A 112,979-nucleotide genomic window follows, 5' to 3' on the forward strand; every position below is an offset into this window, starting at 1 on the left:
GGGCCCGGCGCCCCCGGGCCCCCCCCCGGCGGGGGGGCGGGGGGGGGGGGGGGGGGGGGGGGGTGTGCCGGCCCGGGGGGGGGGGGGGGGGGGCGGCCCCCCCCCCCCCCCCACCGCCGGGCGATCAGTCCAGGTCGAACTCGCCGTCCTGCGCGCCCGCGACGAACGCGTCCCACTCGGCCTGGGTGAAGACGAGCACGGGGCCCTCCGGCTCGGCGGAGTTGCGCATCCCGATCAGATCGTCGACGAACGCGACCTCGACGGCGCTCTCCGAGGTGTCCCCCTCGGCCCGTTGCCAGACGGCCCGGGAGAGGTCGAAATCGCCCTTGGGGTGCTGCGCCATGGTTCTTTCCTCCAGTGCGGGGGCCGTCTGGGGACCGCGTGCCGATCCCCATCGGGCAGGATAAGCGGATGCCGAGCCTGACCCGTGTAGAGGCGACCGCGCGTGGCGCGGCGATTACTGTCGAGTCCTATCAGGTGGACCTCGACCTGACCGGCGACGGGGACCTGTTCCGTTCCCGCGTCGAGATCCGGTTCCGGGCGACCCCCGGCACCGCGACCTTCGCCGAGGTCAAGCCCGCCAACCTCCTCGCGGTACGCCTCAACGACCGCGACGTCGACCCCGGCACGTTGACCGACAACCGACTGCCGCTGGCCGACCTCGCCGAGACGAACACCCTGTTCGTCGAGGCGGAGATGGCGTACTCCAACGCCGGGGAGGGGCTGCACCGCTTCGTCGATCCGGCCGACGGCGAGACCTATCTCTACGCGATGTCGTTCCTCGACAACGCCCAGCGCATCTTCGCCGCGTTCGACCAGCCCGACCTCAAGGCCCCGTTCACCCTCACGGTCACCGCGCCGCCGCAGTGGACCGTCTCCGGCAACGCCGAGGTGGTCGCCACCCCGGCCCCGGGGCGCTGGGAGTTCGCCCCGACCGCGCCGCTGGCGACGTACTTCTTCTCGCTGATCGCCGGGCCGTACCACGTCCGCCGGGCCGAGCACGACGGTGTGCCGCTGGGCCTCTACTGTCGACGGTCGCTCGCCGAGCACCTCGACGCCGACGCCGAGGAGATCTTCACCGTCACCGGGCAGTGCCTGGACCGGTTCCACCAGCTCTTCACCGAGCGCTACCCGTTCGGCAAGTACGACCAGGCGTTCGTCCCCGAGTTCAACGCCGGGGCGATGGAAAATCCGGGCATCGTCACCTTCCGCGACGACTACGTGTTCCGCTCGGCGGTCACCGACACCCAGCGCGAGCTGCGGGCCACCACCATCGCCCACGAGATGGCGCACATGTGGTTCGGTGACCTGGTCACCATGCGCTGGTGGGACGACCTGTGGCTCAACGAGTCGTTCGCCGAGTACCTGGGCACCCGGGTCACCGCCGAGGCGACCCGCTTCGACCAGTCGTGGACCACGTTCGCCATGCGCCGCAAGGCCTGGGGGTACGCGGCGGACCAGCGCCCCTCCACCCACCCGGTCGCCCCGCCGGAGGTGGCCGACGCCGACGAGGCCCTGCTCAACTTCGACGGCATCTCGTACGCCAAGGGCGCCTCCGTGCTGCGGCAGCTCGTGGCGTGGCTCGGCGACGAGGCGTTCCTCGCCGGCCTGAACGCGCACTTCGCGGCGCACCGCTTCGGCAACGCCACCCTCGCCGACCTGCTGGCCAGCCTGAGCACGGCCAGCGGCCGGGACCTGTCCGGATGGGCCGAGCTGTGGCTGCGCCAGCCGCAGGTCAACACGCTGCGCGCCGAGGTCGCCGTCGACGCCGACGGCCGCTACACCGAGGTCGCCGTGGTGCAGACCGCGCCCGAGTCGCATCCGGTGCTGCGTCCGCACCGCATCGGCGTGGGCCGGTACGCGGCGGACGGCACGGTGCGGCGCGACGAGGTGGATCTCGACCCGGCCGTCGACGGTGGTCGGACCGTGCTCGGCGCGTTGACCGGCGAGCCGGCGGCCCGGGTGCTGCTGCTCAACGACGGTGACCTCACCTTCGCCAAGGTGCGCCTCGACCCGGCGTCGGCGGACGCCGTCGCGCTGGTCCTGCCGGGCCTGGCCGACCCGCTCACCCGGGCGGTGCTCTGGAGCGAGGCACTGGACGCGGTGACCGACGGTGAACGGCCGGTCAGCGGCCTCGTCGACCTGATGGTCGCGGCGCTGCCGGCCGAGACCGAGGTGATCATCGCGGAGGACGTGCTGACCCTCAGCCGGTCCCTGGTGGACCGCTACCTCGACCCGCTGGCCCGTTCGGCGGCGCTGGCCCGGGTCGCCCTGGCCTGCCGACAGCTGCTGGACGGCGCCACGGCGGGGGAGTCGTTGCAGCTCGCCGCCGCGCGCGGCTGGATCGCCGCGACCACCGACACGGACCTGCTCGTCGGTTGGCTCGCCGGCCGGGACGTACCGCCGGGGCTGAAGGTCGACGCCGAGCTGCGGTGGGCGGTGCTGCGCCGGCTCGTGGTGCTGGGCGCGGCCGGGGAGGCGGAGATCGCCGCCGAGGCGGCCGCCGACGTCAGCTCCACCGGCGCGGAACGGGCCGCCCGCTGCCGGGCCGCTCTGCCCGACCCGGCCGCCAAGCAGGCGGCATGGGAGATCATCGTGCGCGACACCGAGCTGTCCAACCGGCTGCTGGAGGCGACGGCCGAGGGGTTCTGGCAGCCCGAGCAGGCCGACCTGACCGCCGCGTACGTCGAGCGGTACTTCACGGAGATGCCGGCCGCCGCGCGTCGGCGTACCGCGTGGACGGCCGACCGGGTGGCGAAGCTGGCGTTTCCCCACTACGCCGTGGCGCAGCCGACCCGGGAGGCGGCCGCGGCGCTGCTGGCCCGCGACGACCTGACCCCGGGCCTGCGCCGGGTGGTCACCGACACGGACGACGACCTGCGGCGCGCGCTCGTCGCCCGGACGGCGGTGGCCGCCGCCGCAGCCTGAGGCGGGGTCACGGCGGCAGCCTGAGGCTGGGCCGCCGAGACGATCCGGTGCCGGCAGGGCGCGGGGCGGCCTGGCCACCCCGCGCCCTGCGGTCAGCGCAGCGCGGGCTCCGCCGTCACCGGGGCGTCGAAGTCGATGACGTGGCGCTGCTCGTGGGCGATGGTCCGTTCCGGGTCCATCGCCGTGCGCACGAGCAGCGGCATCAGCAGCGGCATCAGCGTCCGCGCGACCGGCCCCGGGGCCTTGGTGTGGTTGATCCGCGCCGCGCGGGCGGCGACCTTCTCGACCCGGGTACGGCGCAGCCGCACGTACGCGTCGAACGCCGACGCCACGTCGGGCAGGTCCCGCAGGCAGCGGGCGAGCTGCACCCCGCTCTCGATGGCGAGCGAGGCGCCCTGCCCGGAGCTGTTCGACGGCGCGTGCGCCGCGTCGCCGACCAGCACCATCCGGCCCCGGTGCCAGTGCGGCACGGGCGGCATGATCTGCAACGACCCGACGACCTGGAGTTCGTCGGCGTTGCTGGTGGCCATCAGCTCCCCGCCCGGGTCGTCGTCGCCGTAGGTGGTGCGCAGCGTGTCCAGCCACTGCTCCGCCGGCACCGTGCGGGCCTCGACGAGGCTCATCGGCCGCTGCTGCGGCAGGTTGGCCCCCCAGCGGGTGCCGCCGCCGGGCTCCGGCCAGTACAGGTAGTAGCCGCGTCGCCCGAACGCGAACGTCATCGTGCCCGCCTCGGCGCTCACCTCGTGCCGGGCGACCGCCTCGAAGCCGAGCAGCCCGGTGAACCGGGGGCCGGGCGCGGCCGGGTCGATGAGGCCACGGACCGTGGACCGGATGCCGTCCGCGCCGACCAGGACGTCGGCGGTGGCCGTGCTGCCGTCCTCGAAGCGCGCGGTCACGCCGCTGTCGGTCTGCTCGACGGCGACAAGCCGCCGGCCGTACGCGAAGGCGACGCCCTCGGCGACCGCCCGGTCGTGCAGAACCCGGTGCAGCTCGGCCCGGTGCACCACGCGCAGCGGCGGCACTCCGGCCAACGTGGGCAGGTCGATGCGCCGACGGCCGACGGCCATGACGGTGCGGTCGATCGGGGTGGCGATCGCCGTCACCGCCTCGTCCGCGCCGACCGCCCGCAGGGCCGCCACGCCGTTGGGCGCGAGCGCGAGGGTGCCGCCGATGCCGCCCACCCCGGCGGCGGTCGCCGGGTACGCCTCGTGAACGGTGGCGGTGATGCCGGCGCGGTGTAGCGCGAGCGCCGTCACCGGGCCGGCGATGCCGCCGCCGATGACGATCGCGGTTCGTACCGTGGTCATGCTCTCTCCCTGGGTGTCGTCGGGTGCGTGCGTGCGAACCGACCTGGGAGGGAACCCGGTTATCCTCATGACTGCCGCTTCGGGCCGGGTGCCTGCTCAGGTGTCGGTTCGAGGTAGGGCTCCGGCGGGGTGTTGGCGCACCCCGCCGGAGCTGTCTTCTCAGTCGGCGTTGTCGGGGTCGCTGCTGGTCCTCTCGGCCAGCTCGATCAGCTCGGCCGGCATCTCGCCGGTCTCGTGGAAGGCCCGCCACGTGTCCAGCCCCGGGTAGCTGCCCGAGGTCAGCTCGGCGAGCAGGGCCCGCAGCCAGGTCGCCTCAGCGGCTCGCATGGCCAGGTCGTACTCCGACTCCACCAGGAACAGCCGGGGGATCTCCCGCAGGTGGGCGTCGAGCGTCTCGCGGTCCCGGCGGAGCGCGTCGTCCAGCCGGTCGAGTCGCTGCCGGAGCAGGTCGGTGGCCTCGTCGGGATGCAGGGCGGCGAGGACGGACAGGCCGGCCCGGAAGCGGGGATGCTCCGGCATCGGCGTGGCGACCAGCTCGCGCGCCCAGTCGACCAGCTCGGCCCGCCCCGCGTCGGTGATCCGGTAGACGGTGCGTTCCGGGCGTCGGCCCTCGCGGACGCTCTCCACCGCGGCGATCAACTGGTGTTTGTCCAGGTTGCGGATGACCGTGTAGAAGGAGCCCCACTTGATCTCCATGTCCTGGTCCTTGCCCCAGGCGCGCAGGGTGCTTGCCATCTCGTAGGGGTGCATGGGCCGCTGGACGAGGGCGGAGAGCACGGCCAGTGCCAGCAGGTTGCCGACCTTGCGCCGCTTCGGCATGACGTCCCCTTACTCGCCGACAATTACTCGTAGGCGAGTATATGCGCGGGATCGGTCGCCTGGCGACCCCCTCGCGCGCCGGGCCGGAGCGGCCGGCCACGATGCCCGGCCTACGATCACGGGGTGGAGGAAGATATCCGGCGGATCGGGATCATGGGCGGCACCTTCGACCCGATCCACCACGGGCACCTCGTCGCGGCCAGTGAGGTGGCGGACCGGTTCGGCCTGGACGAGGTGGTGTTCGTCCCGACCGGGCAGCCATGGCAGAAGGCTGACGAACCGGTCAGCCCCGCCGAGGACCGGTACCTCATGACGGTCATCGCCACCGCCTCCAACCCCCGGTTCCAGGTCAGTCGGGTCGACATCGACCGCAGCGGGCCCACCTACACCGTCGACACCCTGCGCGACCTTCAGGCCGAGTACGGCCCCAAGGTGCAGCTGTTCTTCATCACCGGCGCGGACGCGCTGCAACGCATCCTGTCCTGGAAGGACCTGGACGAGATCTTCGAGCTGGCCCACTTCATCGGGGTGACCCGCCCCGGCTTCCCGCTGACCGACGAGCACCTTCCGGCGGACACGGTCAGCCTGATCCAGGTGCCCGCGATGTCCATCTCGTCGACCGACTGCCGCGCCCGGGTCGCCCGGGGCGAACCGGTCTGGTATCTGGTGCCCGACGGTGTGGTGCAGTACATCGCCAAGCGACGCCTCTATCAGCCCTGATCACGTCCGGTATGCACCGTTCCGTACGTCTAATCGACCAGAACTGACGGGTCGTGACCTCGCCGGGTGTGAGACGCTTGGTGGATCGCACGCCTGATCGAAGGAGAACGGTGACAGTTTCCGAACGCGCGCACGAGCTGGCAATGGCAGCCGCCCAGGCCGCCGCCGACAAGAAGGCGCAGGACATCGCGATCATCGACGTCGGCGACCAGCTCGCCATCACCGACGCGTTCCTGCTCGCCGCCGCCCCCAACGAGCGTCAGGTGCTCGCCATCGTCGACGCCATCGAGGAGCGCCTGCTGGAGCTTCCGGAGAAGGCCAAGCCGATCCGGCGCGAGGGTGAGCGGGGCGGCCGCTGGGTGCTGCTCGACTACGTCGACATCGTGGTGCACGTCCAGCACACCGAGGAGCGCGAGTTCTACGGGCTCGACCGCCTCTGGAAGGACTGCCCCACCATCCCGTTCGTCGACCGCGACCTGGTCGAGGCCGACGCCGGCGGGACCGCCGCAGCCGAATGACCCGGCTGATCGTCTGGCGGCACGGCAACACCGACTGGAACGCCGCCAACCGCGTCCAGGGGCAGACCGACGTACCCCTCAACGAGCTGGGCCGCGACCAGGCCCGCGTCGCCGCCCCGCTGCTCGCGTCGCTGCGTCCCGACGCCATCGTGTCCAGCGACCTGAGCCGCGCCGCGGAGACCGCGGCGGCCTTGGCCGCGCTGACCGGGCTGCCGGTCCGCACCGACGCCCGGTTGCGCGAGCGGCACTTCGGCCAGTGGCAGGGCCTGCACCTCACCGAGGTCGCCGAGCGTTTCCCCGCCGAGTACGCCCGCTGGCGGGCTGGCGACCCCGCCCCGGGGGCGGACCTGGAGCCGCTGGACGCCCTCGGCGAGCGGGTCGCCGCGGCGTTCCTGGCGGCGGCCGACGTGGCCCCCGGCGGGACCGTGGTCATCGCGACCCACGGCGGTGGCTCCCGCCAGGGCGTCGGCCACCTGCTCGGCTGGCCCTCCGGCGTGCTGCGCACCATCGGCTCGCTGGCCAACTGCCACTGGTCCGAGCTGCGGCACGACGACGTTCGAGGCTGGCAGCTACGGGGGCACAACGTCGGCCTGGTCACCGCCCCGGCCGTCGTCGACGCGGTCTGAGCGCCGTTCCCGCCCGCCGCCGGCGCGCTCGCGCCTCGGCGTATCCCGCCGTGATCGGCTAGCGTGCCGGGCATGCCCGTCGCGGTCGTCACCGACTCCACCGCCTACCTTCCGCCCGAGCTGGTGCGGCGGCACCGGCTGACCGTCGTTCCGCTGACCGTCGTGCTCAACGGCGCGGAGGGTCTGGAGGGGGTGGAGACCCAGCCCGCCGACGCCACCAGGGCGCTGCGCGAGCGGCGGGTCTCGGCCAGCACCTCCCGCCCGGCCCCCGAGCAGTTCGCACGGACGTACCGCCGCCTCTTGGACGACGGCGCCGACGGCGTCGTCTCGGTACACCTGTCCGCCGGCCTGTCCGGCACCGTCGAGGCGGCCCGGCTGGCCGCTGCCGACTTCGACGGTCGGGTCGAGGTCGTCGACAGCCGATCCGCCGGCATGGGGCTCGGCTTCCCGGCCATCGCGGCCGCCGCGGCCGCCGAGGCCGGGGCAGACCTCGCCGGTGTACGCGACGCGGCGCTCGCCTCCGTCGCCCGGACCACCGTCTGGTTCTACGTCGACACGTTGGAGTTCCTCCGCCGGGGTGGCCGGATCAACGCGGCCGAGGCGCTGTTCGGCACCGCCCTGTCGGTCAAGCCGATCATGCACATGCCGGACGGGGCGATCGTGCTGCGCGAGAAGGTGCGTACCGCCAGCCGGGGAGTGGCCCGTCTCGTCGACCTGGCCGTCGAGGCGGCCGGCGACGACGACGTGGACCTCGGCGTACACCACCTGGCCGCGCCGGAACGTGCCGAGGCGCTGCTCGCCGCGCTCACCGAGCGACTCGGTGCACGGCTGCACGACACGTACGTCTCCGAGGCCGGCGCGGTGGTCGCCGCGCACGCCGGGCCGGGGCTGGCGTGCGTGGTCGTGCACCGCCGATCGGACGGCTGAGCCGGTGGCCACCACGTGCGTGGTGACCGGTGGCGGCCGTGGCGTCGGCCGGGCCGTGGTGCAACGGCTGGTGACGACCGGCGTCACAGTCGTCGTCGTGGAGCGCGACGCCGAGGCGGTGGACTGGCTGGCCGGGCACCCGGCCGCCGACCGCCTGCTGCCGGTGGTCGGCGACGCCGGCGACGAGCGGGTGGCCGAGCACGCCGCCGAGGTGGCGGAGCGCGCCGGCCGTCTCACCGGCTGGGTGAACAACGCGGCGGTGTTCCGGGACGCGGCGCTGCACTCGGCGTCGGCCGACACCGTCCTGGACCTGATCGGGCTGAACCTGCGCCCGGCCGTGGTGGGCGCGGCGGTGGCGGTCCGCCGGTTCCTGGCCGCCGGCACGGGCGGGGCCATCGTGAACGTCTCGTCGCACCAGGCCCGCCGGCCGGTGTCGGGCGCCCTGCCGTACGCCACGGCGAAGGCCGCCGTGGAGGGGCTGACCCGGGCGCTGGCCGTCGAGTACGGGCGGCACGGTATCCGCGCCAACGCCGTCGCGCTCGGCTCGATCGCCACCGAGCGGCACGCCGAGTTCCTCGCCGCGCAGGAGCCGTCCCAGGCCGAGTGGATCGACGCCGAGCTGACCCGGCTGCATCCGGTGGGCCGGATCGGGCGCGCGGACGAGGTGGCGGAGGCGGTCGCGTACCTGCTGTCGCCGGCGGCGAGCTTCGTCAATGGGGTGACGCTGCCGGTCGACGGCGGACGAGCCGTACTCGGCCTCGACCCGGAGGCCCGCTGACCCGGCGCGAGCGTGCCGCCTCCGGGTCGTGGTGACGACCCGGAGACGGCCCGACAGGCGGCCTGATCAGCTACGCAGGGCCCACTGCTGGTTCTGCTGCCCGTTGCAGGCCCAGAGGATGACCTTCGTGCCGTTGGCGGTGGCGGCGCCGTTGGCGTCGAGGCAGAGCCCGGACTGGACGCCGGTGATGGAACCGTTCGCGTTGACGTTCCACTGCTGGTTGGCGCCGCCGTGGCAGTCCCAGATGATGACCTGGGTGCCGTTGGTGGTGCCCTGGCCGTTGGCGTCGAGGCACTTGTTGCCGTACACCTGGATCTGCTTTGCGGCGGTGTAGGTCCAGCGTTGGGCGGTGCTGTTGCTGATGCAGTCCCACAGTTGCACCTGGGTGCCGTTGGTGGTGGTGCCGTTCGGTACGTCGACGCAGCGGCCGGACTGCGCGCCCACGACCTGGACGTTCTGCTGCGGGTTGCCGCCGGTGGCGGGGGTGTAGGCGGCAGCGGCGATGTTGGCCTGCACGGCGTCCTCGGTGGCGGCCGACGGGTAGCCGGACGTCAACACACCCTCGAAGAAGGTGCCCCGGCCGGTGATGCTGTTGTCGCCGCCGATACCGAGCAGGATGGCCCCCTCCTTCTTCATGGGGTTGTAGCCGTTGGGGCGTCGACCGTCGAAGTAGGTGGTCAGGCCGCCCGACTGCGCGTTCCCACCCCGGATCGCCCAGTGGTTCGGCTCGCCCTTGACCATGGCGGTGACGAAGCGGTGGTTGATGGACGCGATGTTGTTGTAGCCCGCGTTCACCCCGGAGAAGAGCCCCCACTCCAGGTCGGCCATGATCCAGGGGCCCGCCCCTGCTCCGTAGCCCCACTGCTTGTTGGCGCCGAAGTAGACGGTCTCCATGATGGCGCGTTCGTCGGCCTGGACGTTGGTCTGCGCGTTGCCGTAGTCGAAACAGCACCACTGGTTGTAGTGCGTGCCGTCGACGACCGCGTAGATGCCCTCGGGCTGGTCGCCGGTCGCGACGCCGTTGGTGTTGTTGTTGCGGTAGCCGGTGCCGGGGGCGATGTAGACGCCGTACGCCTTCTGACCGCCGATGGTGACCGGTGCCGCCTTCGCGTCGGCGAGGTTGTCGTACCCGCCGGCGGCGGGGCCGGTGAAGCCGCCCGGAGGCGCCTGGGTCAGGCGGTTGTTGCGGCCGGACTGGTCGTAGATGACCGTGATGACGCAGTTCGTGTTGGCGCAGAACGTGTCCTGCGTGGCGGCGTTGGCGACGCCGCCGGCAGTGAGCACGCCGACGTCGCGGGTGGTGTTGTCCGACGAGCGGCGGACCTGGTAGAGCGGGCCGTTGTACGCCCCGTACAGGGCTCGGGTGGTGCTGTGCGCGGCCACGCACGGCGTGCCGCCGGAGGCGTAGATGTCGCACGGGCCGGTCCCGGCGGCCCGGGCGACGCCGGGCGTCTCGGAGACCACGTAGACGCCGGCCCCGGCGACGAGGACCAGCAGGGTCCCCGCGGCGGCCAGCGAACGGCTCAGCCTTCTCTTCACGTCCATGGATTCCTCTTCGGTGGTGGGGGGTGATGGGAATGGGTGGCGGTCAGGGATCCCACGGACGTCGACGGAGGGCGGGTGTCCGTCGTGTGGGCGCACTTCAGCGGGACGGGACGTGCCGCGTGGCCCGTCCTCGGTGGACGGGCGCGGTGCGGGATCGGTCCGCCGGGCGCCGGCCCATCGTGACGTCACACGTCATACCTGTAACATTAATAGTCGTCCATGCGTGTGCGCTACCTCCCGTGCCCAGCCGCGGGTGCGCCGCGACTGCTCGTCGCCCCGGGCGGCCCAATAGCAGATCGGGACATGATCAGGGCGTTGTCCACAGTGGCGCCGGTTGTCCACAGGTCGACGCCGGAGCGCCCCGGCGTGCCGCCCGTCGGCCCTAGCGTCGCGGTGTGTCGCAGGACGAGGAGACAGAGGTACGCCAGCGTCTGCGCCGGTTGACGGCCCCGACGGGTGGCGGCGTGCCGATCGCGGGGGCGCTCCCGTTCGGCGTGCCGCCACCCCGAGATGGCGTGCCGCCCGCGGGGGCGCTTCCGTTCGGCGTGCCGCTGCCCCGGATCGGTGCGCCGTTGACCGACCCGGCGGCGCACGGGTCCCCCGACTCCGACGGCGGCGCCGCACGGCTGCCCGGCCCGGGGGCGTTCGATCCGGGGCGGCGCGGCGTGCGGGCGTTGGCGGTGGTCGCCCTCGTGGTGGTGCTGGCCGCCGCTGGTTGGGCCTGGCGGTCCCGGCCGCACGCGGAACCGGTCACTCCGTCGACCGGCGCGGCGGCCCCGGCCGTCTCGGCCGAGCAGGGGAGCGCGTCGCCGGCCGGCGAGCTGGTGGTGGCGGTCGCGGGCAAGGTGCGCCGGCCCGGGTTGGTGCGCCTGCCGGCCGGGGCTCGGCTCGCCGACGCCGTGCAGGCGGCCGGCGGCCCGCTGCCCGGTGTCGACGTGGCGCTGCTCAACCCCGCTCGCAAGGTCACCGACGGCGAGTTGATCGTGGTCGGGGTGACGCCACCACCGGTGCCGGGGGGTGGGGCCGACCCGGCGGCCGGCGGGGCACCGGCCGCCGGCGGGCCGCTGAACCTCAACACCGCGACGCTGGCCCAGCTCGACGCGCTGCCCGGGGTGGGGCCGGTGCTCGCCCAGCGGATCCTCGCCTACCGGGATCAGCACGGCGGGTTCAAGGGCGTCGGTGACCTGCGCCAGGTCGACGGGATCGGTGACGCGCGCTACGAACAGCTCAAGGATCTGGTGACGGTGTGAGCGGCGCTCATCCCGCGCCGTCGAGCCACCCGGACCTCGCCCAACCCCGGACCCCGCCGCCGGATCTCCGGCTCGCCGGGCTGGCCGTGGCCGCGTGGCTCACCGCGCTCACCGGCCTGCACGTCGGCGTCCGCCCGCTCCTGCTGGTGGGCGGGACAGCGGCCGTGCTGTCGGCGTTCAGCGCCCTGCACCTGCTCGGCCGACTCGGCCACCCCCGGGCTCCCGCCCGTCGGCACGGCTGGATCGCCGTCGCGGTCGGCCTCGGCGTGCTCTGTGGCGCGGCGGCAACCGCTGGCCGCCTGGCTGTCCGGGACGCGCCGCCGATCCACGTCCTGGCCGAGCAGCGCGCTCCGGTCACCGCCGAGCTGGTCGTCCGGGACGATCCGCGCCCGATCCGATCCGCCGGCCGTCCCGGCATGCTGCTGGTGTCGAGCGAGCTGATCCGGCTGACCGGTCCGAACGGCCAGCGGGTTCGGGCGTCGGCGCGGCTGCTGGTCCTGGCCACCGACCCGGGCTGGCGAGGTCTGCTGCCCGGTCAGCGCGTGACCGCCGAGGGTCGCCTCGGCCTTCCGCGCGGCGGCGACCTCACCGCTGCGGTGCTCGGCGCCACCGGGCCCCCCGAGCGTCATGGTGCGCCGTCCTGGGCGCAGCGCGCAGCCGGCACGCTGCGTGCCGGCCTGCAACGGGCCTGTGTGCCCCTCCCCGACGATCCGGGTGGCCTGCTGCCGGGGCTGGTGGTGGGGGACACGAGCCGCCTGCCGCCCGCCGTCGAGGAAGACTTCCGGGCGACCGGAATGACACACCTCAACGCTGTTTCGGGCAGCAACGTCGCGATCGTGTTGGGCGCGGTGCTGCTGTTGGCCCGCTGGGCGCGCGCCGGCCCGTGGCTCGCCGGCCTGCTCTGCGGGGTGGCGCTGGTGGGGTTCGTCATCCTGGTCCGCCCGTCGCCGAGCGTCGTCCGGGCCGCCACGATGGGGGCGATCGGGCTCGTCGCGCTGGCCGCCGGTCGACCGCGGGCCGCGCTGCCCGCACTGGCCGCCGCCGTCACGGTGCTGGTGCTGGTCGACCCCGAGCTGGCCGGTGACGCCGGGTTCGCGCTGTCCGTGCTGGCCACCGGGGGTCTGCTGCTGCTCGCGCCGCGCTGGCGGGACGGGCTGCGCCGCAGGGGTGTCCCGGCCGGACTGGCCGAGGCGTTGGCGGTGCCGGCGGCCGCCCAGGTGGCCTGCGGGCCGGTCGTCGCCGGCATTTCCGGCACGGTCAGCCTGGTGGCCGTGCCCGCCAACCTGCTGGCGGTGCCGGCCATCGCCCCCGCGACGGTGCTGGGCGTGACGGCCGCCGTGCTGTCGCCGGTCTGGCCCGCCGGGGCCGGGTTCGTCGCGTGGCTGGCGAGCTGGCCGGCCTGGTGGCTGGTCGTCATCGCCCGCCAGGGCGCCCGCCTCCCCGCCGGCACCCTGCCCTGGCCGGGCGGCGCGTGGGGCGCACTGCTGCTGGCCGGGCTGACCGTGGCGCTGCTGGTCGCCGCGCGTCGACCGCTGGTGCGCCGAGTGGTGGCGGTCGTCGCCGTCGCCGCGCTGCTCGGCGCCCTCGGCGTCCGGCTGATCGCCACCGGCTGGCCGCCGCCCGGTTGGGTGGTGGTGGCCTGTGCGGTGGGGCAGGGTGACGCCCTGGTGCTGCCCGTCGCCCCCGGCCGGGCGGTGGTGGTCGACGCCGGCCCGGACCCGGGCGCGGTGGACGCGTGCCTGCGACGGCTCGGCATCCGGGAGGTGCCGCTGTTCGTGGTCAGCCACTTCCACGCCGACCACGTGGGCGGGGTGGCCGGCGTGTTCCGGGGGCGGGGGGTGGGCGCCGTGCTGACCCCGCCATCGACGGATCCGGCGAGCGGCCGGGACGCGGTCCGCGCGGCGGCGACGAGCGGACGGGCCACGCTGCTCGGCACCACCGCCGGGGCGCTGCACCGGGTCGGCGGTGTCGACCTGCTCGTGCTCGGTCCGCCGTACCCGCTGGCCGGCACCAGATCCGATCCGAACAACAACTCGTTGATGCTGCGCGCCACGGTCGCCGGCGTGCAGATCCTGCTGCCCGGCGACGCCGAGACCGAGGAGCAGCACGCCGTGCTGGCCCGGACGGCGTCGGGACAGCTGAGGGCGGACGTGCTGAAGGTCGCCCACCACGGCTCGGCGTATCAGGACGACGGCTTCCTGGCCGCCGTACGGCCGGCCATCGCGTTGGTGCCGGTCGGCGCGGGCAACACCTACGGGCACCCGAGCCCGGCGCTTCTGGCCCGGCTCAGCAGGGGCGGCGCCCGGGTCCTGCGGACCGACACCGATGGTGACCTGGCAGCGATCCGGACCGGCCACGGACTGGCGGTGGCCCGCCGAGGGGTGCAACCCGGACGACCACCGTGAGGGTCTGTCCTGCGGACCGACACCGATGGTGATCTGGCGGCGATCCGGACCGGCCATGACCGCGGGTGGGCCGGCTCTGCCGTGGAAATTGCAGCGTTATGGAGGAAATGGTGACCGTCTTGCGGATTAGATGACGAACCGAGATAAATGTCTGGATTTGCGCTTAGTGCGGGCTGCACCGACCGGTCGGCGAATGAGCAGGCCCGTACCCGCCATGGGCCGTGCGAATATGGGCGACGTGACCCCCGCCAGCCTCGCCCCCATTCTGCTCGTCCTCGGCGACGAGGAGCTGCTCGCCACGCGCGCCGTGACCGAAGCTGTCGAGCGGGTCCGCAGCGTCGAGACCGAGGTGGACGTTCGCGAGTACCAGGCAGGTGCGCTCACCGTCGGTGAGATCGCCGAGATGCTCAGCCCATCGCTGTTCGGTGGGCGGCGGCTGCTCATCCTGCGCTCCGGTCAGGACGCCCGCAAGGACCTGGTCGCCGCGCTGCTGGCGTACGCGAAGAATCCCGACCCGGACGTCCAGCTGCTGGTGCTGCACCTGGGCGGGGCCAAGGGCAAGGCGTTCGCCGACGGGCTGCGGTCGGCAGGCGCGACGGTGATCCCGGCGGCCAAGCTCAAGGGGCACCGCGAGCGGGTCGCCTTCGTCCGCGACGAGATCCGCCGGGCCGGCGGCAGGTGCACCGACGACGCCGCCGAGGCGCTGATCGCGGCGGTCGGCAACGACCTGCGCGAGCTGGCGGCCGCCTGCTCCCAGCTCATCGCCGACACCGATGGGCGGATCAGCGCCGAGACGGTGGCCCGCTACTACCGGGGCCGGGTCGAGGTGACCGGCTTCACGGTGGCGGATGCCACAATGGTCGGCGATGTGCCGGCCGCCCTGGAGGCGCTGCGCTGGGCCCTGCACGTCGGTGTCGACCCGGTGCCCATCGCCGACGCCCTGGCCGACGGGGTGCGTACGGTGGCCCGGGTGGCGTCGGCCGGGCGGGGCAACCCGTACCAGCTCGCCAGCAGCCTCGGGATGCCGGCCTGGAAGATCGAGCGGGCGCAGCGGCAGGGGCGCGGCTGGACGCCGGAGGGGCTGGTCCGGGCCATGCAGGTCGCCGCCGAGTGCAACGCGGCCGTCAAGGGTGGCTCGGACGACCGGGCGTACGCCCTGGAGCGCGCGGTCTTCTCGGTGGCGGCCGCCCGGCAGGGCAGCGGCCGGTGACGGGGCCGAACCGTACGGCGTGGGCCACCATGCCCGCCGACGAGGAGCGGTACCGGCCGCTCTACGCCCGGCTCCTCGGCCTGCGGTTCGTCAACCCCGGCGGGGTGCTCTGCTTCCTCTTCTTCGAAGGCGCCATCGCCCTGGCGGTGCTGCTCGCCCTCGCGGAGCTGGTGACCTGGTGGGCGGTGCTGGTGCTGCCCGTGGTGGTGGCGGCGATGGTCAAGCTCAACGACATGGTGGCCGCCGTGGTGGTCCGTTCCGCCGCGCTCGTGCCCGAGCAGGAGCGGGACCGTTTCCGCCGGCAGATGGAGCCGGTCGTCGGCCGGGCCCGGGTCTCGAACGTCGTGACCGCGGTGGTGGTCACGACCGACCCGGTGCGGCCGACCCGCCGCACCGACCCGTCGGACTGACCGCCGCCGAGGCCACGACACGGGCACGCCGATCGGCCTGCCGACGCCACGCCGGCACGTCGACCCGTCCGTGGACACACGGAAGCCCCGGACCGGGGGTCCGGGGCTTTCCGAATCAGTCTGACGGAGTCGTCAGGCGGAGAGTGCCACCACGCGCTTCGCGATCGCGGACTTGCGGTTCGCGGCCTGGTTGGAGTGGATCACGCCCTTGCTGACGGCCTTGTCCAGCTTGCGAGAGGCGTCCAGCATGAGGGCGGTGGCCTTCTCGACGTCACCGGCCTCGGCAGCCTCGTTGAACTTCCGGACGGCGGTCTTCAGCGACGACTTGACCGACTTGTTGCGCAGCCGGGCCTTCTCGTTCTGCCGGTTGCGCTTGATCTGGGACTTGATGTTCGCCACGCGACAGCCTCGTCTTGATAGCTCGGGTTGGTCAGCTTATGCGCGTGATGACGAACATGCGTCATCGCTGCGCGAAGAGCCAGGTTACCAGGTCGCCCGGGACGAGCCAAAACGGCTCGGTCAACGTGCGGCCCATCCCGGCCCGACGACCACCAGACTACGCCCCCGGCAGACCGGCCCCGCCTCCCCGGCAGGCCGGGGCCGTGTCACCGCCAGCCCTGTCGGCGGGCGAGCCAGTCGAGGGCCTGTTCGCCGCTCCACCGCTGGTGCGCCGACCGGTGCGGTGAGGCCGTCGCCGGTGTCGCGTCCGCCCCGGTGAGGTAGTAGCCGGCCAGCGCGGCCAGGGTGGCGTCCAGCGCGTCCGGGGGAGCGCCCGCCGACGCCGGGTGTCCGGCGAAGAATCGGTCGGTGTCCAGCCCGCTGGCGTACGCGGTGAGCAGCAGGCTCACGAGGTCGAACCAGGCCGGCCCGGAACAGGCCCAGGTCCAGTCGCAGAACCAGGCCCGACCGTCACCGCCGATGAGCACGTTGTCCACCCGCAGGTCGCCGTGGATCATGCCGGTCGCGCCGTCCGCGTACCGGGGGAGGCGGGACTCCAGCGCCACCAGCTCGGGCAGTCGGCCCCGGGCGGCGGCGGGCAGCGCCGGGAGCGGCTCCCGGCCGGCGGCGACCTCCTCCCACCACAGGATGTCCGAGCGGGCCAGCTCGGCGAGATGTGGCAGGCCGAGCGCGGTCAGCCCGGCCGGCGGGGCGGCCAGGGCGGCGGCGACCTCGGCGTACGCGGCGAGCGTGGCGTCCAGCTCGGTCCGCGTCCAGGGCAGGCGCGGGGTGTGGCCGTCGACCGCGTCGGTGCAGAGCGCGAACCAGCCGGCCTCGTCCAGCGTCCACCGCAGGCGGGGCGCCGGTAGGCCGGCCGGCAGCCGGTCGAGGATCGCGGCCTCCCGCGCGTACCCCTGCACGAGGCGCGGTTGCTCGACGGCGGGTGCCGCCTTGACGAAGGCCCGACCACCGTCGGCGGTGTCGAGCACGGCGGCGAACCCCCGGGTGAAGCCGGCGGCGGCGATCCGGGCGGTGACCACCGGTGCGCCGAGGCGCCCGGCGATGGCGGCCCGCAGCGCCGCCGGCAGGGCCGGCCACGACGGGCGCAGCGCACCCGCGTGGTACGGCACCGGGGGCAGCGGCGGGGAGGACACCCCACCATGCTGCCCCGGGGTACGTGCGCGGCGCGCGGCGACACTGCCAGACTGCCAAGCCATGAGGACCGAGGACTTCTGGCAGCTGATCGACCAGGCCCGCGCCGGGGGCGGGGGAGAGCCCGGGCCGGTCGCCGCGCGGGCCGTCGCCCTGCTCGCCGAGCGCGACCCGGAGGACATCGTCGGGTACGCCCACCACCAGCGCAGGGTGCTGGCGGCCTCGCACAAGGCGGACCTGTGGGGCGCGGCGTACCTGATCAACGGCGGAGCCTCCGCGGACGGCTTCGAGCACTTCCGGGGCTGGCTGATGACCCAGGGGCGGGCGGTCTTCGCCCGCGCGGTCAGCGACCCCGACTCGCTGGCCGAACTGCCCCAGGTGCGGGCCGCCTCGCTCAGCGGAGAGGAGTTCTCCGCCGAGCAGATGCTCACGGTGCCCTGGGACGCGTACCGCAAGGCCACCGCGTCGGAGCTGCCGGAGGACCGCGAGCCGGTGCGTACGCCCGACCTCAACGACTTCTGGGACTTCGACGACGAGGAGGAGGCCCGCCGCCGCCTGCCCCGGCTGGCCGCGCTGTTCGTCGAGCCGCCCATGGAGTGAGAGGTCGCCGGGGCCGATCCGTCGCCCGCGCAGCGGGCGTACCCCGGCGGCGTGGGAACATGGAGGGGGTCGGCGGCGCGCCGGCCTGTTCACGTCAGCCGACCAGAACGGACCGCTGTGCCACCGAAGCTCGATCCCGGCGCGAACGCCCCTGGTGCCACCGACCCCGGTCGCATCCGGAACTTCGGCATTATCGCCCACATCGACCACGGGAAGTCGACCCTGGCCGACCGGATGTTGCAGCTCACCGGCGTGGTCGACCCCCGGCAGATGCGCGCGCAGTACCTGGACCGGATGGACATCGAGCGCGAGCGCGGCATCACCATCAAGAGCCAGGCCGTCCGGATGCCGTGGACCATCCGCGACGGCGAGCGGGCCGGTGAGCACGCGGTGCTCAACATGATCGACACCCCGGGGCACGTCGACTTCACCTACGAGGTGTCCCGGTCGCTGGCCGCCTGCGAGGGCGCCGTGCTGCTGGTCGACGCCGCGCAGGGCATCGAGGCGCAGACCCTGGCCAACCTCTACCTGGCGCTCGAGAACGACCTGCGCATCATCCCGGTGCTCAACAAGATCGACCTGCCGGCTGCCCAGCCGGAGAAGTACGCCGAGGAGTTGGCCCACCTCATCGGCGGGGACCCCGCCGACTGCATCCGGGTCTCCGGCAAGACCGGCGAGGGCGTGCCGTACCTGCTCGACGAGATCGTCCGGCAGTTCATCCCGCCGGTCGGCGACGCCGAGGCGCCCGCCCGGGCGATGATCTTCGACTCGGTGTACGACGTCTACCGCGGCGTCGTCACGTACGTCCGGGTCATCGACGGCCGGATCAGCGCCCGCGACCGGATCAAGATGATGTCCACCGGGGCGGTGCACGAGCTGCTGGAGATCGGCGTCATCTCACCGGAGATGGTGAAGGCCGAGGCGCTCGGCGTCGGCGAGGTCGGCTACCTGATCACCGGTGTGAAGGACGTCCGGCAGTCCCGGGTCGGTGACACGGTCACCATCAACGCCCGGCCGGCGGCCGAGGCGCTGGGTGGCTACAAGGACCCGAAGCCGATGGTCTACTCCGGCCTCTACCCGATCGACGGGTCCGACTACCCGAACCTGCGTGAGGCCCTGGACAAGCTCAAGCTCAACGACGCAGCCCTGGACTACGAGCCGGAGACCTCCGGCGCGCTCGGGTTCGGCTTCCGCTGCGGCTTCCTCGGCCTGCTCCACCTGGAGATCATCCGAGAGCGGCTGGAGCGCGAGTACAACCTCGACCTGATCTCCACCGCGCCCAACGTGGTGTACCGGGCGATCACCGACGACGGCGCCGAGATCGTCGTCACCAACCCCAGCGAGTACCCCACCGGCAAGATCGCCGAGGTGTACGAGCCGGTGGTGCGGGCCACCGTGCTGACGCCCAACGACTACGTGGGCGCGGTGATGGAGCTCTGCCAGGGCCGGCGCGGCAGCCTGCTCGGAATGGACTACCTCTCCGCCGACCGGGTGGAGCTGCGCTACACCCTGCCCCTCGCCGAGATCATCTACGACTTCTTCGACCAGTTGAAGAGCCGGACCAAGGGCTACGCCTCACTCGACTACGAGCCGTCCGGCGAGCAGGCGTCCGACCTGGTGAAGGTGGACATCCTGCTGCACGGCGAGCCGGTGGACGCGTTCAGCGCCATCGTGCACAAGGACAAGGCGTACAACTACGGCGTCACGATCGCCGCCAAGCTGCGCACCCTCATTCCGCGCCAGCAGTTCGAGGTGCCGATCCAGGCGGCCATCGGCAGCCGGGTCATCGCCCGGGAGACCATCCGCGCGATCCGCAAGGACGTCCTCGCCAAGTGCTACGGCGGTGACATCAGCCGTAAGCGCAAGCTGCTGGAGAAGCAGAAGGAAGGCAAGAAGCGGATGAAGATGGTCGGCCGCGTCGAGGTGCCGCAGGAAGCCTTCATCGCCGCCCTGTCCTCCGACTCCGGCGACAGCAAGGCCCCCAAGAAGTAACCCCCACCCCCACCCACCTGGGCCCCCGGTCCCGCCCGGCCCGCCTCCCACGCCCCGGTGATCAAGAGGTTTGCGTCAGCCGCAGCCCGGATTCTGACGCAAACCTCTTGATCACCGGGGCCGGGTGGGGGCGCAAGCCCGCCCGGGTGGGTGGGTGGGTGGGAGGTGGTTGGGGGAGGAATTTTTGGGGGCGTGGATGGGGTCGTCGCCCTGGGCAACATGTTGCCTGACCTGTGTGGACGCGCTCCCACCCCAATCGACGCAGCCGTCCGGCATCGACGCCGACAACTTCTCTGCGGTTGAGTCGGTTTGGTTTTTCGGTGGGTCGGGAACTTAGTCGTCACGACAGGAAGCACACATTGTGTGTCAGACATTCTTAGAAGGAGGGCGACCGTGGAGCTCACCGTGTGGGGCATCATCACTGCCATCGTTGTTGGTCTCATCGTCGGGGCGCTCGGCCGCCTGGTTGTTCCGGGCCGGCAGAACATGCCGATCTGGCTGCACCTGCTGATCGGTGTTGGCGCGGCTCTGCTGGGTACGGTGCTGGCGCGGGCGATGGGTATCGCGACCGAGACGGCCGGTATCGACTGGACGGAGCTGCTGGTGCAGGTCGTGGTGGCCGCGATCGCGGTCGCGCTGGTGGCCGGCGTGGGTGGCCGCCGCCGCGTCACCCGATAACACCAGCACACCCGTAACACCGAACCACTTCCGAGGGGCGCCCGGCCGACAGGCCGGGCGCCCCTCGGCGTTCGCCGGGCCGGCCGCGCGGACCGGTTCATGCTCGTGCGCAGCCAGCGCACCCCCGGCCAAGCCCAGTCGATCGCGGTGTCCCGGTCCGCGTCGCCCGGGGGCCCGGTGGAACGTGTTGACCAAGTCGTGATCGTCTGAGCCGCGAAGTCGGTTTGGATTTTCGGTGGGTCGGGAACTTAGTCGTCACGACAGGAAGCACACATTGTGTGTCAGACATTCTTAGAAGGAGGGCGACCGTGGAGCTCACCGTGTGGGGCATCATCACTGCCATCGTTGTTGGTCTCATCGTCGGGGCGCTCGGCCGCCTGGTTGTTCCGGGTCGGCAGAACATGCCGATGTGGCTGCACCTGCTGATCGGTATCGGTGCGGCTCTGCTGGGTACGGTGCTGGCGCGGGCGATGGGTATCGCGACCGAGACGGCCGGTATCGACTGGACGGAGCTGCTGGTGCAGGTCGTGGTGGCCGCGATCGCGGTCGCGCTGGTGGCCGGCGTGGGTCGCCGCCGCAGCGTCACCCGGTAACAACCTGGCATCACCGCACCACGGAAAAGAGCGCCCGACCACTGGTCGGGCGCTCTTTCGTGGTGAAGTGCCCGGATTCGGCCCGATGCCACGGGCCCGTCGGGTCGGTTCCCTGCGGTACGGTCGCGACGCTTCGGCCTGCCCGCCCACTGTCGTAAAGGATTTCTTCGTACTAAGGTGCGGCGGAGAAGGTAAGTTCCAGGCGGCGCGAGGGGAGAAGTGGCGTGAACAGGTGGAAGCGGCTGGCCCCGGTCACCGCCGTGGTGGCCTCGGCCGCGATGGTGCTGACCGGCTGCGGAGGCTCCGACGACAAGGCGGGCGACGACAGCAAGCTCACGGTCTGGATGATGGGCGAGGGCGGCGACGCGCAGAACAAGTTCCTCGACGGCGTCGAGGCGGAGTTCCGCCAGAAGCACCCCGACACCGATGTGGTCGTGCAGTACATCCCCTGGCTGGAGGCGCCCAAGAAGTTCCAGGCCGCGCTCGCCGGTGGTGAGGGACCGGACATCACCGAGCTGGGCAACACCGAGACCCAGGGCTGGGCCGCGCAGGAGGCGCTCGCCGACGTCAGCGGCCGGATGGGCGGCTGGGCCGACGGCAAGGACCTGCTGCCCGACCTGGTCCGCAACGCGCAGCTCGACGGCAAGCAGTACGGCGTCCCCTGGTACGCGGGCGTGCGGGCGATCTACTACCGCACCGACTGGTTCGCCGAGGCGGGCGTCCAGCCGCCGAAGACCTGGGACGACCTGGTCACGGTGGCCAAGACCGTGCAGGCGAAGAAGCCGGGCACCTACGGCATCGCGCTGCCGGGCAACTCCGAGCTGCCCTTCTACTCCTTCCTCTGGGGCGCTGGCGCGGAGATCGCGACAAACCAGGGCGGCGCCTGGAAGTCCGGCTACACGACGCCGGAGGCGCAGCGGGCCGTCAAGTACTGGACCGACCTCGTGACCGTCCACAAGGTGGCCCCGCCGGCCGCCGCCGGGTGGAACGAGATCGACGCGCGCACCCAGTTCGCCACCGGCAAGGCCGCCATGGCGTTCGCCGGTAGCTGGCAGCAGGCCGCCATCAAGAAGGACAACCCCGAGATCGAGAAGGTCTGGGGTACGTTCCCGATCCCCGGCCCGGACGGCAAGGCCGCGCCCGGCTTCGCGGGCGGTTCGGACGTGGCGATCTGGAAGGACAGCGAGCGCCAGGATCTGGCCTGGGACTACCTGACGGTGCTGCTGAACAAGAAGAACTCGCAGAGCTTCGCGAGCAGCCTCGGCTTCTTCCCGGTCTACCAGGATCTGGTCGCCGGTGACACGTACGCCAACGACAAGGTGATGGCGGCGTTCGCCACCACCATGCAGAACACCAAGCTCACGCCGCTCACCCCGAAGTGGGTGGAGGTCAGCCGGACGAAGACGGTGACCCAGGCGATGAACAGCTCGGTCATGAAGGGTCAGAAGACGGTCGAGAAGGCCACCGCCGACGCGGCCGCCGAGATGGAAGGCATCTTGAACAGCAAGTGAGCTTACTGACCAAGAGCGCCGAGACGTCCGCCGCGCGGGAGACCCCCGCGCGGCGGCGTCGCCCGGTGGACCGCCTGCCGTACCTGCTTCTCCTGCCCGCACTCGTCATCATCGGGGTGCTGCTGCTCTGGCCGCTCGGCCAGGTGGTGGCGATGTCCTTCTACCGGCTCAACAGCGTCCGGCAGTTGCGCGGCGACCGGGAGTGGCCCTGGGTGGGGCTGGGCAACTACACCGAGATCCTCTCCGACCCGTTCTTCCTGACCGTGCTGCGCAACACGGTCCTGTTCGCCGCGGCGAACGTGCTGCTCACGATGGTGCTCGGCACCCTGGTCGGGCTGCTGCTCAACCGGCTCGGCCGCAAGATGGCCACCTTCGTCGCCAGTTGCGTGATGCTCGCCTGGGCCACCCCGGCGCTCACCGGCACGATCGTCTGGAAGTGGATCTTCGACGACACCAGCGGCATGGTCACCTGGCTGTTCAACGCGCTGCCGGACGGGTTCTCCCACGCCCTGTTCGGCCGCAGCGACTGGACCGGCTACGGCTGGTTCAACTCGCCGCTGCTCTTCTTCGCCATCCTCACCCTGGTGGTCGTGTGGCACTCGTTCCCGTTCATCGCGGTGAGCGTGCTCGCCGGCCTGAAGAGCGTGCCGAGTGAGTTGCACGAGGCGGCCCGGGTGGACGGCGCCAGCCCGTGGCGGGTCTTCTGGAAGATCACGTTCCCGCTGCTGCGCCCGGTCTTCGGGATCCTGATCGTGCTCTCCACCATCTGGGACTTCAAGGTCTTCACCCAGCAGTTCGTCCTGGCCGGCGGCACCCAGGACCGGCCGACGTTCATGCTCTCCATCTACTCGTACGCCGAAGCCTTCTCTCCGCCACCGAAGTACGGCCTCGGCGCGGCCATCGCGGTGATCCTCACGCTGATCCTGCTCGTGGTGACCGGCTTCTACGTACGGATGGTGCTCAGGCAGGAGGACGAGTCGTGAAGAAGGTGGCCCTCAACGCCGCCGGGCTGCTGGTCGCGCTCTTCGCGGCGTTCCCGGTCTACTGGATGATCTCGACCTCGTTGAAGCCGAGCAGCGAGATCTTCTCGTCCACCCCGCAGCCGGTGCCGGCCCGCCCGACGCTGGCGCACTACCGGGAGATCCTGACCGGCAACCTGATCCCCGGCGTCAGCTTCCTGGACTTCTTCCTCAACAGCGCGATCGTCGCCGTCTCCACTGTGGTGCTCAGCGGCCTGGTCGCCCTGCTCGCCGCGACGGCGGTGGCCCGGTTCCGCTTCACGCTGCGGACCAGCTTCCTGATCATGCTGCTCGTGGTGCAGATGATCCCGCTGGAGGCGTTGGTCATCCCGCTGTTCCTGATGATCCAGCGGCTCGGGCTCTACAACACCCTGCCCAGCCTGATCCTCACGTACCTCGGCTTCTCGCTGCCGTTCGCGGTCTGGATGCTGCGCGGTTTCGTCGCCGCCGTGCCCAAGGAGCTGGAGGAGGCGGCGGCCATCGACGGCGCGAGCCGGGCCCAGACGTTCCGTCGGGTGCTGTTCCCGCTCGTCGCGCCCGGCCTGGTCGCCACCAGCATCTTCTCCTTCATCACCGCGTGGAACGAGCTGATCTTCGCGTTGACGTTCATCAACGACCAGGGTCGCTACACGCTGCCGGTGGCGATGACGTTCTTCTTCGGCCGCGACGACACCAACTGGGGTCCGGTCATGGCCGCCTCCACCCTGTTCACCCTGCCGGTCATCATCTTCTTCCTGCTGGTGCAGCGGCGGATGGTCTCCGGCCTGGTGGCCGGCGCCGTCAAGGGCTGACAGGTCGGACCCGACGACCGGCGGTCAGTCGGGGGGGTTGACGCAGCGTCAAGGTCAAGCCCGTACCGCGGATTCACCTAGGCTGTCCGTCATGACGGGCAGGGTGGCAGCGGTGAACCTCGGCATCGTGACCGAGGCGGCGTGGGCGGGCGACGCGAGCGGTCGCAGCGGCATCGACAAGCGACCGGTCGACGGGCCCGTGGCGGTGCTCACCGGTGGCCTGGCCGGTGACTTCATCGGCGAGCGGGCCGTGCACGGCGGGCCGGACAAGGCCGTCTACGCGTACGCCGAGGAGGACGCCGCGTGGTGGTCGGCCGAGATCGGCCGGTCGGTCCGCCCGGGCGGCTTCGGGGAGAACCTGACCACCTACGCGGTCGACGTGACCGGCGCGGTCATCGGCGAACAGTGGGCGGTGGGCACAGCGGTGCTCCAGGTGACGATGCCGCGTACTCCCTGCACGACGTTCGCGGGCTTCTGGGGTGTGCCCGACCTGATCCGGCGCTTCACCGTGCGGGCCTCCCCGGGGGCGTACCTGCGGGTGCTGCGCGAGGGCGAGGTGGGTGCCGGCGACCCGGTCGAGGTGGTGGAGCGGCCCGCGCACGGGGTGACCATCGGCGAGGTGTTCCGGGCGACCAGCCTGGAGCCGGAGCTGCTGCCCCGCCTGCTCGACGCGGACGACCTGCCGGAGCCGATCCGGGAGAAGGCCCGCCGCCGCCTGGCCTCGCGCGGCTGACCGCGCCGCCGCGAGGAACGCACGGCTGAGCGCGGTGCCGAGACGACACGCCAGCGTTGGGTAGCCGGCCGTCACGCTACCGACAGCGCGGCACCGGATGGCCCGGAAGCGGATACGAGAACGGCCCCCCGCCGACGGTGGCGGGGGGCCGTTCGCAGACGCAGGTGATCAGCGCAGCCAGGGGATGTTGCGGTCCAGCAGGCCGCGCTCCTTGAGCTCCTTGCGCAGCGGGATCTCGTCGTCGACGTACCCGTCCCAGTTGATGCCCCAGTAGTTGGCGGTGTGGGTGCCCTCACCGATCAGCTGGCGCTGCACGGGGGTGCGGTTGCGGTACCACTCGCCGTTCAGGTCCGGGTGCAGCTCGTCGAGCGGCCGGATCCAGCGGTAGGTGTAGCCGACGAAGAGCATCTTGCGGGTGATGGTCGACAGGTTCGTCGAGCGGGAGTGCCACTGCCGACGGTCGAAGATGAACGCGTCGCCCGGGTTCGCGGTGATCTCCACCGTGCCCTCCGGGTCCGGGTTGTGCACGCTGAGGTCCTTGGGCCGGTCCAGCGAGTTCCACAGGTGGCTGCCCGGGATGACCTTGGTGGCGCCACGGCCGGTCTGCGACAGGTCGGACAGCACGTACGCGACCTTCAGCGAGAACATCGGCCGGGGCAGGTTCGGGTCCATCGTCTCCGGGTCGGAGTTCTGCCGGTACCCGTCCTGGTGCCAGCCCCAGTACGGCTTCTCCGGCTCGGCGGCCGGCGGGGTGACGTCCAGGTGGTTGTGGTGGGTGTAGATGTTCCAGCCGGCCAGCCCCCACATGTACGGGAAGGCGATCGGGTGGGTGAGCAGCTCGCCGAAGAGCTCGTCACGCTCCAGGAAGCCCAGCAGGTGCAGCGTGCCGTCCTTCTTGGTGTTGCCCTTGGCCTGCTCCTCCGCGTAGACGCGGTCGACAGCCGCCTCCAGCGCCGCCCGGTGGTCCTCCGTCAGGACGTTGCGCAGCAGGAGGAAGCCCTGCTCGTGGAACTCCTTGCGGTCAGTGTCGCTGATCGGTTCGTAGCCGGTCCGGTCGCCGTAATCGAACACCGCGTCGTACCCCTCCCCATGAGGTGAAACCATTTCTGGCACAGGCCGCCGATCGTAACGCGACTGTCCAGACATCGGGGAGGGCGTGCGGCGCGGGCGGACCCGGACCAGACCATGTGCAGCGGTACTGCTGCGGACAGTGAGATTTCTGTGGTGAATTGGGCATCATGTGGTGCGGTGCCCGATTGTGCGGTGACTGCCGGTTAAGAGATCCGGGTCGTCAGCCCTCGGCGAAGACCTCGGCCACCACCTGACCCGCGGGGCCCTGCTCGCCGGTGACCCGGCCCCAGGTGCCGTTGCGGGCGGTCCACTCCAGGTCGCCGAAGCGGACCCGCTTCACCCCGTGGTCCTGGGCGTGCGAGACCAGCCAGTGCGCGTACCGCCAACCGTCGCGCTGGTCGTCCGCCGTCACCGCCAGCCCGGTCTGGCTGGCCGGGCCGGCGCTCGACACGCCCCAGTCCAGCACCAGGTTGCGGGTCAGTTGGGCGGTCGCCGCCGCGCCGTGCATCACCGGGGTACGCCCCACCGTGCAGGCCACCGCGCCGGTGACGTCGCCGAGCAGGGCCTTGCTGAGCACCTCGGAGTCGTCGGCCCACTTCTCGTACGCCTCGGGGAACGCCGAGCGCTGCACCCGCTGGGCGGCATCGGTGACCCGCATCTTCTCCCAGCCGCGCACCTTCTTCAGCGCCGCGTAGAACCTGTTCGCCGCGTAGCGGGAGTCGCGGATCTGCGCCGACGTGCCCCAGCCCTGACTCGGGCGCTGCTGGAACAGGCCGACCGAGTCCCGGTCGCCGTCGGCGAGGTTGCGCAGCCCCGACTCCTGGTAGGCGGTGGCCAGCGCGATCACCACGGCCCGCTCCGGCATCCCGCGCTGGGCGCCGATCGCCGCGATGGTCGCCGCGTTGGCCATCTGCTCGACGTCCAGCGCGACCCGGCCGTCGGCCTGGACCGTGCAGGTGCGTCCCGCCCGCGGCAGTCGCAGTTGATCCCCGACCTGCCGGACGACGAGCCAGATCGCGATCACAGCGACGAGGATGAGCACCACTCCACCCGCCACGGCTGCCCGAGTTCGCACCCACACCCCCTGATCGACAGTTCGACAAGCGTACGTCCCCGGTGGCGTCGTCCGGGTCGTCCGACCGGTTCGGGGTCCGCGCTGCCGCCGCGTACCGATCGGGACGTTCCCGCTCCGGCGCCGAACTCACCTGCCGCGCCGACCGGGCTCTGGGTTGTCTGCCACGTCACCCGACCTGGACGCCGGGAAGCGATTGACCGGTCAAGGACTTGACCGATTGACACGTCCCGGCCCTACCCGGCACGTCCCGCCCCTACCCGGCATGATCAGCGGAACCACCGTCCAGAGCGGCCACCCATCGAGCCAATCTCTTTTCCCGGAAGGCCAGGACCCCCTCGCGCCCCTCGTCGGAGAGGAAGTAACCGGTCGAGAGGGCGGACAGCCGCGCCAGGTCGGCCCGCAGCTCGGTGGTGCCCGGTCGGCGCAGCAGCTCCTTCGCGCCGGCCAGCGCGCCGGGCGCGCCGCGCACCAGCGAGTCGCAGTAGCGCCGTACCGCGTCGTCCAGCCCGTCGGCCGGCACGGCGGCCGTGACCAGGCCGATCTCGGCCGCCCGTCGGCCGTCGAAGGTGTCGCCGGTCAGGTACAGCTCGGCGGCGGCACGCGGGTGCAGGCGGGGCAGCACGGTTGCCGAGATCACCGCCGGGATCACCCCGATCCGCACCTCGGTGAAGGCGAACGTCGCCTCGTCGGCGCAGACCGCCAGGTCGGCGGCCGCGATCAGGCCCAGCCCGCCGGCCCGAGCCGGCCCGGCGACCCGCGCGAGCACCGGCTTCGGGCAGTCCCAGAGCGCCGCCAGCACGTCGCCCAGCATCCCGGCCGGCACCGTTCCGCTGGCGTACGCCGCGGCGGTCTCCTTCAGGTCCGCGCCCGCGCAGAAGACCGGGCCCGTGTGGTCCAGCACGATCACCCGGACCGCGTCGTCGGCCGCCGCGTCGGCCAGTCCGGCCAGCAACTGGGTCATCAGGGCGGTGGAGAGCGCATTGCGGTTGTGTGGGCTGTCCAGGGTGAGGGTGGTCACCCCACGGGCCGTGGCGACCCGCACGAGGACGTCGGGAGAGGTCATGCCGGGCACACTAGTGGCCATGCCCGGCGTCCTTCCAGATGGTGAGACCGTCCCCGTCGACGGATCGCTGCCCGCCACCGCCACCTCGGCGGTCGGCGCGCGCGGCTTCGGCGTGTACGTCCACGTGCCGTTCTGCGCCAGTCGCTGCGGCTACTGCGACTTCAACACCTACACGGCCGCCGAGCTGGGCGGGGGCGCCAGCCGCGAGGCGTACGCCGACACCGTGCTGGCCGAGCTGTCGCTCGCCGCCCGGGTGCTCGGCGACAGTCCGCCGCCCCGGGTCGACACGGTCTTCGTCGGCGGCGGCACCCCGACCCTGCTCCCCGCCGACGACCTGGCCCGCATCCTCGACGGCATCGACCGCACCTGGGGGCTCGCCGCCGACGTCGAGGTGACCACCGAGGCCAACCCGGAGTCGGTGACCCCGGAGTCGTTGCGGCGGCTGCGGGCGGCCGGCTACACCCGGATCTCGCTGGGCATGCAGTCCGCTTCCCCGGGGGTGCTGGCGATCCTGGACCGCAAACACAGCGCCGGTCGGGCCACCGCCGCCGCCTTGGAGGCACGCGACGCCGGGTTCGAGCACGTCAACCTGGACCTGATCTACGGCACGCCGGGGGAGCGGGCCGAGGACTTCGCCGCCACGCTGGAGCAGGTCGTCGCCGCCGGGGTCGATCACGTCAGCGCGTACGCCCTCATCGTCGAGGACGGCACCCGGCTCGCCGCCCGGATGCGGCGCGGCGAGCTGGCGTACCCCAGCGACGACGTCGCCGCGGACCGCTACCTGGCCGCGGAGGCCGCCCTCGACGCGGCCGGCCTGTCCTGGTACGAGGTGTCCAACTGGGCGCGCACCGACGCGGCCCGGTGCCGGCACAACCTGCTCTACTGGACCGGCGCGGACTGGTGGGGGCTCGGCCCGGGGGCGCACAGCCACGTCGGCGGGGTGCGCTGGTGGAACGTCAAGCACCCCACGACGTACGCCCAGCGGCTGGCCTCCGGCGCGTCACCCGGCCTGGCCCGCGAGGTGCTCACCGTCGACGAGGCCCACATGGAGGACGTGATGCTCCGGCTGCGGCTCGCCAGCGGGCTGCCGCTGGCGGTGCTCGACGCGGCCGGCCGGGCCGGCGCCGAGCGGGCCCTCGCCGACGGCCTGCTGGCCGCCGGGGACTACGCCGCCGGCCGAGCGGCGCTCACCCTGCGCGGCCGGCTGCTCGCCGACGCGGTCGTCCGCGACCTGCTGCCCTGACCCGGACGCGCGGCCCGGCCGGCAGGTGCGACCGACCGTCGCCGGTCAGCCCGCGCCCCGGCCGGCCGTGCGGGCGGTGCGCCGGACCGGCCGGGGGAGCGGCCGGCCCGGATCACTTGACGAGGTTGGCCGAGAGGGGGTAGCGGTAGAGGCTGCCCTCGTTGGCCTTGATGCCGGCGAGGATGCCGAACACGGCACCGAGGATGATGGCCGCCCCGACGCCGATGAAGCCGATCAGGATGCACGAGAGCACCCAGCCGACCAGGCCGACGATCGACCAGATGAGCTGGAAGTTGAGCGCGGCGACGGCGTGCGCCCGGACCGTCGGGGACTGGTTGCCCCGGGCCAGCATCGCCACCAGCGGGGCGACCCAGCCGAGCACGCCCCCACTGATGATCATGCCGGCCGCGCCGCCGAAGTGCGCGACCAGCGCCCAGGTCTTGTCCTCGTTGTTGGCGTAGCCGCCGCCGGGGCCGCTGAAGGCGCCGCCGGTCGGATACCCGCCAGTCGGGCCGCCCGGGGGGTAACCGCCCGGCGGGGGGTAACCACCTGGCGGAGGGTAGCCGCCCGACGGCGGTTGGTCACCGGTGGGCGGCGGATAGCCACCGGCCGGGGGATAGCCGGCCGGGTCGGGTGCCCCGGACAGTGGTGCGGTGGGCGGCTCGGCCGCGGAAGGCGAGCCCGGGAGAGTCGGCTCCGGCGGGTAACTGCCGGGGTCTCCCGCGCCGGGAGGGCGAGGTGGTTCAGTCATGACTGTCACGGTAGGTGTCGGCGGCAACGTCGCACCAGAGCGATACCGCCCGGCCGCGCGGGCCGATCGGCCCGCGCAAGGTGGCGCGGGCCGCACCCACGGCCTGTCGTTGATCATCGCGTCGGCGGGGGTGCCGACGTAGACTGGCACTCGTTACAGTCGAGTGCCAGGACGGCCGTCGGCCCCGGGTGGGCCGCCGGCCGACGTGCGACAGGAGGTGCGGAGGATGGGTCTGGACGACCGCAAGCTCGCCGTGCTCCGCGCCATCGTCGAGGACTACGTCTCCACCCAGGAGCCGGTCGGCAGCAAGGCGCTGGTCGAGCGCCACCAGCTCGGGGTCTCCCCGGCGACGGTCCGCAACGACATGGCCGTGCTGGAGGAGGAGGGCTACATCCGGCAGCCGCACACCAGTGCCGGCCGGGTGCCCACCGACCGCGGCTACCGCCTCTTCGTCGACCGGCTGTCCCGGGTCAAGCCGCTCAGTCCCGCCGAACGTCGGGCCATCGAGCGCTTCCTCGTCGGCGCGGTCGATCTCGACGACGTGGTGCACCGCACCGTGCGCCTGCTCGCCCAGCTCACCCGGCAGGTGGCCGTCGTGCAGTACCCGAGCCTGGCCCGCTCCTCGGTGCGGCACCTGGAGCTGGTGCCGATCTCCACCACCCGGCTGATGCTCGTCATGATCGCCGACACCGGGCGGGTCGAGCAGCGGCTGGTGGAGCTGCCCGGCCCGGTCCCCGCCGACGACGTCACCGACCTGCGCCGGCTCGTCAACGAGAAGCTCGCCGGCGCCCGGCTGTCCGAGACCCCGCCGCTGGTGCAGGCGCTGGTCGAGGAGGCGCCGGCCGAGCTGCGTCCGGCGATGACCACCCTCTCCACCGTCCTGCTGGAGACGCTTGTCGAGCGGCACGAGGAACGCATCGCCCTGGCCGGCACCGCCAACCTCACCCGGGGCGGCCTACTCGACTTCCAGGGCTCGCTGCGACCCATCCTGGAGGCGCTGGAGGAGGAGGTCGTGCTGCTCAAGCTCATCGGCGAGACCGAGCCCAGCACGACCCGGGTCCTGATCGGCGACGAGAACGAGTTCGACAACCTGCGCGCCGCCTCGGTGGTCAGCACCGGGTACGGCCCGGGGGCCACCATCGTGGGCGGCCTCGGCGTGTTGGGGCCCACCCGCATGGACTACCCCGGCACCATCGCCACGGTGCGCGCCGTGGCACGCTACGTGGGCGAGCTGCTGGCCCAGAACTGACCAGTCAGGGCCGACGGCCGGCTGCGGCCGCCGGTCGGCGTAACGCGAGACGAACATGAGGACACGGAACGCAGTGGCCAGGGACTACTACGGCATCCTCGGTGTCAGCCGGGAAGCCTCCGATGACGAGATCAAGCGCGCCTACCGCAAGCTGGCACGCCAGTTCCACCCGGACGTCAATCCGGACCCGGAGGCCCAGGAGAAGTTCAAGGACATCAACGCCGCGTACGAGGTCCTCTCGGACGACCGGAAGCGGCAGATCGTCGACCTGGGTGGCGACCCGCTCGCCCCGGGAGGCGGCGGCGCGGGCGGCCCGGGTGGCCCGGGGGGAGCCGGCCCGTTCGTCGGCTTCCAGGACATCATGGACGCGTTCTTCGGCGGCGCGGCAGGTGGCGCCCGTGGCCCACGGCCGCGGACCCGGCCGGGCGCCGACGCGATCCTGCGGCTCGAACTCGACCTGCACGAGACGGCGTTCGGCGTCGAGGCCCCGATCACCGTCGACACCGCGGTGCTCTGCACCACCTGCTCGGGCGCCGGCACGGCAGCCGGCACCCACCTGGCCACCTGCGAGGCGTGCGGCGGTCGGGGCGAGGTGCAGTCGGTGCAGCGCACCTTCCTCGGCCAGGTGGTCTCCGCCCGGCCGTGCACCGTCTGCCAGGGCTACGGCACGACCATCCCGCACCCCTGCCCCACCTGTGCCGGCGACGGCCGGGTGCGCACCCGCCGTTCGCTCACCGTCAAGATCCCGGCCGGTGTCGAGGACGGCATGCGGATCCGGCTGGCCCAGCAGGGCGAGGTCGGCCCGGGCGGCGGCACCGCCGGTGACCTCTACGTGGAGATCCACGAGAGGCCACACGACGTCTACTCCCGCAAGGGCGACGACCTGCACTGCCGGGTCACCGTGCCGATGACCGCCGCCGCGCTGGGCACCCGGCTCACCATCAAGACGCTGGACAGCGAGGAGACCGTCGACGTCAAGGCCGGCACCCAGCCGGCCAGCACGCTGCGGCTGCGCGCCCGGGGTGTGCCGCACCTGCGCGGCACCGGCCGGGGTGACCTCTACGTGCACCTCGACGTCCGGACGCCCACCAAGCTCGACCCCGACCAGGAGAAGATGCTGCGCGACTTCGCCAAGACCCGGGGTGAGGAGGTCGCCGAGCTGACCAAGCAGGGCGGCTTCTTCTCCCGGATGCGCGACGCGTTCAACGGCCACGCCTGACGTGTCCGCGCCGCTCTTTTTGGTCGACGCGCTGCCCACCGGCGACGCGCTGACCCTCGACGGGCCCGAGGGGCACCACGCCGCCACCGTGCAGCGGCTGCGCGTCGGCGAGGAACTGCTGCTCGCCGACGGGCGGGGTGGCACGGCCGCCGCCGTGGTCACCGCCGTCGGCAGGGGCAGCCTGGAGGTCACCGTCACCTCCCGGGAGTACGCGGACGCGCCCGTACCCCGGATCGTCACCGTGCAGGGCATCGCCAAGGGTGACCGGGGCGAGCTGGCCGTGCAGGCGATGACCGAGGTCGGGGTGGACGAGATCGTGCCCTGGGCGGCGTCGCGCTCGGTGGTCCAGTGGCGCGGCGACCGGGGCGTACGGGCCCGCGAGAAGTGGGTCGCCACCGCCCGCGAGGCGGCGAAGCAGGCCCGCCGGCCCTGGCTGCCGGTGGTGGCCGGCGCGCCCGACGAGTCCACCGCGACGGTCGCCCGCCGCATCGCCGGCGCCGCCGCCGGGTTCGTCCTGCACGAGGAGGCCGAGGAGCGGCTCACCACCGCCGACCTGCCCTCCATCGGTGAGATCGTCCTGGTCGTCGGCCCCGAGGGCGGCATCGCTCCGGCCGAGATGACCGCCTTCCGCGAGGCCGGCGGCCGGCCGGTACGCCTCGGGCCGGAGGTGCTGCGGACCTCCACGGCCGGCGTGGCCGCGCTCAGCGTGCTCGCCACCCGCCTCGGCCGCTGGTAGTCCCACCGCTAGCTGTGGTGACTCGTGTAGCTGTGGTGACTCGTGCCCCGACCCAGGCTCCCACCTTGTCCGCGTCCTTTGCTCTGCTTCAACCGACGCAACAGTTTCGGCCGTTGAGTGTTGCCGTGGTTGAAGCAGAGCAAAGGACGTGATGAGCAGGCGGGAGGCCCTGGCCGGTGGCGGCGCGGGCTGGCGGGTGGTCAGGTGCGCAGGTAGGAGGCGCCGTTGAGGTCGACGATCGTGCCGGAGGCCCACTCGGCCTCGGGGGACGCCAGCCAGTGCACCGCGGCGGCGATCTCCTCCGGCCGGGCCACCCGGTCGAACGGGCTCTGCGCCCGGATCGCCGCGCCCTCCGTACCGCTCAGGTACTCGGTGACCATGTCGGTCGCCACGAAGCCCGGCGCGACGGTGGCGACCGTGATGCCGTACGGCGCGAGGGCCACGGCGAGGGACTGGCCCAGCGCGTTGAGCCCCGCCTTGCTGGCCCCGTACGCCGGCTGGTGCGGCTCGCCGCGGAACGCGCCCCGGGACGAGACGTTGACGATCCGCCCGCCGCGTTCACGCATGTGCTGGGCGGCGCACCAGATGACGTTGCCGGCGCCGGTCAGGTTGGTCTCCAGCACCTGCCGCCAGCGTTGCTGCCACTGCTCGTAGGAGGCGCCGAAGATCGGGTGCGGGTCGTCCCGGTCGCCGTACGTCCCGGCGTTGTTGACCAGCACGTCCAGCCCGCCGAGCAGTTCGGCGGCCCGGTCGACCATGGCCCGGACGGCGTCCGGGTCGGTGAGGTCGGCGCGGACCACCACGTGCCCCGAGCCGGGCAGCCCCGCGCGCAGCTCCTCGGCCGCGTCGCCGGAGTCGCGGTGGTGGATGGCCACCCGGTCGCCGCTGGCGGCGAACGCCTCCACCACCGCGCGGCCGATGCCACGCGAGGAACCAGTCACCAGTACCGCCCGATCCGTCATGCCGGCCATCCTGCCTCAGCCGTGCCCCGCGTCCTTACACTGCCCCGATGGGATCCGACTGCCTGTTCTGCCGCATCGTCGCCGGGGAGATTCCGGCCACCGTGGTCCGGGAGACCGCCACCACGCTCGCCTTCCGCGACATCGACCCGAAGGCCCCGGTGCACGTCCTGGTCATTCCGAAGGAGCACTACGCCGACGTCGCCACGCTCGCCGAGGGTGACCCGGCGCTGGCCGGTGCGGTGCTCGCCACGGCCGCCGCGGTGGCCGATGACGAGGGGCTGCTCGGCGACGGGTTCCGGCTGATGTTCAACACCGGGGTGTACGGCGGGCAGGAGGTGTTCCACGCGCACGCGCACCTGCTCGGTGGCGCGCCGCTCGGCCCGATGCTCGCCCGGGACCTGGCGTGACGGCCGGCCCGTACGCGCACGACCGGTTGGGCCGGCTGGTCCGCCGGGTGCAGGCCGACGCCCGGGTGCCGGCGGTGTCGGCGGCGCTGCACCGGGCCGACCGACCGCTGTGGAGCTGCACTGTCGGGGGCACCGGCACCGACAGCCCGTTGGGTCCGGGCACCCAGTTCCGGATCGGCTCGGTCACCAAGACCTTCACGGCGGTGCTCACCCTCCAGTGCCGCGACGACGGGCTGCTGGACCTGGATGACCCGGTGGGCCGGCACCTGGACCTTCCCGCACACGGCGAGCTGACCGTGCGCCGGCTGCTGTCGCACACCGGCGGACTGCAACGCGAGCCGTTCGGTGACGTCTGGGACACCCTGAACGCGCCGGACGCCGAGCAGTTGGTGGCCGGGCTGGACCGCGCCGAGCGGGTGTTGCCCACCGGCCGGCGTTTCCACTACTCCAACCTGGGCCTCGCCGTGCTCGGCCTGCTGGTCGGTCGGCTGCGCGGGGGCAGCTGGGCGGAGGTGCTCGCCGAGCGGGTGCTGACGCCGCTGGGGCTGACCGACACGACCGTGACCCCTCGGCCCTCGGCGGCCACCGGCTACCTGGTCGACGCGTACTCCGACGAGGCGCACCCGGAGCCGCCGACCGACTTCGGCGCGGTGGGCCCGGCCGCCCAGCTCTGGAGCACCGCGACCGACATGGCCCGCTGGGCGGCGTTCCTCGCCGACCCGGCGGCGCTCGACCCGGCCGGCGCGGTGCTCGCCCCGGGCACCCTGGACGAGATGCGCTGGCCGTTGACCACGACCGACGAGACGCTCTGGGGCGCCGGCTTCGGGCTCGGCCTGATCCTCGTCCCGCAGGGCGAGCGGGTGGTGCACGTGGGGCACGACGGGGCGATGCCCGGCTTCCTGGCCGGCGTGTACGGCCGGCGGGGTGGCGACGGCACGGCCGGCGCGATGGGCGCCGCGGTGCTCGGCTCGTCCGGCACAGCGGCCGAGTTGCTCGAACTGCCGCACCGGCTGCTCACCGAGGCGGTCGAGCACGATCCCGCCGACATCGAGCCGTGGACGCCCGGCGCACCCGCTCCGGCGGCCCTGCGGGGGGTGCTCGGCCGCTGGTGGGGCGAGGGTTTCGAGTACGTCTTCTCCTGGCACGACGGCGCCCTGCGGGCGCGCGGGGCCGGGGATGCGGCCGGCCGCCCCCCGGCGGTCTTCGCACCGCTGCCGGACCGGCCGGACGTGTTCCGGACCGTCTCCGGCCGGGAGGTCGGCGAGCTGCTGCGGCTGACCCGGGACGAAGCTCAGACGGTGGTCCGGATGCACTGGGCGACCTACCGGTTCACCCGCCACCAGGAGACCTTCGACCGGTACGACTTCCGGGCCGGGAGTTGATCGCGGCCAGCGGAAATGGGCGCGATGCGGCCCGCGTTGACCCGATACGATGGGTGTAACGTCCGCACGCCGTGCCAGCAGGGCCGGCGCCGAGATCGAGAGCAGGTGCGCAGGGCCCTTCGGCCCGACCTATGACCGGCACCCCACCTCCCGGCCCGCCCCGGGTGCAGACCAGGATCACCGTGCCCGACTCCAAGATCATGGTCAATCTGCTCGGCGCGGGCGACGAGATCCTGCGACTCGTCGAACGCTCGGTCGCCAGTGACGTGCACGTCCGGGGCAACGAGATCACGATCACCGGCGCCCCCGCGGACAACGCCCTCGCCGAGCGGGTCTTCAGTGAGCTGCTCGAACTCATCGAGAAAGGCGAGACCCTGACCACTGACGCCGTCCGGCGTACCGTCGGCATGCTCGAGCAGGGCAGCGCCGAGCGGCCCGCCGAGGTCCTGACCCTCGACATCCTCTCCCGTCGCGGGCGCACCATCCGCCCCAAGACGCTCGGGCAGAAGCGGTACGTCGACGCGATCGACTCGAACACCATCGTCTTCGGCATCGGCCCGGCCGGCACCGGCAAGACCTACCTGGCGATGGCGAAGGCCGTCCAGGCGCTCCAGGCCAAGCAGGTCAACCGCATCATCCTGACCCGACCGGCGGTCGAGGCGGGGGAGCGGCTGGGCTTCCTGCCCGGCACGCTCAACGAGAAGATCGACCCGTACCTGCGCCCGCTCTACGACGCGCTGCACGACATGCTCGACCCGGAGTCGATCCCGAAGCTGATGGCCGCCGGGACGATCGAGGTCGCGCCCCTGGCGTACATGCGGGGCAGGACGTTGAATGACGCGTTCATCATCCTGGACGAGGCGCAGAACACGACGCCCGAGCAGATGAAGATGTTCCTCACCCGACTCGGCTTCAACTCCAAGATCGTCGTGACGGGTGACATCACCCAGGTGGACCTTCCCGGCGGGACGAGCAGCGGCCTGCGGGTGGTCCGGGAGATCCTGGAGAACGTCGACGACGTGCACTTCTCCCAGTTGTCCAGCTCCGACGTGGTTCGCCACCGGCTGGTCGGGGAAATCGTCGACGCGTACGCCCGCTGGGACGCCGAGCGGGAGACCCAGCAGGCGCAGGGCGTCCACGCCATTCCCGGGCGACCCGCCCAGGGCGGCCGGTCCGGCCGCCGCCGCTAAAGCAGAGGAAAGCAGTTGTCCATCGAGATCGCCAACGAGTCCGGTGTCGAGGTCGACACCGACGCCGTGCTCGCCGTCGCCCGGCACGCCCTCGACGAGATGGGGGTCAACCCCCTCGCCGAGCTCTCCGTGCTGCTGGTCGACATCGACTACATGACCGAGCTGAACCACCGCTGGATGGGTGGGGACGGCCCGACCGACGTGCTCGCCTTCCCGATGGACGAGGGAAGCGTCGACCACGGTCCGGGCGAGAGCGCCCCCGCCGGCGGCGAGCCGGCCCTGCTCGGTGACATCGTGCTCTGCCCCGAGGTCGCGGCCAAGCAGGCGGCGACCGCCGGGCACGCCTCAGCCGACGAGCTGCACCTGCTCACCGTTCACGGGGTGCTGCACCTGCTCGGCTACGACCACGCCGAGCCGGAGGAGGAGCGCGAGATGTTCGCTCTGCAGGCTCGACTGCTGGCGAGCTGGCGGTCGACCCGCACCCAGTGATGTCCACTCCTTCGTTACTCGCGGTCGGCCCCACGGCCGGCCTTCCCGACCTGCAACTGATCGTCTTCGCGGCGGGCCTGGTGGTGCTGGGCGGTGTGATCGCCATGACCGAGGCGGCGCTCGCCGCGGTCTCGCCGGCCCGGGCCGCCGAGCTGGCCCGGGACGGTGTGCGCGGCGCCCGGACCCTCCAGGTCGTGGCCTCGGACGTCGTCCGGCACCTCAATCTGCTGCTGTTGCTGCGGCTGCTCGCCGAGCTGACCGCCACCACGCTGGTGGCGTTGGTCGCGGTGGACAGCTTCGGCGCCGGCTGGCGTGCCGCGCTGGTCACCGCCGGCGCGATGACCGTGGTCAGCTTCGTGGTGGTCGGTGTCGCGCCGCGCACCATCGGCCGGCAGCACGCGTACGCGGTGGGCCGGGCGGTCGCGCCGCTGGTCCGCTGGCTGGGCCGCGCGCTCAACCCCCTCGCGTCGCTGCTCATCCTGATCGGCAACGCGGTCACCCCGGGGCGCGGCTTCCGGGAGGGGCCGTTCGCCAGCCAGGTGGAGCTGCGTGAGCTGGTGGACCTGGCCGAGCAGCGCGGCGTCGTGGAGCACGGCGAGCGTCAGATGATCCATTCGGTCTTCGCGCTCGGCGACACCATCGCCCGCGAGGTGATGGTCCCGCGTACGGAGATGGTGTGGATCGAGGAGGGCAAGACCCTCGCCCAGGCGTTGGTGCTCTTCCTGCGGTCGGGTTTCTCCCGCATCCCGGTGATCGGGGAGAGCGTCGACGACGTACTCGGGGTGCTCTACCTCAAGGACCTGATCCGGCGGTCGCGGGGCGGCGAACCGGACGCCGAGCAGTTGCCGGTGGCCGAGCTGATGCGCCCGGCCACCTTCGTCCCGGAGTCCAAGCCGGTCGACGATCTGCTGTCGGAGATGCAGGCGGCCCGCAACCACCTGGTCATCGTGGTCGACGAGTACGGCGGCACCGGTGGTCTGGTCACCATCGAGGACATCCTGGAGGAGATCGTCGGTGAGATCACCGACGAGTACGATGTCGAACGCCCGCCGGTCGAACGCCTCGCGGACTCCTCGGTGCGGGTGACCGCCCGCCTGCCGGTGGAGAACCTGGGCGAGATGTTCGGCGCCGATCTGCCCACCGACGAGGTGGAGACGGTCGGTGGCCTGCTCGCCCAGTCGCTGGGACGGGTGCCGATCCCCGGAGCGCAGGCCGAGGTGGCCGGCCTCCGGCTGGTCGCCGAGGGCACCACGGGCCGGCGCAACCGGATCGACACCGTCCTGGTCAGCAGGGTGGAGTCGGGCGACGAGCAGGACAGCACCGGGCGCGGCGACCATGCCGGCCCCGGGGACGACCCGGATCATTACCGAGACGAGGAGAGGCAAGCCGCCGATGCCTGAGACACCCGCCGCGCCCGCCGCCCGGCCCACCCCCACCGCACCGGGACCGCTGAGCGCCGAGGACGGCAAGCTCGTCGTCCTGGCCCGGGGCGCCCGCGGGCGGGTCGGTGCCGTGGAGGGGGCCGCGGTCCGGGACTCCGACGGCCGGACGTACGCGGCGGCCAGCGTCGCGCTGCCCTCGCTGACCCTCACGGCCCTGCAGTTGGCGGTGGCCTCTGCCGTGGCCGCCGGTGCGGGCCGGTTGGAGGCGGCGGTGGTGGTGACCGAGGCGTCGACGCTTGACGGCGCCGGGCACGCCGCGGTACGCGACCTCGCCGTGGACGCGCCGATCCACGTGGCCGCCCCGGACGGCACCGTGCTCGGCACGGTGACCCAGTGAGCCCCGTCCGGGATCCGGAGCCGCGTCCGTACCGGGCCGGGTTCGGCTGCTTCGTGGGCCGGCCCAACGCCGGCAAGTCCACCCTGACGAACGCCATCGTCGGCACCAAGATCGCGATCACCTCGAACAAGCCGCAGACCACCCGGCACGTCATCCGGGCGGTGCTGCACCGTCCGGAGTCGCAGCTGGTTCTGGTGGACACGCCGGGTCTGCACCGCCCCCGTACGCTGCTCGGTGAGCGCCTTAACGACCTGGTCCGCTCGACCTGGACCGAGGTCGACGTGATCGGCCTGTGCATCCCGGCGGACGAGCCGGTGGGGCGCGGCGACCGGTTCATCACCGGCGAGCTGGCCGAGCTGAAGGCGACGGTGCTGGCGGTGGTCACCAAGACCGACCTGGTGGACAAGCGCCGGCTGGCCGAGCAGTTGCTCGCGGTCAGCGAGCTGGGCGAGTTCGCCGAGATCGTGCCGGTGAGCGCCGTCTCGGGGCATCAGGTGGACACGCTCGTCGACGTGATGACCAAATACCTGCCGCCGTCGCCCCAGCTCTACCCGGACGACATGCTGACCGACGACCCGGAGCAGGTGATGGTCGCCGAGCTGATCCGGGAGGCGGCCCTGGAGGGCGTCCGCGACGAGCTGCCACACTCCATCGCCGTGGTGGTCGAGGAGATGATCCCCGAGGGTCAGGTCATGAAGATCTACGCCGACCTGTACGTGGAACGGCCCAGCCAGAAGGCCATCGTCCTCGGTCACAAGGCGAGCCGGCTCAAGGAGGTCGGCACGAACGCCCGCCGGCAGATCGAGGAGCTGCTGGGCAGCCGGGTCTATCTCGACCTGCACGTGCGGGTCGCGAAGGACTGGCAGCGCGACCCGAGGCAGTTGCGCAAGCTGGGCTTCTGAGCGTCATCCGGCGGCCCTGCTGAGGGGCGGGCGCCGGTCGGCCTGATCGTTTCCGGTCGGCCCCATGGGCAGCCTCACGATCGGCCGGGGTCGGCGTCGTTTGGCGCGCGGGCCGCGAAGGGTAGGGGAGAAAGCACCGCGTCCCCGATCCAGATGCAGGCTGATGCGCAACAGATACCTCGATCTGCTCCGTTTCCTCGCCATCGTCCGGGTGGTCGTCTACCACGTCACCGGCTGGGCGACCCTCACCCTCGTCTTCCCCGCCATGTCGGTGATGTTCGCGCTGGCCGGCTCGTTGATGGCCGCCTCGCTCGCGCGGTCCGGCCCGGTGGCGGTCGGCCGCCGGTTGCGCCGGCTGTTGCCGTCGCTGTGGGTGCTGGCGGCCGTCTTCGTGCCGGCCATGCTGCTCACCGGGCTGGCGCTGTCGCCCCGGGTGCTGCTGTGGCTGTTCCCGATCACCGACCCGCCGGCGAACAACTGGGGCGCCCTGGCGCTGAGCATCATCTGGTACCTGCGGGACTACCTGTGGTTCGTGCTCGCCTCGCCGGTCGCGCTCTGGCTGTTCCGGCGGGCCCCGCTGCCCACCCTGCTCGCCCCGTACGTGGTGCTGGTGACGATCGAGGTGGGGATCTACCCGGCGCCGCCGGTGGTGCGCGAGTTCGGCCTGTACTTCGGCGCGTGGCTGCTCGGCTTCGCCCACCACGCCGGGATGCTGCGTCGACTCACCGGCCGGGTGCTGTACCCGCTGTCGCTGGGCCTCGCGGTCGTCGGCGGGGCCTGGATCGTCACGCATCCCGGCCCGCGCGGGTACGACCTCAACGACAACCACCTCGGCAACGCGCTCTGGTCGGCCGCGTTCATCCTGGTCGTGCTGGGTCGGGCGCCGGCCGGGGTGGCCTGGCTGGAGCGCAGCCGGCTGGCCGAACGGGTGGTGACCGTGTTCAACCGGCGGGCGCTCACCATCTATCTCTGGCACATGCCGTTCGTGGTGGCGCTCACCCCGCTGGTCGACGTGGTCGGCTGGTCGCACCAGGACCCGGTGGGGCTGGCTGTCCGGGTGCTGCTGGTCTTCGCGCTTGTCGGTCTGGTCACCCTGGCCGTCGGCTGGGTCGAGGACGTCGCCGCCCGTCGCCGCCCGGAGCTGATCCCGGGCGGGCCGCCCCGCCCGACCGTCCCGCCGGCCCCCTCCGACGGTGGCCCGGCGGGTCGTCTCGGAGTCGGCGAGACCGTTGGACGGGCGGCGGTACCGGCGCAGCGGGTGTCCGGAGCGGCGGCGACCGTCGAGATCAACGCTGGCTGATCGACACGTCGCCGCTGCCGGCCGAGCCGTCGAGCACCAGGGAGGCGGCCGGGTCGTCGGCGACGGTGATCCGGGCGTCGCCGGAGCCGGTGTTGGAGCGGACCCGGTAACTGCCGGCCGGCACCACCAGCGAGACGTCCCCGCTGGAGGCGTGCAGACGCGCCGAGGCGGCGGTCTCCAGCTCGACGACGACGTTGCCGGAGCCGGCCTCGGCGTCCGTCGTTCCGCCCACACGGCGAGCCGTGATGTCGCCGGAGCCGGCGCGCAGTCGTACGGCCGAACGGGCCTCGCTCAGCTCGATGTTGCCGGAGCCGGTCTCCACGTCGATCGCACCGGCGACGTCGCTGATCCGCACGTCGCCCGAGCCCAGCCGCAGCTTCACCGCGCCGACCCTGGTCAGCTCGACGTCACCCGAGCCGCTCTCGCCCTGCACGGTCACGCCCTCGGGGACGGTCACCTCGTACGAGACGCTGCACCGGTCGCCGCAGTCGGTGTCCAGCACCAACTCGCTGTCCTTGATCTCGTACCGGGCCTTGGGTTCGCCGCCCTGATAGCGCACGACCCGCTTGATCCGTGCCTCGCCCGCCGTGCCGTCGCCTCGGACGATCACGTCTCCGGAGCCCCCCTGCACCCGGATGGTGCTGATCTTCACCGCCTCGGTGTTGTCGTAGTCGAGCCGGCGGAAGGACAGGTTGTCGCACCCGGCGAGCAGGATGAGGGCTGTGGCCAGCCCCAACGCGACGGGCGCGGTGGCGTGGCGACGACGGGCGGCGGTGGTCTCGTGCAGTGCCATGACGAGCACGCTACGGCCGGTGACGAGCCGGGCGCATCGGGGTTCGTCCGCGCGTCCACCCCGAACCAACCCTGATTTCACACCCCGAGGGAGAATGGTCCGATGGCCGGGTACCGCCGACAGCTCTACCGCGACGACGCGGTGGTGCTGCGCGTGCAGAAGCTCGGCGAGTCCGACCGGATCATCACGCTGCTCACCCGCCGGCACGGCCGGCTGCGGGCGGTCGCCCGGGGGGTCCGGCGCACGATGAGCAAGTTCGGCGCCCGGCTGGAGCCGTTCGGTCACGTCGACCTCCAACTCGCCGGTGACCCCAAGGGCAACCACGGCAGCTCGCTGCACACGGTCAGCCAGGTCGAGGGCATCGAGCTGTACGGCAAGCGGTTCCTCGGGGACTATCCCCGCTACACGGCGGCCAGCGCGATCGCCGAGACCGCCGAGCGGCTGACGCCGGTCGAGCGGGAGCCGTCGCTGCGGCTGTTCCAGCTCACCGTGGGGGCGCTGAAGGCGCTGTCCCGGGGCGAACACGCGACCACGCTGGTGCTCGACGCGTACCTGCTGCGCGGGATGGCTCTCGCGGGCTGGGCTCCGGCGCTGATCGCCTGCGCGGTCTGCGGCACCCCCGGGCGGCACCGCGCGTTCTCCGTGCCGGCCGGCGGCGCGGTCTGCCCGGACTGCCGGCCGCCCGGCGCGGCCCATCCCGCGCCGGCCACCATCGACCTGATGTCCGCGCTGACCACCGGCGACTGGGTGGTCGCCGACGCCACCGAGACCGGTGTACGTCGGGAGTGCAGCGGGCTGGTCGCGGCGCACCTCCAGTGGCATCTGGAACGCGCGCTACGCTCGCTGCCGCTGGTCGACCGGGGGCCCTCGGTCGCCGGCACGGTCCCGCCGCCGGGCGGCGGTGGGGCTGCGATGCTCCGGCCGCGCGGTGACGTCGAGGCCGGTGCGGACGGCACGAGCAGGGAGAGAGCCGAGTGATCCGATCGATGAGGTCCGGCCGGCGGGAGCCGACGCCACCGACGCCGCACCCGTCCGGTGCCCGGCCGCCGGCGCTGCCGAGCGAGGCGGTGCCGAAGCACGTGGCCGTCGTGATGGACGGCAACGGCCGGTGGGCCAAGGAGCGCGGGTTGCCCCGCACCAAGGGCCACGAGGCGGGGGAGCACAGCCTCTTCGACACCATCGAGGGCGCGATCGAGATGGGCATCCCCTACCTGTCGGCGTACGCGTTCTCCACCGAGAACTGGCGGCGCTCGCCCGACGAGGTCCGGTTCCTGATGGGGTTCAACCGGGACGTGATCCGTCGACGCCGCGACCAGCTGGTCGACCTCGGCGTCCGGGTGGTCTGGTCGGGGCGGCCGGGGCGGTTGTGGAAGAGCGTCATCTCCGAGTTGCAGACCGCCGAGGAGATGTCCCGGGGCAACTCGACGCTGACCCTGCAGTTCTGTGTGAACTACGGCGGGCAGGCCGAGATCGGCGACGCCGCCGCGGCGATCGCCCGGGACGTGGCGGCCGGTCGACTGGACCCGTCGAAGGTCACCGAGAAGACCGTCGCGAAATACCTGTACCACCCGGAGATCCCGGAGGTGGACCTGTTCCTGCGGCCCTCCGGCGAGGAGCGGATCTCCAACTTCCTGCTCTGGCAGACCGCGTACGCCGAGTTGGTCTTCCTGGACACCCTCTGGCCGGACTTCGACCGCCGCCACCTCTGGTACGCGTGCGAGCTGTACGCCCAGCGGGACCGGCGGTTCGGCGGCGCGCTGCCCAACCCGGTGGCTCCGACGGTCTGAGCGAGGCTTATCCACCCGTCACGCTGGGTATCAGGAACGTCAGAAGCCACTGACGGAGGTGAACCCACATGATCCAGAAGCGCATTGCCCAGTGGGCGGTGATGGCGATCGCGGTGCCGCTGGCCGCGGCCGGCGCCCGCCGGCTCAGCCACACCCTGGAGGCCCGGCGTGGTCCCTCCGGGGCGACCCGGCTGCTGACCAGGGGCGCGGATCTGATCCGCCCGCAGAAGGCCAAGCGCCGCCGGTTCTGGTAGTTCCCGACTCTCCGGCGCCGCCCCGCACACGACGTGCGGGGCGGCGCCGGCGTCTCACCCTGTCGATCATGGAGTTGTGGTGGCCGGTTCGGTCGCATTCACGACTTTCGTTCACCGCCACAACTCCATGATCGACGCGGCCGGGGTGGGGGGTCTGGGTTGGTTGTTTCGGGGTTCGGGGAGGTGGGGGCAGGTAGGGTCCGGAGGTGGCGGGACTCGGCGGGAATCGGCGGCTGGGGGTGGATATGCGGGATCTCCGGTACAAAATGATCATGGCGTTGAACGCGGCGGATCTGGGCGACCCGATCTGCGAACAGGTCGCCGAGATCTGCGCCGAGATCGCCGAGCAGCACTGCGCGGAGTTCGGTCACACGCCGCAGCTGCGCACCGGTGAGATCGCCGAGCTGGTCACCGGTGAACCGGCCCTGACCTGGGCGCCGTCGACCCCCGACGCCGGGCAGCGTGCCTGGTGACCGCACCCGCGCCGTCGGTCGACCTGCGTCGGGCCGAGGACCGGTTCGCCACCCGGATCTCCTGGTTGGACTCCAAGCACTCCTTCTCGTTCTCCCGGCACTACGACCCGGCCAACACCCACCACGGGCTGCTGCTGGTGAACAACGACGACGTGGTCCGGCCCGGCGCCGGCTTCGAGACCCACCCGCACGAGGACATGGAGATCGTCACCTGGGTGCTGCGCGGCTCACTCGTGCACCAGGACTCCACCGGCCACTCCGGGGTGATCTACCCCGGCCTGGCGCAGCGGATGAGCGCCGGCACCGGCATCCTGCACTCGGAGAAGAACGACGCCTGGCGGCTCAACAACCAGGAGCCGCACAGCGACCCCGTGCACTTCGTGCAGATGTGGGTGCTCCCCGATGAGCAGGGCGTCGACCCCGGCTACGAGCAGCTGGAGATCGAGGACGAGTTGCTGCGCGGCGGCCTGGTGCCGATCGCGTCCGGGATGGACCGCTACGACGGCGCGTCCGCGATCCGGATCCGCAACCGGTACGCGACCCTGCACGCCGCCCGACTCGGCCCCGGCGACGAGGTCACCCTCCCGGACGCGCCCTTCGTGCACCTGTACGTGCCGAACGGCACGGTGACCCTGGAGGACAGCGGCCCGCTCGGCACCGGCGACGCCGCCCGGCTCACCATGACCGGCGGCCGGCGGGTGACCGCCGACGAGCCGGCCGAGATCCTCGTCTGGGAGATGCACGCCACTGTCGCCTGACGGGTGCCCGCGCGTACCTGCCGTCTGGTCCCATGATCGTGCTCGATCCTGGATGTCAACGCCGTTGCGTTTAGCGCCGTGAGCGGGAGGCAAGTCCTTTCTCGAAGAGTGTGATTTCGGCGTGGAAGCTGTAGGTCTGTGTGGTTGTTGGGTGTTGTCCGGTGTTCGGGCCGTACTTGCTGGTCGGGTTCTTGCGGGTGCGGGCTTTGACGCGGGGGCGGCGCCGTGCGGGCAGGAGGTTGGCCAGCGCGGCGTGGCCGATTGCGCCGAGGAGGTCGGCGGGGCCGTGGGGGAGGATCGCGCTGGCGGTGGTGATCGTGTCGATGGCGGTTTCGATGAGGATCGTGAAGCTGATCCGGTCCATGTCGGTGCCTGGCTGGGTTGACGCGGCGTCTGCGGCCGCGCGGATGAGGGCTTGGTAGGCGGTGAGCAGGGCGTATGCCTCCTGCTCGATCCCGGGGATGCTGTGAGAGCGCAGGACACGGCCGTTGAGCATGGTCGCTTTGATCGAGTAGTAGGTGGTCTCGGCTTGCCAGCGTTCGTGGTAGAGGTCCACGAGTTCTCGGGCGAGGTAGCGGGCGTGGTCGGTCAGGCTGGTGATCAGCCGCCACTGCTCGTGGCGCACCGTGCCGTCGGCGAGGGTGACGGTGACCTGCGCTTCGACGACCCGTACCAGGATGAGGGCGGCGAGGGTGCCGTAGCCGATGCGGGTCAGGTAGGAGCCATCGGGCAGGCGTTGCGTGATGGTCGGGCGGCGGCAGGCGGTGGAGCGGACCAGGAACTGCGCTCCGGTGGCGTGCACATCGTGCAGGAATTGCGCGGCGTCGAAGCCGGCGTCGGCCAGCAGCAGCATCGCGCGGTCCAGGACGCCCACCAGGCGGTGGGCATACGGCAGTTCGCCTCCTGCGTCAGGGCCGAAGTCCGCGGCGAGCAGGGCGCGGGTCCCGCACTCGATCACCACGAGCAGCCGCAGCAGCGGGTAGCCGAACTCCCGCCGCTCTCCTGCCCGTTTGGGGTAGCGCCAGGTGACCTGTTCCCGATCGGGCACGTGCAGGTCAGTGCCGTCGATGGCCACGGTGCGCAGGCCCCGGTAGAACACGCCGGGCTGGCTGGGCAGACCGACGACACCGGCCAACGTCTCGAACAGACGCCGTAGCGGCGCCGCTCCGATCCGGCGGCGGGCGCGTGAGAGTGAGGAGACGCTCGGCCGCGTCAGGCGCAGGTCCGTCAGGGCAGCGGTCAGCTTCCCCCAGGTCGCCAGATAGGAACAGCGCTCGAACAGCGCCAGCGCAAGGACGAAGTACACCACGACCCGAGACGGCAGCAGCCGCAGCCGCTTCTCCCGCGTCCCGGTCTCCTCCAACACCGCGTCTACGAGGTCAAAGTCAATGATCTGCGTCAACTCACCCAGATGACCGGGCGCGTGCACACCCCCGGCCACCTGCAACGACCGCCTGATGACAGACTTCTCCTGCAACGGGACTCCTGATAACGATCACCTTGCTCGACACAAGCTGATCTATCAGAAGTCCCGTTCGCGTCTCCAAAGCCCTTGACTCAAGTCCCGATCGCCAAACGCAACAGCGTTGACATGGATGTGGTGGCCTCCCGTTGTCGGAAGGCCACCACATCATGGATCGAGCACGATCTTGCGGGGCGCGGCGCGCGGGGCGATTCCGGCTACGCCGGGGACTCGGTCTTCTCGCCGGCCCAGGTGGTGTGGAACGAGCCCTCGCGGTCGACGCGCTGGTAGGTGTGCGCGCCGAAGTTGTCCCGCAGGCCCTGGATCAGCGCGGCGGGCAGCCGCTCGGCGCGCAGCCCGTCGAAGTACGCCAGCGACGACGAGAACGCCGGCGTCGGCACCCCCGCCCGGGCCGCGTCGGCCACGACCCGCCGCCAGCTCGGCACGCCGGCCGCGACCGCCTCGGCGAAGTACGGCGCCACGAGCAGCGTCGGCAGGTCGGGCTGCTCGTCGTACGCCTCGCGGATGCGGTTCAGGAAGCGGGCGCGGATGATGCAGCCGCCCCGCCAGATGGTCGCCGTGCCGCCGAGGTCGATGTCCCAGTCGTATTCCTGGCTGCCGGCCCGGATGTGGTCGAAGCCCTGCGCGTACGCGACGATCTTGGAAGCGAGCAGCGCCCGGCGCACGTCCTCCACGAACGCGTCCCGGTCGGCGACCTCCCACTTCTCACCGGCGTCCGGGAACGCCCGCCGGGCCGCCTCGCGCTGGTCGACGTGCCCGGACAGCGAGCGGGCGAACGTCGCCTCGGCGATCCCGGTGATCGGGATGCCCAGGTCGAGGGCGCTCTGCACCGTCCACCGGCCGGTGCCCTTCTGCTCGGCCCGGTCCTGCACGACGTCGACGAACGCGCGGCCGGTCGCCGCGTCGGTGTGCGCGAGCACGTCGGCGGTGATCTCGATGAGGAAGGACTCCAGCTCGCCGTTGTTCCAGTCGCGGAAGATCTCCGCGATCTCCGCCGGCTTCGCGCCCAGGCCGGACCGGAGCAGGTCGTACGCCTCGGCGATGAGCTGCATGTCGGCGTACTCGATGCCGTTGTGCACCATCTTGACGAAGTGCCCGGCGCCGTCCGGCCCGACGTGCATGCAGCACGGCACGCCGTCCACGTGGGCGGCGATCTTCTCGAACATCGGCCCGAGCTTGGCGTACGACTCGGCGGAACCGCCCGGCATGATGCTCGGCCCGAGCAGCGCGCCCTCCTCACCACCGGAGACGCCGGTGCCGCTGAAGTGCAGCCCCTGCGCGCGCAGCGACTCCTCCCGGCGACGGGTGTCGGCGAAGTGGGCGTTGCCGCAGTCGACGATGATGTCGCCCTCCTCCAGCAGCGGCACCAGCTCGTCGATCACGGCGTCGGTGGGCGCACCGGCCTTGACCATCACGATCACCGCGCGGGGCCGTTCCAGCGACGCCACGAAGTCGGCCATCGACTCACCGGGCACGAAGGTGCCCTCGTCACCGTGCTCGGCGACGAGGCTGCGGGTGCGCTCCGGTGACCGGTTGTGCACCGCCACGGTAAAGCCGTTGCGGGCCAGGTTGCGGGCCAGGTTCCGGCCCATCACCGCCAGCCCGGTCACGCCGATCTGCGCCGTCGCCTGCTCAGCCATTCGTGCCGCCACCTCTCGCCGTCGAACTATCCTGCTGCGACCGTATCGCGGCGCGCGGCATCGTGGGCGAGTCGTCCCACGGCGGGTCACCGCCTGGTCGCGGCCCGTTCGCCCGGCGCGTCCACACCCCGACCGGCAGCCACGCTCACCCCTGGGCCAGTCGGTCCTCCACACGCGCCACCTTCGCGGTGAGCGCGTCGGTGACCCCGGGCCGGACGTCGGCCTTCAGGACGACGCTCACCCGGGGCGCCTGCGCGGCCACCACGTCGACCGCCCGCTTCACCACCGCCATCACCTCGTCCCACTCGCCCTCGACGGTGGTGAACATGGCATCGGTCCGGTTGGGCAACCCGGACTCGCGGACCACCCGTACCGCCTCGGCAACCAGGTCACCCACGGAGTCGCCGGCACCGAGCGGGGTGATCGAGAACGCGATCAGCATGCGCCGATCGTGCCAGGAAATCGGGTGCACGTCTCATCGGGCGGTGGTTAGGGTTCGGGCATGCGTAACTGACGCCCCACTTCCCGAGCCGGCCCGCCGCCCCGCGATCGCGGTCCGTGCGCTCCCGGGCGTCGCGCGTCTCCGTCCACCGTTCGGCCGTGTTGACCCGGCCCGATCCCCGGTGAGCAGTCCCTTCCCGCTCGACCGTCGCGTTGCCACGGTCACCAGCCGATCCGACCGACCGCGGGAGCGCGGGACCGCCGGGAAGGTCGGCACCGAAGGAGGCCCGGATGCCCGCCAGGCGCAATCCGAAGAAGACCCGTACGCCCGCGCCGACGCCGCTGGGCACCGACCCGGCGGCCGGCCACGGCCCGCTCCCACCCACCCGCCCCGACCTCCCGGTCGAACCGATCGAGCCGGCGCTGCCGGCGGTGCTGGTCGAGCCGGCGGTGCCGGTGGAGCCCGCGTTGCCGGCGGTGCTGGTCGAGCCGGCGCTGGCCGTCGACGTGCCGGCGGCGGTCGACGCGCCGACGGTGGACGATCTGCCGAAGACCGCCGGGCGACCGACGGCACCGACGGCCGGGCCACCGCAGGCCGGCGGCACGGCACCGACGGCCGGGCCACCGCAGGCCGGCGGTAACCGCTCGGGCGGTGGCCGCAGCCAACGGGCCGGCCAGCCCCGCCGGTACGCCTTCCGCCGGAGCTGACCGACCCGACCCGTCGGGGCGGTGGCACCAATGTCGGTGATGTGGTGGCCTGCGCAGTGCAGGAGACCACCGCATCACCGAGGTGGTGCGGATCGTCTCGACTGGCTGAGCGGCCCGCTCAGCCGATCAGCGGGCGGAAGGTGCCGAGGAGCACGCTTGTGGTCAGGGCTGCTCCGGCCAGCGCGGCCGCCCCGGCGATCAGCAGCGCGTCGGCGAGGCCAAAGCGCTGGCGTCGGGCGACGGTACGGGGTGTGTCGCCGTCGAAGCCGCGCGCGTCCATGGCGACGGCCAGCCGGGTGCCCCGGCGGATCGCCCCGACCAGCAGCGCGAACGCCGTGGACGTGAACAGCCGCAGCTTCGCCACCGGGTTGCGTCCCGCGTCGACGCCGCGTGCCCGTCGGGCCATGCTGATCATCTGCCACTCCTGACCGAGCAGCGGCACCAGCCGGAACGCGGCCAGCGACCCGACGGCGAACCGCGCCGGCGCCTTCGCGTTCTGGATCAGGGCGTCCGCCAGGTCGGTCGGGTCGGTGGTGGCGAAGACGATCACGCCGGGCAGGGCCACCGCGAAGACCCGCAGCACCAGGCCGAGAGCGGTGCGCAGCACGCCGGTGCTCACCAGCACCGGCCCGGCGTCCAGCAGGATCCGGCCGGACTGGTCGGCGGCGAAGAGCACCAGGGTGACCAGGATGCCGGCGGCGCTGAGCAGCAGGGGCAGGGCCCGCCGGGCCAGCACCCGGTAGCGGACGCCGAACAGCGGCAGGACGGCGAGTTCGACCGCGATGGCGATCGCCGGCGCCACCGGGTCGAGCGTCGCCAGCAGGGTGAACGAGAAGACAAGCGCGGCGGCCACCTTCGCCACCGGGTTGCGCCGGGCCAGCGGGGCGCCGGGCGCGGCGATCGGCTCGATGCTGATCACCGGGCGCCGTCCGGTGCCCGCTGGAGGGTGACCGTGCGGTCGGCGAGCGCGGCGACGAAGTCGAGGTCGTGGGTGACCGTGACCACGCCGTGCCCGGCGTCCCGCAGGTCGGCGAAGAGGTCGACCAGCTCCCGCCAGGTCCGCCGGTCCTGCCCGAAGGTCGGTTCGTCGCAGATCAGCAGGCGGGGCGCCGTGGCCAGGGCCGTCGCCACGCTCAGCCGCCGCGCTTCCCCACCGGAGAGGGTGTACGGGTTGGCGGCCGCGAGTCGGGTCAGCCGCAGCCGGTCCAGCAGCCCCGCGGCGGTCTCCCGGACGGCAGCCTCAGGTTGACCCGTCCGGCGTGGCCCGAGCGCCAGCTCGTCGAAGACGGTGCCGGTGACGAACTGGTGCTCCGGGTCCTGGAAGACCGACCCGATCCGTCGGGCCAGCGCGGGCGCTCGCCAGCGGTGCGGGGGAGCGCGGTGGTCGGCGCCGGCCAACTCGGCCGAAGCGGTGACGCGGCCGGCGCCCGGTTTGAGCAGGCCGCCGAGCAGCAGCGCCAGCGTGGACTTGCCGGCGCCGTTGGGTCCGCGTACGGCGAGCGCCTCTCCGGCGCGTACCGCCAGGTCGGTGGGGCCCAGCCGGGGCGGCAGGCCGAGCCGGTCGGCGGTGAGCAGCAGGTCGCCAGGGGCGGCGGTGGCCGTGCGGGGTGCGATGGGGTGACCGGGCACCCAGACGCCCTCGGCGGCGAGGGCAGCGCCGTGCGCGGCGAAGACCGCCTCGGGCGTCCCGTCCGCGCGGACCCCGCCGCCAGGCTCCAGGACGACCACCCGGTCGACCAGTGGCAGCGCCTCGGCGACCCGGTGTTCGACCAGGATCACTGTGGTGTCGGCGTCCAGCGCGCCCGCCACCGCCCCTCGGACCAGGGCGGCCCCGTCCGGGTCGAGGTTGGCGGTCGGCTCGTCGAGCAGCAGCAGGCCGGGCCGCAGGGCAAGCGCGCCGGCCAGGGCCAGGCGTTGCTGCTCGCCGCCGGACAGCGCGGCAGTGCTGCGGTCGCGGGGGTACGGGAAGCCGACCCGCCGCAGCGCTTCGTCGACCCGGGGCCAGATCTCGTCCGTCGGCACGCCCCGGTTCTCCAGCCCGAACGCGACATCGTCGCCGCTGCGCGCCATCACCAGCTGGGTCTGCGGGTCCTGGAAGACGATGCCGACCCGTTCCCGCGCCTTGCGGGGGTCGAGCCCGTCGATCTCGACGGTGCCCTCCTGCTCACCGGAATCCTCGGGCAGCAGCCCGGCCAGCGCGGTGAGCAGGGTGCTCTTACCGGCCCCGGAGGGCCCGAGCAGCAGCACCCGTTCTCCGGCCTCGACCCGCAGATCCACCCCGCGCACAGCCCAGGCCCGCCGCCCGGCATGCCGCCACCCGAACCCCCGCAGCAGTACCCCGCCCACCCAACACCCCCTCCCTGCCCCTCCCGGCCGTCTCCCGGCCGTCCTCCCGCCGTCTTCCCGCCGTCTCCCCGCCGGTGATCAAGAGGTTTGCGTCAGAATTCCGGCTTCCGTTGACGCAAACCTCTTGATCACGGGGACAGTTGCGCCCTCAGATGAGGGCGCGGTTTCGGCCTACCGGGAAGCGGTCCAGCGCGCCGGTGTTGGCCAGGGCGCGGGTGAGCAGCCAGCCGCCCACGCCAGCGATGATCGTGGCGCTGACGATGGTGAGCAGGGCGTACGGGATGCGGTAGTCGCCCAGCGCGTAGTCGACGTTCCAGACGAAGAAGTCGAACAGCGCCGCGCTGAGACCGGTCAGCGCGCCGGCCAGCACGGCGGTCGGCAGCCGGTACGACCGGTACCGGAAGGCGGCGAACGCCAGCTCGGCCCCGATGCCCTGCACGATGCCCTGGGGGATCACCGTGCCGGCCCACTGGCTGCCCAGCAGTGCGGAGACGACTGCGGCCACCGTCTCGCAGTAGAGCGCGGCGCCGGGCTTGCGGATGACCAGGCCGCCGACCACGGCCGGCAGCAGCCAGACGCCGTAGATCAGCGTCTGCGCGGGCGGGAAGAAGGCGAACGCGCCCTCGGTGGCGCTCCAGACCAGGCCCCAGGCCCAGAAGATGACGCCGAAGGCGACCGCGATCACCGAGGCGACCACGATGTCGATGGTGCGCCAACGGCTGGTGGTGTTGTCCATGCTGTGCTCCCAGTTCAGTGGAACGAACCAGGAGAAGACGCACGCCGCGCGCCCGGTGGCACCGGACTCACGGCGCGGCTGGAGGTCGACCGAACTCCCTGCGCTGGCATTACCCAGATCAGGTTCGAGGGTCTGCGGGCGTGCCCGCACTCTCAGCGCTGTGCGCTCCCCTGTCGGATGTGAAGTTGTCTCGGTGACGCTAGCACCGACCAGGGGTAACGGCCCAGCAGGGCATTCGGCCGCCCGCGCATCAGGGCCGGCGCTCGGCCGGCTGGGTAGGCTGCCGATCATGCAGGTCGACGCGCGAGGTCTCACGTTCGAGATAGGCACCGGCGGCCCGGCCGACGGCATTCCCGTCCTCCTGCTGCACGGCTTCCCGCAGCACAGCGGGGAGTGGGACGACGTCGTGCCGGCACTGCACGCCGCCGGGCTGCGCACGTACGCGCTGGACCAGCGGGGCTACTCGCCGGGTGCCCGGCCGGAGGCGGTGGTCGCGTACCGGATTCCGGAACTGGTCGCCGACGTGGTGGCGGTGCTCGACGCGCTCGATGTGGACGCCGTCCACCTGGTCGGCCACGACTGGGGCGCGATCGTGGCCTGGGCGGTGGCCGCCGCGCACCCCGAGCGGGTCCGTACGTTGACCGCGGTGTCCGTGCCGCACCCGGCGGCCATGGCGCACGCCCTCGCCACCGACGGCCAGCAGAAGGCGCGCTCGTCGTACATCGCGCTGTTCCGCAAGCCGGGCAAGGCCGAGAAGGTGCTGCTGGCGTGGCACGCGACGGCGCTGCGCAAGATGCTCGGCGGGGTGGGTGACGCCTCCCGGGTGGACCGCTACGCCGACCCGATGCGGGAGCCGGGTGCGCTCACCGCCGCCCTGAACTGGTACCGGGCCATGTCCCGCGCCGACCTGGCCGGCGTCGGCCCGGTCGCGGTACCCACCACCTACGTCTGGAGCGACCGGGACGTCGCCATCGGGCGGACCGCCGCCGAGGCGTGCGCCGCCAACGTCATCGGTGACTACCGCTTCGTACCGCTGCCCGGGGTGAGCCACTGGATTCCGGACGCCGCACCCGCCGCGCTGGCCGAGGCGGTCCTGGCCCGGATCGCCGGAACGGCCTGAGCCGTGCCGTGCCGAGACACGCCGGGCCAACGAACGCCGGGCAGACGGGCGCCGGGTGGGCCGGCGCCGGGCGGAGGAGCGCCGTGACGGCACCTGCCGGCGGGCCGGACACCCGTCGCTCGCTCGCCGCGCAGCTGCGCCTGCTGGGTGTACGCCCCGGCTCGACGCGGGCGACTTCGGCGCGTTGGGTCGGGACCTGGAGGCCACCGGGGCGGTGCGCTGCGGCCCGGTGGGCGCGGGGACGGGGAGGTTGGTACGCCAGCGGGCGGCGGTCGACTTCGCGGTGCAGTGGATGGCCCGCAACCGGACGACGGAGGACGCATGAGTGTGAGCGCCGAGGACTACCTGGCCGTGGTGACCGAGACGATCGGCCGGGTGGCCGCCAGCCAGCGGGATGCGGTCGGGCGGGCCGCCGATCTGATCGCCGAAGCGGTACGCGCCGACGGGGTGGTGCACGCCTTCGGCACCGGGCACTCGGAGGCCCTCGCCATGGAGATCGCCGGTCGGGCGGGTGGTCTGGTGCCCACCAACCGGATCGCGCTGCGTGACCTGGTGCTGCTCGGCGGCGAACCGGCCGATCGTCTCGGGCCGCTGCTGGAGCGGGACCCGGCGGTGGCGCACCGGCTCTGGGAGCTGGCCCCCGTACAGGCTGCCGACGTCTTCGTGCTCGCGTCGAACTCCGGGGTCAACGGCGCGATGGTCGAGTTCGCCACGCTGGTCAAGGAGCATGGTCACCCGCTGGTGGCGATCACCTCGGCGCAGCACTCCGGCCGGATGACGTCCCGCCACCCGTCCGGGCGCAAGCTGGCCGACCTCGCCGACGTGGTGCTCGACAACGGCGCACCGTACGGCGACGCGACCCTGCCGCTGCCCGGCGGTGGCGCGGTCGGCGCGGTCTCCTCGATCACGGCGGCGCTGCTGGCGCAGCAGATCACCGTGGAGGTCGTCGCCCGGTTGCTGGCAGCGGGGGAGCGGCCCCCGGTCTACCTGTCGGCGAACATCCCGGACGGCGACGCGCACAACACGGCCCTGGAGGCCAGATACGCCGGCCGGATCCGCCGCGGCTCCTGACCCCCGGCGGCGCGGGCGATGGCGCGACCCGGGCGGTCGGCATGGCGCGGGCGGGCGACGGCACGGCGGGTGGCGCGGGCGGCTCGGCTTGGGGCGGGCGGGCGACGGCACGGCGACCGGGCGATGACCGGCGGGCGACGGGGAGATGGCCGGAACGTGTCGTGAGCCTGTTTCGCGCTCGGCCGTGTGGGGCATTGGCGTTGCTGCCGGCGGCTGGGACCGCCGGCAGTACCGTCTGACCGGAGGTAGCGCGTGTCCAAGGAGACCGAGAAGCAGCGTTGGCAGCGCAACTTCGCCGACCTGTTGCAGGAGCTGCGGGTCGCCCAGACCGGCGTGCAGATCCTCTTCGCCTTCCTGCTCACCCTGCCGTTCAGCAACGGGTTCACCCGGACCAGCGAGTTCCAGCGGGACGTCTATATCGTCGCGCTGCTCGCCGCGGCCGCCGCCACCGCGATGATCATCTCGCCGGTGGCGTTCCACCGGGCGCTGTTCCGTCAGGGGCGCAAGCCGGAGCTGGTGCGGTTCGCGCACCGGATGGCCACCGGCGGTCTCGCCTTCATGCTGATCGCGATGGTCAGCGCGGTCCTGCTGATCACCGACTTCGTGCTGGACCGGCCGATCGCGTTCCTGCTCAGCGCGCTGGCCGGGCTCTGGTTCCTCCTGTTCTGGGTGATCCTGCCGTTCGCCCGCCGCAACTGGGGGGACGACGACATCGACGACGACGATGACGACCCGGACACGCTCAGCGGCCGCTGACCCCGCCGGAGCAGCGAGCAGACGATCCGCACGCAGCGCTACCCCTGGGTAACAACCGGGGGTAGCGTGACGGTAGTCGCGCACGTCGACGCAGCCGCAACCGAGGTTCGAGGGGGCAGCCGTGACCACGACGCAGAATGGCCGACCGGCACCGGACGGCCCCGACTCCGAAGCCGGCAGCGTCACACCGGGCAGCACCGGGCCGTTGCCGGCGGAGGCGGGGCAGGTCTCCGAGAAGGAGGCCCGGCAGGTCGCCGAGGCCGCCCGGGAGTCCACCTGGGATCGGCCCAGCTTCGGCAAGGAGCTGTTCCTCGGGCGGTTCCGGCTCGACCTGATCGATCCCTGGCCCCGCTCCGACCCGGACGACGTGGCCCGCGCCGAGGAGTTCCTTGGTCGGTTCCGCGCCTTCCTCACCTCCGAGGTGGACGGCGCGGCCATCGAACGGGACGCCTCCATTCCGGACGCCGTGTTCCACGGGCTGGCCGACCTCGGCGCGTTCGGCATGAAGATCGACCGCAAGTACGGCGGCCTCGGGCTGAGCAACCTGCACTACTGCCGGGCGCTGATGCTGGCCGGCTCGGTCAGCCCGGCGATCGGCGCGCTGCTCTCGGCCCACCAGTCGATCGGGGTGCCGCAGCCGCTGAAGATGTTCGGCACCGCCGAGCAGAAGCAGCGCTTCCTGCCCCGGCTCGCCGCGGGCGAGGTCTCCGCGTTCCTGCTCACCGAGCCGGACGTGGGCTCCGACCCGGCCCGGCTCGCCACCACCGCCGAGCCGACCGAGGACGGCACCGGCTACCGACTCAACGGGGTCAAGCTCTGGGCCACCAACGGCATCGTCGCGACCCTGCTGGTGGTGATGGCCCGGGTGCCCGCCGCCGAGGGTCGGCGCGGCGGGATCACCGCGTTCGTGGTGGACGGCGACAGCGCGGGCATCACCGTGGAGCGGCGCAACGAGTTCGTCGGCCTCCGTGGTCTGGAGAACAGCCTGACCCGGTTCCACGACGTGTTCGTGCCGGCGGAGAACGTCATCGGCGGTGAGGGCAAGGGGCTCAAGATCGCCCTGACCACGCTGAACACCGGTCGGCTCTCGCTGCCGGCCATGTGCGTGGGCGCCGGCAAGTGGTCGTTGAACGTGGCCCGGGGGTGGGCCGCCGACCGCGTCCAGTGGGGCCGGCCGGTGGGCGAGCACGAGGCGGTCGCCCAGAAGCTCTCCTTCATCGCCGCCACCACGTACGGCATGGAGACCATGCTCGACCTGTGCTGCCTGCTCGCCGACGACGACCGCAACGACATCCGGATCGAGGCGGCGCTGGTCAAGCTGTACGCCAGCGAGATGGCCTGGAAGATCGCCGACGAGCTGATCCAGATCCGGGGCGGGCGTGGCTACGAGACGGCCGACTCGCTGGCCGCCCGCGGCGAACGCCCGGCCAACGTCGAGCAGGTGCTCCGCGACCTGCGGATCAACCGGATCTTCGAGGGCTCGACCGAGATCATGCATCTGCTGATCGCCCGGGAGGCGGTCGACGCCCACCTCTCGGTGGCCGGCGACATCATCGACCCGGAGGCGGGGCTCGGCCGCAAGGCCCGCGCCGGCGCCCGTGCGGGAGCGTTCTACGCGAGGTGGCTGCCCACCCTCGCGGTCGGCAAGGGCCAGAGCCCATCGGCGTACGCCGAGTTCGGGCCCCTGGCCGCGCACCTGCGCCAGGTGGAACGGTCGTCGCGCAAGCTGGCCCGGTCGACGTTCTACGCGATGTCCCGCTGGCAGGGAAAGCTGGAGCGCAAGCAGGCGTTCCTCGGGCGTGTGGTGGACATCGGCGCGGAGTTGTTCGCGATGTCCGCCGTCTGCGTCCGGGCGTCCGCCGAGCGCGACACGCGGCCGGAGAACGTCGAGCTGGCCGACCTGTTCTGCCGGCAGGCCCTGGTCCGGGTGGACGCGCTGTTCACGGCACTCTGGGACAACACCGACTCCGTCGACACGGCCGCCGCCAAGCGGATCCTCGCCGGCCGCTACGCGGGGCTGGAGGAGGGGGTCGTCACCCCGTCCGACGAGTTGCCCTGGGTGGCCCGCTGGTCGCCCGGCCCGTCCACCGCCGAGGACGTCCGCCGCCGCATCCCGCCGAAGCCGTAACCTCCGACCCCGCGGCCTGACCCCCTGCGGCCCGCCCGCCGGGCCGCCCCTCGCCGCTGTTCGCGCCGGCCGGACTGGTCGCGTTGGCCGCGCTTGCCGTGCCGGCCGCGCTTGCCGTGCTGCGTTTGCGCGTGCCGTGCCGCCGCGGCGTGGCCTGGCTGCCCGGCGCGCTGTCAGCGGGCGACCGCCCAGGCCAGCACCCCCGCCAGGATCAGACCGTTGAGCCCGGCCAGGGCGAGGTACGCCGCGGGTGGGATCTTCCTGCCCCGGCGGACGAGGGAGACCAGGACGGCGGCGTAGCCGAGCAGCAGTACGGCGATGACGATCAGGAAGTAGAACACCCGAAGACCTTAACGGCCGGGATGCCGACGCAGGCTGTGGCACGCGACGGCAGCTGGTGGTCGATCCACACCAGGTCGCCGAGGTGGGGGCATCCGGCGGCCCGGACAGACCCACATCGGCGATCTGGTGTGGATCAAGCCAGGGGCGCACCGCAGGTTCAGCGGCCTCTGCTGCGCAGGCCGAGTTGGCGTAGCTCCAGGGCGGCCAGGGCCTCGACGGTGTCGTCGTCGCCACGTCGCCACGCCTCGGCGACGTCCGGCGCGATCCGGGTCAGCCGGCCCAGCGGCTGGGTGGCCAGCGCGCGTAGCGCGAGCAGATCCCGCCCGGCCGGCCCGGCGGCCAGCTTCGCGGCCGATCCGGCCCGGCGCATCCAGCGCAGCCGCAGCGGCAGCCAACCGAAGAGCACCAGGCCGAGCGGGAAGATCAGCACCGCGACGGTGAGGGCGAGGGCGAGCTGGTCGACCAGGTGCTGCTGGTCGCGGCCGGCGTCGGCGAGACCCCGGGCGGCGTCGGCGGCCCGCTGGAAGGGCGCGGTCAGCTCGTCACCGACCAGCGGCACCCGCCGGACCTTGCCGCCGGCGTCGGCGAGGTTGTCGGCGAGGCCACTGCCGGCGCCCTCCAGCTTCTGCCCGGGTACGGCGAGCTTCTGCACCAGGTCGTGCAGCCAGAGCGCGGCGCGGATCGCGACGTACACCCAGGCGACGACGAGCAGGTCGGTGAGCAACTGGCGGACGGCGGTCGGAAACCGATCGGCGTAGATCTTCACGCCGGACAGCGTGCCACGAACGGTCCCCGCCCGGCACCCGTCGATCGGTGGCCGGGGTGACCCCGGCCCGGGGGCGCCGCAGGCTCCGCTCCCCGCCACCGACGCCCGGCCGGGGGATCGGCGATCAGGCGAGCCGCAGGCCCCCGAACGCGACGGTGTCGCCCACCGGCTGGACCGGGCGGAACCGAAGGTCGGCCACGCTGGTCAGCGGACGCAGGCCGGGCAGGTGCCGAAGATCTCCAGGGTGTGGCTGACGTCGGCGTAGCCGTGTTGTGCGGCGACCCGGTCGGCCCAGCTCTCCACCGCGGGGCCGGCCACCTCGACCGTACGCCCGCAGGCCCGGCAGACCAGGTGGTGGTGGTGCCCCTCGCTGCACCGGCGGTAGAGGTGCTCGCCGCCCGGCGGGCGCATCACGTCGATCTCGCCCGCGTCGGCCAGCCCCTGCAGGGTGCGGTAGACAGTCGTGAGGCCGACCCGCTCACCGCGCTGCCGGAGCATCGCGTGCAGGTCCTGGGCGCTGTGGAAGCCCTCCATCTCGCCCAGCAGCGCGCTCACCGCCGAGCGCTGCCGGGTGTTGCGCACCGCGGCGCCGCTCTCGCTCATGATCCCTCCCCGGCGTGGCTGACCGCGTCCGCCACGATGTGCGCGACGTGCTCGTCGACCAGGCTGTAGGCGATCTCCCGGCCCCGGCGGGAGCCCCGCACCACGCCCGCTCCGCGCAGCACCCGCAGGTGCTGGGACACCAGCGGCTGTGCCGCGCCCAGCTTCTCCACCAGCTCGTGCACGCACCGCTCGCCGCTGGCCAGCTCGCTGACGATGGCCAGCCGGATGGGCGCCGACAGGGCCCGGAGCAACTCGCTGGCTCCGTCGAAACCCTCGTAGCCTGTTGCGCTGGTCATCTTGCAACGGTAACCAATACCACCGACATCCGCCGATCGGGCTCAGTGCAGGACGACCTCGTGCGGTTCCGGCGCCGGTACGGGGGCCTGCGCGGTGCGGCGGCGTACCGCCCGCCAGAGCGCGCCAGCCACGGCCACCACCAGGAACGAGGCGATCGCCAGCAGCACCACCGAGGCGCCGGGCGGGGTGTCGGCGGTGGCCGCCACCCAGACGCCGGAGCCGGCAGCGAAGAACCCGAGCGCCATCGCGGCGGCCATCGTGCTGCGGAAGCCCCGGGTGACCTGCTGGGCGGTGGCCACCGGAACCACCATCAGCGCGCTGATCAGCAGCACTCCGACGGCCCGCATCGCGATGGTCACCGTGACCGCTGTGGTGACCGCGATCAGCAGGTTGAGGGTGCGCACCGGCAGGCCGGACACGCGGGCGTACTCCTCGTCGTGGCTGATCGCGAAGAGCGCCGGCCGCAGCACGATCATGGTGAGCAGGATCGCCGCGCCGAGCACGCCGACGGTGATCAGGTCGGTGGTCGAGGTGGAGAGCAGGGACCCGAACAGGTAGGCGTTGAGGTTGGCGCTGGTCGCGTCCGAGAGGCCGACCAGCAGGACGCCGCCGGCGATGCCGCCGTAGAAGAGCAGCGCCAGGGCCAGGTCGCCGGAGGTCCGCCCGCGCGCGCGGACCACCTCGATGGCGATCGCGCCGACCGTGGCGACGATCACCGCCACCAGCACCGGCGAGCGGTTGAGGAGCAGGCCGGCGCCGACGCCGGTCAACGCCACGTGGCCGATGCCGTCGCCGATCAGCGTCAGTCGGCGCTGCACCAGGTAGATGCCGAGCGCCGGCGCGGCCAGGCCGATCACCAGCGCGCCGATCAGGGCGCGTTGCATGTAGGGGTACTGGAAGAGTTCCATGGTCAGTTGCTCCACAGCCCGGCGGGCTCGTCGGGACCGTGCGGGTGCACGTGGTCGTGGTCGGGCTCCGCGTGGTGGCCGGCCGGGTCCGGAACCGGGCCGTCGTGACAGACGCCGCCCTGGTGGACGACGACCGCCCGGCTGATCACCGGTCGCAGCGGGCCCAGCTCGTGTGCCACCAGCAGCACCGTCCCGCCGTCGGCGACGAAGTCGCGCAGCGCGCCCGCGAACGCCTCCTGGCTGGCCGCGTCCACCCCGGCGGTGGGCTCGTCGAGGATCAGCAGCTCCGGCCGGCCGGCCAGCGCACGGGCGATCAGGGTGCGCTGCTGCTGACCGCCGGAGAGGGTGGACACCGGGTCGGTGGCCCGGTCGGCGAGCCCGACCGCGCGCAGGGCCGCGTCGACGGCGGCCCGGTCGGCCGCGCCGGGCGGGCGCAGGATCCCCCGGCGGGCCAGTCGGCCGGACGCCACCACCTCGCGGACGGTGGCGGGCACGCCTCCGCCGGCGCCGAGGCGCTGCGGGACGTACCCGATGCGCTGCCACTGGCGGAACTGGCGCAACGGCCGGTCGAAGAGGGTGATCGAGCCGGCGGTGAGCGGCACCAGGCCGAGGATCGCGCGGATCAGCGTGGACTTGCCGGAGCCGTTGGCGCCGAGCACCGCGACCACCTCCCCGGCGGTCACGGTGAGCGAGACGTCCCGGAGCACCGGGCGGCCGTCGTAGCCGACCGCGCCGTGCTCGACGGTGATGACGGGGGTGCTCACGAGCAGCTCAACGCCGTCCGCAGGGTCTGCAGGTTGGTACGCATCACCGAAAGGTAGTCCGAGCCGCTGCCCGCGGCGAGTCCTTCGATCGGGTCGAGCACCGCGGTCTTCGCGCCGACCTGACCGGCGATGGTCTCGGCGACCTTCGGGCTGACCAGCGCCTCGAAGAAGATCGTGGTGGCGTGGTGCGCCTTCGCATCCTCGATGACCCGGGCGAGCCGCTGCGGCGAGGGCTCGACGTCCGGGCTCAGCCCGGTGATGCCGACCTGTTCGAGCCGGTAGCGGTCGGCCAGGTAGCCGAACGCGGTGTGGCTGGTCACGATCTCCCGCCGCTGGCAGGTCGCGAGGCCCTGGGTGAACTCGCCGTCGAGGGCTGTCAGGTCGGCGCGCAGCGCCGTGGCCCGGGCGGTGTAGTCGACGGCGTGGTCCGCGTCGACCTCGCCGAGCCGCTGGGCGAGCTGGTCGCCGATGGCGGCGAGCCGGGTCGGGTCGAGCCAGACGTGCGGGTCCTTGGCGTGAGCGTGCTGCTCCTCGCCCTGCTCCTCCGCACCCTCGTGGTTGTGGCCGCCGGCGCTCGCGTCCAACAGCGGCTGCACGCCGGCCACGTCGAACACCCGGGCGTCGTCGTCCTGCGCGACCGTCTCGTCCACCGCGGGCTGGAAGCCCTTCAGGTAGACGATCAGCTCGGCCTCGGTGACCTGGCCGACCTGGCGAGGGCTCAGCTCCAGGTCGTGCGGCTCGGCGCCGGGCTTGGCCAGGTTGGTCACGTGGACCGCGTCACCGCCGACGCGCTCGGCGATGAACTGGAGTGGGTAGAACGCGGCGACCACGTCGACCCGTTGGGGATCGGCGCCGGCCGCGCCGCCGGTGGAGCAGCCGGCGACGGCGCCCAGGGCGAGCAGGGCGGTCGCGGCGGCCAGGACGCGGGACGTGGTGCGGTTGGTCATGTCCCAACTGTCCGTGGTAACGACAATGATTGTCAAAAACGCATGCTTGCATGTCAGAGCAGCTTCGCGAGGCCCACCGTGACCAGCAGGGTCAGCATCAGCAGCCGGATCAGCCGGGTCTGCGGGGCCTGAACCGGCCAGGTGGTCGCCAACAGGGCGATCAGGGCGGCGGCGAGGGCCAGCGTCAGCAGCCCGCCGACCACCCCCGGCGTGAAGAACGCCACCAGCACCACCACCAGGGTGAGCAGGAACACCGACGTCGGGTTCGCCACGGCCAACCGGGCCAGCAGAGGGCGCTGCGTACGCTGCATCCCTCAGACTCTACGAGGAGGAACCCCGTGCTGGTGACGAACCGGTTCGTGGTCGACGTCGATGTCGCCGACGGCTTCACCGAACGGGCGCACGCCGCCCTCACCGCGCTGGCCGCCTGCCGCGGCTACCTGCGTGGCCAGTTGGTCCGAGCCCTGGACGACCCCCGGTACTGGTCACTCGTCACCGAGTGGGAGTCGGTCGGCACCTACCGGCGGGCGCTGGGCGCCTTCGAGGTCAAGGTGACCGCGGTGCCGTTGCTCGCCGAGTCGGTCGACGAGCCGTCCGCGTACGAGGCGCTGGCCAGCGCCGCGCCCGGGGGAGCCGTGGTGGTCGCCGAGAGTGATCGGGCTGCTGGTCCTTACCGCTGAGCCGCCGGGCACTACCCTGCTCCTATGACCGCACCCGCCCCGCCGCCCGGTCCCGGTGTGGCTCCGCCGTTCGCCGCGCCGCCCACCGAGGGCCGCCGGACCCGGCTCTGGATCGGCCTCGGCGTCGGCGCCCTCGCCGTGCTGCTCTGCTGTGGCGGAGGAGGCGCGGCCGTCGTCGGCCTGGCCGTGAGCGGCGTGCAGGCGGTACGCGAGCAGGGCCGCACGGTGACCGGCGACTACTACCAGGCGCTCGTCGAGCGAAACTACGGCCGGGCGTACGACCAGCTCTGCGACGACGCGCAGCGGCGCGAGTCCCGCCCCGAGTTCGAGCGGCGGGCGGCCGCCGAGCCGCAGGTCACCGCGTTCCGGGTGGGTGAGGTGGACACCACCAACCTGACCGTCCCGGTCGACGTGACCCTCGACGGCGGCGACCGGGAGCGACAGCAGGTCAGCCTGGGCCAGGACGGTCAGACCGGCGGCATGGAGGTGTGCGGGGTGAGCTGACCCGCCCCCGGTATTCTGCTGGGCTCGGGACGCCGGTGGTCGTACCGTTGTCCCGAACCGACCCGATCCATCCACATCTCGCCCCCGCCGACCGCCAGCCGGCGTAGGAGGAAACATGCCAGTCGACCGTATCGACGCCGTCGTCAGCCTCGCCAAGCGCCGAGGCTTCGTCTTCCCCTCCAGCGAGATCTACGGAGGCACCCGATCGGCGTGGGACTACGGTCCGCTCGGTGTGGAGCTGAAGGAGAACGTCCGCCGGCAGTGGTGGAAGACCATGGTCCAGCAGCGCGACGACGTCGTCGGCCTCGACTCCGCGGTGATCCTGGCCCGCAAGGTGTGGGAGGCGTCCGGCCACATCGCCGAGTTCGTCGACCCGCTCACCGAGTGCCAGTTCTGCCACAAGCGGTTCCGGGCCGACCACCTGGAGGAGGCGTACGAGGCCAAGCACGGCCACCCGCCGGCCTCGCTCGCGGAGATCAACTGCCCCAACTGCGGCAACAAGGGCACCTTCACCGAGCCGAAGATGTTCAACGGCCTGATGAAGACCTACCTCGGCCCGGTGGAGAGCGACGAAGGGCTGCACTACCTGCGCCCGGAGACCGCGCAGGGCATCTTCGTCAACTACAAGAACGTCGAGACGGTCGCCCGCAAGAAGCCGCCGTTCGGCATCGCGCAGACCGGCAAGTCGTTCCGCAACGAGATCACCCCGGGCAACTTCATCTTCCGGACCCGCGAGTTCGAGCAGATGGAGATGGAGTTCTTCGTCGAGCCGGGCACGGACGAAGAGTGGCACGAGTACTGGCTCCAGGAGCGCTGGAACTGGTATCTCGACCTGGGTCTGTCGGCGGACAACCTGCGCCTCTACGAGCACCCTGCCGAGAAGCTCTCGCACTACTCGAAGCGCACTGTCGACATCGAGTACCGCTTCCAGTTCGGCGGGACCGAGTTCGCCGAGCTGGAGGGTGTCGCCAACCGCACCGACTTCGACCTCTCCACGCACAGCAAGCACTCCGGCGTCGACCTGTCGTACTTCGACCAGACCAAGGGCGAGCGCTGGATGCCGTACGTCATCGAGCCGGCCGCCGGTCTGACCCGCGCGGTGCTCGCCTTCCTGCTGGAGGCGTACGACGAGGACGAGGCGCCGAACACCAAGGGCGGCGTCGACAAGCGCACGGTGATGCGGTTCGACCCGCGGCTGGCCCCGGTCAAGGTGGCGGTGCTGCCGCTGTCGCGTAACGAGGCGCTGTCGCCCAAGGCGAAGGACCTCGCCGCGCTGCTGCGCAAGCGCTGGGTGGTGGAGTTCGACGACTCGCAGGCGATCGGCCGCCGCTACCGCCGGCAGGACGAGATCGGCACCCCGTTCTGCGTGACTGTCGACTTCGACACGCTGGACGACAACGCCGTGACGGTGCGGAACAGGGACACCATGGGCCAGGAGCGCGTTTCGCTGGACCAGGTCGAGCGTTACCTGATCGAGCGCCTCCCCGGCTGCTGAGACGGTGGGCACGGGGCCCCGGCCGACGCGGAAAGCGCCGGTCGGGGCCCCGTACACTTGTGCGGTGACCGCCTCGACCGTTCCCGCGCTGCGCCCGTTGGCCCTCGGGCCGTACCAGGTGTCGCCGCCGGTGGTGCTCGCGCCGATGGCTGGGATCACGAACGTCGGGTTCCGCCGGCTCTGCCGCGAGCAGGGCGGCGGCATCTACGTCTGCGAGATGATCACGACCCGTGCGCTGGTCGAGCGCAACCCGAAGACGCTCCGCATGATCGCGTTCGGCGACGACGAACAGCCGCGCAGCCTCCAGCTCTACGGCACCGACCCGGAGGTCACCGCCGCCGCCGTGCGGATCGTCGTCGAGCGCAACCTGGCCGACCACATCGACCTCAACTTCGGCTGCCCCGTACCCAAGGTCACCCGGCGGGGCGGCGGCGCGGCGCTCCCGTGGCGACGCCGGCTCTTCGCCCGCCTGGTGCGGGCCGCGGTGGACGCCGCCGCACCCTCCGGGGTGCCGGTCACCGTGAAGATGCGCAAGGGCATCGATGACGACCACCTGACGTACGTCGAAGCGGGGCTCGCCGCCCAGGACGCCGGCGTCGCCGCGGTGGCCCTGCACGGGCGGACGGCCGCCCAGCGCTACTCGGGCACCGCCGACTGGGACGCGATCGCCACCTTGAAGCAGGCCCTCGACGTGCCGGTCCTCGGCAACGGCGACATCTGGGAGGCCGACGACGCGCTGCGGATGGTCGCCCACACCGGGGTCGACGGCGTGGTGGTCGGCCGGGGCTGCCTCGGCCGGCCGTGGCTCTTCGCCGACCTGGAGGCCGCCTTCAACGGTCGGCCCGAACGGCGTCTGCCCACCCTCGGCGAGGTGGCGGTGACCATGCGCCGGCACGCCGAGCTGCTCGTCGACCAGTTCGTGGCCGGCGCCCGCAACCCCGCCCGGGGTGAGCGCGACGGCTGCACCGACTTCCGCAAGCACGTCGCCTGGTACCTGAAGGGCTTCCCCGTGGGCGGCGAGCTGCGCCGTTCGCTGGCGATGATCGAGAGCCTGGCCCAGCTCGACGACCTGCTCGGCAAGCTCGACCCGGCGGAGCCGTTTCCGGTGGCCGCACTGGGTCAGCCGCGCGGGCGTACCAACTCGCCGGGCAAGGTCTTTCTCCCGGACGGCTGGCTGGCCAGCCGGGACGACGACACCGTCCCCGAGGGCGCCGAGATGGACGACTCCGGCGGCTGACCCGCAACCGGCTGTGTGCGCCATGGCGCGCGGTAGCCGCGTCGGACCATGCGCCAGAGCCGCCGGTCGTGTGTGCCAACGCCCACGCCGACGCCGATGTGGCTCGGAGCGGCCAAGGGGCCGCCTCACCCGCCTCTCACCCGTCTCCGACCGCACCGCCGCAGCCTGAACGCACAGATCTTGGACAGTTTCCGTTAGCCGATAACGGAAACTGTCCAAGATCTGCTCATGTCTTGGGCAGGTGGGCTGAGGAACCGGGCCATTCGGCGCGGAGGCGCGCTTCGTGCCTGCCTCGCTGCCGGCTGACGGCATGCCGAAAGGGCCGGCCCTGTGGTGGGTCCGGTCCTTGTCGGATTACTCGGTGCTGGGGGGCGGAGGGGCGCTTCGTGCCTACCTCGCGACCGACTGACGGCATGCCGAAAGGGCCGGGCCCCGTGGTGGGGTCCGGCCCTTGTCGGTGGTGGTGCTGGGGTGGGGTCAGCTGGTGGCGTAGCCGCGGGTGGCGATCCAGTCGGCGAGGTGCTCGACGGTGATGTCGTAGGAGGCGGTGTTCGGGTCGGCGGAGTCGGCGATCCGCACAACGTCACCGTTGTCGCGGTAGCCCACGACGCTGATGTAGTGCCCGCCTTCGAACGAGTGGGTGTTGCCGTCGGTGTCGGTGCTGGTGCCGGCGATGTTGGCGACCACGGCGCGGCCGTTGTCGACGGTCTTGACGATGTCGGCGCGTAGCTGGTCGGTCTGCGTGGCGTCGGCGTCGGGCTTGCTGATCTCCACCGAGTGGTAGGCGTCGTTCTTACCGGTTTCCTTGTTGAGGACCGGGGTGATGTCGTTGATGCTGTTGGTGCCGGCCTCGGTGGTGCCCATCTCCTTGGCCATGGCGTCCACGCTGATGTTCTTGCCCTGCACACTCAGGGCGTTGCGGGCGGCGGCGGGGCCGCAGTAGTAGAAGTTGGGCTGGGCTTCGTAGCGCACGCCCAGCTGACGCTCACCCGAGGGCTTGCGGTCGGCCTGGGTCTGCGACGCGGGCTTGTCCTGCGACGCGGCGTAGGCGGTGGTGACGGGGCCGGCGATGGCGCCGCCGGTGAAGGCGAGGCCGGCAGCGGTCAGAGCGGTCTTACGAATCAGATCGGTACGCATGATGGCGTGCTCCTCTGCATCGGGGGAAAACGCAACGACACACAAAAACCGGGGGGATGTGTGCCGAGCGGGAAAGTTCACGGCGGGACCTGGCCCGGCGACCCGGGGGCCTGCACGGGGGTTGTCCCGGAGGGTGGTGCAACGGTCCGGGGCAGCGAGTCATTCCGCATTCCGGACCACGCCGGCCAGTGGTGCTCGGCCGTGCGGGGATGTAACCGCGGCGACCGCACGGGTGTTCCCGACGGGCCGCCACACAGGCCGGCCAATCGTGCTGCTCGGCTGTGCGGGGGTGTAACCGTGGCGGCCGGGCGGGTGTTCCCGGCGGCTGCCGCGCCACCGAAGCCGAGGCTCGCGGCGGCATGCCAGGTATAACGACCCCGCCGGGTCCCCGATTCCGCCACCAGGGTGGCACCGACCACGGGACGCCACCGCCCGGACCGGACAAACCACCCACCGGAAACGGACATCCGCACCACCCGGTGGTGATCAACTCGACTTCGGCGAAGTCGGGGTATCCGGGCGCGCGGGACACCCCGACATCACCGAACCCGAGTGGATCACCTCCAGGCGGCCCCACCGCCACCGGATGATCGTGCTCGATCCTGGAAACAGGGCCCTCACCACGCGGGCGAGGCCACTACATCCGGGATCGAGCACGATCATGCATGCACGGTGTCCGTCGGTGGGGCGGCACGCCGCTGACGGCGACCTCTCGGTGTGCCGCGCCTTCAGGGGGTTGTCGGGTCGTTCTGGGGTGCGCGGTGTTGCCGGGGGACCGTGGGCGTCGCCGGCCAGGGGATCTCGGGGGAGCGGTGGAAGGTGATCCCGGCGGTGGACCAGCGTGGGCCGTGCCCGGCCAGGCGCTCGCGGAATCCGGCCCAGTCGTGCGCGGCCCGGGGTGACCAGCCGAGCTCGGCGATGGCGGGCAACCGGGGAAACAACATGAACTCGATGTCGGCGAGCGAGGTGACCGACTCGGTCCACAGCGGGGCCTCCACGCCCAGGACGGCCGCGGTGGGCACGCCGGCGACGTGCGTGCCCGGATCCCAGTCGTACGCCCGCCGTACGTCGATGAGGCCGGCCCAGTCGTGCCCGATCGGGGTGTCCTCGGCGTACTTCATGTCCAGGTAGGCGTGGTTGCCGGGGGAGAGGATCAGCCGGGCGCCCCGCCGGACCGCGTCGGCCGTGGTGGGATCGTCGGCGTCGGTGCCCCACCACTGCAGGACCCGCCCGTCGAGGTGTGCGGCCGGGGCGAGCTGGTGCCAGCCCACCACGGTTTTGCCGGTGTCGGCGACGATCCGCTGCGCCCTCTCCACGAAATCGGTGTAGACCGCACCCTTGACCTTGAACGCCTCGTCGCCGCCGATGTGCAGCCACGGCCCGGGGGTGAGGGCGGCCACCTCGCCGAGCACGTCGGCGATGAAGTCGTACGTCTGCTCGTCGGCCGGGTCGACGTAGCTGAAGCCGACCTCGGTGCCGGTGTACGGCGGCGGCGCGAGCTTGTCCGGTGCGAGCTGGGGGTAGGCGACGAGCGCCGCGTTGGTGTGGCCGGGCAGGTCGATCTCCGGGACCAGCGTGACGTGCCGGGCGGCCGCGTGGGAGACGATCCGCCGGTAGTCGGCCTTGGTGTAGTGCCCGCCGGGGCCGCCGCCGACCTCGCTCGCCCCGCCGACGGTGGTCAGCTTCGGCCAGGAGTCGACGGCGATGCGCCACCCCTGGTCGTCGGTGAGGTGCAGGTGCAGGTGGTTGAGCTTGTAGCGGGCGAGGTGGTCGATCACCCGTAGGACGTCCTCGACGGCGAAGAAGTGTCGCGCCACGTCGAGCATCGCGCCCCGGTAGGGGAAGCGGGGGCGGTCCAGGATCGTGCCGCCGGGCAGCGACCAGCGCGTGGTCACCGGCGTCGGGTTCTCCACGGCGGCGGGGAGCAGCTGCCGGAGCGTCTGTACGCCGTAGAAGAGACCGGTTGGGGTGTCGGCGACGAGGCGTACCTCGGTGGTGGTCACGTCGAGCCGGTAGCCCTCCGCCCCGAGGTCGGTGGTCGGGCGCTCGACGGCGGGGGCCGGGCTGGCGGGCGTGGCGGCCAGGGTGAGCGTCAGCGGGCCGGTCGGCCCGACCGCACGGGTGTCGGCGACCGGCAGGAGGAACCCGGTTGCCGGTCGGAGCAGCTCGGCGAGGTGGTCCGCCACCGCGCGGGCGCCCGGGTGGGCGCTGACCCGGATGGCCGTGCCCCCGGTGAGCACGAAGGACGCGGTGGGGTCCGGTTCGACCCGTTCCGGTGCCGGTACGACGCTGTCGAGACGTACCGCAGGGGCGAGCAGGTCGTCGCCGGCCGCCCGCGCGGCGAGCACAGCCAGGTCGCCGGCCTCCGGCTGGTGCGCGGGCACTGCGGCCGAGTCGGCGACGGTGGCCGTCGGGGTCGGCTCGGGGGCGGGGGAGGAGAGCGGAAGGGATGACACGACGACGGCTCCGGAGGGGTTATTCGCGTCGGATATGGCAAAAGCGAGTTTCGACAGAACCAGTGCCGTCAAGAATACGAGGACCGGCGGAGATGCGTGATCGTGCGCGTGGAAGCGTTCCCAAAAACCGGTACGAACGCGGATAGTCGTGATGGCTGTGCCTATTGTCACCGAACGGTCCCAGGCCACCCGATCTTCGCTTAACCTTCGCCCTGAACCTTCGTTAAGTGTCAATCCGGCGCGCGTGGGAGGCTCTGGTGGCAGCGCAAGAGACCGACGAACACAAGTACGTCTACGACTTCTCCGAGGGCAACAAGGATCTCAAGGACCTGCTCGGCGGCAAGGGGGCCAACCTCGCCGAGATGACCAACCTCGGTCTGCCCGTCCCGCCCGGCTTCACCATCACGACCGAGGCCTGCCAGGCGTACCTCGCGACCGGGCGGGAGCCGGACGGCCTCGCCGGTCAGATCGAGGCGCACCTGGAGGCGCTGGAACGGGCGATGGGCAAGCGCCTCGGCGACCCGGGGGACCCGCTGCTGGTGTCCGTCCGCTCCGGGGCCAAGTTCTCCATGCCCGGCATGATGGAGACCGTCCTCAACGTCGGCCTCAACGACCAGAGCGTGGTCGGGCTCTCCGCGCAGGCGGGGGGCAACGACAGGTTCGCCTGGGACTCCTACCGCCGGCTGATCCAGATGTTCGGCAAGACCGTCTGCGAGGTGCCGGGCGAGGAGTTCGAGCACGCCCTCGACAAGGCCAAGAGCGCCAAGGGTACGCACAACGACCTGGACCTGGACGCGGACGACCTGCGCGGGCTGGTCGACGCGTACAAGAAGATCTTCGCCATGCACACCGGCCGGGAGTTCCCGCAGCAGCCGCGGGAACAGCTCGACCTGGCCATCCGGGCGGTCTTCGAGTCGTGGAACGCCGAGCGCGCGGTGCTCTACCGCCGCCAGGAGCGCATCCCGGCCGACCTCGGCACCGCGGTCAACGTGGTGACCATGGTCTTCGGCAACCTCGGCCCCGACTCGGGCACCGGTGTCGCCTTCACCCGTGACCCGGGCAGCGGCGCGCAGGGCATCTACGGCGACTACCTGGCCAACGCGCAGGGCGAGGACGTGGTCGCCGGCATCCGCAACACCGTGCCGTTGCAGGAGCTGGAGCAGCTCGACAAGAAGTCCTACGACGAGTTGCTCTCGTTCATGGCCCGGCTGGAGGAGCACTACCGGGATCTGTGCGACATCGAGTTCACCATCGAGCGCGGCAAGCTGTGGATGTTGCAGACCCGGGTCGGCAAGCGCACCGCCGCCGCCGCGTTCGTCATCGCCGGGCAGCTCATCGACGAGGGCCTGATCGACCTGGACGAGGCGCTGCACCGGGTCAACGGCGCACAGCTCGCCCAGCTGATGTTCCCCCGCTTCCAGCTCGACCACGAGTTCGAGGCGGTCGCCACGGGCATCGGCGCCTCACCGGGCGCGGCGTCCGGCACGGTGGTCTTCACCTCCGCGCGGGCCGTCGAGCTGGCGGCCGAGGGCAAGTCGGTGATCCTGGTCCGCCGGGAGACCAACCCGGACGACCTGAACGGCATGATCGCCGCCAAGGGCATTCTCACCTCGCGCGGCGGCAAGACCAGCCACGCCGCCGTGGTGGCCCGGGGAATGGGCAAGACCTGCGTCTCCGGCGCCGACGCGATCGACGTGAACGTGCCGGCGAAGCGGTTCACCGTGGCCGGGCGGACCGTCAACGAGGGCGACGTCGTCTCCATCGACGGCACCACCGGCAAGGTGTACCTCGGTGAGGTGCCGGTCATGCCGTCGGAGGTCGTGCAGTACTTCGAGGGCAGCCTCGACCCCGAGCACATCGACAACGCGCTCGTCCGGGCCGTACACCGGATCATGACGCACGCCGACGGCAGGCGGCGGCTGGCGGTCCGCACGAACGCCGACACCGGCGCGGACGCCGCCCGTGCCCGGCGCTTCGGCGCCGAGGGCATCGGGCTGTGCCGCACCGAGCACATGTTCCTCGGCGACCGGCGGGAGCTGGTCGAGCGGCTGATCCTGGCGCGCGCCGCGGACGAGCGGGAGGCCGCGCTGGAGGCGCTTCTGCCGTTGCAGCGGGCCGACTTCGTGCAGATCTTCCACGAGATGGACGGGCTGCCGGTCACCGTCCGGCTGATCGACCCGCCGCTGCACGAGTTCCTGCCGCCGTTGGAGCAGCTCGCCGTCAACGTCGCGGTCGCGCAGGAACGCGGCGAGGACGTGGCCAAGGAGGAGGCGTTGCTCGCCGCCGTCCGGCGGATGCACGAGGAGAACCCGATGCTCGGGCTGCGCGGCGTCCGCCTCGGCCTGGTCATCCCCGGCCTGTTCGCGATGCAGGTCCGGGCCATCGCGGAGGCGGCGGTGACCTGCGCCCGGGAGGGCCGGGTGGCCAAGCCGGAGATCATGGTGCCGCTCGTCGGAGCCGTGCAGGAGCTGGAGACGGTACGCGCCGAGGCCGAGAAGATCATCGCCGAGGTGGTCGGTGACAGCGGGGTCGAGGTGCTGATCGGCACCATGATCGAGGTGCCCCGGGCGGCGCTGACCGCCGGGCAGATCGCCGAGGCGGCCGAATTCTTCTCCTTCGGCACCAACGACCTCACCCAGATGGCCTGGGGCTTCTCCCGGGACGACGTCGAGGGCGCGTTCTTCTGGCGCTACCTGGAACTGGGCATCTTCGGCATCTCGCCGTTCGAGTCGATCGACCGCGACGGCGTCGGCCGGCTGATCCGGATCGCCGCAGAGGAGGGCCGGGCCGCCCGTCCCGGGCTGAAACTCGGCGTCTGCGGCGAGCACGGCGGCGACCCGGACTCGGTGCACTTCTTCCACGAGGTCGGTCTCGACTACGTGTCCTGCTCGCCGTTCCGGGTGCCGGTGGCCCGCCTGGAGGCCGGCCGGGCAGCCGTGGAGACCGACGGGTCGGACAGCCGCTGACGCGGACGCCGGCGGCGGCCCGGACGACCGGGCCGCCGCCAGCGCGCCCAGATCTGCGGCGGACCGGGCCGTCGCTGGCGCGCCCAGATCTGCGGCGGGCCGGGCCGTCGTCGGCGCTCAGATCGGCGGGCGACGCCAGGTGGGTCGGGTCGAGCGGCGCAGCTGCGTCGGCAGGGTCGCCATCGGGGTACGCACGGCCAGCGGCGCGTGCGCGTCGGGTACCGCCGTGGCGCCGATCCCGCCGCCCCGGGTGTCCAGCACACGGCCGGCCCGGTGCGCCACCACCCGGGCCTCCTCGTGCAGCCCCTCCAGATCCTTCGCCGCCGACCCGGTGACCAGTGTCAGCAGGGCGCTGCGCCCGGCCGGGTAGGTGACCACGCAGCCGTCGGTGGTGCACACCACCGACTCGCGGAACTCGCCCCGCCGGACCGTGTCGGCGACCCGGTGACCGAGCCCGTAGCTGGCTGCGGCGAGCGCGGCGAGGTGGGTGGCGTCGGTGCTCGGCAGGTCGCTGGAGATGAGCAGCCCGTCGGTGCCGGCCAGCACGGCACCGGCGACCTCGGGCCGGCGTCGACGCAGCCCGAGCAGTTCCGTTCCCACCACCGTGTCTGCATCCACGAGCGTCTCCCTAGCGGTCGGCTCCGCGTCTCGGTCGGTTGGTCACTTTCCGCGCTGGGAACGCTACCGGTGGCCACTTCCGCCCGCGAGCCCGTAACCCAGGGCGATCGGTCCACAACTGGGGACCGATCGGCGGTTGCGCGCGCGCCGGTGCTGCGTCTCGGGCAGGCCGAGCGGCATCGGCGGGCGTAACCTTGGCTCGCTCACACGGCCGACTGTGTCCGCCGTCGACGGGAAAGGTGGTTGTATGACCAGCGTCTGGGAGAACCTGACCATCGATGCCCGCGATCCGGCCCGACTGGCCCGCTGGTGGGCGGAGGCGCTCGGATACCAGGTCGTCACCGAGAGACCGGACGAGGTGGAGATCCGCCAGTCCGCCGACCGCCTTCCCGGGCTGGTCTTCGTGCCGGTGACCGACGGCAAGGAGCGCAAGAACCGGTTGCATCTCGACCTCCGCCCGGCCGACCAGGAGGCCGAGGTTGAGCGTCTGGTCGACATGGGCGCCCGGCACGTCGACATCGGCCAGGGTGACGTCGACTGGACGGTCCTGTCCGACCCGGAGGGCAACGAGTTCTGCGTTCTCCGCCAAAAGTGAACCCCGCGGACGCCCGGCTGGTCCAGGAGCCGCCCAAGGACACCGGCCACCGCCGGTCGCCGTACGAGCGTGACCGGGCCCGGGTGCTGCACTCCGCGGCGTTTCGCCGGCTGGCCACCAAGACCCAGGTGCACACCGCCGGCACCGACGATTTCCTGCGGACCCGGCTGACCCACTCGCTGGAGGTGGCCCAGATCGCCCGGGAGATGGGCGCCCGGCTTGGGTGCGACCCGGACGTGGTGGACGTCGCCGGGCTCGCCCACGACCTCGGGCACCCGCCGTTCGGGCACAACGGCGAGGCGGCGCTGGACCTGCTCGCCGCGCCCTGCGGCGGCTTCGAGGGCAACGCGCAGACGCTGCGGGTGCTGACCCGGCTGGAGGCGAAGGTGCTCGCCCCGGACGGTTCGTCGGCCGGGCTGAACCTCACCCGGGCGTCGCTCGACGCGATCGGCAAGTACCCCTGGCCGCGCCGCGACGGGCAGCGCAAGTTCGGGGTGTACGCCGACGACGCGGCGGTCTTCGGCTGGATCCGGGCCGGTGCGCCCGGCGACCGGCGCTGCCTGGAGGCGCAGGTGATGGACTGGGCCGACGATGTCGCGTACTCGGTGCACGACGTGGAGGACGGCATCCACGGCGGGTACGTCGCGCTGCGCCCGCTGCTCGCGGACGCCGACGAGCGGGCCGCGCTCTGCGCCGACGTGGCCGCCGCCTACTCCGGGGAGTCTCCGGCCGACCTGGCCGAGGTGCTGGTCGAGCTGCTGGCTGACCCGCTGCTCGCCCCCCTCGCCGGCTACGACGGCAGCCACCGCGCCCAGGTCGCGCTGAAGGCCACCACGAGCGGCCTGACCGGTCGGTTCGTGTCGGCGGCGGTGGCGGCCACCGAGGAGCGGTACGGCCCCGGGCCGCACCGCCGCTACGCCGCCGATCTGGTGGTGCCGAGACGGGTCCGGGCCCAGTGCGCGCTGCTCAAGGGCATCGCCCTGCGCTACGTGATGCGGCGCACCGGCTTCCGGGGTCGCTACGAGCGGCAGCGGACGATGCTGGCCGAGTTGGCGGCGGCGCTGGTCGGACGGGCCCCGGACGGGCTCGACCCGGTGTTCGCCCCGCTGTGGCGGGCCGCGCCGGACGACGCCGCCCGGCTGCGCGTGGTGATCGACCAGATCGCCTCGCTCACCGACCCGGCGGCGATGAGCTGGCACACCCGTCTGGTCGGCGGCGGCGCACCGCCGGAGGCGACCACAGCAACTTAGGCTAACCTAAGTGCATGACGGAACGCCCAAGGAACGTCACCTCGGTCCAGGTGCTGCGCACCGAGCGACCCACCCCGCACCTGATCCGGCTCGTCCTCGGTGGGGACGAGCTGACCGGCCTGCCGGTGGGCGAGTTCACCGACCACTACATCAAGCTGGTCTTTCCGGCGCCCGGCGTCGCGTACCCGCAGCCGCTGGACCTCGCCGCGATCCGCCGGGACCTGCCCCGGGAGCAGTGGCCCCGGCTGCGCGCGTACACCGTGCGGCGGTGGGACCCGCTGGCCGGGGAGCTGACCGTGGACGTGGTGCACCACGGCGACGAGGGGCTGGCCGGCCCGTGGGCCGCGGCGCTGCGCCCGGGTGACCCGGTGCACTTCGTCGGCCCCGGCGGGGCGTACGCGCCGGACCCGGACGCGGACTGGCACCTCCTGGTCGGCGACGAGAGCGCCCTGCCGGCGATCGCCGCCGCCCTGGAACGGCTGCCGTTGGGCGCTCCGGCCCGGGTCCTCGTCGAGATCGCCGACCCGGCGGAGGAGCAGCAGTTGCTCAGCCCCGGCGCCGTGGAGCTGACCTGGCTGCACCGGGGTGACCGCCCGGTGGGCGACGCCCTGGTGGCGGCGGTGCGGGAGCTGGAGTTCCCGCCCGGTTCGGTGCACGCCTTCGTGCACGGCGAGGCGACGTTCGTCCGGGAGCTGCGCCGGCTGCTGCGCGGCGAGCGGGGCGTGCCCGCCGACCGTCTCTCCATCTCCGGCTACTGGCGGCGCGGCATGGACGACGAGGGCTGGCGCTCCACCAAGGCGGACTGGAACCGGCAGGTCGCCGCGGAGGAGCCGGCCGCGGCCTGAGCGTCAGGCGCCGACTGCCGGGTCCTCGTCGAGCTTGCCGAGGGCCCGGCTGAGCAGCACGGCGTACCCGACGATCGCCACCGCGAGCAACAGCAGCATCAGCTTCGGTTCGTGCACCCAGGTGGTGACCACGCCGACCGAGACGATCCCGTACCCGGTGATCGCCAGCCGGCCCGCGCTCGGCCGGCACCACAACCAGGACAGGGCCAGCCCACACAACGTCCAGGCGATCACGGAGGCGGCCAGCACCAGTCGCAGTTCGAGCGGCAGGTGGCGCACGTTGTCGTCGACGAGTCGGACCACCTGACCGAGGGCCCAGCCCAGCAGCAACAACGCACCGCCGAGCGGAAAGTGCAGGTAGCCGTACGCCTGCCCGCCGCGCAGTCGGCTCTGCAGCACCCGGGTGGTGACGAAGGCGGTGTACGCCCACCAGACGGCCGCCGGTATGAGGAAGGCCAGCCCGGCCGTCAGGATCATGTGCGGTGGGGGGTGATCCGGCACCGCGAAGAGCAGGTTTGCCATCGCGCTGCCCAACACGATGATCGTGAACTGGCCGATGCGTTCCGGCAGGTGCCGGTTGTCCACCGGCCAGTCGTTCAGCCAGCGTCGGCCGACCCAGGGGGTGGCCAGCTCGACGACCATCGCGATGATCCACAGCGTCGGGCGCGACCCGGTGGGGGCGACCAGCGAGGCCAGCCAGATGAGCCAGCCCGTCCCGAAGCCGAGCAGGTAGATCGTGGTCACCGTCCGGGCCATCGGGCTGGTCGGTCGGGCCCGTAGATACAGCAGGAGCAGCACACCCCGCACGACCAGGTATCCCACCGGAAGCAGCACGCTCTCCGGCACCTCGTCGACGCCGAGCGTCATCGCGCCGGCGCCGACCAGGGCGACCAGCACCAGCAGCCGGTGCGGCGCGTCGTCCGGGTCGAACCGGTTGTCGTAGAAGACCTGCCCCAGCCAGCACCACTGGACCACCAGAAACAGCCCGATCACGGCCAGCACGGCCGTCGGCGCCGGGGTCGGGTCGTCGCCGAGCCGACGTACGACGGCCGCCAGCGCGTACACGAAGATGAGGTCGAGGAAGAGTTCGAGCCAGGTGGCATGCCGGTGGCCGGCCTCGTCCTGAGCGGGCGCCACGCCACGCAGCCCCAGCCGCCCGAGGATCCGGCTTCGCCGGCGGGCGCCGTCACCGCGTACCCTGCGCATCTGGTCATGGTCCCCGCGCGGTCCCGGCGGCCGGGCCGGAACGGGTGAGCCCGACGGCGGCCCCCGCCACACCGGTGTCCCCCGGCCGGCGTGTCGTCGGCCCGGCAGGGCAGGATGTACGCCGAGGGGGTGGCGCATGGCTGGGCGGATCCGGGACGAGGACATCGCACTGGTCCGGGAACGCACCTCGATCGGGGATGTGATCTCCGAGACGGTCACCCTGAAGTCCGCTGGCGGCGGCAACCTCAAGGGCCTGTGCCCGTTCCACGACGAGAAGAGCCCGTCGTTCAACGTCTCGCCGGCCCGCAACGTCTGGTACTGCTTCGGCTGCGGGGCCGGCGGCGACGCGATCAAGTTCCTGATGGACGCGGAGCACCTCAGCTTCGTCGAGTCGGTGGAGCGGCTGGCCGGGCGTGCCGGCATCCAGCTGCGCTACGTCGAGGACGACCGGAGCACCCCGCGTCCCCGCCCGCAGCAGGGCCAACGGCAGCGCCTGGTCGCCGCGCACGCCGCCGCTGTCGATTTCTACCGGGCGCAGCTCAGCACCGCCGGGGCGCGGCCGGCCCGGGAGTTCCTGGCCAAACGGGGCTTCGACCGGGCCGCCGCCGAGCGCTACGGGTGCGGGTTCGCGCCGGATGGCTGGGACCTGCTCACCAAGCACCTGCGCCAGCAGGGCTTCACCCATCAGGAGCTGGTCACCGCCGGGCTGTCCCGGGAGTCCCGCTCGGGCACGCTGATCGACAGGTTCCGACGCCGGCTGCTGTGGCCGATCCGGGACCTCGCCGGCGACGTGATCGGCTTCGGCGCGCGCAAGCTCTTCGACGACGACGACGGCCCGAAGTACCTGAACACCCCCGAGACGCCGATCTACAAGAAGTCGCACGTGCTCTACGGCATCGACCAGGCCAAGCGGGAGATCGCCAAGCAGGGCCGGGCGGTGATCGTCGAGGGTTACACCGACGTGATGGCCTGCCACCTGGCCGGGGTGACGACGGCGGTGGCGACCTGCGGCACGGCCTTCGCCGCGGACCACATCTCGGTTCTGCGCCGCCTCCTGTTCGACAGCGACGAGGTGGCCGGCGAGATCATCTTCACCTTCGACGGCGACGCCGCCGGCCAGAAGGCCGCGCTGCGCGCCTTCGAAGACGACCAGCGCTTCGTCGGGCGCACGTTCATCGCGGTCAGCCCGGACAACATGGACCCGTGCGACCTGCGGTTGGCCAAGGGCGACCTGGCGGTTCGCGACCTGGTCGCTCGGCGCGAGCCCCTGGTCGACTTCGCGCTGCGCCACGAGATCAGCCGCTTCGACCTGGACACCGTCGACGGCCGGGTCGAGGCGATGCGCCGGGCCGCGCCGCTGGTCGCGCAGCTGAAAGACCGGGAGAAACGCCCGGAGTACGTCCGCAAGCTCGCCATGGACCTCGGCATGGAGATCGAGCCGGTGCAGCGGGCGGTGCTCGCCGCCGCCAACACCCCGCCGCCCGGCGGCCGGGACGCCGCACCCGCCGCCAAGCCCTCGTCGGCCCGCACGGCGCCGGCCCTGGACGGCCCGCAGTCGATGGTTGAGCGAGAGGCGTTGAAGCTGGCCATCCAGGATCCTGCACTGGCCGGCCCGATGTTCGACGCGGTCGCCCCTGATTTCTACGCGCATCCACTGCACGCTGATGTTCGTCAAGCGATTGTCGAAGCCGGCGGTGCCAGCGGTGCGGTAGGAGGGGCGCAGTGGGTGGCTCGGATAGTGGATGCCTGTACAGACCTAGCCGCGAAGGCGTTGGTGAATGAACTTGCGGTTGAGCCGCTCAGGCCTCCCAATGGGCTCAACGTGCGGTACGTTTCGGTGCAGCTGGCCAGGCTTCAGCTGCCGACCGTGACCAAGGCCGTGCTGGAACTCAAATCCAAGATCCAACGGATGAATCCTGTGACGCAACAGGCCGAGTACCTGAGGCTCTTTGGCGAACTGGTCCCTCTAGAACAGCACGCCAGGGCGTTGCGTGACCAAGCCTCTGCGGGGTCATAGGAATGGGACTGTTCAGCCGCAAGCCGAAGCTGCCGCCGGCCGACCGGCCACCGTTGACCGCCGACGAGCGGGTGCTCGCCTGGTCGGCGGCGGGCAACGGCGAGGGCGACGGGGTCGTCGTGGCCAGCAACCTCGGGCTGTGGCTGCCCGGCCGGGGGCACCGCATCGGCTGGCACGACGTGCTCAAGGCGGTCTGGTCCGGTCGGGAGCTGACCGTCACGCCCGCCGAGACGGTCGTCGAGCGCGACGGCTACACCGTGGTCGCCGACGGCCCAGCCGAGACGTACCTGCTGCTCGACCCGGGTGAGCTGCCGCACCAGGTGCGGGCACGGGTGACGCGCTCCGTCGCGTACACCGAACACCAGCCGGTGCCCGGCGGCGCGGCCCGGGTCGCAGCCCGGCGGGTGGCCGGCGTGGACGGTCTGACCTGGACGGTCCGCCTCGATCCCGGCGCACCGGCGGACGACGCGGCCCTGCTCGCCGAGACCGACCGGCTGGTCGCCGCGGCCCGCGCCGCCACCGCGCCGGCCGACGGCTGACCGGCCGTCACTTCGCGCCGAGGTCGTTCAGCGCCTTCTCGGCGCCGCGGTGCAGCGGCACCGGCAGGGTCCTGCGGGCCTTCTCCAGCGAGATCCCCTTGGCCGCCGGGTTGGCCTGGGCCAGGACGTCGCGCTTGTCGAACACCGTCCGGGTGATCGCGCAGGCGACGTTGGCGTCCAGATCCTCGCGGACCAGCAGCACGTTGGGTACGACGATGGTCGGGGTGTCGGTCGCCGTCCGGTACACGTCCCGACCGATCGTGCCGGCCTGGTAGCCGGGGCTCAGCGCGGTCAGCTTCGGCAGCAGGGCCGCGATGTCGACGAACCGCATGGTCTCGCCGGCGGTGGTGAACAGGTCGGTCAGGCCGCCGGTGGGCAGACCGCCGGACCAGAAGAAGCCGTCGATGCTGCCGTCCTTCATTCCCTCGACCGTCTTGGTCAGGTCGAGCCGCTGGGCCCGAACGTCCTTGGCCGGGTCGAGTCCGGCGGCCTCCAGCAGCCGGTTCGCCATCACCTCGGTGCCGGACTTCGGGGAGCCCGTGGAGATCCGCTTGCCGCGCATGCCGGCCACCGAGGTGATTCCCGAGTCCTTACGGACCACCACCTGGGTGTAGTTGTCGTAGAGGCGGGCCAACGCCTGCACCGGCTGCGGCGCGGAGAAGCTGCCCTTGCCCTCGACCGCGTTGACCGCCGTGTCGAACAGCGAGAACGCCACGTCGTACTGGCCGCCGACCAACTGCTCGACGTTCTGGACCGAGGCGCCGGTCTCGGCGGCGGTGCCGGTGAGCTTGCCGCCGGTCGACCCGGACAACTGCCCGGCCAGGGCGTTGCCGATCGGGTAGTAGACGCCTGTCGCGTTACCGGTGGCGATGCCGACCCGGGTCTCCCGGGCCACCTCGCAGGTGACCGCGCTGGACGTGTCGTCCTCGGCGGCGCCGCCCTGCTGGCCACCGCAGCCCGCGGTCGTGACGAGGGCGAGCACGCTCAGGCCCGCCGCGAGTCGTACGTCGATTCGTCGCACAGTTTCTCCTCTGTTGGTGTTCGCGGTCGGCCCGTGGATCCGCGTCGGACGAGCACTCCCGCTACGGCGATGGCGGCCAGCGCCACGCCGACCGCGACCGGCACGGGTTCGAGCCAGAGCAGGGTGACGCCGGCGATGGCGCCGAGCACGCGTTCCGGGGCGCTGGCGGGACCCACGCCGGGCAGCCAGCCACCGGCGGCGACGGCCAGCACGGACACGCTGAGCGCCGTCACCACGGCGGCGAAGGCGATCCGCAGGACGCCGCCGATGCCCAGCAGACCGAGGCCGGCCGGCGTGATCACGAACGCGATCGGGATCAGGTAGGCCGGCAGGGCGTAGCGCAGGGTCTGCCACATGGTCGGCACCAACCGGCCGCCGGTGACGGCGGCGGCGGCCACTGCCGCGAGCGCGGTGGGCGGGGACACCTCGGACAGGACCGCGAAGTAGAAGACGAACATCGCCGCGGCGGGCGCTGTCACACCCAGGTCGAGCAGGGCCGGGCCGACGATCACCCAACCGATCACGAACGAGGCGGTGACCGGCACGGCCAGGCCCAGCAGGCTCAGTGCGACGGCAGCGAGCAGCGCGGTGAGCGCCAGCACGACAGTCGGGTTGGAGGTGGCCGCCTTGGCCCCGCCGACCAGCAGCGCCGCCGCCTGCGGCCCGAGGCCGGTCTTGGTGGTGGTCGCCGTGATGATGCCGGCGGCGGCGCAGACGGCGGTCACCGCGAGCGCGCCGCGCACCCCGGTGACGAGCGCGGTCATCAGCCGGGGTGGCGTGAGCCGGTGCGTACGGTCCAGGAAGGAGAGCGCGGCGGCCAGGAGGGTGGCGAAGACGACCGCCCTCGTCGCGGACATGCCGACGGCGAGGAACACGACGATGGCGATCAGCGAGGCGAAGTGGTAGCCGAACCGGGCCAGCAGGCGCCACGGTGAGCCGACGTCGATCACCACCGGGCGTACGCCCGAGCGGCGGGCATCGATCTCCACGGAGAGCAGGATGCCGAGGTAGTAGAGCACGGTCGGCACGGTTGCCCAGCTCAGCACCTGCAGGTACGAGACGCCCAGATACTCGGCGATGATGAACGCCGCCGCGCCCAGGGTGGGCGGGGAGAGAATCGCGCCCACACCGGCGGCGGCCAGCATGCCGCCCGCGCGCTCGGCCGGGTAGCCGGCACGGCGCAGCAGCGGCCAGGTGACCGCCCCGATGCTCACCGTCGTGGCGGCCCCGGACCCGGAGACGGTACCGAGCAGGAAGCCGGAGGCCACCGCCGTACGCCCGGCGGCGGTGCGCGAGCGGCGGAACGCCGCCGCCGACAGTTCGACGAAGAACCGCCCCGCCCCGGACAGTTCCAGAACCGCGCCGTAGATGGTGAACAGCACGATGTACGAGGCCGCCACGTCCAGCGGGGTGCCGTAGAAGCCGCTGTCGGAGTTGTAGAACGCGTCGACCAGTTGGCTGAAGTCGAGCCCGGCGTGGGCTACCGGCCAGGACTGCGGCAGCAACCCGCCGTAGTAGCCGTAGCCGAGGAACAGCAGGCAGACCGCGGGCAGGATCCACCCGGTGGTGCGCCGGCAGGCTTCGAGCAGCAGGAGCAGCAGGATGGTGCCCAGCACCAGATCCGGGGGTGCCAGCAGACCCTGCCGGTCGAGGAAGGCGTTGTAACCGCCGCCACCCGTACCCAGGGGGATCGGTAGGACGGGGTAGAGGCAGGCGGCCACCGCCAGGACGGCCAGTGCCCAGTCCACGGCGGTGGGCCGCGCCAGAGCGCTGCCGTCGCTGTCGCTGTCGCTTCTGCGCCGCCGCCAGGCCGGCATTCGCAGGCCCGCCGGGTGGACCAGGAAGACCGGCGGCAGCATGCCCGCCAGGAAGATGATCAAATAGTATTTGCTGCCCTGCGCCAGAGGGCGGAAGACCTGCCACAGGGCGAGAAGGCCGACCGCCAGCGCCGCTGCGGTGAAGAGTAGGCCGGCCGGCCCGGACAGCACCCGGCCCGGCTTCTCGTCCTCGAACTGGGCGGCCAGCTCCCGGGTGGCGCGCTCGTCAACGGCCCGAGCATCATCGCCGAGCCGCTCGGCCGAATCGGTGCCTTCGGGCGTGCTGGTGTCGGCTGAGCTGGCGTGGGGCGCTCTGGGGCGAGGTGGCGACCCGTTCTCGGCCGGGCCGGGCTCACTGACGGGAGAGTTGGCTGGTCGTGAGGGTGGCGACGAACCGTCGGGCGAACGGGCGGGCGACACGATCGGACGATACACGTCGATTGGCTGGCGGGTGGGGCAGCGAACAGTGTTCGTGTCTCCTCGGGGTATGCACGGCCCGTGCCGCGGCCTTTCGCATGCCGGATCTGCACGCTGGGCCCGAATTTCCGTGGAAAGCTGTCGGATCCGGCCGCTAGGGTCGGGCGGTGACTTCGGGGCGACCACTGATTCAGGCTCGTGGGCTGGTGAAGCGGTTCGGCGACTTCACCGCCGTCGACGGCATCGACGTCGAGGTGCGCTCGGGTGAGGCGTTCGGTTTCCTCGGGCCCAACGGCGCCGGCAAGTCCTCCACCATGCGAATGGTCGGCTGCATCTCTCCGCCGAGCGGCGGTGAGCTGCGCATCCTCGACCTGGATCCGGTCCGCGACGGGCCGGCGATCCGGGCCCGGCTCGGCGTGTGCCCGCAGATGGACAATCTCGACCCGGAGCTGAGCGTCCGGGAAAACCTCACGGTGTACGCCCGCTACTTCGGCATCTCGCGCCGGGTCGCCCGGGAAAGGGCCGCCGAGCTGCTCGACTTCGTCCAGCTCACCGAGCGGGCCGACAGCAAGGTCGAGCCGCTCTCCGGAGGGATGAAGCGCCGGCTGACCATCGCCCGCGCCCTGGTCAACGACCCGGAGATCGTGCTGCTCGACGAGCCGACCACCGGGCTCGACCCGCAGGCGCGGCACCTGGTGTGGGAGCGACTGTTCCGGCTCAAGCAGCAGGGCGTGACGCTGGTGCTCACCACGCACTACATGGATGAGGCCGAGCAGCTCTGCGACCGGCTGGTGGTGATGGACGGCGGGCGGATCGTCGCCGAGGGCTCACCCCGGGCGCTGATCGAGGAGCACTCCACCCGCGAGGTGGTCGAGCTGCGCTTCGCCGCCGAGTCGCAGGAGCCGTTCGCCGGCAAGCTCGACGGTGTGGGGGAGCGGGTCGAGGTGCTGCCCGACCGCGTCCTGCTCTACGTGCCCGACGGCGACGCGGCGGTCGCCGAGGTCGGCGCGCTGGGGCTCAACCCGGCCAACGTCCTGGTGCGGCGCAGCGGCCTGGAGGACGTCTTCCTGCACCTGACCGGCCGCACCCTGGTCGACTGAGCCCGTGCCGCCGCTCGCTTCGCAGATCTTGGACAGTTTCCGTTAGCTGCTAACGGAAACTGTCCAAGATCTGCTCTAGGTGTCGTTCATCGGGCTCTTGCCCAGGTGAGGAAGCGGTCGCGTAGTTGGTCGGTGCCGGGGAGGTCCCCGGTCGCCTCGTCGAGCAGCGTCGCGAGGTAGATGAGCAGGCCGGTCCGGTTCTCGCGGTACTCGCCGAGCAGTGCCAGGCGAGCCGGGGAGCAGGGCCATGCGGCACCGCAGACCCGGCAGCGCCACGACGGTCGCGCCGCCACGTGCGAGCGGTAGCGGGGCATCGGAGCCTCCCTTTCTCGTGGACCGGCGTGCTCGATGGATGGGAGCGCCCCGGATCGGGGGTCACGGGGCGCCCCCGGCCTGGTTCCGCCCGCCGTCCGATCCCGTGAGCGGTCCCGCTGCGTGACAGTCTGCTGAGGACGCGACTACCGTGGGGGGTTCCGCGCGCCGACGACCAGCGCGTACCGTGATCGGCCCGGCACGGTACGAGGATGTACGGAGGGTGTCCGTGGAGAGTTCGTCCATGCTGGAGCATTTCGCGGAGGAGCTACGGCTGGCCCGGGCAGCCAGTGGCATGTCCCAGGCGACGCTGGCGGAGGCGCTGAGCTACTCCGGGGCACTGGTCGCCAAGGTGGAGACCTCCGAGCGCCGGCCGAGTCTGGACTTCGCGCGCCGGTGCGACGCCGTGTTCACTGCCGACGGGCGCTTCGAGCGCATCCAGCGGCGGATCAGCCGCGAGGCCGTGGTGCCGTGGTTCCGTGACTGGGCGGGCATCGAGCAGGAGACCACCGCACTGCGCTCGTTCGAGCCGCTCTACCTGCCGGGCTTGTTGCAGACCGAGGGCTACGCCCGCGCCATCCTGGCCGGTGCCGGGCTCTTCGCGGCGGATGAGGTCGAGCAGCAGGTGACAGCCCGGCTCGACCGGCAGGCCGTGCTCACCCGGGACCGGCCACCGCTGCTGAGTGTGGTCGTCGACGAGTACGCGCTGCGCCGCAGCGTCGGCGAGCCGGAGGTGATGAGCGAGCAGTTGCGGCACCTGGCGAAGCTCGGCTCGGCCCTGCCCCGGGTCAGAATCCAAGTAGTGCCGCTGTCCGCCGGTGCTTACGCTGGGCTCGATGGCCCCTTCGTGATCGCCACCACCGCGACCGGTGAAGATGTGGTCTACCTGGACGGGCAGCGCCACGGGCAGGTCATCGACCGCGCCGAGTACGTGCGGCAGATGGTCGAGGTGTGGGAGTCGATCCGGGGTGAGGCACTATCGCAGCAGCAGTCCCTCGAACTGATCGTGGAAATGGCGGAGACATGGAGCTGACCGGCGCCCGGTGGCGCAAGAGCAGTCGCAGCAACGGCAGCGGCGGCAACTGTGTGGAGGTTGCGGAGAATCTGTCGGGGGTGGTGGCCGTTCGTGACTCGAAGGATCCGGCTGGCCCGGTGCTCGTCTTCGAGCCCGAGGCGTGGCGCGCGTTCGTCGGGCTCGGTGCCGGTGTCCGGTAGGTCCCCGGCCCGGTAAATCCCTCGGCGGTCGCGCGGTCCGACCGCCTGGGCCTGCCCAGTCCCAAGGTCAACTCGGCTTCCTGAAAACCGGGGTGTCCGCGGGACCGGGATACCCCGGTTTCCAGGAACCCGAGTTGATCTGCCATGAGGCACTACCGCAGCAGCAGCCATCCGACGGGAGCGCAGGAAGTGGCGGAGACATGGAGCTGACCGGCGCCCGGTGGCGCAAGAGCACCCGCAGCGGCCCGGATGGCGGTAACTGCGTGGAGGTGGCCGACAACCTTCCGGGGCTGGTGGCCGTTCGTGACTCGAAGGATCCGGCTGGCCCGGTGCTCGTCTTCACGCCCGACGCGTGGGGCACGTTCGTCGGGTCCGACGCTGTCCGGGCGATGTGATCGACTCCGGATCGGCGATACGGCGGTGTCCGGGCGACGGGATGCCGCCACATCGCCGATCTGTAGTGGATCATCGCGCCGGCAGGCCGCCGGCAGGCCGTGGGCGTGGCGCGCGACCCGGCGGAAACCCGGGCGACACGTCGACGGGGTCGCCGTAGGGTGACCGGCGGCCTGTCGTACCCCGGGGGTAGGAAGGTCGGGGACGGGGGGTGGTCATGGTGAGTGTGGCGCAGCGGACGCGGTTGCCCTGGGTGCCGGCGTACGCGGTGTTCGAGCACTACCTGGTGAATCTTCGTCGCACCTGGCGGGCGGGGGTGTTCTCGTCGTTCCTGCTGCCGGTGCTGACCGTGCTCGGCTTCGGGCTGGGCGTCGGCGCGTACATCGACCAGGGCGTCGACGGGGTGCGCTACCTCGACTGGCTGGTCCCCGGGCTGTTCGCCTCGACGGCGCTCCAGGTGACCGTGGGCGACTCGACGTGGCCGGTGTTCAGCAACTTCCAGTGGGTCAAGATCTACTTCGCGCAGACGGCGTCGCCGCTACGGGTGGGCGACATCCTGGCCGGGCACCTGGCCTTCGTGCTGTTCCGGGTGCTCACGACGATCGCGGCCTTCCTGCTGGTCACCGGGTTGTTCGGGGCGTTGCGGTCGCCGTGGGCGGTGGCCACCCTGCCGGTGGTGGCGCTGCTCGGGCTGGCCGGGGCCACGCCGACGTTCGCGTACGCCGCGGTGGTGTCCAGCGACAGTTGGCTGGCGATGCTGTTCCGGTTCGCGGTCATCCCGATGACGCTGTTCGCCGGCGTGTTCTTCCCGGTCGAGTCGTTGCCGGAGGCGCTTCGCTGGCTGGCGTACGCGACTCCGCTGTGGCACGCCGTCGACCTCTGTCGTGCGGCGACGCTCGGTGTCGCCCCGCAGTGGTCGATCGGCGGGCACCTGCTCTACCTGGCTGCGTGGGCGGCCGTCGGTTGGCTGCTGGCGCTGCGCGCCTTCCGCCGCAAGCTCGTCGTCTAGGGAGATCTCGTGGTCACGCTGGTCCTGCCCCGGCTGGTCGACGTCTCCGCCGCGTCCCGGCGGTCGGGGTCGGTCATCGAGCGCAATCTCGCCGCGCTGAAGTCGGTCTACTGGCTGCTGCTGCTCTCCGGCTTCGTGGAGCCGCTGCTCTACCTGCTCTCCATCGGCGTGGGCGTCGGGTCGCTGGTCGGTGACCTGCCGCTGCCCGACGGGCGGCTGGTGTCGTACGCCGCGTTCGTGGCGCCGGCGATGCTGGCCGCCTCCGCGATGACCGGGGCGCTTGCCGAGACCACATTCAACTTCTTCGGCAAGATGAAGTACATGAAGCTGTACGACGGGATGATCGCCACCCCCGTACGGCCGTTCGAGATCGCCCTCGGTGAGCTGAGTTGGGCGATGTTGCGGGGCAGCGCCTACTCGGCCGCATTCCTCGGGGTGATGGTCGCGTTGGATCTGACCAGCGTCGTCCACGCGCTCACCGCGCTGCCCGCCGCGGTGCTGGTCGGGTTCGCGTTCGGGGCGCTCGGCATGTCGATCTCCACCTTCATGCGCAGCTGGCAGGATTTCGACCTGGTGGCGTCCGCGCAGTTCACCCTGTTCCTCTTCTCCGGCACCTTCGTGCCGGCGCAGGCGTACCCGACCCTGCTGCACTGGCTGGTCGAGGTCACCCCGCTGTACCGGGCCGTGCACCTGATCCGTGGCGTCGCGCTCGGCACCGGGGGTTGGCTCTGGCTGCTCGACGTGCTCTACCTGCTGGCGATGCTGGCGGTCGGCCTGCTGGTGGCGTCGCGCCGGATGGGCAGGTTGCTCTACCCGTAGGGGTTATCAGCCGCTGTTCGCGGGGCATGTCCTGGGGGCGACACCGCCGACGAAGAGGAGGGGCGATGGCCTCCGACGAGACGTCCGCCCACCGTGAGCGCAGCGGGCCGGTCGGGCCCGACGCTGGGCCGGACAGCCCCACCGATCTGCCCGGCAGCGGCTGGAAGGCTGCGCTGCGCCGCACGGTCACCGAGTTCCAGGACGACAGCCTGACCGACTGGGCGGCGGCGCTGACCTACTACGGGGTGCTGTCCATCTTCCCGGGCGTGCTGGTGCTGATCTCCATCCTCGGCCTGCTGGGCACCAGCGCCACCGAGGGCGTCAAGGAAACGGTCAACCAGGCGGTGCCCAACGAGAGCATCCAGAAGATCATCGAGGATGCGATCAACCAGGCGCGGGACAGCGGAGGCCTGGCCAGCGTCGCGGCGATCATCGGTCTGCTGGCCGCGTTCTGGTCCGCGTCGGGCTACGTCGCCGCGTTCATGCGCGCCTCGAACACGATCTACGACGTGCCGGAGGGCCGGCCGATCTGGAAGACGCTGCCGATCCGGGTCGGCGTGACGGCGGTGATCGGCGTGCTCCTGCTGGCCTGCGCGGTGATCGTGGTCTTCACCGGCCGGCTCGCCGAGGTGGTCGGGGACGTGGTCGGCCTCGGCTCGACGGCCGTCACGGTCTGGGACGTCGCCAAGTGGCCGGTGCTGCTGCTCCTGGTCAGCCTGATGTTCGCGATCCTCTACTGGGCCTCGCCGAACGCCCGGCACGGCGGGTTCCGCTGGGTCAGCCCGGGTGGCGTGCTCGCCGTGGTGATCTGGCTGGTGATCTCCGGTCTCTTCGCCTTCTACGTGAGCAACTTTGGCTCGTACAACAAGACGTACGGTGCGCTGGCCGGCGTGATCATCTTTCTGGTCTGGCTCTGGCTGAGCAACATCGCGATCCTGTTGGGCGCCGAGTTCGACGCGGAGTTGGAGCGCGGCCGGGCCATCTCGGCCGGCCACGCCGTCGACGACGAGCCGTACCTCGAACTGCGCGACGACCGCAAGCTCAGGAAGAAGCGGAATTCGGCTGCCAAGCGCTGACCTGATCGCACAGCGGCCGCTCCCGCAGCCGCAGCGCCCCGACCTGGTTCTGCACCTGCTTGCGGGCGGCCCACGGCCCGGCATCGTCCCAGCACGCCTCGACCAGATGTGTGACGTCCATCACCGCCCGGGGGGCGGGAGCGCGAGGCGCTCCCGCCCCCCGGTTCGTTTCCGCAGGCCCTTTTCTTGATCCACTATTAGCTTTTGCTCTTACGGACAAAAGTTGCCACCGGAACGGTCGAAGCTCTGGACAGGCGGTGCGGAACGCTCCTACTGTGTCGGACACAACACCTCGGCGTTGCGTCGATGTGAACGAGTTCGATGAAGAGGTGAACTCCCCGGTGCGGACCGTCGAGCCCCTGCACGTCCGACTGTTGCGGTTGCTCCGCGACGAGGGAGCCGTGTCCCGCGCCGAGCTGGGCGACCGCCTCCAGATGCCCCGCCCGCGCCTGTTGGCCGAGCTGGACCGGCTGGTCGCCCTGGGTTACGTCGCCGAGGCCGGGCTCGCCGCCTCCCGGGGCGGGCGTCGCTCCACCCTGGTCGAGCTGAACCCGAAACTGCGCTTCGCGGCCGTCGACCTGGGCGCCAGCTCGATGGACGTCGAGGTGGTCAACGGTCGACTCGAACCGGTGGCCCACTACGCCGAGCCGGCCGACATCCGCAATGGACCGAAAGTGACCCTGCAACGGGTCAACGAGCTGCTGCACAAGGCCCGGGTCGACGGCGCGTACGAGCGGTTGGACGCGGTCGGCATCGGGGTGCCCGGCCCGGTCAGCTTCCGCGACGGTGTCCCGGTCTCGCCGCCGATCATGCCGGGCTGGGATCGGTTTCCGGTCCGCGAGCTGCTCAGCCGGGAGCACGGCTGCCCGGCGGTGGTCGACAACGACGTCAACATCATGGCGATCGGTGAGCGGCACGGCGGGGTCGCCCACTCGGTGGACGACTTCCTCTTCGTGAAGATCGGCACCGGTATCGGCTGCGGCATCTACCTGACCGGCGACGTCTACCGCGGCACCGACGGCTGCGCCGGGGACATCGGCCACATCCAGGTCGACTCGCACGGGCCGATGTGCTCGTGCGGGAACGTCGGATGTCTGGAGGCGCTGTTCAGTGGTGCCGCGCTGGCCAAGGAGGCGACCGCCGCCGCCCGCAGCGGGGCGTCGCCGGCACTGGCCGAGCGGCTGGGCCTGCGCGGCGTGGTGACCGCTCTGGACGTCGCCGAGGGCGCGGTCGAGGGCGACGTGACCTGTATCCAGCTGATCCGCGACGGCGGGCGACGGGTCGGCGGAGTCCTCGCCGGTCTGGTGAGCTTCACCAACCCGTCGATGATCGTGATCGGCGGTGGGCTGGCCCAACTCGGGCACATCCTGCTCGCCGAGATCCGCAGCGTGGTCTACCGCCGGTCGCTGCCGCTGGCCACCGGCAACCTGCCCGTCGTGCTGTCCGAGCTGGGTGGTCGGGCCGGCGTCGCCGGCGCGGCCGTGCTCGCCAGCGACGTCGCCTTCGGGGAAGCATCATGAGCGAGGAGGAGACCGTGGCCCTGTCCGACGAGACCGCCACCACCGGGTCGGCCGACGCCGACGCGCCGCTGGTCGAAGCTCCGCCCGACACCGTCGCGGGCGAGGTCGTCCTGCGCCTCACCGACGTGGTCAAGACCTTCCCCGGCGTACGCGCCCTTGACGGTGTGCAGCTCGAGGTACGCGCCGGAGAGGTGCACTGCCTGCTGGGGCAGAACGGCGCCGGCAAGTCCACCCTCATCAAGGTGCTGGCCGGAGTGCACCAACCGGATTCCGGGCTCGTCCAGTGGCGCGGCGAACCGGTCACCTTCGCCAACCCGCAGGCCGCCATGAAGGCCGGCATCGCCACCATCTACCAGGAACTCGACCTCGTCGAAGACCTCTCGGTCGCGGAGAACGCGTTCCTCGGGCACGAGTACCGCAGCCTCGGCTTCGTCCGGCGCGGCCGGATGGCCCGGCACACCCGGCAGATCCTCAGCCGGCTGGGTCACGGCGAGATCCCGCCCGGGCGGATGGTCCGCTCCCTGCCGGCGGCCGGCAAGCAGATCGTCAGCATGGCCCGGGCGCTGTCGCACGAGGCGCGACTGATCATCATGGACGAGCCGAGCGCGGTGCTGGCGCACGACGAGGTCGGCAACCTGTTCCGGATCATCCGCGAGCTGGCCGCGCAGGGCATCGCCGTCATCTACATCTCCCACCGTCTGGAGGAGATCCGCGAGATCGGCGACCGGGTCACCGTACTCAAGGACGGCCGGACCACGGCGGCGAACCTGCCGGCACGCGACACCCCGACCCGCGACCTGGTCAGCCGGATGACCGGCCGGACCATCGAGTACGTCTTCCCGGACCGGCCGGCCGACGACACCGCCGGCGCCGACCTGCTCCAGGTGGACGGGTTGACCCGCACCGGCGAGTTCGCCGACGTCTCGCTGAACGTGCGGGCCGGGGAGATCGTCGGCATCGCCGGCCTGGTCGGCTCCGGCCGGTCCGAGCTGCTGGAGACGATCTACGGCGCCCGGCTGGCGGAGGCTGGCACGGTGCGGATGGACGGCAAGGTGCTGCGCCCCGGCGTCGGTGCGGCGGTGCGGGCCGGCATGGGCATGGCCCCGGAGGAACGCAAGAGCCAGGCGCTGCTGCTCGGCGAGCCGATTTACCGCAACGTCACACTCGCCACCTTCGGCCGGTACGCGCGGCTCGGCTTCACCAACGCGGCGGCGGAACGCGCCGAGGCGGACCGGATCGCCGAGACCCTGGAACTGCGGCCCCGGGACGTCGACCGGCCGGTACGCACCCTGTCCGGCGGCAACCAGCAGAAGGTGGTGGTCGGCCGATGGTTGCTCGGCGGCACCAAGCTGCTGCTCCTCGACGAGCCCACCCGGGGCGTGGACGTGGGCGCCCGGGCCGAGCTGTACCAGGTCATCCGATCACTGGCCGCGCAGGGCGTCGGCGTGCTGCTGGTCTCCAGCGAGGTACCCGAGGTGCTGGGCCTCGCCGACCGGGTGCTGGTGATGCGGGAGGGCCGGGTCGTCCGCGAAGCCGCGGCCGGCGAACTCGACGAGAACACTGTGCTTGACCTCGTGATGGCGGGGTCCTTGATGGAAGGCGCACCGGCATGAGCGACGCGACTCCCACACCCACCGCGACACCGGAACGCCCACAGCTTCCGGCGCAGTCGCCGCCGGTGGACCCCGCGGAGACGGCGGTGACCAGCGACAAGGCCGCATCCACCGGCAAGCTCTCCTGGTGGCGGGGCGACGGCGGCGACGGCGCGAAGCGCAACCTCGGTCTGATCGGCGTGCTGGCCGCGCTCATCGTGGTCGGTGCGGTCACCAAGCCCGAGCTGTACGGCGACCCCACCTGGGTCTGGAACAACGTGCTGGCGATCCTCCAGCTCGCCTCGGTCGTCGGCGTGGTCACGGTCGGCATGACCTTCGTGATCATCGGCGGTGGCATCGACCTGTCGGTCGGAGCGATCGTCGCGCTGGCCGGGGTCTGGTGCACCACGGTGGCCACCCAGAGCTACGGCGCCGGCGGCATGATCTTCGCGGCCCTCGTGGTCGGTATCTGCGTCGGCCTGGTCAACGGCGTCCTCATCTCGTACGGCAGGTTGGTGCCCTTCATCGCGACCCTCGCGATGCTGGTGGCCGCGCGCGGCCTGGCGGCGTCGATCTCCAACAAGCAGACGCAGGTGTCGAGCAGCACGTTCATCAACGACATCGCGGCCCGCAAGGTGATCGGCATCCCGATCCTCGTCTACATCCTCGGCGCGGTGGTGGTGGCCGGGTGGGTCCTGCTCAACCGGACGACCTTCGGCCGGCGGACGGTCGCCGTGGGCGGTAACCCGGAGGCGGCCCGGCTGGCCGGCATCAACGTGCGCCGGCACACCATGCTGCTCTACGCGCTCTCCGGTCTGTGCTGCGGCATCGCCGCCATCATGCTCACCTCGCAGGCCACCTCGGCGCAGGCGGCGATGGCCAACCTGTACGAGCTGGACGCGATCGCCGCGGCGATCATCGGCGGGACGCTGCTGAGCGGGGGGCGCGGCACGATCGTCGGCTCGCTGCTGGGCGTCATCATCTTCGCCACGATCACGAACCTCTTCGCCATCAACGGCCTCTCCATCGAGGCGCAGAACATGGTCAAGGGCGGCATCATCGTCGCCGCCGTCTTGATCCAGCAGTTCCAGTTCAAGTCCGTCACTCGGCTCCTCGCGCGGAACAGGGTCACCACCGCAACCTGACGCACCGCACCGTTGTCCAGGCGACGTCGAGATCTTCGACAGTGGCCGGGCCTCGCACACCCTCATCCCTAAAAAACGCTCCCAGGAGGTCGTTCATGACCCAGCACAGTCGCGACCTGTCGCGCCGCCGGTTGCTCTTCGGTGGAGCCGCGGTCGGCGCCGCCACCCTCTTGACCGCCTGCACCAGCAACGAGACACCGGCCGCCAGCACCCAGACCAAGGCCGCCGGCAACGCCGAGGGCAACAACGCCCCGGGCAAGAAGGTCGTCATCGGCTTCTCCGCCCCGGCGGCCGACCACGGCTGGATGGGCGCCATCCACGCCAACGCCAAGGCCCAGGCCGCGGCGTACTCGGACGTGGAGTTCAAGGAGGTCGACGGCGGGTCGAACTCGGAGGCCCAGCGCTCCACGCTCGGCACCCTGATCGCCCAGAAGCCGGACATCATCGTCGTGCTGCCGCACGACGGCAAGGAGGTCAACGCCGTTGCCCTCCAGGCCATGCAGGCCGGCATCCCGATCGTCAACCTCGACCGGGCGTTCCCCGACGCGCTGGCCTCCCGGCTGGTGATCAAGGGTGACAACTACGGCATGGGCGTCTCGGCCGGGCACTTCATCGGCAAGCAGCTCAAGGACAAGGGCGTCACCAACCCGGTCATCGGTGAGATCGCCGGTCTGGAGATCCCGCTGACCGTCGAGCGCAGCGAGGGCTTCAAGGCGGCCCTGGCGACGTACGGGTTCAAGGTCACCAACCGTCGTTCGGCCGAGTTCACCCCGGACAGCGGCCAGCGCGAGGCGGCCCAGCTCCTCCAGGCGTTGCCGAAGATCGACGCGATCTGGAACCACGACGACGACCAGGGCATCGGTGTGCTCGCGGCCATCAAGCAGGCCAACCGGTCGGAGTTCTTCATGGTTGGCGGTGCCGGCTCCAAGCTCGCGATCGACGCGATCAAGGCCGATAACTCGGTGCTGAAGGCGACGGTGACCTACAACCCGTCGATGGCGTCCTCGGCGATCTCGCTGGCGCGGCTCATCGCGCAGGGTCGGGGCCTGGGCGACCTGACGGAGCTGCAGGTGCCCAAGGAAATGACCCTCGCCTCCGAGACGATCACCAAGGAGAACGCGAGCAGCTACGACAAGCTCGGGTTCTGACATACCGGGGGGAGACCCACCTTGTCCACGACAGACAGAGAACTGCGGATCGGCATGGTCGGTTACGCGTTCATGGGCGCCGCGCACTCGCAGGCGTGGCGCACCGTGAACCGCGTGTACGACCTGCCGGCACGGGCCAGAATGGCGCTGATCTGCGGCCGCGACACACCGAAGGTGGCCGAGGCCGCCGACCGGCTCGGCTGGGACGCGTACACGACGGACTGGCGTGACGTGATCAACTCCGCCGACATCGACGTGGTTGATATCTGCACACCCGGCGACAGTCACGCCGAGATCGCCCTCGCCGCACTGGCCGCCGGCAAGCACGTCCTGTGCGAGAAGCCACTGGCCAACACAGTGGCGGAGGCACGGGCGATGACCGCCGCGGCGGACACCGCCCGCGCCGCCGGGGTGCGGTCGATGTGCGGGTTCAACTACCGCCGGGTCCCCGCGGTCACGATGATGCGCCAGATGGTCGCCGACGGACGACTCGGGGTGATCCGGCACGTCCGAGCGACGTACCTGCAGGACTGGATCGTGGACCCGCAGTTCCCGCTGGTCTGGCGGTTGCAGAAGGACAGGGCGGGCTCCGGCGCGCTCGGTGACATCGGTGCGCACATCATCGACCTGACGCAGTTCGTCGTCGGTCAGCGGATCACCGGCGTCAGCGCGATCACCGAGACGTTCGTGAAGGAGCGGCCGTTGCCGGCCGGGTCGAGCGGGTTGGCGGCCACGGTGGACGGCAGCGGATCGGTGGACGGCAACGGCTCGGCCACCGGGCCGGTCACCGTCGACGACGCCGCGATCTTCGTGGCCCGGCTCGACGGCGGCGCCCTGGCGACGTACGAGGCGAGCCGTTTCGCCACGGGCCGCAAGAACGCCCTCCGAGTCGAGATCAACGGCTCGCTGGGCAGCGTGGTCTTCGACCTGGAGCGCCTCAACGAGTTGGAGTTCTACGACGCCACCCGGCCTACCCTGGAACAGGGCTTCAGCCGGATCCTGGTGACCGAGAGCGACCACCCGTACATGTCGGCGTGGTGGCCGCCCGGCCACATCATCGGCTACGAGCACTCCTTCACCCACCAGATGCGCGATCTCATCGAGGCGATCGCCACCGGCACCGACCCGGCGCCCTCCTTCGCCGACGCGTTGCAGGTCCAGCTCGTGCTGGACGCGGTGACCCGTTCGGCGGACGTCGGTTCCTCCTGGACCGACGTGGAACCGGCGCTGACCGCGGTGGCCGTCTGACCCCCTGACCATCCGCGACGGCGGTGTTCGCGCCGCCGTCGCCCGACCGGCTTTCCGGAGCCGACCGGCGAGGGACCGACCGCGGTTTGCGCCCCGCGGTCGGGACGAGGTCGGCTCCGGAGAGTGTGCAGCCGGGCCGCGTGGCCCGGTGGCGCACGAGCAGGACGGTCGTCCGGTGCGACCGGACCGGGATTCCCCGGCCGCACCGGAGGACCGCCACCACCTGAGACGTCCGGTCGGGGCACGCCAACGCCCCGGCCGGCCGGATGCGGGGGAGGCAGGGTCGAGACGCCGACCGACCCTGCCTGCCAGCCCCGTCTGCCCGCACCCGTACCGGAAACCGGTCCGTCGTCGTCGCCGCCGACGCCGACGCCGGATCCGGTGTCGTTCCGGTACGGGTCGGGCGGGCGGGGCCCATCCGCCAAGGCCGTAGCTTTTCGGAAAATATTCTGATATTCCTATATTTAAGTACACCGACGGTTCCTCCTGGACGGGAAGGAGCACCATGCGAACGGGTGTCTGGCTGGTAGGAGCACGCGGTTCGGTCGCGACCACCAGCATCGTCGGAGGGCTCGCGCTGCGGGCCGGCCTGGCCGGGCCGACCGGCTGCGTCACCGAGTTGCCGGATCTGCGCGGTCCCGCCCTCCCGTCCTTCGCGGACCTGGTCTTCGGTGGGCACGATGTGGCCACCACCCCGTTGAGCAAGCGCGCGGAGGCCCTCGCCGACACCGGCGTGATACCCGGTCGGCTGGTCGCCGCGCTCCCCGACGAGCTGGCCGCCGTCGAGCAGGAACTGCGTCCGGCCCCGCTCGGCGCCACCCAGGCCGACCGGGTCGCGACCGTCGTGGGTGACCTCACCTCCTTCCGTGCGCGCAACCGGCTGGACCGCGTGGTCGTGGTCAACGTCTCCGCCACCGAACCCGCACCTCGACCGCACCCCGGGCACGCCGACCCGGCCGCGCTGCGTGCCGCGCTCGCCGGCCCGGACGAGGTGCTGCCGCCCAGCTCCCTGTACGCGTACGCGGCGCTGCTGGCCGACTGCCCGTACGTCGACTTCACCCCGTCCACCGGGCTGCGGCTGCCGGCGCTGGCCGCGCTGGCCGAAGAGCGGCGCCTGCCGTACGCCGGGCACGACGGCAAGACCGGAGAGACCCTGGTCAAGTCGGTGCTCGCGCCGATGTTCGCGATGCGCAACCTCGCCGTGCGCTCCTGGTCCGGGATGAACCTGCTCGGCGGCGGCGACGGCGCCACCCTCGCCGACCCGGCCGCCAACGCGGCCAAGGTGCAGAGCAAGCAGCGTGTGCTCGGCGAGACGCTGGGCTACGTCCCGCAGGGCAACACCCGCATCGAGTACGTCGAGGAGTTGGGCGACTTCAAGACCGCCTGGGATCTGATCACGTTCGCCGGCTTCCTCGGCACCGGGATGCGGATGGAGTTCACCTGGCACGGCTGCGACTCCGCGCTGGCCGCGCCGCTGGTGCTCGACCTGGCCCGGCTCACCGCCGCCGCGCACGCCGCCGGGCACGTGGGGCCGTTGGCCGACCTGGGCTTCTTCTTCAAGGACCCGCTCGGCTCGCCCACCCACTCGCTGGCCGAGCAGTGGGCCCGGCTGACCGACTTCACCCAGCGGTTGCACGCCGGTCTGGACGGTGGCCATGACCACGCTGGCTGATGTGGCCGAGCTGGTCCGGGCACCGGCCGCGCTCTCGGTCCCCGGTGACGTGGTCGCCGGCGCGGCGGCCGCCGGCGCGTTGAGCCCGCGTACCCCCGCCCTCGCCGGCGCGTCGGTGCTGCTCTACTGGGCCGGCATGGCCGCCAACGACTGGGCCGACCGGGAGTTGGACGCCGTCGAACGCCCCGAGCGGCCGATCCCCAGCGGCCGGGTCACCCCGGCCGCCGCGCTGGGCCTCGCGGCCGGCCTCACCGCCGCCGGCGTGGGCCTGGCCGCCGCCGTGGGCGGTCGCCGCGCGGCCGCGCTCGCGGTGCCGCTGGCCGCCAGCATCTGGGGGTACGACCTGCTGGCCAAGAACACCGCCGCCGGCCCCGCCGTGATGGCCGCCTGCCGAGGGCTGGACGTGCTGCTGGGCGCATCCGGCGGCCACCTGTGGCGGGCGCTCCCCTCGGCGGCGACCGTGGCGGCCCACACCTGGACGGTCACCACCCTGTCCCGGCGTGAGGTCACCGGCACGGACGCGGCCCTGCCGATGCGGACCCTGGCCGGCACCGCCCTGGTCGCCGCCAGTGCCGCCATCGCCGTCCCCGGCGCCCGTCGCGCTGCCGTGCCCGCCGCTCGTGGCGCTGCCGTCCCTGGCACCCATGGCGCTGCCGTCCCCGGCGCCGGGGCTGCCGAAGCTGCCGGGGCCGACGGGCGGGCCGACGTGGGCGGGGGCCGGGCCCGGTCGGCCGGGTTCGCCGTCGCGCTGCCCGCGCTGCCCGCGCTGCTGGCCGGGTGGTACGCCGCCCGTTACGGCGCGGCCCAGGCCCAGGTCGTCCGGGATCCCTCGGCCGGGAAGGTCCGCGCGGCGGTCGGCGCGGGGATCACCGGCCTGCCCGCCCTGCAGGGAGCGCTCACCGCACGCGGCGGCGCCGGCCTGCTCGGGCTGGCCGTCGCGGCGGCGGCGCCGCTGGGCCGTCGGCTGGCCCGGAAGGTCTCCCCGACATGACCGTGCCCCGGCCCCGACCCGCGCAGTCCGGAACCGCTCGGCCCGAAAGCGCTCGGCCCGGAACCGCTCGGCCTCGACCCGCGCAGTCCGGCAACGGGACGGTCGTGCCGCCGAGCGGCGACGCGACGACGCTGCGCCTCGGGTACGGCACCAACGGCTTCGCCAACCACCGGCTCGACGACGCGCTCGCCGTCCTCGCCGACCTCGGCTACGACGGCGTGGCGCTCACCCTGGACCACGACCACCTGGACCCGTTCGCACCCGGGCTCACCCGCCGGATCGCCGCGGTCGCCCGGCGGCTGGACGCGCTCGGTCTGGGGGTGATGATCGAGACCGGGGCCCGCTACCTGCTCGACCCGTGGCACAAGCACGCACCGACGCTGCTGCACGACGACCCCACCCGGCGGATCGAGTTCCTTCGCCGGGCGGTGCGGATCGGCGCTGACCTGGGGGCGGAGGCGGTCTCGTTCTGGGCCGGCGTGCGGCCCGAGACGGTGTCACCGCAGTGCGCCTGGGACCGGCTCGTCGCCGGCTGCGCCAGCGTGATCGACGCCGCCGACAGCGCGGGCGTCACCCTCGGCTTCGAGCCGGAGCCGGGCATGCTTGTCGAGAGCATCACCGACTGGCGTCGACTGCACGCGGCGCTCGACGCGCCGGCCCGCTTCGGCATCACCCTCGACATCGGCCACTGCCGGTGCCTGGAGCCGTGGCCGGTGCCGCAGTGTGTCGCCGAGGTGGCCGACCACCTGGTCAACGTGCAGATCGACGACATGCGCCGGGGCGTGCACGAGCACCTGGAGTTCGGCACCGGTGAGATCGACTTCCCGCCGGTGCTGGCGGCCCTGGCCGAGGCCGGCTACCGCGGGCTGGTCGCCGTCGAGTTGCCCCGCGACTCGCACGCCGCACCGGACGTGGCCGCCCGGTCCATTGATTTCCTGCGCGCCGCGGCGGCCACCTCAACAATCGGTGACCGCCGGCGACAGAAGGTACCCGCCGACGCCCTTTGCTCTGCTTCAACGGACGCAACAGATCGGGACACCAACCGTCGCGTGGAGTGAAGCAGAGCAAAGGACGCGCTCGGGCACCCGCGGAGCGGCGCAGCAGCACAAGGGGAGGAGACGGGATGACACCGGATTCACTACGGGCCGCGCTGCGGGGCGTACCCGATCCCGATTGGCTGGACGAGGCGCTGCGCCAGGTCGCGGCCGAGCCCACCGCGATCGCCCGGCTCTTTCCCGCCGTCGGCCGGCGTTGCGGTCGGGCCGCGTTGCCCGACGCCCCCGGCTGGACCGCCGACGACGCGGCCCGGGTGCTGCTGCTCACCGCCCTGCCGGGCGAGCACGCCTCGTACGCCGAGAGCCTCTACCAGCACGGTGACGCGGCCGAGCGGCGGGCCGTGCTGCGGGCCCTGCCGCTGCTGCCGATCGGCGCCGCCGGGGTGCCGCTGCTGCATGACGCGATCCGGACCAACGACACCCGGCTGATCGCCGCCGCCCTCGGCCCGTACGCCCGGCACCTCGACCCGGCCGCCTGGCGGCAGGCGGTGCTCAAGTGCGTGTTCAGCGGCGTGCCGTTGGCCGTGGTCGCCGACCTGGAGACCCGCGCCGACGGGGAGCTGGCCGGGATGCTGGCCGCGCTCACCGCCGAGCGGCACGCCGCCGGCCGGGAGATGCCCGCCGACGCCACCGACCTGCTCGACCGGCTCACCGCCGCACTGCCCCGGGAGGCGTGAATGCGCATCTTCGACCCCCACATCCACATGACCTCACGCACCACCGACGACTACGAACGGATGGCCGCCGCCGGGGTGCGCGCGGTGGTGGAGCCGGCGTTCTGGCTGGGCCAGCCGCGTACCAGCGCCGCCTCGTTCATCGACTACTTCGACTCGCTCATCGGCTGGGAGCCCTTCCGGGCCGGGCAGTTCGGGGTGCGGCACCACGCCACGATCGCGCTCAACCCCAAGGAGGCCAACGACCCGCGCTGCCGCCCGGTGCTCGACCTGCTGCCCCGCTACCTGGACAAGGACGCGGTCGTGGCGGTCGGCGAGATCGGGTACGACTCGATGACGCCGGAGGAGGACGAGGCCTTCGCGGCGCAGCTCGCCCTCGCCGTGGCGTACGACCTGCCGGCGCTGGTGCACACCCCGCACCGGGACAAGGCGCGCGGCTGCGAGCGCACCCTCGCCGTGGTCGCCGAATCCGGCATCGACGCGGGTCGCGTGGTCGTCGACCACCTCAACGAGGTGACCGTCAAGCTCGTCCGGGACAGCGGCTGCTGGCTGGGTTTCTCCATCTACCCGGACACGAAGATGACGCCGCAGCGGATGGTCGATCTGCTGCGCGAGTACGGCACGGAGCGGATGCTGGTCAACTCGGCCGCCGACTGGGGTCGCTCCGATCCGCTGCTGACCCGGGCCACCGCGGAGGCGATGCTGCTCGCCGGGTTCAGCGACGACGACGTCGACCGGGTGCTGTGGCGCAACCCGGTGGAGTTCTACGGCCAGTCCGGTCGGCTCGACCTGAGCGACCTCGACGTCACCGCCGTGGACCCGCAGACCGGCAACTCGATCCTGCGCGGCGGCAGCTGATGCGGCTGCGACATGCCGGCGGCGACACCGTCCATCTCGGTTACTGCACCAACGTGCACCCCGCCGAGGACCTCGCCGGCATCCTCGGTCAACTGGACACCTACGCCGTGCCGGTGCGGGAAGCGCTCGGCAGCGACCTGCTCGGCCTCGGCCTGTGGCTGGCCGCCCCGGTCGCCGCCGAGCTGGCCGCCGACCCGGCGCTGCGTCTGCGGCTGCGCGCCGAGCTGGACGCGCGCGGGCTGGAGGTGGTCACCCTCAACGGCTTCCCGTACGCGGCCTTCCAGGCGCCGGTGGTCAAGCAGGACGTGTACCACCCGGACTGGACCACCGAGCAGCGGCTGACGTACACAGTGGATCTGGCCCGGGTGCTCGCCGACCTGCTGCCCGACGACGCCGCCCGGGGCTCGATCTCCACCCTGCCGCTGGCCTGGCGGCGGCCCTGGGACACCGAGCGGGCCGACGCCGCCCGACGCCGGCTGGACCAGCTCGCAGCCGGCCTCGCCGCGGTGCAGCGCGACACCGGCCGCGAGGTGCGGGTCGCCTTCGAGCCGGAGCCCGGCTGTGTGGTGGAGAGCACCGGGCAGGCAGCCACGCTGTTGGACGGCATCGACACCGACCGGTTGGGCGTCTGCCTCGACCTGGCCCACCTGGCGTGCGCCTGGGAGGAGCCGGCCGAGGCGTTGGAACGACTGCGGGCGGCCGGACTGCCCGTGGTGAAGGTGCAGGTCTCCGCCGCCGTCGAGGCAGCCGACCCGGCCGGCGGCGCGGACGCGCTGCGCCGCTGGGTGGAGCCGCGCTTCCTGCACCAGACCCGGAGCGCCGGCTGCGCCGGTCTGGCCGACCCGGCCGATGCGGCGTACGCGGCCGACGACCTGGACGAGGCGTTGGACCGGGAGCTGCCCGGCCCGTGGCGGGTGCACTACCACGTGCCGCTGCACGCCCCACCGGAGGAACCGCTCGGCTCGACCCTGCCCGTCCTGCGCGCCGCCCTGAGAGCGCTCTACAGCGGGCCGACCGCCGGGTGCGACCACCTCGACGTCGAGACGTACACCTGGGGGGTTCTACCGGCCGCGCGGCGGCCGGGCACCGACGCGGAGCTGGCCGCCGGCATCGCTGCCGAGCTGGCCTTCGCCCGAGACGAACTGGTCGGCCTCGGGCTGACCCCGGAACACACCGTGACCGCGGGAGTGACGCGATGAGCCGACGACTGGTGGTACTCGACGTGGTGGGGCTGACCCCCCGCCTGCTGGCGCACATGCCTCGGCTGCGCGGCGTCGCCGACGGCGGCTTCCGGGCCGAGCTGGGCACCGTGCTGCCCGCGGTGACCTGCTCGGTGCAGTCCACCTTCCTCACCGGCGAGCAGCCCAGCGGGCACGGGATCGTCGGCAACGGGTGGTACTTCCGGGAGCTGGGCGAGGTGTTGCTGTGGCGGCAGCACAACGCGCTGGTCGGCGGGGACAAGCTCTGGCAGGCGGCCCGTCGGGCCGAACCGGGCTACACCGTGGCCAACGTCTGCTGGTGGTACGCCATGGGCGCGGACGTCAACTGGACCGTCACGCCGCGACCGGTGTACTACGCCGACGGCCGCAAGGAGCCGGACTGCTACACCGACCCGCCGGAGCTGCACGACGCGCTCACCGGGCGGCTGGGCACCTTCCCGCTGTTCACCTACTGGGGGCCGACCGCCGGGCTGCCGTCGTCGCGGTGGATCTGCCAGGCCGCCGAGCAGATCCTGGCCGACGTGTCACCCGACCTGACCCTGGTCTACGTCCCCCACCTGGACTACGACCTGCAACGCTTCGGCCCCTCGTCGGCCCAGGCCGCCGCCGCGGCGGCCGAGCTGGACGCGGTGCTCGGCCCGCTGCTGGACGCCGCACGGGCCCGCGACGCGACAGTGGTGGTGCTCTCCGAGTACGGCATCACCGACGTGTCCCGGCCGGTGGACGTCAACCGGCTGCTGCGTGCCGAGGGGCTGCTGCGGGTGCACACCCAGGCCGGCATGGAGTACCTCGACCCGTGGACGTCGAAAGCGTTCGCGGTCGCCGACCACCAGGTCGCGCACGTCTACGTCAAGGACCCGGCCGACGTGCCGGCGGTGGCGAAGCTCTGCGCCGGGCTACCCGGGGTGGCCGAGGTGCTCGACGCCGAGGGCAAGGCCGCGCACGGGCTGGACCACCCGCGCGCCGGCGAGCTGGTGCTGGTGGCCGAGCCGGACTCCTGGTTCACCTACTACTACTGGCTCGACGACGCCCGCGCGCCGGACTTCGCCCGGCTGGTCGAGATCCACCGCAAGCCGGGGTACGACCCCGCCGAGCTGTTCTTCGACCCGGCCAACCCCGGTGCCGCGAAGGCGCGCGCAGGCGTGGCGCTGGCCCGCAAGAAGCTCGGCATGCGCTACCTGATGAGCGCCGTCGGCCTGGACGCCGGCGCCCAGGCGGTACGCGGCTCACACGGGCGGCTGCCCAGCGACCCGGCGGACGCCCCGGTGCTGCTCTGCTCCGACCCGTCCGCTGCCCGGGACCGGGTCGCGGCCACCGAGGTGAAGGCGCTGCTGCTGGAGTTGGCCGGGTTGGCCAACGGCGACGGTGGCCGGACCGGGGTGGGATCGTGACGTCCACCGTCGCCCCGACGGACGCGAGCAGGCTGCGGGAGCGCTTCGACGCGGAGTTGGCCGCCTTCCTCGACCGGCAGGGCCCGGACTGGCCCGACGGAGCGCCGCGCGGGGTGTTCACCGCGCTGCAACGGTTCGTGCTGGCCGGCGGAAAGCGGCTGCGTCCGCTGTTCTGCTACTGGGGCTGGCGGGCTGCCGGGGCTGCCGACGGCCGCCCGATCGTGGTGGCCGCGGCGGCGCTGGAGCTGTTCCACGCTTTTGCGCTGATCCACGACGACATCCTGGACGGCAGCGACCGCCGCCGGGGCGAACCGTCGGTGCACCGCCTCTTCGCCGACCTGCACGCCCGCTCGTCGTGGCGCGGCGACCCCGAGGCGTACGGGCGCAACACCGCCCTGCTCTGCGGGGACCTCTGCGCCGCCTGGTCGGATCAGATGTTCCACGAGTGCGGGCTGGACACCGAGCAGGTGCACCGGGGCTACGCCGTGTTCGCGCTGATGCGTACCGAGGTGATCGCGGGGGAGTACCTCGACCTGGTCTCCGGGGTGGGTGACGGCTCGGTGGCCAGCGCGCTCACCGTGATACGGATGAAGGCTGCCCGGTACACGGTCACCCGACCGTTGCAGATCGGCGCGGCGCTGGCCGGGGCGGGGCCGGAGCTGATCGCGGCTCTCGGCGAGTTCGGTGATCCGTTGGGTGACGCGTTCCAGCTCCGCGACGACGTGTTGGGCGTCTTCGGTGATCCGGCGGTCACCGGCAAGTCGATCCTGGACGACCTGCGCGAGGGCAAGCCCACGGTGATGATGGCGCTGGCCCGCAGCGCCGCCGACCGGTCGCAGACCCTGCGGCTGCGTGAGCTGTTCGGCAACCCGAAGTTGGACGCGGACGGCGCGGTCGAGCTGCGCGAGATCATCGAGGCCACCGGCGCGCGGGACCGGATCGAACAGATGATCAGGATCCGCAAGGAAGCGGCGACGGGAGCGCTGGCGGCGATCCCGCTCCCGGATTCGGTACGGGCGGCGTTGGTGGGGTTGGCCAGTCAGGTGACCGGTCGACAGTCGTGACGTGTCGGGGGGGGGGGGGGGGGGGGCGGGGGGGGGGGGCGGCGGGGGCCCCCCCCCCCGGGGGGCGGGGGGGGGGGGGCGGCCCCCCCCGGGGGGGGGGGGCCCCCCCCCACGCCCTTTCTGGGGTCCCAACCCGGCAACTTTCGATCAAATCGACGAAAGTTGATGCTGGATCGTCGGAAGGTATGGACACATCGACATGCGCGACTTAGTGTCGGGGCCAACACGACATTGTTTCGTCGAGGTGAACCGGCGGCGCGGTAACCCATCGACCCCACCACCGCTACGGCATCCGGCGCGACGGCGCGCGCCCGGCCTGGCTTCATTCGTCAGGAAGGGACAGCACAGATGTCCAACAAGGACGCACCCCCTCGTCGATCCCGACGATGGCTCTCCACCGGATCGGCCCTGCTCCTCGTGGCCGCGGCTGGCACGGTCACGCTGGCGGCCAGCCCGACACCGGCCCAGGCGCACACGATCAACGCCACCGACTTCCAGCAGGTCGAACTCGCCCGGGGCGTGTCCGACATGGGTGAGCCGATGTCGCTGGCCGTGCTGCCGGACCGTTCGGTCCTGCACACCGCCCGCAACGGCACGCTGCGCCGCACCGACGCGAACGGCACCACGTCGGTGATCGGCACCCTGTCGGTCTACAACCACGACGAAGAGGGGTTGCAGGGCGTCGGAGTCGACCCGAACTTCGCCAGCAACCGGCAGATCTTCCTCTACTACGCGCCGCCGCTGTCCACCCCCGCCGGCGACGCGCCCGCGACCGGCACCGACTTCTCGGCCTGGCAGGGAGTGAACCGCCTCTCCCGGTTCACCCTCAACAGCGACTTCACGATCAACCAGGCCAGCAAGGTCGACGTCCTCGACGTACCGGCCGACCGCGGTCTGTGCTGCCACGTCGGCGGGGACATCGACTTCGACGCCGCCGGCAACCTCTACCTGTCCACCGGCGACGACACCAACCCCTTCGACTCCGCCGGCTACTCGCCCATCGACGAGCGGACCAACCGCAACCCGGGGTACGACGCGCAGCGCAGCGCCGGCAACACCAACGACCTGCGCGGCAAGATCCTGCGGATCAAGGTGAACGCGAACGGGACGTACTCCATCCCGTCGGGCAACCTGTTCGCGCCCGGCGCGGCCAAGACCCGGCCGGAGATCTACGCGATGGGGTTCCGCAACCCGTTCCGAATCAGCGTGGACAAGGGCACCGGGGTCGTCTACGTCGGTGACTACGGGCCGGACGCCGGCAGCACCAGCTCCACCCGCGGGCCGTCGGGCCAGGTCGAGTTCAACCGGGTCGCCGCGCCGGGCAACTTCGGCTGGCCGTACTGCACCGGCACGAACACCACCACCGAGACGTACAACGAGTGGGACTTCGCCACCAACGCCAGCGGAGCGAAGTACAACTGCGCCGGCGGGCCGACCAACAACTCGTTCCGCAACACCGGCCTGACCACCCTGCCGCCGGCCCAGCCGGCCTGGATCCGGTACGCCGGCGACGCCGGCACCCCGACCGAGTTCGGCGGCGGCTCCGAGTCGCCGATGGCCGGCCCGGTCTACCGCTACAACGCCTCGTCGACCTCCACCACGAAGTTCCCGCAGTCGTTCGACGGCCAGTTCTTCGCCACCGAGTTCGGCCGGGGCTGGATCAAGCCCATCCACGTCAACTCCGACGGATCCCGGGGCACCATCGACGCCTTTCCCTGGGTCGGCAAGCAGGTGATGGACTCGGCCTTCGGCCCGGACGGCTCGTACTACGTGCTCGACTACGGCACCGGCTACTTCAACGGTGACGCCAACTCGGCGCTCTACCGCTTCGACTACGTCGGCGGCGGCAACCGGGCGCCCAGCGCCGCGGCGAGCGCGAACAAGACCTCCGGCGCGGCCCCGCTGACCGTGGTGTTCTCCTCGGCCGGCTCGTCCGACCCCGAGGGCGGGGCGTTGACCTACTCGTGGAACTTCGGCGACGGCACCACCTCCACGACGGCGAACCCGACGAAGACGTACAGCACGAACGGCACCTACACCGCCACGCTGACCGTACGGGACCCGCAGGGCGCCACCGGCAGCGCCAGCGTGCAGATCAGCGTCGGCAACACCGCGCCCACGGTGACCATCAACAACCCCGGCAACGGGCAGTTGTTCAGCTTCGGTGACACCGTGCCGTACAGCATCACGGTGACCGACCCGGAGGACGGCACGATCGACTGCACGAAGGTCAAGATGACCTACGTGCTCGGGCACGACCAGCACGGGCACCAGATCACCTCGAAGACCGGCTGCTCCGGCTCGATCACCATCCCGGTCGACGGTGAGCACGACGACGCGGCGAACATCTTCGCCATCTTCGACGCCGAGTACACCGACGCCGGTGGGCTGACCACGCACACCCAGCACACGCTGCCGCCGCGCCACCGCCAGGCCGAGTTCTTCGGCAGCTCGTCCGGGATCAACGTGTTCAGCAAGACCCCGGCCGAGGGCGGCAAGACCGTCGGCGACATCAACAACGGCGACTGGATCGCGTTCCAGCCGTACCGGCTCGGCAACGTCACCTCGTTCACCGCCCGGGTCTCCTCGGCGGGCGCCGGCGGCACCCTCCAGGTGCGGGCCGGCTCGGCCACCGGCGCGGTGCTCGGCTCCGCGACCGTCCCGGTGACCGGCGGCTGGGAAACCTTCACCACTGTCACGGGGGCGATCACCAACCCGCCGACCGGCACCACCACGCTCTACCTGACCTTCGCGGGTACGGGCACCGGCGCGCTCTACGACCTGGACGCGTTCACCTTCACCACCGGCTCGGCCCCCGTCGGCGGGACCGGTCCGATCAAGGGTCTGGGCGGCAAGTGCCTGGACGTGCGCAACGCCGCCACCGCCGACGGCACGCAGATCCAGATCTATACCTGCAACGGCAGTGCGGCCCAGACCTGGGCGGTCACGCCGAACTCCACCATCAAGTCGTTGGGCAAGTGCCTGGACGTCTCGGGTGCCGGCACCGCCGACGGCACCAAGATCCAGCTCTACACCTGCAACGGCACCGGGGCGCAGAACTGGGCCGGGCAGGCCGACGGCACGCTCCGCAACGTGGCGTCCGGGAAGTGCCTGGACGTCTCCGGAAGCAACTCCGCGGACAGCACCGTGGTGAACCTCTGGACCTGCACCGCCGCCGCGAACCAAAAGTGGACCCTGCCCTGAGCTGAGCGGAGGGGCTCCCGCCACACGGGAGCCCCTCCCCACCGTCCCGAAGGAGAGCGACATGCGCAGACTCCTGCGAACCGTCCTCGGCGCGACCACCGCCGTCCTCGCCGTCATCGCCTGCACCACCCCGGCCACCCCGGCCAGCGCCGCCGACGCCCCGTACGACGTGCTGGTGTTCTCCAAGACCGCCGGCTTCCGCCACGACGCGATACCGGTCGGCATCCAGACCATCCGTGACCTGGGCGCCGCGAACAACTTCACCGTGACCGCCACCGAGGACGCCGCCGCGTTCACCACCGCCAACCTCGCCCAGTACGAGGCGGTCGTCTTCCTCAACACCACCGGCGACGTGCTCAACGCCACCCAGCAGACCGCCTTCGAGTCGTACATCGGTTCCGGCCGCGGGTACGTGGGTGTGCACGCCGCCGCCGACACCGAGTACGACTGGCCGTTCTACGGCAACCTGGTCGGCGCGTGGTTCGCCTCGCACCCCGCCATCCAGCAGGCCAACGTCAAGGTGGAGGACCGGGGTAACGCGGCCACCGGGCACCTGCCGCAGACCTGGACCCGCACCGACGAGTGGTACAACTACCGCACCAACGCCCGGTCCACCGCACACGTGCTGGCCACGCTCGACGAATCGTCGTACTCCGGGGGCGGCATGGGCGCCGACCACCCGCACTCCTGGTGCAAGAGCTACAGCGGCGGCCGGTCCTTCTACACCGGCGGCGGGCACACCCAGGCGTCGTACGCCGAGCCGGCGTTCCGGGCCCACCTGCTCGGCGGCATCCGGTACGCGGCCGGCCGGAGCAAGGCCGACTGCCGGCCCGAGACCGGCTACACCCCGCTCTACAACGGCTCCACCACCGGCTGGTCGCAGGCCGGGCCGGGCAACTTCACCAACTCCGACGCCACCCTCACCTCGGTGGGCGGCATGGGCCTGTACTGGTACAGCGCGAAGCAGTTCACCAACTACTCGCTGAAGCTGGACTGGAAGCTGGCCGGTGACGACAACTCGGGCGTGTTCATCGGCTTCCCGCCGTCGAGCGACCCGTGGTCGGCGGTGGACAACGGCTACGAGATCCAGATCGACGCCACCGACGCGGCGGACCGCACCACCGGCTCGGTCTACACCTTCAAGTCCGCGGACCTCGCGGCCCGCGACGCGGCGCTCAACGCGCCGGGGGAGTGGAACACCTACGAGCTGCTGGTCGAGGGCGAGCGGCTGCAGATCTTCCTCAACGGGGTGAAGATCAACGACTTCACCAACACCAATCCGGTACGGTCGCTGGCCGGCCACATCGGCATCCAGAACCACGGCACCGGCGACGACGCCTCGTTCCGCAACATCCGGATCAAGGAGCTGGGCACCACGCCTCCCCCGAGCGGGAACACCACCATCCAGGCCGAGTCGTTCAGCTCGGCCAACGGGGTCTCCGCGTTCACCAAGGCGGGCGCCAACGGTGGTCAGACCGTCGGCTACATCGACCCGGGTGACTGGGCCGCGTACAACGGCGTGGACCTGACCGGCGTCACCTCGTTCACCTCCCGGGTCGTCTCCGGCGGCGCGGGCGGCACCATCCAGGTCCGCACCGGCTCGGCCACCGGTCCGGTGCTCGGCACGGTCACGGTGCCCAACACCGGCAGTTGGACGACGTTCGCCAACGTCACCACGACGCTGTCCAACGTCCCGTCCGGCACCCAGAACCTCTACCTCACGTTTGGCGGTAGCGGCACCGGGCTCTTCGACGTGGACGACTTCACCCTGGTCAAGGGGACCGGCGGCAGCACCGGGGTCGGCCCGGTCAAGGGCCTCGCCGGCAAGTGCCTGGACGTGCGCAGCGGCGCCACTGCCGACGGCACCCAGATCCAGATCTACACCTGCAACGGCAGTACGGCGCAGACCTGGACCGTGACGCCGAACTCGACGATCAAGGCGCTCGGCAAGTGCCTCGACGTGTCCGGCAGCGGCACCGCCGACGGCACCAAGATCCAGCTCTGGACCTGCAACGGCACCGGCGCGCAGAACTGGGCGGCCCAGTCCGACGGCAGCCTGCGCAACACGGCCTCGGGCAAGTGCCTGGACGTCTCCGGCAACAACTCGGCGGACAGCACCATCGTCCACCTCTGGACCTGCAACGGCGCGGCCAACCAGAAGTGGACCCTGCCCTGACCTGCCGAACGCGCCGAGCCCACCGGGCTCACTGAACGCGCAGGCGCCGCCGGTCACGGCCGGCGGCGCCTGCGAGTCACCTGCTCCCGACGCCACCCGCTCCCGACGCCACCCGCTCCTGGTGGCAACCGCAGCGTCGGCGAACGCGCTCCGCCTCACCGGGCGCGTCCTTGCCGAGGCCAATGTCACCGAAGAGGGGTATACCTGTGAGTCATATTTATGACTCACAGGTATACCCCTCTCGACAATCCATCGCGGAGCGGCCGGAGCGGCCGGAGCGGCCGGAGCGGCCGGAGCGGCCGGAGCGGCCGGAGCGGCCGGAGCGGCCGGAGCGGCCGGAGCGGCCGGAGCGCCGGAGCGGCCGGGGTGGTCGGAGCGGCCGGAGCGGCCGGAGCGCCGGAGCGGCCGGGGTGGTCGGAGCGGCCGGAGCCGCTGGGCGCGTTGCCTGGACGCCGGAGGCCTACTCTCAGCCGGCTGCCGTACCTTGACCAGCATGGGGCGTTTCGCGCGATGGCGCCGAGTGGTGCGGTCGCAGGGAGACCGCCTCCGCGGCGCGCTGCACCGGGCCGAGGAGCCCGACCCGTTGACCGGGCCGGCTCCCAGCCTGAACCGTCTCGACGCGCTGGCAGAGGAGTTCGCCGCAGGCCAGCCCGTGCGTTGGAGCCTCGGCGGGGCACCCCGGCCGCTGCCCGGCGCGGTCGACGTGGCGGCGTACCGGATCATCGAGGAGTCGCTGGCCGACGCGCGTCGACACGCCCCCGGCGCGGCGGTGGCGGTCCGGCTGCGCTACGACGCCGAGGGCGTCACCATCGAGGTACGCGACGACGGCGCCGATGCCGCGACGCCGGGCGGGGAGACCCGGGGCGCCGGGCGGGGGCTGGCCGCGGTGCGCGGGCGCACCGAGCGGGTCGGTGGCACCTTCTCCGCCGGCCCGAATCCCGGCGGCGGGTTCACCGTCCGGGCGGTCCTGCCCGCGCCCGAAGAAGCGGCCGAGTGACGATCCGGGGCTTTCGCGATGGGGCCCAACGGAAATAGGGTGGAGGTGGCGACCGTGACGGTGGCCGGTGACCCGGTGGGAGGCGCAACCCGCCGGGCTCAGGTGCGCTCGGCATCCACCGGTGTTCCGCCTCGGTGCCACGTACCGGTCTGACCGGTCACCCTCGCCCCGGTCCGCACAACGGAATCCCCATCACATCAGGGGAGAAGGACAATGGCGCGACCCATCACGCTCTTCACCGGCCAGTGGGCCGACCTTCCGTTCGAGGAGGTCTGCCGGCTCGCCTCCGAGTGGGGCTACGACGGTCTGGAGATCGCCTGCTGGGGCGACCACTTCGAGGTCGACAAGGCGCTCGCCGACGACTCGTACGTCGACCGCAAGCGGGAGACGCTCGCGAAGCACAACCTCGAGGTCTTCACGATCTCCAACCACCTCGTCGGTCAGGCGGTCTGCGACCATCCGATCGACGAGCGGCACCAGGACATCCTGCCCGCCCGGATCTGGGGCGACGGGGAGCCCGAGGGGGTCCGCCAGCGGGCCGCCGAGGAGATCAAGGACACCGCGCGGGCCGCGGCGAAGCTCGGGGTGAAGACCGTCGTCGGTTTCACCGGGTCGTCGATCTGGCACACCCTGGCGATGTTCCCGCCGGTGCCGCCGTCGATGATCGAGCGCGGCTACCAGGACTTCGCCGATCGGTGGAACCCGATCCTCGACGTGTTCGACGAGGTCGGGGTGCGGTTCGCGCACGAGGTGCACCCCAGCGAGATCGCGTACGACTACTGGACGACCAAGCGGACGCTGGAGGCGATCGGCAACCGGCCCGCGTTCGGGCTGAACTGGGACCCGTCGCACTTCGTCTGGCAGGAGCTGGACCCGGTGAACTTCATCTTCGACTTCGCCGACCGGATCTACCACGTGGACTGCAAGGACGCGAAGGTGCGTACCGGCGATGGCCGGCGCGGCCGGCTCGCCTCGCACCTGCCCTGGGCCGACCTGCGCCGCGGCTGGGACTTCGTCTCCACCGGGCACGGCGACGTGCCCTGGGAGGACTGCTTCCGGGCGTTGAACGCGATCGGCTACACCGGCCCGATCTCCGTCGAGTGGGAGGACGCCGGGATGGATCGCCTGGTCGGCGCCCCGGAGGCGCTGCAGTTCGTCCGCCGGCTCGCCTTCGACGCCCCGAGCGCCGCCTTCGACGCGGCGTTCAGCAGCAAGGACTGACCACAGCTCGGACAGATTGCCGTTCGGACAGACCACGGGCCGGTCGCCGTCAGGCGACCGGCCCGTCTACGTGCGGATGGGTCAGAGCGTGCTGCCGTTGGTGCCCGAGCCGGACGGCTTGGTGCGGGGGGTGGTGGCCGACGGCGACCCGGAGGTCGTGCCGACCGTGCTGCTGCCCGTCGAGCCGGAG

Annotated in this window: 108 protein-coding genes, 1 pseudogene and 1 riboswitch (1 of these 110 cut by a window edge); of the genes and pseudogenes, 75 read left to right on the forward strand and 34 right to left on the reverse strand. The window is 72.2% G+C overall.

Going from position 1 to position 112,979, the window contains the following annotated elements:
* Window positions 1–124: 124 nt before the first annotated feature.
* Window positions 125–343, reverse strand: coding sequence for a DUF397 domain-containing protein (locus tag ACFYPR_RS28500; protein ID WP_007464035.1), 219 nt, complete (start codon window positions 341–343; stop codon window positions 125–127).
* A gap of 68 nt (window positions 344–411) precedes the next feature.
* Between ACFYPR_RS28500 and pepN the strand changes: the two genes are divergently transcribed.
* A complete protein-coding gene (gene pepN, locus ACFYPR_RS28505) occupies window positions 412–2,928 on the forward strand; it encodes an aminopeptidase N (RefSeq protein ID WP_387263476.1) in 2,517 nt (838 codons plus the stop codon).
* 92 nt (window positions 2,929–3,020) lie between these two features.
* Here the strand turns inward: pepN and ACFYPR_RS28510 are convergent, their stop codons facing one another.
* Complete coding sequence (locus ACFYPR_RS28510; protein WP_387186060.1) at window positions 3,021–4,235, reverse strand: FAD-dependent monooxygenase; 1,215 nt, start codon at window positions 4,233–4,235, stop codon at window positions 3,021–3,023.
* Window positions 4,236–4,394: 159 nt separating this feature from the next.
* Entirely contained in the window at window positions 4,395–5,054 is a 660-nt protein-coding gene (locus ACFYPR_RS28515) for a PadR family transcriptional regulator (protein ID WP_355067046.1), read from the reverse strand.
* 123 nt (window positions 5,055–5,177) lie between these two features.
* Between ACFYPR_RS28515 and nadD the strand changes: the two genes are divergently transcribed.
* From nadD to ACFYPR_RS28540, 5 genes are all read left to right on the forward strand, one after another.
* Window positions 5,178–5,774, forward strand: a complete 597-nt coding sequence (gene nadD / locus ACFYPR_RS28520; protein WP_203178711.1) for a nicotinate-nucleotide adenylyltransferase — start codon at window positions 5,178–5,180, stop codon at window positions 5,772–5,774.
* Window positions 5,775–5,884: 110 nt separating this feature from the next.
* The gene (rsfS, locus tag ACFYPR_RS28525; protein WP_354857937.1) at window positions 5,885–6,292 is read left to right on the forward strand and encodes a ribosome silencing factor; all 408 of its coding nucleotides are present in this window, start codon (window positions 5,885–5,887) and stop codon (window positions 6,290–6,292) included.
* A complete protein-coding gene (locus ACFYPR_RS28530; protein ID WP_354857940.1) occupies window positions 6,289–6,918 on the forward strand; it encodes a histidine phosphatase family protein in 630 nt (209 codons plus the stop codon). The genes rsfS and ACFYPR_RS28530 overlap by 4 nt, the downstream gene beginning before the upstream one ends.
* Window positions 6,919–6,990: 72 nt before the next feature.
* The gene (locus ACFYPR_RS28535; protein ID WP_354857943.1) at window positions 6,991–7,845 is read left to right on the forward strand and encodes a DegV family protein; all 855 of its coding nucleotides are present in this window, start codon (window positions 6,991–6,993) and stop codon (window positions 7,843–7,845) included.
* 4 nt (window positions 7,846–7,849) lie between these two features.
* Entirely contained in the window at window positions 7,850–8,623 is a 774-nt protein-coding gene (locus ACFYPR_RS28540) for an SDR family oxidoreductase (protein ID WP_354857946.1), read from the forward strand.
* 66 nt (window positions 8,624–8,689) lie between these two features.
* Here the strand turns inward: ACFYPR_RS28540 and ACFYPR_RS28545 are convergent, their stop codons facing one another.
* Window positions 8,690–10,168: an arabinofuranosidase catalytic domain-containing protein gene (locus ACFYPR_RS28545; protein ID WP_354857949.1), complete on the reverse strand. Its 1,479-nt coding sequence runs from the start codon at window positions 10,166–10,168 to the stop codon at window positions 8,690–8,692.
* Window positions 10,169–10,740: 572 nt separating this feature from the next.
* Here ACFYPR_RS28545 and ACFYPR_RS28550 point away from each other — a divergent pair.
* From ACFYPR_RS28550 to ACFYPR_RS28565, 4 genes are all read left to right on the forward strand, one after another.
* Window positions 10,741–11,418 (forward strand): helix-hairpin-helix domain-containing protein, encoded by a 678-nt coding sequence (locus ACFYPR_RS28550; RefSeq protein WP_387263663.1) that lies wholly within the window; start codon window positions 10,741–10,743, stop codon window positions 11,416–11,418.
* Window positions 11,415–13,823, forward strand: a complete 2,409-nt coding sequence (locus tag ACFYPR_RS28555) for a ComEC/Rec2 family competence protein (protein ID WP_355067050.1) — start codon at window positions 11,415–11,417, stop codon at window positions 13,821–13,823. Before ACFYPR_RS28550 ends, ACFYPR_RS28555 begins: the two co-directional genes overlap by 4 nt.
* 229 nt (window positions 13,824–14,052) lie before the next feature.
* Entirely contained in the window at window positions 14,053–15,033 is a 981-nt protein-coding gene (gene holA / locus ACFYPR_RS28560) for a DNA polymerase III subunit delta (RefSeq protein WP_387186119.1), read from the forward strand.
* Window positions 15,030–15,443 (forward strand): hypothetical protein, encoded by a 414-nt coding sequence (locus ACFYPR_RS28565; RefSeq protein WP_355067051.1) that lies wholly within the window; start codon window positions 15,030–15,032, stop codon window positions 15,441–15,443. The genes holA and ACFYPR_RS28565 overlap by 4 nt, the downstream gene beginning before the upstream one ends.
* Window positions 15,444–15,575: 132 nt before the next feature.
* Here ACFYPR_RS28565 and rpsT read toward each other — a convergent pair whose 3' ends face one another.
* A complete protein-coding gene (rpsT, locus tag ACFYPR_RS28570; protein WP_007464006.1) occupies window positions 15,576–15,842 on the reverse strand; it encodes a 30S ribosomal protein S20 in 267 nt (88 codons plus the stop codon).
* Window positions 15,843–16,048: 206 nt separating this feature from the next.
* Window positions 16,049–17,035 (reverse strand): phosphotransferase, encoded by a 987-nt coding sequence (locus tag ACFYPR_RS28575; RefSeq protein ID WP_355067052.1) that lies wholly within the window; start codon window positions 17,033–17,035, stop codon window positions 16,049–16,051.
* A 61-nt stretch (window positions 17,036–17,096) separates the two neighbouring features.
* Here ACFYPR_RS28575 and ACFYPR_RS28580 point away from each other — a divergent pair, with 61 nt between their 5' ends.
* The 8 genes from ACFYPR_RS28580 (at window position 17,097) to ACFYPR_RS28615 (ending at window position 24,950) form a co-directional block, all read left to right on the forward strand.
* Window positions 17,097–17,633, forward strand: a complete 537-nt coding sequence (locus ACFYPR_RS28580) for a DUF4240 domain-containing protein (RefSeq protein WP_354857963.1) — start codon at window positions 17,097–17,099, stop codon at window positions 17,631–17,633.
* Window positions 17,634–17,750: 117 nt separating this feature from the next.
* Window positions 17,751–19,625, forward strand: a complete 1,875-nt coding sequence (gene lepA / locus ACFYPR_RS28585; protein ID WP_355067053.1) for a translation elongation factor 4 — start codon at window positions 17,751–17,753, stop codon at window positions 19,623–19,625.
* Window positions 19,626–20,018: 393 nt separating this feature from the next.
* Window positions 20,019–20,303, forward strand: a complete 285-nt coding sequence (locus ACFYPR_RS28590) for a GlsB/YeaQ/YmgE family stress response membrane protein (protein WP_053656080.1) — start codon at window positions 20,019–20,021, stop codon at window positions 20,301–20,303.
* 308 nt (window positions 20,304–20,611) lie between these two features.
* On the forward strand, window positions 20,612–20,896 hold the full coding sequence (locus tag ACFYPR_RS28595; protein ID WP_007463995.1) for a GlsB/YeaQ/YmgE family stress response membrane protein: 285 nt from the start codon (window positions 20,612–20,614) through the stop codon (window positions 20,894–20,896).
* Between the two features lie 224 nt (window positions 20,897–21,120).
* Complete coding sequence (locus tag ACFYPR_RS28600; RefSeq protein WP_354857971.1) at window positions 21,121–22,407, forward strand: sugar ABC transporter substrate-binding protein; 1,287 nt, start codon at window positions 21,121–21,123, stop codon at window positions 22,405–22,407.
* The gene (locus ACFYPR_RS28605; RefSeq protein ID WP_387263482.1) at window positions 22,404–23,390 is read left to right on the forward strand and encodes a carbohydrate ABC transporter permease; all 987 of its coding nucleotides are present in this window, start codon (window positions 22,404–22,406) and stop codon (window positions 23,388–23,390) included. Before ACFYPR_RS28600 ends, ACFYPR_RS28605 begins: the two co-directional genes overlap by 4 nt.
* Window positions 23,387–24,217, forward strand: coding sequence for a carbohydrate ABC transporter permease (locus ACFYPR_RS28610; protein ID WP_354857977.1), 831 nt, complete (start codon window positions 23,387–23,389; stop codon window positions 24,215–24,217). The genes ACFYPR_RS28605 and ACFYPR_RS28610 overlap by 4 nt, the downstream gene beginning before the upstream one ends.
* Window positions 24,218–24,308: 91 nt before the next feature.
* Window positions 24,309–24,950 carry an MOSC domain-containing protein gene (locus tag ACFYPR_RS28615; protein WP_354857980.1) on the forward strand — a complete coding sequence of 214 codons (642 nt, stop codon included), beginning with the start codon at window positions 24,309–24,311 and terminating at the stop codon, window positions 24,948–24,950.
* Between the two features lie 168 nt (window positions 24,951–25,118).
* Here the strand turns inward: ACFYPR_RS28615 and ACFYPR_RS28620 are convergent, their stop codons facing one another.
* The 3 genes from ACFYPR_RS28620 to ACFYPR_RS28630 form a co-directional block, all read right to left on the reverse strand.
* Complete coding sequence (locus ACFYPR_RS28620; protein WP_354857982.1) at window positions 25,119–26,021, reverse strand: phytanoyl-CoA dioxygenase family protein; 903 nt, start codon at window positions 26,019–26,021, stop codon at window positions 25,119–25,121.
* Between the two features lie 220 nt (window positions 26,022–26,241).
* Window positions 26,242–27,096, reverse strand: coding sequence for a hypothetical protein (locus ACFYPR_RS28625; protein ID WP_387263485.1), 855 nt, complete (start codon window positions 27,094–27,096; stop codon window positions 26,242–26,244).
* Between the two features lie 253 nt (window positions 27,097–27,349).
* Entirely contained in the window at window positions 27,350–28,159 is an 810-nt protein-coding gene (locus tag ACFYPR_RS28630) for an enoyl-CoA hydratase-related protein (RefSeq protein ID WP_354857987.1), read from the reverse strand.
* A gap of 19 nt (window positions 28,160–28,178) precedes the next feature.
* Between ACFYPR_RS28630 and hemW the strand changes: the two genes are divergently transcribed.
* A complete protein-coding gene (gene hemW, locus ACFYPR_RS28635) occupies window positions 28,179–29,402 on the forward strand; it encodes a radical SAM family heme chaperone HemW (RefSeq protein WP_387263666.1) in 1,224 nt (407 codons plus the stop codon).
* Between the two features lie 112 nt (window positions 29,403–29,514).
* On the opposite strand, the gene ACFYPR_RS28640 is transcribed toward hemW, so the two are convergent.
* Window positions 29,515–30,153 (reverse strand): DUF4870 domain-containing protein, encoded by a 639-nt coding sequence (locus tag ACFYPR_RS28640; protein WP_387263487.1) that lies wholly within the window; start codon window positions 30,151–30,153, stop codon window positions 29,515–29,517.
* 226 nt (window positions 30,154–30,379) lie between these two features.
* On the opposite strand from ACFYPR_RS28640, the gene hrcA reads away from it, so the two are divergent.
* From hrcA to ACFYPR_RS28655, 3 genes are all read left to right on the forward strand, one after another.
* Window positions 30,380–31,402, forward strand: a complete 1,023-nt coding sequence (gene hrcA, locus ACFYPR_RS28645) for a heat-inducible transcriptional repressor HrcA (protein ID WP_354862040.1) — start codon at window positions 30,380–30,382, stop codon at window positions 31,400–31,402.
* A gap of 73 nt (window positions 31,403–31,475) precedes the next feature.
* The gene (gene dnaJ, locus ACFYPR_RS28650; protein ID WP_172899204.1) at window positions 31,476–32,621 is read left to right on the forward strand and encodes a molecular chaperone DnaJ; all 1,146 of its coding nucleotides are present in this window, start codon (window positions 31,476–31,478) and stop codon (window positions 32,619–32,621) included.
* Between the two features lies 1 nt (window position 32,622).
* The gene (locus ACFYPR_RS28655) at window positions 32,623–33,357 is read left to right on the forward strand and encodes a 16S rRNA (uracil(1498)-N(3))-methyltransferase (RefSeq protein WP_387263489.1); all 735 of its coding nucleotides are present in this window, start codon (window positions 32,623–32,625) and stop codon (window positions 33,355–33,357) included.
* A gap of 200 nt (window positions 33,358–33,557) precedes the next feature.
* On the opposite strand, the gene ACFYPR_RS28660 is transcribed toward ACFYPR_RS28655, so the two are convergent.
* Window positions 33,558–34,319 carry an SDR family NAD(P)-dependent oxidoreductase gene (locus tag ACFYPR_RS28660; RefSeq protein WP_387263492.1) on the reverse strand — a complete coding sequence of 254 codons (762 nt, stop codon included), beginning with the start codon at window positions 34,317–34,319 and terminating at the stop codon, window positions 33,558–33,560.
* 47 nt (window positions 34,320–34,366) lie between these two features.
* Between ACFYPR_RS28660 and ACFYPR_RS28665 the strand changes: the two genes are divergently transcribed.
* The 8 genes from ACFYPR_RS28665 (at window position 34,367) to ACFYPR_RS28700 (ending at window position 41,768) form a co-directional block, all read left to right on the forward strand.
* Window positions 34,367–34,726 carry a histidine triad nucleotide-binding protein gene (locus tag ACFYPR_RS28665; RefSeq protein ID WP_354862031.1) on the forward strand — a complete coding sequence of 120 codons (360 nt, stop codon included), beginning with the start codon at window positions 34,367–34,369 and terminating at the stop codon, window positions 34,724–34,726.
* Window positions 34,723–36,108, forward strand: coding sequence for a serine hydrolase domain-containing protein (locus ACFYPR_RS28670; protein WP_355067063.1), 1,386 nt, complete (start codon window positions 34,723–34,725; stop codon window positions 36,106–36,108). The genes ACFYPR_RS28665 and ACFYPR_RS28670 overlap by 4 nt, the downstream gene beginning before the upstream one ends.
* 131 nt (window positions 36,109–36,239) lie before the next feature.
* Window positions 36,240–37,298 carry a PhoH family protein gene (locus ACFYPR_RS28675; RefSeq protein WP_387263495.1) on the forward strand — a complete coding sequence of 353 codons (1,059 nt, stop codon included), beginning with the start codon at window positions 36,240–36,242 and terminating at the stop codon, window positions 37,296–37,298.
* A gap of 15 nt (window positions 37,299–37,313) precedes the next feature.
* Entirely contained in the window at window positions 37,314–37,787 is a 474-nt protein-coding gene (ybeY, locus tag ACFYPR_RS28680; protein ID WP_007463954.1) for an rRNA maturation RNase YbeY, read from the forward strand.
* A complete protein-coding gene (locus ACFYPR_RS28685; protein ID WP_387263670.1) occupies window positions 37,763–39,187 on the forward strand; it encodes a hemolysin family protein in 1,425 nt (474 codons plus the stop codon). The genes ybeY and ACFYPR_RS28685 overlap by 25 nt, the downstream gene beginning before the upstream one ends.
* A complete protein-coding gene (locus ACFYPR_RS28690; protein WP_234587216.1) occupies window positions 39,180–39,566 on the forward strand; it encodes a cytidine deaminase in 387 nt (128 codons plus the stop codon). The genes ACFYPR_RS28685 and ACFYPR_RS28690 overlap by 8 nt, the downstream gene beginning before the upstream one ends.
* Entirely contained in the window at window positions 39,563–40,468 is a 906-nt protein-coding gene (era, locus tag ACFYPR_RS28695) for a GTPase Era (RefSeq protein WP_354862025.1), read from the forward strand. The genes ACFYPR_RS28690 and era overlap by 4 nt, the downstream gene beginning before the upstream one ends.
* Window positions 40,469–40,631: 163 nt before the next feature.
* On the forward strand, window positions 40,632–41,768 hold the full coding sequence (locus ACFYPR_RS28700; protein WP_354862023.1) for an acyltransferase: 1,137 nt from the start codon (window positions 40,632–40,634) through the stop codon (window positions 41,766–41,768).
* Here ACFYPR_RS28700 and ACFYPR_RS28705 read toward each other — a convergent pair.
* Window positions 41,755–42,561, reverse strand: coding sequence for a DUF4097 domain-containing protein (locus tag ACFYPR_RS28705; protein ID WP_387263498.1), 807 nt, complete (start codon window positions 42,559–42,561; stop codon window positions 41,755–41,757). The genes ACFYPR_RS28700 and ACFYPR_RS28705 overlap by 14 nt on opposite strands.
* A 102-nt stretch (window positions 42,562–42,663) precedes the next feature.
* Between ACFYPR_RS28705 and recO the strand changes: the two genes are divergently transcribed.
* The 5 genes from recO to ACFYPR_RS28730 all read left to right on the forward strand — a co-directional run bounded on the left by recO (window position 42,664) and on the right by ACFYPR_RS28730 (window position 45,833).
* Entirely contained in the window at window positions 42,664–43,539 is an 876-nt protein-coding gene (gene recO, locus ACFYPR_RS28710) for a DNA repair protein RecO (RefSeq protein ID WP_355067065.1), read from the forward strand.
* An 8-nt stretch (window positions 43,540–43,547) separates the two neighbouring features.
* Window positions 43,548–44,348 (forward strand): isoprenyl transferase, encoded by an 801-nt coding sequence (locus ACFYPR_RS28715; protein WP_354862036.1) that lies wholly within the window; start codon window positions 43,548–43,550, stop codon window positions 44,346–44,348.
* 68 nt (window positions 44,349–44,416) lie between these two features.
* A complete protein-coding gene (locus tag ACFYPR_RS28720) occupies window positions 44,417–44,602 on the forward strand; it encodes a hypothetical protein (RefSeq protein ID WP_121655421.1) in 186 nt (61 codons plus the stop codon).
* 272 nt (window positions 44,603–44,874) lie between these two features.
* The gene (locus ACFYPR_RS28725; RefSeq protein WP_354854685.1) at window positions 44,875–45,075 is read left to right on the forward strand and encodes a thioredoxin reductase; all 201 of its coding nucleotides are present in this window, start codon (window positions 44,875–44,877) and stop codon (window positions 45,073–45,075) included.
* Window positions 45,072–45,833, forward strand: coding sequence for a pirin family protein (locus tag ACFYPR_RS28730; RefSeq protein WP_355067066.1), 762 nt, complete (start codon window positions 45,072–45,074; stop codon window positions 45,831–45,833). The genes ACFYPR_RS28725 and ACFYPR_RS28730 overlap by 4 nt, the downstream gene beginning before the upstream one ends.
* A 70-nt stretch (window positions 45,834–45,903) precedes the next feature.
* On the opposite strand, the gene ACFYPR_RS28735 is transcribed toward ACFYPR_RS28730, so the two are convergent.
* From ACFYPR_RS28735 to ACFYPR_RS28745, 3 genes are all read right to left on the reverse strand, one after another.
* A complete protein-coding gene (locus ACFYPR_RS28735) occupies window positions 45,904–47,274 on the reverse strand; it encodes an IS4 family transposase (RefSeq protein ID WP_387263501.1) in 1,371 nt (456 codons plus the stop codon).
* Window positions 47,275–47,513: 239 nt separating this feature from the next.
* A complete protein-coding gene (gndA, locus tag ACFYPR_RS28740; RefSeq protein ID WP_354854681.1) occupies window positions 47,514–48,956 on the reverse strand; it encodes an NADP-dependent phosphogluconate dehydrogenase in 1,443 nt (480 codons plus the stop codon).
* 145 nt (window positions 48,957–49,101) lie between these two features.
* Window positions 49,102–49,398 (reverse strand): MTH1187 family thiamine-binding protein, encoded by a 297-nt coding sequence (locus ACFYPR_RS28745; protein ID WP_354854679.1) that lies wholly within the window; start codon window positions 49,396–49,398, stop codon window positions 49,102–49,104.
* A 290-nt stretch (window positions 49,399–49,688) separates the two neighbouring features.
* On the opposite strand from ACFYPR_RS28745, the gene ACFYPR_RS28750 reads away from it, so the two are divergent.
* Window positions 49,689–50,105, forward strand: a complete 417-nt coding sequence (locus tag ACFYPR_RS28750; protein ID WP_387263504.1) for a hypothetical protein — start codon at window positions 49,689–49,691, stop codon at window positions 50,103–50,105.
* 118 nt (window positions 50,106–50,223) lie between these two features.
* Here the strand turns inward: ACFYPR_RS28750 and ACFYPR_RS28755 are convergent, their stop codons facing one another.
* The 3 genes from ACFYPR_RS28755 to ACFYPR_RS28765 all read right to left on the reverse strand — a co-directional run bounded on the left by ACFYPR_RS28755 (window position 50,224) and on the right by ACFYPR_RS28765 (window position 53,187).
* A complete protein-coding gene (locus ACFYPR_RS28755; RefSeq protein ID WP_387263507.1) occupies window positions 50,224–51,024 on the reverse strand; it encodes an energy-coupling factor transporter transmembrane component T family protein in 801 nt (266 codons plus the stop codon).
* Window positions 51,021–52,451 (reverse strand): ABC transporter ATP-binding protein, encoded by a 1,431-nt coding sequence (locus ACFYPR_RS28760; protein ID WP_354854675.1) that lies wholly within the window; start codon window positions 52,449–52,451, stop codon window positions 51,021–51,023. Before ACFYPR_RS28760 ends, ACFYPR_RS28755 begins: the two co-directional genes overlap by 4 nt.
* A 148-nt stretch (window positions 52,452–52,599) precedes the next feature.
* On the reverse strand, window positions 52,600–53,187 hold the full coding sequence (locus tag ACFYPR_RS28765) for an ECF transporter S component (protein ID WP_355067070.1): 588 nt from the start codon (window positions 53,185–53,187) through the stop codon (window positions 52,600–52,602).
* Between the two features lie 77 nt (window positions 53,188–53,264).
* Window positions 53,265–53,369: riboswitch (TPP riboswitch) on the reverse strand.
* 107 nt (window positions 53,370–53,476) lie between these two features.
* On the opposite strand from ACFYPR_RS28765, the gene ACFYPR_RS28770 reads away from it, so the two are divergent.
* From ACFYPR_RS28770 to ACFYPR_RS28790, 5 genes are all read left to right on the forward strand, one after another.
* A complete protein-coding gene (locus ACFYPR_RS28770) occupies window positions 53,477–54,307 on the forward strand; it encodes an alpha/beta fold hydrolase (RefSeq protein WP_387263510.1) in 831 nt (276 codons plus the stop codon).
* 55 nt (window positions 54,308–54,362) lie between these two features.
* Window positions 54,363–54,632, forward strand: coding sequence for an AAC(3) family N-acetyltransferase (locus ACFYPR_RS28775; protein WP_354854670.1), 270 nt, complete (start codon window positions 54,363–54,365; stop codon window positions 54,630–54,632).
* Window positions 54,629–55,378 carry an SIS domain-containing protein gene (locus ACFYPR_RS28780; protein WP_354854668.1) on the forward strand — a complete coding sequence of 250 codons (750 nt, stop codon included), beginning with the start codon at window positions 54,629–54,631 and terminating at the stop codon, window positions 55,376–55,378. The genes ACFYPR_RS28775 and ACFYPR_RS28780 overlap by 4 nt, the downstream gene beginning before the upstream one ends.
* A 252-nt stretch (window positions 55,379–55,630) precedes the next feature.
* Window positions 55,631–56,134, forward strand: coding sequence for a DUF6328 family protein (locus tag ACFYPR_RS28785; RefSeq protein ID WP_354854666.1), 504 nt, complete (start codon window positions 55,631–55,633; stop codon window positions 56,132–56,134).
* A 121-nt stretch (window positions 56,135–56,255) separates the two neighbouring features.
* Window positions 56,256–58,262, forward strand: coding sequence for an acyl-CoA dehydrogenase family protein (locus ACFYPR_RS28790; protein ID WP_387263513.1), 2,007 nt, complete (start codon window positions 56,256–56,258; stop codon window positions 58,260–58,262).
* A 173-nt stretch (window positions 58,263–58,435) separates the two neighbouring features.
* Here the strand turns inward: ACFYPR_RS28790 and ACFYPR_RS28795 are convergent, their stop codons facing one another.
* The 8 genes from ACFYPR_RS28795 to ACFYPR_RS28830 all read right to left on the reverse strand — a co-directional run bounded on the left by ACFYPR_RS28795 (window position 58,436) and on the right by ACFYPR_RS28830 (window position 63,200).
* Window positions 58,436–58,603, reverse strand: coding sequence for a hypothetical protein (locus tag ACFYPR_RS28795; RefSeq protein WP_234587259.1), 168 nt, complete (start codon window positions 58,601–58,603; stop codon window positions 58,436–58,438).
* A gap of 158 nt (window positions 58,604–58,761) precedes the next feature.
* Window positions 58,762–59,370 (reverse strand): hypothetical protein, encoded by a 609-nt coding sequence (locus ACFYPR_RS28800; protein ID WP_355067073.1) that lies wholly within the window; start codon window positions 59,368–59,370, stop codon window positions 58,762–58,764.
* Window positions 59,371–59,574: 204 nt separating this feature from the next.
* Window positions 59,575–59,973, reverse strand: coding sequence for a Fur family transcriptional regulator (locus tag ACFYPR_RS28805; RefSeq protein WP_203150761.1), 399 nt, complete (start codon window positions 59,971–59,973; stop codon window positions 59,575–59,577).
* Window positions 59,970–60,269: a metalloregulator ArsR/SmtB family transcription factor gene (locus tag ACFYPR_RS28810; protein ID WP_354854660.1), complete on the reverse strand. Its 300-nt coding sequence runs from the start codon at window positions 60,267–60,269 to the stop codon at window positions 59,970–59,972. Before ACFYPR_RS28810 ends, ACFYPR_RS28805 begins: the two co-directional genes overlap by 4 nt.
* A 42-nt stretch (window positions 60,270–60,311) precedes the next feature.
* On the reverse strand, window positions 60,312–61,178 hold the full coding sequence (locus ACFYPR_RS28815; protein WP_387263516.1) for a metal ABC transporter permease: 867 nt from the start codon (window positions 61,176–61,178) through the stop codon (window positions 60,312–60,314).
* A 2-nt stretch (window positions 61,179–61,180) separates the two neighbouring features.
* Window positions 61,181–61,942, reverse strand: a complete 762-nt coding sequence (locus tag ACFYPR_RS28820; RefSeq protein WP_354854657.1) for a metal ABC transporter ATP-binding protein — start codon at window positions 61,940–61,942, stop codon at window positions 61,181–61,183.
* On the reverse strand, window positions 61,939–62,889 hold the full coding sequence (locus ACFYPR_RS28825) for a metal ABC transporter substrate-binding protein (protein WP_387263519.1): 951 nt from the start codon (window positions 62,887–62,889) through the stop codon (window positions 61,939–61,941). The genes ACFYPR_RS28820 and ACFYPR_RS28825 overlap by 4 nt, the downstream gene beginning before the upstream one ends.
* A gap of 53 nt (window positions 62,890–62,942) precedes the next feature.
* Window positions 62,943–63,200, reverse strand: coding sequence for a hypothetical protein (locus ACFYPR_RS28830; protein ID WP_355067075.1), 258 nt, complete (start codon window positions 63,198–63,200; stop codon window positions 62,943–62,945).
* 27 nt (window positions 63,201–63,227) lie between these two features.
* Here ACFYPR_RS28830 and ACFYPR_RS28835 point away from each other — a divergent pair, with 27 nt between their 5' ends.
* From ACFYPR_RS28835 to dusB, 4 genes are all read left to right on the forward strand, one after another.
* Window positions 63,228–63,569, forward strand: a complete 342-nt coding sequence (locus ACFYPR_RS28835; RefSeq protein WP_355067076.1) for an antibiotic biosynthesis monooxygenase — start codon at window positions 63,228–63,230, stop codon at window positions 63,567–63,569.
* 24 nt (window positions 63,570–63,593) lie between these two features.
* Window positions 63,594–64,073: a hypothetical protein gene (locus ACFYPR_RS28840; protein ID WP_387263522.1), complete on the forward strand. Its 480-nt coding sequence runs from the start codon at window positions 63,594–63,596 to the stop codon at window positions 64,071–64,073.
* Window positions 64,074–64,188: 115 nt separating this feature from the next.
* The gene (locus ACFYPR_RS28845) at window positions 64,189–65,568 is read left to right on the forward strand and encodes a glycine--tRNA ligase (RefSeq protein WP_387263524.1); all 1,380 of its coding nucleotides are present in this window, start codon (window positions 64,189–64,191) and stop codon (window positions 65,566–65,568) included.
* A gap of 64 nt (window positions 65,569–65,632) precedes the next feature.
* Window positions 65,633–66,805 carry a tRNA dihydrouridine synthase DusB gene (gene dusB, locus ACFYPR_RS28850; protein ID WP_354854646.1) on the forward strand — a complete coding sequence of 391 codons (1,173 nt, stop codon included), beginning with the start codon at window positions 65,633–65,635 and terminating at the stop codon, window positions 66,803–66,805.
* Between the two features lie 477 nt (window positions 66,806–67,282).
* Here dusB and ACFYPR_RS28855 read toward each other — a convergent pair whose 3' ends face one another.
* Window positions 67,283–67,942 (reverse strand): C39 family peptidase, encoded by a 660-nt coding sequence (locus ACFYPR_RS28855; RefSeq protein ID WP_387263527.1) that lies wholly within the window; start codon window positions 67,940–67,942, stop codon window positions 67,283–67,285.
* 728 nt (window positions 67,943–68,670) lie between these two features.
* Window positions 68,671–70,398, reverse strand: coding sequence for a beta-N-acetylhexosaminidase (locus ACFYPR_RS28860; RefSeq protein ID WP_387263530.1), 1,728 nt, complete (start codon window positions 70,396–70,398; stop codon window positions 68,671–68,673).
* Window positions 70,399–70,655: 257 nt separating this feature from the next.
* Here ACFYPR_RS28860 and ppdK point away from each other — a divergent pair, with 257 nt between their 5' ends.
* A complete protein-coding gene (ppdK, locus tag ACFYPR_RS28865; RefSeq protein WP_387263532.1) occupies window positions 70,656–73,364 on the forward strand; it encodes a pyruvate, phosphate dikinase in 2,709 nt (902 codons plus the stop codon).
* Window positions 73,365–73,481: 117 nt separating this feature from the next.
* Here the strand turns inward: ppdK and ACFYPR_RS28870 are convergent, their stop codons facing one another.
* Window positions 73,482–73,982 carry a roadblock/LC7 domain-containing protein gene (locus ACFYPR_RS28870; protein ID WP_387263534.1) on the reverse strand — a complete coding sequence of 167 codons (501 nt, stop codon included), beginning with the start codon at window positions 73,980–73,982 and terminating at the stop codon, window positions 73,482–73,484.
* 247 nt (window positions 73,983–74,229) lie between these two features.
* Between ACFYPR_RS28870 and ACFYPR_RS28875 the strand changes: the two genes are divergently transcribed.
* From ACFYPR_RS28875 to ACFYPR_RS28885, 3 genes are read left to right on the forward strand one after another with little or no spacing between them, the layout of a single operon-like run.
* Complete coding sequence (locus tag ACFYPR_RS28875; RefSeq protein ID WP_354854637.1) at window positions 74,230–74,577, forward strand: VOC family protein; 348 nt, start codon at window positions 74,230–74,232, stop codon at window positions 74,575–74,577.
* Window positions 74,574–75,827 carry a deoxyguanosinetriphosphate triphosphohydrolase gene (locus ACFYPR_RS28880; protein ID WP_387263536.1) on the forward strand — a complete coding sequence of 418 codons (1,254 nt, stop codon included), beginning with the start codon at window positions 74,574–74,576 and terminating at the stop codon, window positions 75,825–75,827. The genes ACFYPR_RS28875 and ACFYPR_RS28880 overlap by 4 nt, the downstream gene beginning before the upstream one ends.
* 14 nt (window positions 75,828–75,841) lie before the next feature.
* Window positions 75,842–76,672, forward strand: a complete 831-nt coding sequence (locus ACFYPR_RS28885) for a siderophore-interacting protein (protein ID WP_355064066.1) — start codon at window positions 75,842–75,844, stop codon at window positions 76,670–76,672.
* A 3-nt stretch (window positions 76,673–76,675) separates the two neighbouring features.
* Here the strand turns inward: ACFYPR_RS28885 and ACFYPR_RS28890 are convergent, their stop codons facing one another.
* Window positions 76,676–77,878 carry a low temperature requirement protein A gene (locus ACFYPR_RS28890; RefSeq protein ID WP_355135286.1) on the reverse strand — a complete coding sequence of 401 codons (1,203 nt, stop codon included), beginning with the start codon at window positions 77,876–77,878 and terminating at the stop codon, window positions 76,676–76,678.
* A 114-nt stretch (window positions 77,879–77,992) separates the two neighbouring features.
* Here ACFYPR_RS28890 and dnaG point away from each other — a divergent pair.
* Window positions 77,993–79,895 (forward strand): annotated as a pseudogene (gene dnaG, locus ACFYPR_RS28895) (DNA primase).
* 2 nt (window positions 79,896–79,897) lie between these two features.
* Window positions 79,898–80,434: a hypothetical protein gene (locus tag ACFYPR_RS28900; protein WP_363937724.1), complete on the forward strand. Its 537-nt coding sequence runs from the start codon at window positions 79,898–79,900 to the stop codon at window positions 80,432–80,434.
* Between the two features lie 7 nt (window positions 80,435–80,441).
* Here the strand turns inward: ACFYPR_RS28900 and ACFYPR_RS28905 are convergent, their stop codons facing one another.
* Both ACFYPR_RS28905 and ACFYPR_RS28910 read right to left on the reverse strand, forming a co-directional pair.
* Window positions 80,442–81,455 (reverse strand): TAXI family TRAP transporter solute-binding subunit, encoded by a 1,014-nt coding sequence (locus tag ACFYPR_RS28905; protein ID WP_387263539.1) that lies wholly within the window; start codon window positions 81,453–81,455, stop codon window positions 80,442–80,444.
* Window positions 81,419–83,692, reverse strand: coding sequence for a TRAP transporter permease (locus tag ACFYPR_RS28910; protein WP_387263542.1), 2,274 nt, complete (start codon window positions 83,690–83,692; stop codon window positions 81,419–81,421). Before ACFYPR_RS28910 ends, ACFYPR_RS28905 begins: the two co-directional genes overlap by 37 nt.
* Before the next feature lie 164 nt (window positions 83,693–83,856).
* On the opposite strand from ACFYPR_RS28910, the gene ACFYPR_RS28915 reads away from it, so the two are divergent.
* Entirely contained in the window at window positions 83,857–84,789 is a 933-nt protein-coding gene (locus tag ACFYPR_RS28915; RefSeq protein ID WP_354854623.1) for an ABC transporter ATP-binding protein, read from the forward strand.
* Between the two features lie 86 nt (window positions 84,790–84,875).
* Here the strand turns inward: ACFYPR_RS28915 and ACFYPR_RS28920 are convergent, their stop codons facing one another.
* Window positions 84,876–85,103 (reverse strand): flavin reductase, encoded by a 228-nt coding sequence (locus ACFYPR_RS28920; RefSeq protein ID WP_354854621.1) that lies wholly within the window; start codon window positions 85,101–85,103, stop codon window positions 84,876–84,878.
* 242 nt (window positions 85,104–85,345) lie between these two features.
* On the opposite strand from ACFYPR_RS28920, the gene ACFYPR_RS28925 reads away from it, so the two are divergent.
* The 23 genes from ACFYPR_RS28925 to ACFYPR_RS29035 all read left to right on the forward strand — a co-directional run bounded on the left by ACFYPR_RS28925 (window position 85,346) and on the right by ACFYPR_RS29035 (window position 112,789).
* Window positions 85,346–86,134 (forward strand): Scr1 family TA system antitoxin-like transcriptional regulator, encoded by a 789-nt coding sequence (locus tag ACFYPR_RS28925; RefSeq protein ID WP_387263544.1) that lies wholly within the window; start codon window positions 85,346–85,348, stop codon window positions 86,132–86,134.
* Window positions 86,125–86,316: a DUF397 domain-containing protein gene (locus ACFYPR_RS28930; protein WP_354854618.1), complete on the forward strand. Its 192-nt coding sequence runs from the start codon at window positions 86,125–86,127 to the stop codon at window positions 86,314–86,316. Before ACFYPR_RS28925 ends, ACFYPR_RS28930 begins: the two co-directional genes overlap by 10 nt.
* 200 nt (window positions 86,317–86,516) lie before the next feature.
* Window positions 86,517–86,711 (forward strand): DUF397 domain-containing protein, encoded by a 195-nt coding sequence (locus ACFYPR_RS28935; RefSeq protein ID WP_354854616.1) that lies wholly within the window; start codon window positions 86,517–86,519, stop codon window positions 86,709–86,711.
* Between the two features lie 215 nt (window positions 86,712–86,926).
* Window positions 86,927–87,718, forward strand: coding sequence for an ABC transporter permease (locus tag ACFYPR_RS28940; RefSeq protein ID WP_355064071.1), 792 nt, complete (start codon window positions 86,927–86,929; stop codon window positions 87,716–87,718).
* 9 nt (window positions 87,719–87,727) lie between these two features.
* Window positions 87,728–88,537: an ABC transporter permease gene (locus ACFYPR_RS28945; RefSeq protein WP_355135278.1), complete on the forward strand. Its 810-nt coding sequence runs from the start codon at window positions 87,728–87,730 to the stop codon at window positions 88,535–88,537.
* 65 nt (window positions 88,538–88,602) lie between these two features.
* Window positions 88,603–89,613 (forward strand): YihY/virulence factor BrkB family protein, encoded by a 1,011-nt coding sequence (locus tag ACFYPR_RS28950; protein WP_354854612.1) that lies wholly within the window; start codon window positions 88,603–88,605, stop codon window positions 89,611–89,613.
* 341 nt (window positions 89,614–89,954) lie between these two features.
* Window positions 89,955–91,133, forward strand: coding sequence for an ROK family protein (locus ACFYPR_RS28955; RefSeq protein ID WP_354854610.1), 1,179 nt, complete (start codon window positions 89,955–89,957; stop codon window positions 91,131–91,133).
* A complete protein-coding gene (locus ACFYPR_RS28960) occupies window positions 91,130–92,746 on the forward strand; it encodes a sugar ABC transporter ATP-binding protein (protein WP_354854608.1) in 1,617 nt (538 codons plus the stop codon). The genes ACFYPR_RS28955 and ACFYPR_RS28960 overlap by 4 nt, the downstream gene beginning before the upstream one ends.
* On the forward strand, window positions 92,743–93,870 hold the full coding sequence (locus ACFYPR_RS28965) for an ABC transporter permease (RefSeq protein WP_354854606.1): 1,128 nt from the start codon (window positions 92,743–92,745) through the stop codon (window positions 93,868–93,870). The genes ACFYPR_RS28960 and ACFYPR_RS28965 overlap by 4 nt, the downstream gene beginning before the upstream one ends.
* A 95-nt stretch (window positions 93,871–93,965) precedes the next feature.
* Window positions 93,966–95,018, forward strand: a complete 1,053-nt coding sequence (locus tag ACFYPR_RS28970) for a substrate-binding domain-containing protein (RefSeq protein ID WP_354854604.1) — start codon at window positions 93,966–93,968, stop codon at window positions 95,016–95,018.
* Between the two features lie 54 nt (window positions 95,019–95,072).
* Entirely contained in the window at window positions 95,073–96,266 is a 1,194-nt protein-coding gene (locus tag ACFYPR_RS28975; RefSeq protein ID WP_387180570.1) for a Gfo/Idh/MocA family protein, read from the forward strand.
* 505 nt (window positions 96,267–96,771) lie between these two features.
* Entirely contained in the window at window positions 96,772–97,938 is a 1,167-nt protein-coding gene (locus ACFYPR_RS28980; RefSeq protein ID WP_387263548.1) for an inositol-3-phosphate synthase, read from the forward strand.
* On the forward strand, window positions 97,922–98,929 hold the full coding sequence (locus ACFYPR_RS28985) for an SCO3242 family prenyltransferase (protein ID WP_387263550.1): 1,008 nt from the start codon (window positions 97,922–97,924) through the stop codon (window positions 98,927–98,929). Before ACFYPR_RS28980 ends, ACFYPR_RS28985 begins: the two co-directional genes overlap by 17 nt.
* A gap of 104 nt (window positions 98,930–99,033) precedes the next feature.
* Window positions 99,034–99,987 carry a sugar phosphate isomerase/epimerase family protein gene (locus ACFYPR_RS28990; RefSeq protein WP_387263551.1) on the forward strand — a complete coding sequence of 318 codons (954 nt, stop codon included), beginning with the start codon at window positions 99,034–99,036 and terminating at the stop codon, window positions 99,985–99,987.
* A 65-nt stretch (window positions 99,988–100,052) separates the two neighbouring features.
* On the forward strand, window positions 100,053–100,661 hold the full coding sequence (locus tag ACFYPR_RS28995) for an EboA domain-containing protein (protein WP_355135266.1): 609 nt from the start codon (window positions 100,053–100,055) through the stop codon (window positions 100,659–100,661).
* Window positions 100,662–101,516 (forward strand): TatD family hydrolase, encoded by an 855-nt coding sequence (locus ACFYPR_RS29000; protein ID WP_355064081.1) that lies wholly within the window; start codon window positions 100,662–100,664, stop codon window positions 101,514–101,516.
* Window positions 101,516–102,715: a metabolite traffic protein EboE gene (gene eboE, locus ACFYPR_RS29005; protein WP_354854592.1), complete on the forward strand. Its 1,200-nt coding sequence runs from the start codon at window positions 101,516–101,518 to the stop codon at window positions 102,713–102,715. The genes ACFYPR_RS29000 and eboE overlap by 1 nt, the downstream gene beginning before the upstream one ends.
* On the forward strand, window positions 102,712–104,127 hold the full coding sequence (locus ACFYPR_RS29010; protein ID WP_354854590.1) for a nucleotide pyrophosphatase/phosphodiesterase family protein: 1,416 nt from the start codon (window positions 102,712–102,714) through the stop codon (window positions 104,125–104,127). The genes eboE and ACFYPR_RS29010 overlap by 4 nt, the downstream gene beginning before the upstream one ends.
* The gene (locus ACFYPR_RS29015) at window positions 104,124–105,191 is read left to right on the forward strand and encodes a polyprenyl synthetase family protein (protein ID WP_354854588.1); all 1,068 of its coding nucleotides are present in this window, start codon (window positions 104,124–104,126) and stop codon (window positions 105,189–105,191) included. The genes ACFYPR_RS29010 and ACFYPR_RS29015 overlap by 4 nt, the downstream gene beginning before the upstream one ends.
* Window positions 105,192–105,539: 348 nt before the next feature.
* Window positions 105,540–108,395, forward strand: coding sequence for a PQQ-dependent sugar dehydrogenase (locus tag ACFYPR_RS29020; RefSeq protein WP_387263555.1), 2,856 nt, complete (start codon window positions 105,540–105,542; stop codon window positions 108,393–108,395).
* 61 nt (window positions 108,396–108,456) lie between these two features.
* Window positions 108,457–110,571, forward strand: a complete 2,115-nt coding sequence (locus tag ACFYPR_RS29025; protein WP_387263558.1) for a ThuA domain-containing protein — start codon at window positions 108,457–108,459, stop codon at window positions 110,569–110,571.
* Between the two features lie 493 nt (window positions 110,572–111,064).
* Window positions 111,065–111,568, forward strand: a complete 504-nt coding sequence (locus ACFYPR_RS29030; protein WP_354854582.1) for an ATP-binding protein — start codon at window positions 111,065–111,067, stop codon at window positions 111,566–111,568.
* A 213-nt stretch (window positions 111,569–111,781) separates the two neighbouring features.
* Window positions 111,782–112,789: a sugar phosphate isomerase/epimerase family protein gene (locus ACFYPR_RS29035; RefSeq protein ID WP_354854580.1), complete on the forward strand. Its 1,008-nt coding sequence runs from the start codon at window positions 111,782–111,784 to the stop codon at window positions 112,787–112,789.
* 81 nt (window positions 112,790–112,870) lie between these two features.
* On the opposite strand, the gene ACFYPR_RS29040 is transcribed toward ACFYPR_RS29035, so the two are convergent.
* Window positions 112,871–112,979, reverse strand: partial view of a hypothetical protein gene (locus ACFYPR_RS29040; RefSeq protein ID WP_354854578.1) — the 3' portion only. It continues 305 nt past the right edge of the window; only the last 109 of its 414 coding nucleotides appear in the window; its start codon lies beyond the right edge, outside the window — the gene reads right to left on this strand; it ends in the stop codon at window positions 112,871–112,873.

This window comes from Micromonospora sp. NPDC005254, assembly GCF_042872525.1.
Classification (GTDB): domain Bacteria; phylum Actinomycetota; class Actinomycetes; order Mycobacteriales; family Micromonosporaceae; genus Micromonospora.

What these genes read in the sequence shown, in the direction of transcription:
- ACFYPR_RS28500 (WP_007464035.1), bottom strand. Translation starts at nt 343, where the DNA reads ATGGCGCAGCACCCCAAGGGCGATTTCGACCTCTCCCGGGCCGTCTGG.
- pepN (WP_387263476.1), top strand. Translation starts at nt 412, where the DNA reads ATGCCGAGCCTGACCCGTGTAGAGGCGACCGCGCGTGGCGCGGCGATT.
- ACFYPR_RS28510 (WP_387186060.1), bottom strand. Translation starts at nt 4,235, where the DNA reads ATGACCACGGTACGAACCGCGATCGTCATCGGCGGCGGCATCGCCGGC.
- ACFYPR_RS28515 (WP_355067046.1), bottom strand. Translation starts at nt 5,054, where the DNA reads ATGCCGAAGCGGCGCAAGGTCGGCAACCTGCTGGCACTGGCCGTGCTC.
- ACFYPR_RS28530 (WP_354857940.1), top strand. Translation starts at nt 6,289, where the DNA reads ATGACCCGGCTGATCGTCTGGCGGCACGGCAACACCGACTGGAACGCC.
- ACFYPR_RS28535 (WP_354857943.1), top strand. Translation starts at nt 6,991, where the DNA reads ATGCCCGTCGCGGTCGTCACCGACTCCACCGCCTACCTTCCGCCCGAG.
- ACFYPR_RS28545 (WP_354857949.1), bottom strand. Translation starts at nt 10,168, where the DNA reads ATGGACGTGAAGAGAAGGCTGAGCCGTTCGCTGGCCGCCGCGGGGACC.
- holA (WP_387186119.1), top strand. Translation starts at nt 14,053, where the DNA reads ATGGGCGACGTGACCCCCGCCAGCCTCGCCCCCATTCTGCTCGTCCTC.
- ACFYPR_RS28580 (WP_354857963.1), top strand. Translation starts at nt 17,097, where the DNA reads ATGAGGACCGAGGACTTCTGGCAGCTGATCGACCAGGCCCGCGCCGGG.
- ACFYPR_RS28615 (WP_354857980.1), top strand. Translation starts at nt 24,309, where the DNA reads ATGACGGGCAGGGTGGCAGCGGTGAACCTCGGCATCGTGACCGAGGCG.
- ACFYPR_RS28630 (WP_354857987.1), bottom strand. Translation starts at nt 28,159, where the DNA reads ATGACCTCTCCCGACGTCCTCGTGCGGGTCGCCACGGCCCGTGGGGTG.
- hemW (WP_387263666.1), top strand. Translation starts at nt 28,179, where the DNA reads ATGCCCGGCGTCCTTCCAGATGGTGAGACCGTCCCCGTCGACGGATCG.
- ACFYPR_RS28640 (WP_387263487.1), bottom strand. Translation starts at nt 30,153, where the DNA reads ATGACTGAACCACCTCGCCCTCCCGGCGCGGGAGACCCCGGCAGTTAC.
- hrcA (WP_354862040.1), top strand. Translation starts at nt 30,380, where the DNA reads ATGGGTCTGGACGACCGCAAGCTCGCCGTGCTCCGCGCCATCGTCGAG.
- ACFYPR_RS28660 (WP_387263492.1), bottom strand. Translation starts at nt 34,319, where the DNA reads ATGACGGATCGGGCGGTACTGGTGACTGGTTCCTCGCGTGGCATCGGC.
- ACFYPR_RS28665 (WP_354862031.1), top strand. Translation starts at nt 34,367, where the DNA reads ATGGGATCCGACTGCCTGTTCTGCCGCATCGTCGCCGGGGAGATTCCG.
- ACFYPR_RS28675 (WP_387263495.1), top strand. Translation starts at nt 36,240, where the DNA reads ATGACCGGCACCCCACCTCCCGGCCCGCCCCGGGTGCAGACCAGGATC.
- ACFYPR_RS28690 (WP_234587216.1), top strand. Translation starts at nt 39,180, where the DNA reads ATGCCTGAGACACCCGCCGCGCCCGCCGCCCGGCCCACCCCCACCGCA.
- ACFYPR_RS28700 (WP_354862023.1), top strand. Translation starts at nt 40,632, where the DNA reads ATGCGCAACAGATACCTCGATCTGCTCCGTTTCCTCGCCATCGTCCGG.
- ACFYPR_RS28705 (WP_387263498.1), bottom strand. Translation starts at nt 42,561, where the DNA reads ATGGCACTGCACGAGACCACCGCCGCCCGTCGTCGCCACGCCACCGCG.
- recO (WP_355067065.1), top strand. Translation starts at nt 42,664, where the DNA reads ATGGCCGGGTACCGCCGACAGCTCTACCGCGACGACGCGGTGGTGCTG.
- ACFYPR_RS28715 (WP_354862036.1), top strand. Translation starts at nt 43,548, where the DNA reads ATGAGGTCCGGCCGGCGGGAGCCGACGCCACCGACGCCGCACCCGTCC.
- ACFYPR_RS28720 (WP_121655421.1), top strand. Translation starts at nt 44,417, where the DNA reads ATGATCCAGAAGCGCATTGCCCAGTGGGCGGTGATGGCGATCGCGGTG.
- ACFYPR_RS28725 (WP_354854685.1), top strand. Translation starts at nt 44,875, where the DNA reads ATGGCGTTGAACGCGGCGGATCTGGGCGACCCGATCTGCGAACAGGTC.
- gndA (WP_354854681.1), bottom strand. Translation starts at nt 48,956, where the DNA reads ATGGCTGAGCAGGCGACGGCGCAGATCGGCGTGACCGGGCTGGCGGTG.
- ACFYPR_RS28745 (WP_354854679.1), bottom strand. Translation starts at nt 49,398, where the DNA reads ATGCTGATCGCGTTCTCGATCACCCCGCTCGGTGCCGGCGACTCCGTG.
- ACFYPR_RS28750 (WP_387263504.1), top strand. Translation starts at nt 49,689, where the DNA reads ATGCCCGCCAGGCGCAATCCGAAGAAGACCCGTACGCCCGCGCCGACG.
- ACFYPR_RS28765 (WP_355067070.1), bottom strand. Translation starts at nt 53,187, where the DNA reads ATGGACAACACCACCAGCCGTTGGCGCACCATCGACATCGTGGTCGCC.
- ACFYPR_RS28770 (WP_387263510.1), top strand. Translation starts at nt 53,477, where the DNA reads ATGCAGGTCGACGCGCGAGGTCTCACGTTCGAGATAGGCACCGGCGGC.
- ACFYPR_RS28780 (WP_354854668.1), top strand. Translation starts at nt 54,629, where the DNA reads ATGAGTGTGAGCGCCGAGGACTACCTGGCCGTGGTGACCGAGACGATC.
- ACFYPR_RS28805 (WP_203150761.1), bottom strand. Translation starts at nt 59,973, where the DNA reads ATGAGCGAGAGCGGCGCCGCGGTGCGCAACACCCGGCAGCGCTCGGCG.
- ACFYPR_RS28810 (WP_354854660.1), bottom strand. Translation starts at nt 60,269, where the DNA reads ATGACCAGCGCAACAGGCTACGAGGGTTTCGACGGAGCCAGCGAGTTG.
- ACFYPR_RS28815 (WP_387263516.1), bottom strand. Translation starts at nt 61,178, where the DNA reads ATGGAACTCTTCCAGTACCCCTACATGCAACGCGCCCTGATCGGCGCG.
- ACFYPR_RS28825 (WP_387263519.1), bottom strand. Translation starts at nt 62,889, where the DNA reads ATGACCAACCGCACCACGTCCCGCGTCCTGGCCGCCGCGACCGCCCTG.
- ACFYPR_RS28830 (WP_355067075.1), bottom strand. Translation starts at nt 63,200, where the DNA reads ATGCAGCGTACGCAGCGCCCTCTGCTGGCCCGGTTGGCCGTGGCGAAC.
- ACFYPR_RS28840 (WP_387263522.1), top strand. Translation starts at nt 63,594, where the DNA reads ATGACCGCACCCGCCCCGCCGCCCGGTCCCGGTGTGGCTCCGCCGTTC.
- ACFYPR_RS28845 (WP_387263524.1), top strand. Translation starts at nt 64,189, where the DNA reads ATGCCAGTCGACCGTATCGACGCCGTCGTCAGCCTCGCCAAGCGCCGA.
- ACFYPR_RS28855 (WP_387263527.1), bottom strand. Translation starts at nt 67,942, where the DNA reads ATGCGTACCGATCTGATTCGTAAGACCGCTCTGACCGCTGCCGGCCTC.
- ACFYPR_RS28875 (WP_354854637.1), top strand. Translation starts at nt 74,230, where the DNA reads ATGACCAGCGTCTGGGAGAACCTGACCATCGATGCCCGCGATCCGGCC.
- ACFYPR_RS28885 (WP_355064066.1), top strand. Translation starts at nt 75,842, where the DNA reads ATGACGGAACGCCCAAGGAACGTCACCTCGGTCCAGGTGCTGCGCACC.
- ACFYPR_RS28890 (WP_355135286.1), bottom strand. Translation starts at nt 77,878, where the DNA reads ATGCGCAGGGTACGCGGTGACGGCGCCCGCCGGCGAAGCCGGATCCTC.
- ACFYPR_RS28900 (WP_363937724.1), top strand. Translation starts at nt 79,898, where the DNA reads ATGGGACTGTTCAGCCGCAAGCCGAAGCTGCCGCCGGCCGACCGGCCA.
- ACFYPR_RS28920 (WP_354854621.1), bottom strand. Translation starts at nt 85,103, where the DNA reads ATGCCCCGCTACCGCTCGCACGTGGCGGCGCGACCGTCGTGGCGCTGC.
- ACFYPR_RS28925 (WP_387263544.1), top strand. Translation starts at nt 85,346, where the DNA reads ATGCTGGAGCATTTCGCGGAGGAGCTACGGCTGGCCCGGGCAGCCAGT.
- ACFYPR_RS28930 (WP_354854618.1), top strand. Translation starts at nt 86,125, where the DNA reads ATGGAGCTGACCGGCGCCCGGTGGCGCAAGAGCAGTCGCAGCAACGGC.
- ACFYPR_RS28935 (WP_354854616.1), top strand. Translation starts at nt 86,517, where the DNA reads ATGGAGCTGACCGGCGCCCGGTGGCGCAAGAGCACCCGCAGCGGCCCG.
- ACFYPR_RS28940 (WP_355064071.1), top strand. Translation starts at nt 86,927, where the DNA reads ATGGTGAGTGTGGCGCAGCGGACGCGGTTGCCCTGGGTGCCGGCGTAC.
- ACFYPR_RS28950 (WP_354854612.1), top strand. Translation starts at nt 88,603, where the DNA reads ATGGCCTCCGACGAGACGTCCGCCCACCGTGAGCGCAGCGGGCCGGTC.
- ACFYPR_RS28960 (WP_354854608.1), top strand. Translation starts at nt 91,130, where the DNA reads ATGAGCGAGGAGGAGACCGTGGCCCTGTCCGACGAGACCGCCACCACC.
- ACFYPR_RS28965 (WP_354854606.1), top strand. Translation starts at nt 92,743, where the DNA reads ATGAGCGACGCGACTCCCACACCCACCGCGACACCGGAACGCCCACAG.
- ACFYPR_RS28970 (WP_354854604.1), top strand. Translation starts at nt 93,966, where the DNA reads ATGACCCAGCACAGTCGCGACCTGTCGCGCCGCCGGTTGCTCTTCGGT.
- ACFYPR_RS28975 (WP_387180570.1), top strand. Translation starts at nt 95,073, where the DNA reads ATGGTCGGTTACGCGTTCATGGGCGCCGCGCACTCGCAGGCGTGGCGC.
- ACFYPR_RS28980 (WP_387263548.1), top strand. Translation starts at nt 96,772, where the DNA reads ATGCGAACGGGTGTCTGGCTGGTAGGAGCACGCGGTTCGGTCGCGACC.
- ACFYPR_RS28985 (WP_387263550.1), top strand. Translation starts at nt 97,922, where the DNA reads ATGACCACGCTGGCTGATGTGGCCGAGCTGGTCCGGGCACCGGCCGCG.
- ACFYPR_RS28995 (WP_355135266.1), top strand. Translation starts at nt 100,053, where the DNA reads ATGACACCGGATTCACTACGGGCCGCGCTGCGGGGCGTACCCGATCCC.
- ACFYPR_RS29000 (WP_355064081.1), top strand. Translation starts at nt 100,662, where the DNA reads ATGCGCATCTTCGACCCCCACATCCACATGACCTCACGCACCACCGAC.
- eboE (WP_354854592.1), top strand. Translation starts at nt 101,516, where the DNA reads ATGCGGCTGCGACATGCCGGCGGCGACACCGTCCATCTCGGTTACTGC.
- ACFYPR_RS29010 (WP_354854590.1), top strand. Translation starts at nt 102,712, where the DNA reads ATGAGCCGACGACTGGTGGTACTCGACGTGGTGGGGCTGACCCCCCGC.
- ACFYPR_RS29020 (WP_387263555.1), top strand. Translation starts at nt 105,540, where the DNA reads ATGTCCAACAAGGACGCACCCCCTCGTCGATCCCGACGATGGCTCTCC.
- ACFYPR_RS29025 (WP_387263558.1), top strand. Translation starts at nt 108,457, where the DNA reads ATGCGCAGACTCCTGCGAACCGTCCTCGGCGCGACCACCGCCGTCCTC.
- ACFYPR_RS29030 (WP_354854582.1), top strand. Translation starts at nt 111,065, where the DNA reads ATGGGGCGTTTCGCGCGATGGCGCCGAGTGGTGCGGTCGCAGGGAGAC.
- ACFYPR_RS29035 (WP_354854580.1), top strand. Translation starts at nt 111,782, where the DNA reads ATGGCGCGACCCATCACGCTCTTCACCGGCCAGTGGGCCGACCTTCCG.